The organism is Seonamhaeicola aphaedonensis (assembly GCF_003386195.1).
GTDB lineage: Bacteria > Bacteroidota > Bacteroidia > Flavobacteriales > Flavobacteriaceae > Seonamhaeicola > Seonamhaeicola aphaedonensis.
Genome location: NZ_QRDX01000008.1, coordinates 1,993 through 117,335, shown reverse-complemented (window position 1 = coordinate 117,335; position 115,343 = coordinate 1,993). Strand labels below are relative to the sequence as shown.

98 protein-coding genes, 1 tRNA gene and 1 pseudogene (1 of these 100 running past the window's edge) are annotated in these 115,343 nt (G+C 34.5%); 41 read left to right on the top strand and 59 right to left on the bottom strand.

Features of this window, described 5'->3' with window-relative positions; genetic code table 11:
• Both DFQ02_RS13330 and DFQ02_RS13325 read right to left on the bottom strand, forming a co-directional pair.
• Positions 1-479, bottom strand: partial view of a type I phosphomannose isomerase catalytic subunit gene (locus tag DFQ02_RS13330; protein ID WP_116524944.1) — the 5' portion only. The gene continues 496 nt to the left of window position 1, outside the view; the window shows 479 of its 975 coding nt (coding positions 1-479); it begins with the start codon at positions 477-479; the stop codon falls past the left edge of the window.
• 350 nt (positions 480-829) lie between these two features.
• Positions 830-914 (bottom strand) — tRNA-Leu (locus tag DFQ02_RS13325).
• 111 nt (positions 915-1,025) lie between these two features.
• Here DFQ02_RS13325 and DFQ02_RS13320 point away from each other — a divergent pair.
• From DFQ02_RS13320 to DFQ02_RS13310, 3 genes are all read left to right on the top strand, one after another.
• A complete protein-coding gene (locus tag DFQ02_RS13320) occupies positions 1,026-2,414 on the top strand; it encodes a dipeptidase (protein ID WP_116524943.1) in 1,389 nt (462 codons plus the stop codon).
• Positions 2,415-2,453: 39 nt separating this feature from the next.
• Positions 2,454-3,314, top strand: a complete 861-nt coding sequence (locus DFQ02_RS13315) for a DMT family transporter (protein WP_116524942.1) — start codon at positions 2,454-2,456, stop codon at positions 3,312-3,314.
• Between the two features lie 74 nt (positions 3,315-3,388).
• Complete coding sequence (locus DFQ02_RS13310) at positions 3,389-4,489, top strand: DUF4407 domain-containing protein (protein ID WP_116524941.1); 1,101 nt, start codon at positions 3,389-3,391, stop codon at positions 4,487-4,489.
• A gap of 435 nt (positions 4,490-4,924) precedes the next feature.
• On the opposite strand, the gene DFQ02_RS13305 is transcribed toward DFQ02_RS13310, so the two are convergent.
• The 8 genes from DFQ02_RS13305 to DFQ02_RS13270 all read right to left on the bottom strand — a co-directional run bounded on the left by DFQ02_RS13305 (position 4,925) and on the right by DFQ02_RS13270 (position 10,688).
• Entirely contained in the window at positions 4,925-5,503 is a 579-nt protein-coding gene (locus tag DFQ02_RS13305) for a PhnA domain-containing protein (protein ID WP_116524975.1), read from the bottom strand.
• A 103-nt stretch (positions 5,504-5,606) separates the two neighbouring features.
• On the bottom strand, positions 5,607-6,407 hold the full coding sequence (locus DFQ02_RS13300) for a hypothetical protein (protein WP_116524940.1): 801 nt from the start codon (positions 6,405-6,407) through the stop codon (positions 5,607-5,609).
• Positions 6,408-6,583: 176 nt separating this feature from the next.
• Complete coding sequence (locus DFQ02_RS13295) at positions 6,584-6,952, bottom strand: MmcQ/YjbR family DNA-binding protein (RefSeq protein ID WP_116524939.1); 369 nt, start codon at positions 6,950-6,952, stop codon at positions 6,584-6,586.
• A complete protein-coding gene (locus tag DFQ02_RS13290) occupies positions 6,949-7,557 on the bottom strand; it encodes a DUF4230 domain-containing protein (RefSeq protein ID WP_116524938.1) in 609 nt (202 codons plus the stop codon). Before DFQ02_RS13290 ends, DFQ02_RS13295 begins: the two co-directional genes overlap by 4 nt.
• A gap of 1 nt (position 7,558) precedes the next feature.
• Positions 7,559-8,308 (bottom strand): cyclase family protein, encoded by a 750-nt coding sequence (locus DFQ02_RS13285; protein ID WP_116524937.1) that lies wholly within the window; start codon positions 8,306-8,308, stop codon positions 7,559-7,561.
• A 12-nt stretch (positions 8,309-8,320) separates the two neighbouring features.
• Positions 8,321-9,475: a radical SAM family heme chaperone HemW gene (gene hemW / locus DFQ02_RS13280; protein WP_116524936.1), complete on the bottom strand. Its 1,155-nt coding sequence runs from the start codon at positions 9,473-9,475 to the stop codon at positions 8,321-8,323.
• A 17-nt stretch (positions 9,476-9,492) separates the two neighbouring features.
• Positions 9,493-10,047 (bottom strand): crossover junction endodeoxyribonuclease RuvC, encoded by a 555-nt coding sequence (gene ruvC, locus DFQ02_RS13275; protein WP_116524935.1) that lies wholly within the window; start codon positions 10,045-10,047, stop codon positions 9,493-9,495.
• 2 nt (positions 10,048-10,049) lie between these two features.
• Positions 10,050-10,688: an outer membrane beta-barrel protein gene (locus DFQ02_RS13270; RefSeq protein WP_116524934.1), complete on the bottom strand. Its 639-nt coding sequence runs from the start codon at positions 10,686-10,688 to the stop codon at positions 10,050-10,052.
• A gap of 108 nt (positions 10,689-10,796) precedes the next feature.
• On the opposite strand from DFQ02_RS13270, the gene DFQ02_RS13265 reads away from it, so the two are divergent.
• Positions 10,797-11,939 carry a glycosyltransferase gene (locus DFQ02_RS13265; RefSeq protein ID WP_116524933.1) on the top strand — a complete coding sequence of 381 codons (1,143 nt, stop codon included), beginning with the start codon at positions 10,797-10,799 and terminating at the stop codon, positions 11,937-11,939.
• 50 nt (positions 11,940-11,989) lie between these two features.
• The gene (locus tag DFQ02_RS13260; RefSeq protein WP_116524932.1) at positions 11,990-12,859 is read left to right on the top strand and encodes a hypothetical protein; all 870 of its coding nucleotides are present in this window, start codon (positions 11,990-11,992) and stop codon (positions 12,857-12,859) included.
• Positions 12,860-12,874: 15 nt separating this feature from the next.
• Here the strand turns inward: DFQ02_RS13260 and DFQ02_RS13255 are convergent, their stop codons facing one another.
• The 3 genes from DFQ02_RS13255 to DFQ02_RS13245 all read right to left on the bottom strand — a co-directional run bounded on the left by DFQ02_RS13255 (position 12,875) and on the right by DFQ02_RS13245 (position 15,334).
• Positions 12,875-13,351: a hypothetical protein gene (locus tag DFQ02_RS13255; RefSeq protein ID WP_116524931.1), complete on the bottom strand. Its 477-nt coding sequence runs from the start codon at positions 13,349-13,351 to the stop codon at positions 12,875-12,877.
• 109 nt (positions 13,352-13,460) lie between these two features.
• A complete protein-coding gene (locus tag DFQ02_RS13250; protein WP_116524930.1) occupies positions 13,461-14,969 on the bottom strand; it encodes a M56 family metallopeptidase in 1,509 nt (502 codons plus the stop codon).
• Between the two features lie 2 nt (positions 14,970-14,971).
• Entirely contained in the window at positions 14,972-15,334 is a 363-nt protein-coding gene (locus DFQ02_RS13245) for a BlaI/MecI/CopY family transcriptional regulator (RefSeq protein ID WP_116524929.1), read from the bottom strand.
• Positions 15,335-15,471: 137 nt separating this feature from the next.
• Between DFQ02_RS13245 and DFQ02_RS13240 the strand changes: the two genes are divergently transcribed.
• Complete coding sequence (locus tag DFQ02_RS13240) at positions 15,472-15,975, top strand: DUF456 domain-containing protein (RefSeq protein WP_116524928.1); 504 nt, start codon at positions 15,472-15,474, stop codon at positions 15,973-15,975.
• A gap of 265 nt (positions 15,976-16,240) precedes the next feature.
• Here the strand turns inward: DFQ02_RS13240 and DFQ02_RS13235 are convergent, their stop codons facing one another.
• From DFQ02_RS13235 to DFQ02_RS13225, 4 genes are all read right to left on the bottom strand, one after another.
• Entirely contained in the window at positions 16,241-16,915 is a 675-nt protein-coding gene (locus DFQ02_RS13235) for a response regulator (RefSeq protein ID WP_116524927.1), read from the bottom strand.
• Positions 16,916-16,927: 12 nt separating this feature from the next.
• Positions 16,928-18,841, bottom strand: a complete 1,914-nt coding sequence (locus tag DFQ02_RS13230) for a tetratricopeptide repeat-containing sensor histidine kinase (protein ID WP_147297786.1) — start codon at positions 18,839-18,841, stop codon at positions 16,928-16,930.
• 200 nt (positions 18,842-19,041) lie between these two features.
• The gene (locus tag DFQ02_RS15240; RefSeq protein ID WP_181896424.1) at positions 19,042-19,188 is read right to left on the bottom strand and encodes a hypothetical protein; all 147 of its coding nucleotides are present in this window, start codon (positions 19,186-19,188) and stop codon (positions 19,042-19,044) included.
• 345 nt (positions 19,189-19,533) lie between these two features.
• Positions 19,534-20,544 carry a LacI family DNA-binding transcriptional regulator gene (locus tag DFQ02_RS13225; RefSeq protein ID WP_116524925.1) on the bottom strand — a complete coding sequence of 337 codons (1,011 nt, stop codon included), beginning with the start codon at positions 20,542-20,544 and terminating at the stop codon, positions 19,534-19,536.
• 199 nt (positions 20,545-20,743) lie between these two features.
• Between DFQ02_RS13225 and DFQ02_RS13220 the strand changes: the two genes are divergently transcribed.
• Entirely contained in the window at positions 20,744-23,323 is a 2,580-nt protein-coding gene (locus tag DFQ02_RS13220; RefSeq protein ID WP_116524924.1) for a TonB-dependent receptor domain-containing protein, read from the top strand.
• Between the two features lie 78 nt (positions 23,324-23,401).
• Here the strand turns inward: DFQ02_RS13220 and DFQ02_RS13215 are convergent, their stop codons facing one another.
• On the bottom strand, positions 23,402-24,115 hold the full coding sequence (locus DFQ02_RS13215; protein WP_116524923.1) for a tetratricopeptide repeat protein: 714 nt from the start codon (positions 24,113-24,115) through the stop codon (positions 23,402-23,404).
• A 255-nt stretch (positions 24,116-24,370) separates the two neighbouring features.
• On the opposite strand from DFQ02_RS13215, the gene DFQ02_RS13210 reads away from it, so the two are divergent.
• Positions 24,371-24,841, top strand: coding sequence for a CBS domain-containing protein (locus DFQ02_RS13210; protein ID WP_116524922.1), 471 nt, complete (start codon positions 24,371-24,373; stop codon positions 24,839-24,841).
• A gap of 1 nt (position 24,842) precedes the next feature.
• Here the strand turns inward: DFQ02_RS13210 and DFQ02_RS13205 are convergent, their stop codons facing one another.
• The 3 genes from DFQ02_RS13205 to DFQ02_RS13195 are packed head-to-tail and all read right to left on the bottom strand — an operon-like array spanning position 24,843 to position 26,514.
• A complete protein-coding gene (locus tag DFQ02_RS13205; protein WP_116524921.1) occupies positions 24,843-25,550 on the bottom strand; it encodes a hypothetical protein in 708 nt (235 codons plus the stop codon).
• 48 nt (positions 25,551-25,598) lie between these two features.
• Complete coding sequence (locus DFQ02_RS13200) at positions 25,599-25,952, bottom strand: DUF2116 family Zn-ribbon domain-containing protein (RefSeq protein ID WP_116524920.1); 354 nt, start codon at positions 25,950-25,952, stop codon at positions 25,599-25,601.
• A 1-nt stretch (position 25,953) separates the two neighbouring features.
• Positions 25,954-26,514, bottom strand: a complete 561-nt coding sequence (locus tag DFQ02_RS13195) for an HNH endonuclease (RefSeq protein ID WP_116524919.1) — start codon at positions 26,512-26,514, stop codon at positions 25,954-25,956.
• A 236-nt stretch (positions 26,515-26,750) separates the two neighbouring features.
• Here DFQ02_RS13195 and DFQ02_RS13190 point away from each other — a divergent pair, with 236 nt between their 5' ends.
• Positions 26,751-27,083: a single-stranded DNA-binding protein gene (locus DFQ02_RS13190; RefSeq protein WP_116524918.1), complete on the top strand. Its 333-nt coding sequence runs from the start codon at positions 26,751-26,753 to the stop codon at positions 27,081-27,083.
• Between the two features lie 66 nt (positions 27,084-27,149).
• On the opposite strand, the gene nadB is transcribed toward DFQ02_RS13190, so the two are convergent.
• From nadB to DFQ02_RS13175, 3 genes are all read right to left on the bottom strand, one after another.
• A complete protein-coding gene (gene nadB / locus DFQ02_RS13185) occupies positions 27,150-28,718 on the bottom strand; it encodes an L-aspartate oxidase (protein ID WP_116524917.1) in 1,569 nt (522 codons plus the stop codon).
• A gap of 1 nt (position 28,719) precedes the next feature.
• A complete protein-coding gene (gene nadA / locus DFQ02_RS13180; protein WP_116524916.1) occupies positions 28,720-29,646 on the bottom strand; it encodes a quinolinate synthase NadA in 927 nt (308 codons plus the stop codon).
• A gap of 223 nt (positions 29,647-29,869) precedes the next feature.
• Positions 29,870-31,678, bottom strand: a complete 1,809-nt coding sequence (locus DFQ02_RS13175; protein WP_116524915.1) for a hypothetical protein — start codon at positions 31,676-31,678, stop codon at positions 29,870-29,872.
• A 277-nt stretch (positions 31,679-31,955) separates the two neighbouring features.
• Here DFQ02_RS13175 and DFQ02_RS13170 point away from each other — a divergent pair, with 277 nt between their 5' ends.
• On the top strand, positions 31,956-34,544 hold the full coding sequence (locus DFQ02_RS13170) for a phosphoenolpyruvate carboxylase (RefSeq protein WP_116524914.1): 2,589 nt from the start codon (positions 31,956-31,958) through the stop codon (positions 34,542-34,544).
• Positions 34,545-34,642: 98 nt separating this feature from the next.
• On the opposite strand, the gene DFQ02_RS13165 is transcribed toward DFQ02_RS13170, so the two are convergent.
• The 5 genes from DFQ02_RS13165 to DFQ02_RS13145 all read right to left on the bottom strand — a co-directional run bounded on the left by DFQ02_RS13165 (position 34,643) and on the right by DFQ02_RS13145 (position 39,567).
• Entirely contained in the window at positions 34,643-35,149 is a 507-nt protein-coding gene (locus tag DFQ02_RS13165; protein WP_116524913.1) for a hypothetical protein, read from the bottom strand.
• Between the two features lie 265 nt (positions 35,150-35,414).
• On the bottom strand, positions 35,415-36,653 hold the full coding sequence (locus DFQ02_RS13160) for an ammonium transporter (protein WP_116524912.1): 1,239 nt from the start codon (positions 36,651-36,653) through the stop codon (positions 35,415-35,417).
• Positions 36,654-36,681: 28 nt separating this feature from the next.
• On the bottom strand, positions 36,682-37,020 hold the full coding sequence (locus tag DFQ02_RS13155) for a P-II family nitrogen regulator (RefSeq protein WP_116524911.1): 339 nt from the start codon (positions 37,018-37,020) through the stop codon (positions 36,682-36,684).
• Positions 37,021-37,199: 179 nt separating this feature from the next.
• Positions 37,200-38,468 (bottom strand): ammonium transporter, encoded by a 1,269-nt coding sequence (locus DFQ02_RS13150; RefSeq protein WP_116524910.1) that lies wholly within the window; start codon positions 38,466-38,468, stop codon positions 37,200-37,202.
• Positions 38,469-38,550: 82 nt separating this feature from the next.
• The gene (locus DFQ02_RS13145; protein WP_116524909.1) at positions 38,551-39,567 is read right to left on the bottom strand and encodes an outer membrane beta-barrel protein; all 1,017 of its coding nucleotides are present in this window, start codon (positions 39,565-39,567) and stop codon (positions 38,551-38,553) included.
• A 470-nt stretch (positions 39,568-40,037) separates the two neighbouring features.
• Between DFQ02_RS13145 and gltB the strand changes: the two genes are divergently transcribed.
• Together gltB and DFQ02_RS13135 are read left to right on the top strand one after the other, a co-directional pair.
• Positions 40,038-44,552, top strand: coding sequence for a glutamate synthase large subunit (gene gltB / locus DFQ02_RS13140; protein WP_245940269.1), 4,515 nt, complete (start codon positions 40,038-40,040; stop codon positions 44,550-44,552).
• A gap of 4 nt (positions 44,553-44,556) precedes the next feature.
• Positions 44,557-46,020: a glutamate synthase subunit beta gene (locus DFQ02_RS13135; protein ID WP_116524908.1), complete on the top strand. Its 1,464-nt coding sequence runs from the start codon at positions 44,557-44,559 to the stop codon at positions 46,018-46,020.
• 162 nt (positions 46,021-46,182) lie between these two features.
• On the opposite strand, the gene DFQ02_RS13130 is transcribed toward DFQ02_RS13135, so the two are convergent.
• The 6 genes and pseudogenes from DFQ02_RS13130 to DFQ02_RS13105 all read right to left on the bottom strand — a co-directional run bounded on the left by DFQ02_RS13130 (position 46,183) and on the right by DFQ02_RS13105 (position 50,176).
• On the bottom strand, positions 46,183-46,980 hold the full coding sequence (locus DFQ02_RS13130) for a hypothetical protein (RefSeq protein WP_147297785.1): 798 nt from the start codon (positions 46,978-46,980) through the stop codon (positions 46,183-46,185).
• A gap of 274 nt (positions 46,981-47,254) precedes the next feature.
• Entirely contained in the window at positions 47,255-47,557 is a 303-nt protein-coding gene (locus DFQ02_RS13125; protein WP_116524906.1) for a toxin-antitoxin system YwqK family antitoxin, read from the bottom strand.
• A 47-nt stretch (positions 47,558-47,604) separates the two neighbouring features.
• Positions 47,605-48,357, bottom strand: a pseudogene (locus DFQ02_RS13120) (toxin-antitoxin system YwqK family antitoxin); the annotation flags it as partial.
• A gap of 252 nt (positions 48,358-48,609) precedes the next feature.
• Positions 48,610-48,891: a hypothetical protein gene (locus DFQ02_RS13115; protein ID WP_116524904.1), complete on the bottom strand. Its 282-nt coding sequence runs from the start codon at positions 48,889-48,891 to the stop codon at positions 48,610-48,612.
• Between the two features lie 74 nt (positions 48,892-48,965).
• Positions 48,966-49,424 carry a hypothetical protein gene (locus tag DFQ02_RS13110; RefSeq protein ID WP_116524903.1) on the bottom strand — a complete coding sequence of 153 codons (459 nt, stop codon included), beginning with the start codon at positions 49,422-49,424 and terminating at the stop codon, positions 48,966-48,968.
• Between the two features lie 257 nt (positions 49,425-49,681).
• Entirely contained in the window at positions 49,682-50,176 is a 495-nt protein-coding gene (locus DFQ02_RS13105) for a hypothetical protein (protein ID WP_116524902.1), read from the bottom strand.
• 262 nt (positions 50,177-50,438) lie between these two features.
• Here DFQ02_RS13105 and DFQ02_RS13100 point away from each other — a divergent pair, with 262 nt between their 5' ends.
• The gene (locus tag DFQ02_RS13100) at positions 50,439-50,828 is read left to right on the top strand and encodes a hypothetical protein (RefSeq protein WP_116524901.1); all 390 of its coding nucleotides are present in this window, start codon (positions 50,439-50,441) and stop codon (positions 50,826-50,828) included.
• Positions 50,829-51,421: 593 nt separating this feature from the next.
• Here the strand turns inward: DFQ02_RS13100 and DFQ02_RS13095 are convergent.
• The 8 genes from DFQ02_RS13095 to DFQ02_RS13060 all read right to left on the bottom strand — a co-directional run bounded on the left by DFQ02_RS13095 (position 51,422) and on the right by DFQ02_RS13060 (position 58,352).
• The gene (locus DFQ02_RS13095) at positions 51,422-52,222 is read right to left on the bottom strand and encodes a DUF4138 domain-containing protein (protein ID WP_116524900.1); all 801 of its coding nucleotides are present in this window, start codon (positions 52,220-52,222) and stop codon (positions 51,422-51,424) included.
• Positions 52,219-53,163 (bottom strand): conjugative transposon protein TraM, encoded by a 945-nt coding sequence (gene traM, locus DFQ02_RS13090; protein ID WP_116524899.1) that lies wholly within the window; start codon positions 53,161-53,163, stop codon positions 52,219-52,221. The genes DFQ02_RS13095 and traM overlap by 4 nt, the downstream gene beginning before the upstream one ends.
• A gap of 32 nt (positions 53,164-53,195) precedes the next feature.
• Positions 53,196-53,807, bottom strand: coding sequence for a conjugal transfer protein TraK (locus DFQ02_RS13085; protein WP_116524898.1), 612 nt, complete (start codon positions 53,805-53,807; stop codon positions 53,196-53,198).
• 64 nt (positions 53,808-53,871) lie between these two features.
• Positions 53,872-54,711: a hypothetical protein gene (locus tag DFQ02_RS13080; RefSeq protein ID WP_116524897.1), complete on the bottom strand. Its 840-nt coding sequence runs from the start codon at positions 54,709-54,711 to the stop codon at positions 53,872-53,874.
• Entirely contained in the window at positions 54,711-55,292 is a 582-nt protein-coding gene (locus DFQ02_RS13075; RefSeq protein WP_116524896.1) for a conjugal transfer protein, read from the bottom strand. Before DFQ02_RS13075 ends, DFQ02_RS13080 begins: the two co-directional genes overlap by 1 nt.
• 29 nt (positions 55,293-55,321) lie before the next feature.
• On the bottom strand, positions 55,322-57,724 hold the full coding sequence (locus DFQ02_RS13070) for a TraG family conjugative transposon ATPase (protein WP_116524895.1): 2,403 nt from the start codon (positions 57,722-57,724) through the stop codon (positions 55,322-55,324).
• Positions 57,721-58,026 (bottom strand): hypothetical protein, encoded by a 306-nt coding sequence (locus DFQ02_RS13065; protein WP_116524894.1) that lies wholly within the window; start codon positions 58,024-58,026, stop codon positions 57,721-57,723. The genes DFQ02_RS13070 and DFQ02_RS13065 overlap by 4 nt, the downstream gene beginning before the upstream one ends.
• A gap of 38 nt (positions 58,027-58,064) precedes the next feature.
• Positions 58,065-58,352 (bottom strand): hypothetical protein, encoded by a 288-nt coding sequence (locus DFQ02_RS13060; RefSeq protein WP_116524893.1) that lies wholly within the window; start codon positions 58,350-58,352, stop codon positions 58,065-58,067.
• Between the two features lie 141 nt (positions 58,353-58,493).
• Between DFQ02_RS13060 and DFQ02_RS13055 the strand changes: the two genes are divergently transcribed.
• The gene (locus DFQ02_RS13055; RefSeq protein WP_317124702.1) at positions 58,494-58,763 is read left to right on the top strand and encodes an N-acetylmuramoyl-L-alanine amidase; all 270 of its coding nucleotides are present in this window, start codon (positions 58,494-58,496) and stop codon (positions 58,761-58,763) included.
• 333 nt (positions 58,764-59,096) lie between these two features.
• Positions 59,097-60,155 carry an endonuclease/exonuclease/phosphatase family protein gene (locus tag DFQ02_RS13050; RefSeq protein WP_116524892.1) on the top strand — a complete coding sequence of 353 codons (1,059 nt, stop codon included), beginning with the start codon at positions 59,097-59,099 and terminating at the stop codon, positions 60,153-60,155.
• Between the two features lie 21 nt (positions 60,156-60,176).
• On the opposite strand, the gene DFQ02_RS13045 is transcribed toward DFQ02_RS13050, so the two are convergent.
• From DFQ02_RS13045 to DFQ02_RS13000, 11 genes are all read right to left on the bottom strand, one after another.
• Positions 60,177-60,839, bottom strand: coding sequence for an ATPase (locus DFQ02_RS13045; protein ID WP_116524891.1), 663 nt, complete (start codon positions 60,837-60,839; stop codon positions 60,177-60,179).
• On the bottom strand, positions 60,836-61,213 hold the full coding sequence (locus DFQ02_RS13040) for a hypothetical protein (protein WP_317124701.1): 378 nt from the start codon (positions 61,211-61,213) through the stop codon (positions 60,836-60,838). The genes DFQ02_RS13045 and DFQ02_RS13040 overlap by 4 nt, the downstream gene beginning before the upstream one ends.
• Positions 61,214-61,485: 272 nt before the next feature.
• Complete coding sequence (locus DFQ02_RS13035) at positions 61,486-61,764, bottom strand: helix-turn-helix domain-containing protein (protein ID WP_116524889.1); 279 nt, start codon at positions 61,762-61,764, stop codon at positions 61,486-61,488.
• A gap of 327 nt (positions 61,765-62,091) precedes the next feature.
• Complete coding sequence (locus DFQ02_RS13030) at positions 62,092-62,922, bottom strand: RteC domain-containing protein (protein WP_116524888.1); 831 nt, start codon at positions 62,920-62,922, stop codon at positions 62,092-62,094.
• A 223-nt stretch (positions 62,923-63,145) separates the two neighbouring features.
• The gene (locus tag DFQ02_RS13025; RefSeq protein WP_116524887.1) at positions 63,146-64,447 is read right to left on the bottom strand and encodes an HlyD family secretion protein; all 1,302 of its coding nucleotides are present in this window, start codon (positions 64,445-64,447) and stop codon (positions 63,146-63,148) included.
• Between the two features lie 7 nt (positions 64,448-64,454).
• Positions 64,455-66,614, bottom strand: a complete 2,160-nt coding sequence (locus DFQ02_RS13020; protein WP_245940268.1) for a peptidase domain-containing ABC transporter — start codon at positions 66,612-66,614, stop codon at positions 64,455-64,457.
• A 25-nt stretch (positions 66,615-66,639) separates the two neighbouring features.
• Complete coding sequence (locus DFQ02_RS13015; RefSeq protein ID WP_116524885.1) at positions 66,640-68,820, bottom strand: prolyl oligopeptidase family serine peptidase; 2,181 nt, start codon at positions 68,818-68,820, stop codon at positions 66,640-66,642.
• Positions 68,821-68,894: 74 nt separating this feature from the next.
• Complete coding sequence (locus DFQ02_RS15235) at positions 68,895-69,035, bottom strand: hypothetical protein (protein ID WP_181896423.1); 141 nt, start codon at positions 69,033-69,035, stop codon at positions 68,895-68,897.
• Positions 69,036-69,132: 97 nt separating this feature from the next.
• Positions 69,133-70,701 (bottom strand): helix-turn-helix domain-containing protein, encoded by a 1,569-nt coding sequence (locus DFQ02_RS13010; RefSeq protein ID WP_181896422.1) that lies wholly within the window; start codon positions 70,699-70,701, stop codon positions 69,133-69,135.
• Between the two features lie 460 nt (positions 70,702-71,161).
• Positions 71,162-72,751 carry a T9SS type A sorting domain-containing protein gene (locus tag DFQ02_RS13005; RefSeq protein ID WP_116524883.1) on the bottom strand — a complete coding sequence of 530 codons (1,590 nt, stop codon included), beginning with the start codon at positions 72,749-72,751 and terminating at the stop codon, positions 71,162-71,164.
• A gap of 289 nt (positions 72,752-73,040) precedes the next feature.
• Positions 73,041-73,241, bottom strand: coding sequence for a hypothetical protein (locus tag DFQ02_RS13000; RefSeq protein ID WP_147297784.1), 201 nt, complete (start codon positions 73,239-73,241; stop codon positions 73,041-73,043).
• Between the two features lie 385 nt (positions 73,242-73,626).
• On the opposite strand from DFQ02_RS13000, the gene DFQ02_RS12995 reads away from it, so the two are divergent.
• From DFQ02_RS12995 to DFQ02_RS12870, 26 genes are all read left to right on the top strand, one after another.
• Positions 73,627-74,358, top strand: coding sequence for a LytR/AlgR family response regulator transcription factor (locus tag DFQ02_RS12995; RefSeq protein WP_116524881.1), 732 nt, complete (start codon positions 73,627-73,629; stop codon positions 74,356-74,358).
• 404 nt (positions 74,359-74,762) lie between these two features.
• Positions 74,763-75,437: a response regulator gene (locus tag DFQ02_RS12990; RefSeq protein WP_116524880.1), complete on the top strand. Its 675-nt coding sequence runs from the start codon at positions 74,763-74,765 to the stop codon at positions 75,435-75,437.
• 140 nt (positions 75,438-75,577) lie between these two features.
• Positions 75,578-76,846, top strand: a complete 1,269-nt coding sequence (locus DFQ02_RS12985; RefSeq protein ID WP_116524879.1) for a hypothetical protein — start codon at positions 75,578-75,580, stop codon at positions 76,844-76,846.
• A complete protein-coding gene (locus DFQ02_RS12980; protein WP_116524878.1) occupies positions 76,824-77,177 on the top strand; it encodes a hypothetical protein in 354 nt (117 codons plus the stop codon). Before DFQ02_RS12985 ends, DFQ02_RS12980 begins: the two co-directional genes overlap by 23 nt.
• Positions 77,167-77,643 (top strand): hypothetical protein, encoded by a 477-nt coding sequence (locus tag DFQ02_RS12975; RefSeq protein ID WP_116524877.1) that lies wholly within the window; start codon positions 77,167-77,169, stop codon positions 77,641-77,643. Before DFQ02_RS12980 ends, DFQ02_RS12975 begins: the two co-directional genes overlap by 11 nt.
• Positions 77,618-78,760: a type II secretion system F family protein gene (locus tag DFQ02_RS12970; RefSeq protein ID WP_116524876.1), complete on the top strand. Its 1,143-nt coding sequence runs from the start codon at positions 77,618-77,620 to the stop codon at positions 78,758-78,760. The genes DFQ02_RS12975 and DFQ02_RS12970 overlap by 26 nt, the downstream gene beginning before the upstream one ends.
• Before the next feature lie 11 nt (positions 78,761-78,771).
• Positions 78,772-79,200 carry a type IV pilin protein gene (locus DFQ02_RS12965; protein ID WP_116524875.1) on the top strand — a complete coding sequence of 143 codons (429 nt, stop codon included), beginning with the start codon at positions 78,772-78,774 and terminating at the stop codon, positions 79,198-79,200.
• 479 nt (positions 79,201-79,679) lie between these two features.
• Positions 79,680-81,089, top strand: coding sequence for a GspE/PulE family protein (locus tag DFQ02_RS12955; protein WP_116524873.1), 1,410 nt, complete (start codon positions 79,680-79,682; stop codon positions 81,087-81,089).
• 4 nt (positions 81,090-81,093) lie between these two features.
• Positions 81,094-83,019, top strand: coding sequence for a type II secretion system protein GspD (locus DFQ02_RS12950; RefSeq protein WP_116524872.1), 1,926 nt, complete (start codon positions 81,094-81,096; stop codon positions 83,017-83,019).
• Positions 83,020-84,210 carry a hypothetical protein gene (locus DFQ02_RS12945; protein WP_116524871.1) on the top strand — a complete coding sequence of 397 codons (1,191 nt, stop codon included), beginning with the start codon at positions 83,020-83,022 and terminating at the stop codon, positions 84,208-84,210.
• Between the two features lie 68 nt (positions 84,211-84,278).
• A complete protein-coding gene (locus DFQ02_RS12940) occupies positions 84,279-84,740 on the top strand; it encodes a hypothetical protein (RefSeq protein WP_147297783.1) in 462 nt (153 codons plus the stop codon).
• Entirely contained in the window at positions 84,724-85,674 is a 951-nt protein-coding gene (locus tag DFQ02_RS12935; RefSeq protein WP_116524869.1) for a fibronectin type III domain-containing protein, read from the top strand. Before DFQ02_RS12940 ends, DFQ02_RS12935 begins: the two co-directional genes overlap by 17 nt.
• Positions 85,671-86,159, top strand: a complete 489-nt coding sequence (locus DFQ02_RS12930) for a hypothetical protein (protein ID WP_147297782.1) — start codon at positions 85,671-85,673, stop codon at positions 86,157-86,159. The genes DFQ02_RS12935 and DFQ02_RS12930 overlap by 4 nt, the downstream gene beginning before the upstream one ends.
• A 5-nt stretch (positions 86,160-86,164) precedes the next feature.
• A complete protein-coding gene (locus DFQ02_RS12925) occupies positions 86,165-86,671 on the top strand; it encodes an OmpH family outer membrane protein (RefSeq protein ID WP_116524867.1) in 507 nt (168 codons plus the stop codon).
• A gap of 85 nt (positions 86,672-86,756) precedes the next feature.
• A complete protein-coding gene (locus tag DFQ02_RS12920) occupies positions 86,757-87,359 on the top strand; it encodes a hypothetical protein (protein WP_147297781.1) in 603 nt (200 codons plus the stop codon).
• A 7-nt stretch (positions 87,360-87,366) separates the two neighbouring features.
• Positions 87,367-92,898 carry a hypothetical protein gene (locus DFQ02_RS12915; protein WP_147297780.1) on the top strand — a complete coding sequence of 1,844 codons (5,532 nt, stop codon included), beginning with the start codon at positions 87,367-87,369 and terminating at the stop codon, positions 92,896-92,898.
• 12 nt (positions 92,899-92,910) lie between these two features.
• Complete coding sequence (locus DFQ02_RS12910; protein WP_116524864.1) at positions 92,911-94,896, top strand: hypothetical protein; 1,986 nt, start codon at positions 92,911-92,913, stop codon at positions 94,894-94,896.
• Between the two features lie 6 nt (positions 94,897-94,902).
• Positions 94,903-95,622, top strand: a complete 720-nt coding sequence (locus DFQ02_RS12905) for a hypothetical protein (protein WP_147297779.1) — start codon at positions 94,903-94,905, stop codon at positions 95,620-95,622.
• A gap of 5 nt (positions 95,623-95,627) precedes the next feature.
• Complete coding sequence (locus DFQ02_RS12900; protein ID WP_147297778.1) at positions 95,628-96,080, top strand: hypothetical protein; 453 nt, start codon at positions 95,628-95,630, stop codon at positions 96,078-96,080.
• A gap of 97 nt (positions 96,081-96,177) precedes the next feature.
• A complete protein-coding gene (locus DFQ02_RS12895; protein ID WP_116524861.1) occupies positions 96,178-106,998 on the top strand; it encodes an RHS repeat-associated core domain-containing protein in 10,821 nt (3,606 codons plus the stop codon).
• A 9-nt stretch (positions 106,999-107,007) separates the two neighbouring features.
• Positions 107,008-107,868, top strand: coding sequence for a leucine-rich repeat domain-containing protein (locus tag DFQ02_RS12890; protein ID WP_147297777.1), 861 nt, complete (start codon positions 107,008-107,010; stop codon positions 107,866-107,868).
• Positions 107,869-107,960: 92 nt separating this feature from the next.
• Positions 107,961-108,065, top strand: a complete 105-nt coding sequence (locus DFQ02_RS15460) for a DUF1508 domain-containing protein (protein WP_116524972.1) — start codon at positions 107,961-107,963, stop codon at positions 108,063-108,065.
• Positions 108,066-108,176: 111 nt separating this feature from the next.
• Positions 108,177-109,244, top strand: coding sequence for an RHS repeat-associated core domain-containing protein (locus DFQ02_RS12880; RefSeq protein ID WP_262510835.1), 1,068 nt, complete (start codon positions 108,177-108,179; stop codon positions 109,242-109,244).
• 13 nt (positions 109,245-109,257) lie between these two features.
• The gene (locus DFQ02_RS12875; RefSeq protein ID WP_147297776.1) at positions 109,258-109,878 is read left to right on the top strand and encodes a hypothetical protein; all 621 of its coding nucleotides are present in this window, start codon (positions 109,258-109,260) and stop codon (positions 109,876-109,878) included.
• 40 nt (positions 109,879-109,918) lie between these two features.
• Entirely contained in the window at positions 109,919-110,095 is a 177-nt protein-coding gene (locus tag DFQ02_RS15230; protein ID WP_181896421.1) for a hypothetical protein, read from the top strand.
• Between the two features lie 406 nt (positions 110,096-110,501).
• Positions 110,502-111,551 (top strand): tyrosine-type recombinase/integrase, encoded by a 1,050-nt coding sequence (locus DFQ02_RS12870; protein ID WP_116524857.1) that lies wholly within the window; start codon positions 110,502-110,504, stop codon positions 111,549-111,551.
• A 254-nt stretch (positions 111,552-111,805) separates the two neighbouring features.
• Here DFQ02_RS12870 and DFQ02_RS12865 read toward each other — a convergent pair whose 3' ends face one another.
• The 5 genes from DFQ02_RS12865 to DFQ02_RS12845 form a co-directional block, all read right to left on the bottom strand.
• A complete protein-coding gene (locus tag DFQ02_RS12865) occupies positions 111,806-112,156 on the bottom strand; it encodes a hypothetical protein (protein WP_116524856.1) in 351 nt (116 codons plus the stop codon).
• A gap of 187 nt (positions 112,157-112,343) precedes the next feature.
• Positions 112,344-113,435, bottom strand: a complete 1,092-nt coding sequence (locus tag DFQ02_RS12860; protein ID WP_262510834.1) for an RHS repeat domain-containing protein — start codon at positions 113,433-113,435, stop codon at positions 112,344-112,346.
• A 190-nt stretch (positions 113,436-113,625) separates the two neighbouring features.
• Positions 113,626-113,829 carry a hypothetical protein gene (locus tag DFQ02_RS12855; protein ID WP_147297775.1) on the bottom strand — a complete coding sequence of 68 codons (204 nt, stop codon included), beginning with the start codon at positions 113,827-113,829 and terminating at the stop codon, positions 113,626-113,628.
• Between the two features lie 25 nt (positions 113,830-113,854).
• Positions 113,855-114,313, bottom strand: a complete 459-nt coding sequence (locus DFQ02_RS12850; protein ID WP_116524853.1) for a hypothetical protein — start codon at positions 114,311-114,313, stop codon at positions 113,855-113,857.
• A partial coding sequence (locus DFQ02_RS12845; protein ID WP_116524852.1) for an RHS repeat domain-containing protein occupies positions 114,310-115,343 on the bottom strand: 1,034 nt, incomplete at its 5' end. The genes DFQ02_RS12850 and DFQ02_RS12845, both read right to left, overlap by 4 nt.

The window sequence follows — 115,343 nt, the reverse complement described above, 5'->3', positions numbered from 1 at the left end:
TGCATAACATCTAAAATCGTACCATTCTTTAGGTGTTTCTCATATTCTTCTTTAGTAATACTTTTATCAAAACCAACTATCAATTCTGCATCATCTTCTGCCTCCATAACATACCACATCTCATTCTTACCAAAGGAATTATGGCGGCTTTTTGCTATTTCATTGCTTGGATGAACCTGAATAGAAAGCGGTTTTTTAGCATCTATAAATTTGATAAGTAATGGAAATGTATCTCCAAATATTTTATACACATTATCTCCAATAATATCTCCTTTAAAAGTGTTAATTAGTTGTGCAAGACTCCTCCCTTTTAAATAACCTTCCGAGACGAAGGTTTCATTATTCTTAACACCAGAAATCTCCCAGGACTCACCAATATTTTCTTCTATGTAATCTTTATTTAACTTTGTTTTTAGTTTGTTTCCACCCCAAATTCTGTATTTAAAAATCGGTGTGAATTTCAAAGGATATAAATCCATAAATACTTATTTTTTTGATTAAATTTAACATATTTTAAGTAAAAATACTTATAAACAGTAAAACTGCAAATGAATCCTTGGTTCTTTATTCGAAATAATTATCAAAAATTGATTTAGTGCAAATCCAGTTTAGCTTGAATGTAAAAGATAGATTTTATATGCTTCAGTAAAAAATTATTATAAACCCTATTTAACCTAATAAAAAACAATGGTGAGTTGTTATAAATAAACATTAAGAAAACTAAAACTTTAGTCTAGTTTTAAAATAACAAGATACAGTATCAATCTTTTTTTCAGTAATTCTAAAACGAAAAAAAGCTTCTCATATTTGAGAAGCCTTTTCTAAAAATTGGTGCGGATGAAGGGAGTCGAACCCCCACGCCTCGCGGCACTAGATCCTAAGTCTAGCGTGTCTACCAATTCCACCACATCCGCTAGTCCCGATTATTATCGGGATGCAAATATAATCAATAGTTTTAAATTGCAAACTTCTACCTTTAAAAAACATTCTTTTTTATACTTTTGATTACAACAAAACTTTTCAGCATGAAATCTGTTAAAAATTATATCCAAGAAAACAAACAACGCTTTATTGATGAGCTCGTTGAACTTTTAAAAATACCATCTATTAGTGCAGATTCCTCATATAAAAACTATGTTTTAAAAACGGCAGAAGCCGTAAAATTAAATTTGGAAAAAGCTGGATGTGAGCATGTTGAAATTTGTAAAACCAAGGGTTACCCAATTGTTTATGGAGAGAAAATACTAAACAAAAACCTTCCCACAATTTTGGTTTATGGTCATTACGATGTACAACCACCAGACCCCCTAGATTTATGGAACTCGCCACCGTTTGAACCTGTTATAAAAAATACGGAAACACACCCTGAAGGCGCTATTTTTGCAAGAGGAGCTTCTGATGATAAAGGTCAGGTTTTTATGCATATAAAAGCTATGGAATTTATGACTTCAACAAATCAACTTCCTTGTAATGTTAAATTTATGATTGAAGGAGAAGAAGAGGTTGGCAGTAAAAACTTAGAAGCTTTTGTAAAAGAAAACCAAGAAAGGTTAACAAACGATGTAATTTTAATTTCTGATACTGGAATGATTTCTAAAGATACACCTTCCATCACTACAGGGATTAGAGGTTTGAGTTATGTTGAAGTTGAGGTTACAGGACCTAATCGCGATTTACATTCTGGATTGTACGGCGGCGCGGTTGCTAACCCTATCAATATTCTGAGTAAAATGATTGCGTCATTACATGATGAAAACAACCAAATAACCATTCCTGGGTTTTATGATAAGGTGGAAGAACTCTCAAAAGAAGAACGCACAGAAATGGCAAAAGCTCCCTTTTCTTTAGAAGCCTATCAGAAAGCATTAGATATTGAAACTGTTTACGGAGAAACAGGATACAGTACTAACGAGAGAAATGCCATTAGACCAACACTAGATGTTAATGGTATTTGGGGTGGGTATATTGGTGAAGGAGCTAAAACGGTGATTCCAAGTAAAGCCTATGCTAAAATATCGATGCGTTTAGTTCCAAATCAAGATTGGGAAGAAATTACGAAGCTATTTAAATCGCATTTTGAAAGCATTGCTCCCAAAGGTGTTAAAGTTGAAGTAAAACCACATCATGGTGGTAACGGTTATGTAACCCCTTTAAACAGTATAGGTTATCAAGCAGCTTCTAAAGCCTACTTAGAAACTTTTGGTAAACTACCAATTCCCCAACGTAGTGGTGGCAGCATCCCCATTGTTGCATTATTTGAAAAAGAGCTTAAAAGTAAAACTATTTTAATGGGCTTTGGTTTAGACAGTGATGCTATTCATTCTCCAAACGAGCATTTTGGTATTTGGAATTACCTAATGGGCATAGAAACGATACCTTATTTTTACAAATATTTCACAGAACTCTCGAAATAAAAATAAGGCTCTTTTGCACTTATAAGTAAGACCAGCTTAATGAAAAACCACCATAACAATTACCTTCTTTTACTGGCATTAGCTACTATTTTTATAAGTACTTCTGGCGCCTTGGGTAAATATATTGAACTCCCAACGCCCATGATAATCTGGTTTAGAAGTGCTTTGGCCGCCCTATTTCTTTATATTTTTTGTAGGTATAAAAAATTCAATTTTAGAATAAAATCTAAAAGAGATATACCTTCGTTGCTGTTAAGTGCCTTATTATTAGGTGCACATTGGATTAGTTACTTTTATGCATTAAAACTATCTAATGTAGCTATTGGAATGCTTTCAATGTTTACCTTTCCTGTTATTACAGCATTACTAGAACCTTTATTTACAAAATCGAAGTTCAACCCCATTCATATCCTATTGGCTCTTTTGGTATTATTAGGCATCTATATTCTAGCGCCTGAATTTAGTTTTAAGAGCACTTATGTGAAAGGTATTCTTTTAGGAGTGTTTTCAGCATTGTGTTATGCCATTAGAAACTTAATATTAAAGCGTCATGTGCATGCCTATAATGGTACCGTGCTTATGATGATACAGTCTTTAGTAGTAAGTTTAGCATTATTACCAGTACTCATTAGTATGGACACAAATAATATTCAATCGCAACTCCCTTACCTATTGCTTCTGGGATTGGTAACAACAGCTATTGGGCATTCACTATTCATAAATAGCCTTAAATATTTTTCGGTGAGTACTGCCAGCATTATAGGAAGTGCTCAACCTATTTGTGGGATTGTCATTGCATTTATTTTCCTTAATGAAGTCCCCACACTTAATACTTTTATTGGTGGTACTCTTATTATGACAACCGTTGTAATTGAGGGAATCAGGTCAAAAAAAACTTAACTTTTTAGTGTAAAATGTAACAAAACATCTGCTTTAACGTTCTAATAGTCAATCAATCAAAAGACAATCAAATCATGTTAAAGCAATTCTTTATTATTTGCTCCGGGGCTGATACGGATATATTAAATCAATGCTCTAAAGGCGAACAAAATAAATATGCTGGTATTGGTGCTACCGTTTTTTTTACGGCGTTAATGGCTTTTATAGCTGCTAGTTATGCACTTTTTACGGTTTTCGATAATCTTCTTACGGCTATTTCTTTTGGATTAATCTGGGGATTACTCATCTTTAATCTGGACCGATATATAGTTTCAACTATAAAAAAAACTGGGAATATGGTTGACGAATTCATTCAAGCTACACCTAGAATATTGCTTGCTATCATTATAGCAGTGGTCATTGCTAAACCCTTGGAGTTAAAAATATTTGAAAAAGAAATAAATCAGGTGTTGTTAGCGCAAAAAAACCAATTAACCCTCAACAATAAAAACCAAATTGCAGAACAATATACACCTTCAATAGAGGCATTAAACAATGATATAGAATTTTTACACCAACAAATAAACACCAAAGAAACCGAAGTAAACCAGCTATATAATACTTATATTGCTGAAGCTGAAGGAACAGCAGGGACAAAACTAGTTGGAAAAGGACCTGTTTATAAAGAGAAACGGGAAAAACACGATGCACTTTTAGCAGAATTAAAAGCACTAAAAACCGAAAATAAAGAAAAGATAAATAATGCCGAAGCACAAATTGCTCAACTTAAATTAAACTTCGACAATCAAATATTAAATTCACAACCAATAATTAATAATTTTGATGGTTTAATGGCACGAGTAAACGCTTTAGAAACCTTACCATGGCTGCCTTCATTTTTTATATTCCTATTATTCTTAGCAATTGAAACATCACCAATTTTAGCAAAACTGTTGTCACCAAAAGGCGCATATGAGCTTAGACTAGAAGACCTAGAAACTGCCATTAAAACTATTGTTTCTCAAAATAAAAATCAAAGAGCGCTCCAACTAAAAACTGATTACGTCATTAACGATAGAATTTATACCGATATAGAACAAGAAGATGAACTTTACCATTACAAACGCAACAAAGCCAGAGATCTCATGCAGTTACAAGCAGATATTTTCTTTAAAAATCAAAAAAATGTGTTATAGTTTAAGCTGTAAATTAACTTTTAAAATAATTACATAAGTCTTCACACATGCAGCTTAAAAACAGATAATATTTCCAGTAACTACTAATTGATTGAACTGAGCAATAGATTTAACTCTTTAAGAACCCTCTCTTTACTAACCCTAGAGACTAATATTATCTATTCTAGGAAAAGTATGGCTGATTTTTTATTTAATCTATAAATTAACTTTTCTCATTGAGATAAGCTTAGATTTTTATCAGGTATATCTATTTTAAAAAAACAGTATTTCAACTTACTTTGTCACTATGAAAAAAGAGTATTTATACATAATATTTATAATATCATTGATAATAACTGTTTTTGGCATACTGACTGGGCGCTATTTTTTTGTTTTTTTATTACTACCCTTTAGTATTAATTGGTTTAAAAAAGATAAAAATAATGATGAAAATCCTTAAATTTTCTTTACAAAGTCTGTGACAATAACCATGTGTTGCGCACCTACTTTACCCTCTATATATTTTGCGTTTTCATGGTCTAGCCTAATATTTCTAACAGCGGTACCTTGTTTAGCCACCATACTAGAACCTTTTACTTTCAAATCTTTTATTAATACTACGGAATCGCCTACTTTTAATTCAACCCCATTAGAATCTCTATGGATAATTTTTTCGCTAGGGTCTTTATCTTCACCTGTAGCCCTTGCTAGAGACAAGGCTTCATCTGATAAATACATCATATCCAAAAGATCTTTGGGCCACCCTTCTCCTTTCAACCTTTGAAGCATTCTCCAAGCCATGATTTGTACTGCAACATGCTCGCTCCACATACTATCGTTCAAACAGCGCCAATGATTGGGATTCATTTCTTCATCGCCATTAATTTGATTTTTACAGACCTTACAAACCAATATATCATTATCTACATTTTCATTTAAAGCCGGCGGGATAGTATATTGCTCTAAATTTTGAACAGAACCACACAGTTCGCATGTATTATTACTTCTTTCTTTTAGGGTTTGGAATACACTCATGTTTTTTTGTTTTTTGCAATAATACACTAATTTGAAACAACCACTAAAATGACCACAAAAAAAAGGGTGCTATATAGCACCCTTTCCTATCAACTATAGTAATTTACAATTTTATGGCTGTGTATAAATAGTCTCCATGACCCTTATAATACTTTCCAAATGCCTTACCCTCTTCCTCAGTAAAAGCTTCCTTCATTAATTCTTGGTTTCTATTAAACATTTTATCTAAATCTGCCATTGAATCTAAAAGAACGGCTTCAGTCATATCTCGTTTATCATTACCCCAAGCATGCCTTGAAGGGTAATACCCTTTAATAAACTCATTCTTATAGATTACTTCTTCTCTTAATTTCTTCATGAAAGCACTAAACTCGTCAAATGAACCATCTTCTGGATAGGCCATTTTATTTACTCTTAAATACATAATCATATCCTTTTGCATACCTCCCTCTAAGTATTTAGCTCCTGGAATGATAGCGTGAATTTCATCTGAATGATAAATAGAATAAGCCGAATTCATTTTGTCCAGGAATGCTTTTCTTTCTTCCTCATCTGGCCATGCTTCTTTTTCTAACTCTGCATTTCTAGCCGTTGCTTTTTCTATGGCTTCCCAACTTGGATAGTTCTGTACATAAATAACCTCATTACTATTTTCTGTAAAAAGATGGGTAAAATAACCTGACCACATAATATGTTCATTTTTACTGGTTACTTTCTCCATATACTCTTTCTCAGTGGCCCGCCATTCCTCGGGAGAACCCTCATAATTTTTATTCCAGTACATGGTAGTTGCTGTGAGATACTTGGGCTCATTAACTTCTTCATCTTGAGCAAAAATAGTTGAGGTACTAAATGCCAAAAGAAACACGAATAATGCTGATAAAAAATGATTGGTTGTTTTCATAATTTGTACAATTAAAAGGTTAGTATATAAATTTAAATAAACACTAATTTGTTAGATTCTGGGGCAGAAATAAAATAAGATTTGGGAAAACCTTTGTGCTAACAATTAACCTTTTTTGGGGAAAGAAGGAATATAAATATACAATAAAAAAGGAGAATTTATTGATTTTCAAAAATTTATAGGTCCAATAGCGTGTCACGCATCTTTTTAGTCATCCCTTTTACTACCATATCATATGAATGATCTATGAGTTTTAAAATGAATTTTGTATTTAACTCTCCTTCATAAAGGTGTAGCGTATTCCAATGTTTTTTATTCATATGATAGCCCGGTCGAATACTATTATACTCAGTCCTCAATTCTTGTGCATAATCTGGGTCACACTTTACATTAATAGCTGCTTCGCCACTTTCCCACCATTTAAACGAAATCAAAGCAAACATTTTTCCAAGAACCTTAAACACCAGTGTATCTTCGTCAAATGGAAAATCTTCTGTTGCCCCCCTTTTATTCAAACAATAAGCACGTATCTGTTCTATATTCATTGAAGCTGCTTTTGATTTTTATCTTCAATTTTTAATGCCGAATAATCTAAACGCCAGCCAATGGTTTCAACTATAGCTTCTATTAATTGAATAGTTTCTCTGGCTTCTCCCTGGGCAATTTGAATGAGTCCACTCTTAGGAATTTTTTCCTGAATATGCTGTTTTGCTTCTTGGTGTAAATCGGTTAAATCGGTGGCTTCAAACTTATTAAAAAGTCCGTCAGACTTATCGTAATAATTCAAGTTGGTCTCTATTGACAAAACTTCTGGCTGCGGAAAATGTTCTAATATTATAGTTTTTTGGGTAGTATCTGAGGTTAATTGTATTTTAGACAAGTCATAACCCACATGAGCTTTAGCGTTAATTACAACCAAAGCTTTTTTCTTACTAGAAATAAGTTTTAAAAACTTCTGTTTTACATCTTCATAATGGTAAATTTCGGCAAAATCGCCTTCAACAGTAATAAACTTACAAACCTTTTTTATCTTATCTAAAAGAATAACTGATTGCCTATTAACTAGCTGCTTTTTTCTAATAGCCTTAAAAAGAGTGACAGTTGCTAAAGTAATTAAAATACTTATGATAATGGCCAAAAGTGTTTCCATGCTATTCAATTATTTTATACAAAATAGGTTTACTTGGGGTAGCATCATTTTCAAAAGGTGCTATCATGAGATTAAGTAAATATTCTCCATCCTCAATAGAATTAGGTACATATATAAATTCAGTTATGGTAGCATCCATTCTAGCATCTCCAGAAGTGTTCCAAAACGCATTATGAGCCAGCAGTTCACCGTCATCTTTTTCCTTATCAACAGATGGTAAATCTATTAGTAAATGTTTTATGCCTTTTTCTTTTAAATATTCGGCCGCTTCTTCTAACAAATATGGTGGATTGGTATTAGCGTATTGCTTACTCTTTTTTTCCGGTAAATTAGGGAGTGTTCTAATAACAATGGCATCTCTCTTTTTATTTCTTAAAGCTGTTTTTAACTGCTTAACAGAAATCACAAAGTCACTTCCTTTTTTCTCTGGGGCAACAGTAACTACCTCTGCAACAAAAAAATAATGCTTCATGTTTTTGTTTACAGAATGTACTTTGCTGGTTATATGCCCAACACATTCTGTATGTGTAATATGTGCATGCGGATTGAAATGAATACTATTAAAATTAACCGCAGCCCCTTCTGAGACCTTAATGATTTGATCATCAATTTTTTCAGTTAAAATCTTTGGATCATCAACATACCAAGCATTGATATTTGGTTTAGACATATCTATGGCTATGGAAATATCTATAGGCTTAGATACGTCTATTTGAATTTTTCTTGAATTGTATTGTATAGTTGCGATCATTCTCAAATATACTTAAATCATAAATAAATCTGAAGCAATGCCATCAACCAAAAACTTACCCTTTACGGTTGTTACTAACTTCTCGATGCAATTTTGACTACTATCAAAATCACTCGAAGTGACAGCAAGCAAACCTTGCTCAATGTATTTTTCTGAAGTACTTTTTAAATATTTATAATATTCATCCCCAAAATCTGTTTTAACCTTATCTAGAGAAACGCCCCAAATGGTTCGTAAACCGGTCATGAGATACTCATTGAACCAATTTTTTTTTGATAGGATTTCAACGGTTTTTGGCAACTCGTTATTTTGAATTGCTTTGATATATTTGGTATTGTTTGCTACATTCCAACTTCGCTGATTAGCCATAAAGGAATGTGCCGAAGGACCAATTCCCAAATACCAAGTTCCTTGCCAGTAACTGGTATTGTGTTTTGAAAAATAATTAGGCTTCCCAAAGTTTGAAATTTCATATTGAACAAAACCTTTGTTTAGTGTTATTTCAACCAAATGATTAAAATGCTGTAACGCAAGCGTTTCATCAAGTGATGGGTATTTTCCTTGTTTGATGAAACTGTCTAGAGCTGTTTTGGGTTCTACAGTAAGTGCATAACTTGAAATATGATTGATTCCAAAATCAAAAGTTATTTCTAAATTTTGATTCCATTTTTCTAAGGACATATTGGGGATTCCGTAAATTAAATCGATTGTAATATTATCATAATAACGCGTTGCTAAGGACAAACACGCTTTGGCTTCTTTTGATGAATGCGCTCTATTCATCATTTTTAAATCTTCATCGAAAAACGACTGAACACCAATACTTAAACGATTTACCGGTGTAGAAGTTAAATTGTTTAGTCGATCAGCTGTTAAGTCATCCGGATTAGCTTCTAAAGTGATTTCAGGACTTTGAATAACTTTGAAATTCTTGTAAACAGCCTCAATAATCAGCATTAATTCGTCATTTGAAAGTAGAGATGGTGTACCACCACCAAAATAAATGGTTTCAACGGTTTTTCCTTGTAGCTCGCCTTTTCTTAATTCAATCTCCCTAATCAAAGACTGCACTAAATCATCTTTCTTTTTAAATGATGTAGAAAAATGAAAATCGCAATAATGACAGGCCTGTTTGCAAAAAGGAATATGTATGTAAATGCCAGCCATTAATTAGTGAGTATAAACTATTTTTTAACCCTATCTCCATTTTGTTTCACAAACGTATCCCAACCAGAATAACTTTTACCAACTGATACTTTTCCAGAGTTATAAAAATGGCAAACTGCTGCAGCTAGCCCATCGGTAGCATCTAAATTTTTAGGTAAGGTTTTTAAACTCAACAGGCTCTGAAGCATTTTAGCTACTTGCTCTTTACTAGCATTTCCGTTACCGGTTATGGCCATTTTTATTTTTTTTGGTAAATATTCCGTTATCGGGATTTCTCTACTTAAACCTGCAGCCATAGCCACCCCTTGAGCTCTACCTAGCTTTAACATACTTTGCACATTCTTCCCATAAAATGGTGCCTCAATTGCTATTTCATCGGGCTTGTGGGTATCAATAAGTTCTATGGTACGTTCAAAAATGAGTTTGAGCTTTAAATAGTGATCGTTGTACTTTTTCAAATCCAATTCATTTAACTGAATAAATTGCATTTGTTTTCCTATCACTTTTATAAGTCCGAAACCCATAATAGTGGTTCCTGGGTCAATACCTAATATTATCTTTTCTTCTATCATTATTAATCACAATAATAACATCCACTTAATGAAATGGACGCTCCAAAAGTAATGGTTAATAGATTACCATTAAAAGACCCAAAACCATCACTAACTGGATCAAAATCTTTTCCAAATCCATTGATGTAAGATACATCGGTATAAATAGAAAGCTTATCTGAAATTCCATAATGAAATTGCATACCAGCCATAATATTAAAAAACGACTCCTTATTTTGGGTATAATTTCCTAGGGGCTTAACCATAGAATAACCTGGTCCCACATGAATAAAAACACCTATTCTTGGAGGAAGAAACGTTAAAACATTACTGGCATCATAAACCAACTGCGCATTAATTCTTGAATAATTTAATTTAAATGTTGGGGTACTATCTTCATTAGATATTCTACTAAAGCTATAATCTAACCTAGCGCCTAAACTGGAGCTAAACATATACTGAAGTCCTAAATCAACTGTTGGGAAATTAATTCCTTTGCCTTCAAAATCTCCAACAAATCCATTACTTGAAGGGTTATTAACTCCCAAAGCGAATTGTGCTTTTAAAAGACTGGTTCCCTCTTGAGAAAATGAAAGATTGGTAAACAGTAAACAACCATAGAAATAAAAGACCAACTTGATTTTTTCAAAACTGAAGTTCATAACCTAAATAATGGTTTTATTTGTATTCATGAATAATTGGGTTACATACAAAACTAAGCAATTCTTTTTTGTGGTTAATTTTAATTCATCCAAAACCAAAAATTTAATATGGCTATCATAAGCATTGTAATCATACTATTGTACTTACTATTAATAGGGCGTTTTGTTTTTAGTTTTGATAGGATAAAGGATTTTCAACTAAGGGATTTACCTGCAAAAACTTCATTTTCTGTTGTAATTCCTTTTAGAAACGAGTCTAATAATTTACCGGATTTACTCCATTCAATCTCACAATTAGAATATCCAAATCATTTATTTGAAATCATTTTTGTTGATGATGATTCTAGTGATGATTCTGTTGCTATTATAAAGCAAGTTCTAGATACATTTTCGTTAAGTGAAAGTACTCCAACTGACATTAGGGTAATCAAAAACGAAAGAACGTCCAAGTCTCCAAAAAAAGATGCTATTAATACGGCAATCAAACAAGCAAAAAATAAATGGATAATTACTACAGATGCCGATTGTACCTTACCCAAATATTGGTTGCGTAGTTTTGATGAATTTATTCAACTAAATGAATCTAAATGTATTGTAGCCCCAGTTGCATATAACAAAACTAATGGCTTTTTAAACAGGTTTCAATTACTAGACCTTTTAAGTTTACAAGGTGCCACCATAGGAGGCTTTGCTCTAAAAAAACCGTTTTTATGCAATGGCGCCAATTTTGCCTATCAAAAAGAACTCTTTATAGAATTAAGAGGTTTTCAAGGCAATACTAACATTGCCAGCGGCGATGATATTTTCTTGCTAGAAAAAATTGTTAATGCCTACCCTAACCACGTCCATTATTTAAAAAGCGAATATGCTATTGTAAGCACGAAACCTCAACCCTCTTGGGCTTTACTCATTGCGCAACGGCTTCGTTGGGCTTCAAAAACAAGTGCTTATAACAATGGGGTTGGAAAACTTACCGGACTTATTGTTTTAATGACTAATGCTTTAATAATAATTCTAGCATTACTCTCAGCTTTGAGTATGTTCAATTTTAAAATCTTCTTGTATATAGTATTTATTAAGCTTAATATAGATTTTATTCTAATTTATAAATCAGCGTCTTTTCTCAATCAAAGAGAGGCACTTATCAGTTACATTCCTTCCTTTTTTATCTATCCTTTTATTTGTGTTTATATTGCTTTTTTGTCCTCATTTAAAACCTATAAATGGAAAGGAAGAACTTTTAGAAAGTAGACATATTAATAAATTTTATAAATTTACATGTACCCAACACCGCCAGTAACATGAAAAAGTTTATCCTTTTTTCTATTTTTTTTATGACCTACATTTCAATTGCTACTGGTCAAGAACAAGTTACTGTTAATAAGGAATCTTTATATCTTAAGCTTGAAGCGAAAGGTGAATTAGATTTACTTTCTTTAAAAACCAAGGACACCATACGCCTTTTTGTTAGAGATAAAAATAGTAACATTCAGGAATTGCTCAACACTAAAAAGAACGACAACAGCTTTAATAAAGAATATAAAACCGTATTAACCACGTTAACCAAAGACTCTGGAATGTCTATGGAAAATGTTGGTTACGGACGTTATAGTCTAAAGCAATTTATTAAAGCTTATAATTCTAATGGCACCAGAAGATATACTTATACCGATGAAAAAGTTTTGGCACAAACCAGATTAGGACTATTTGCAGGTATGACCAATCATCCATTCATGGAAAACCCTAACAACAATAAAACACCTTTTTTTAGTATTGAATTAGAGGTATTTGAAAAAAAGCCGCTACCCATGCAATCTGGTTTTTTTAGTATTTCGCATGCTTTGAAAAACGATGACTACAAATTTGTTTCAACTGTTTTAGCCATAGGACATAGATTACGATTTGTTAACAAAGAAAAAATTAATATTTATACCAATCTTAATCTAGCTACCTATACTTTTTCTAAAGAGACCATTGAAGTTGATGATCAAACCATTACTGAAAAAAACAGTGCATTTAGGGTACCCTTTAGTTTGGGGGTAGGAAGTGACATAAAAGTCTCAGAAAACAGTTTTGTCTCTTTAATTTACAATGAACTTTTTGCTGTTTTTGCCAGTAACAGTAATCATTTTCCAGTCAATTTTGCAGCTGGCTATAAGTTTAATTTATAAGAAACACACTGTTCATCATTCAACTTTTATAACCATAGGAAGTTCAAACTCGGTTTTTACGTATTGATCATGCTTGATAGCCGCATAAATTGTGGGCAACGTATTTAAACTGTTGTTAATCAATTCATAAATGTTAGGGATTTCTTTCACTGTGAGGCTATCAACTTTTGCTTCTAGCAATGTTAAATCACCTTTTTCAGAGACCTTAAACTGAAGATTAATTGTATCATGAATATCTTGGGTAACAACAATAACTTCATCTTGCAAAAACTTTAAAATATGAGAAGACAAATTATTCTGAAAACACTCTTTTTTTTCTGATTTAGAAATTAAAGAATCACATATAGAAAATGACGGATAGGTATCAACATCATTCCAATTAAAGGTTTTCAACTCTTCCTTTAAAATAGCCTCAGAAGTTGTTTTTTCAACATCAAAATATTTGCATGATGTGAACAACGAAACAAGCAAAAAAGAAAGACAATACTTCATGGATTAAAACTGTACCCGAAAAGTACGACTTTTTCTGCGTTTTAAGCATTTGATAAAATAAAAAACCGAAGCAATGCTTCGGTGTTTAAATATGCTTACTAAAAATAATTTAATCTTTATCTGCTGGTTTATCATCAGCTACCTCAAAAATAATTGGCAACGAATATCTTACCACAACATTCTCTCCATTCATTTTTCCTGGAATCATTTTTGGAAGTAAATTAACTACCCTATTTGCCTCAGCTTCTAATAATGGACTAATAGCTCTTGATCTAACACCTGTGACCTTACCTTCTTTGTCAATTTTAAAAATAACACTTATTCGTTGTCTACCTTCTAAATCTGTACCCTTAACCAAATCAGTATTAAAGTTTTTATGAATAAACTCACTTATCTTTTTTGCCATACACCGTTTTTGATATATAATATCTAGTTGTTCACATTCTGGAAAAACAGGAGGTTGCTCGATAATTGAAAAAGGGTATTCCTTCTCTCCTTTTTGATTAAAACCTATTTGATTGGGTTTGTTTTCACTTAAAAAATGGGTTTCCCATTTCGGTGACGTACTGGTCATTTTCATAAATTCTTCAAAATTCCCGATATTCAAACCTTTTCTAATCAAACTATTATATAAAGGCATTAAGGCCTCTCTTTCTTCATTAGACAATTCTCCTTTTTTCTCTAATTGTAAATGAAGTTGCGAAATTAGAGATCCCATTGAATCTTGCTCAGAAAATTCATTCTCTACTTTTTTACAAGAAGTATAAACCAGCATTACTAATATCAATGGAATTAACAAAGCATACTTTAATAAATTAATTTGTTTTGATTTTGATTTTTGTAACATAACGATTCGTTTTTTGATTAATGATTGTTTAAAAAATGGATTGATGAATGATATTTTTTTGGTGTCGAAAACCTGTGACAATAGGTTTTCATAATAGGCTTTTTTATCTTGAAGTTTAACCGCTTGGGCATCAGCTATAAACTCATGTAACTCAACAATTCTGTTTTGGTACTTATAGATTAATGGGTTAAACCAACATAGAATTCTTAAAACTTCAAATAATAGTAAATCTGCTGAATGATATTGTTTAGCATGTACCATTTCATGTTTTAAAATGGAATTTTTATCTTCTGCGCTTAGCAGCTCACCCAAAAATATATACTTAAAAAACGAAAAAGCAGCAGTACTATTTAGCAAATTAACAATACTAAAGTTTTCTATTTTTTGTTTTGGGTTTTTTGCTAAAACCTTAAGCATTTTATATAGCTTAAAACCAAATAAAACAACAGCTATTGAGACTCCAGTAAAAAAAATAAGTTCCCAAATATTGAAAACATTTTGGTTAATAACCGCAGCATCTAATTGAACAGAAACATTGTCATTACTTATTGGGTTTCCTATAAAAACCTCCGGAAGCCTTATAATATATTCTGCAGAAACTACATCTTTAAATTGTTCAATCTTAATCAAAGGAATTAAAAACGAAAGTATTGGAGTTCCCAGTAAATACAATCTATTCCAATTAAAGAAGGTTTCTTTCCTTAAAAAGAGATCATAAATAATTAAAAATAATAACTGAAATGCAACGGTCTGTAGAATATATTGAAACATGATTACGAGTCTTTTTTATTAATCTCATTTAAAACCGATTCTAAGTCTTTTATGCTCATATCATTTTTCTTTACAAAGAATGACACCATACTTTTAAACGACCCTTGAAAATAATTATCTACCAATTTATTGATAGTTTGGTTGCTGTAATCTTGTTTTTCTACAACAGGAAAATAAACATGTCCTTTTCCCTGCTTTTCATAACCCACAAAACCTTTGCCTTCTAAAATCCTGACAATGGTAGACACCGTGTTGTAAGCTGGTTTGGGCTCAGGAATCTGTTCTATAATAGTTTTTACATTGGCTTTTTTTAATTGCCAAAGTATTTGCATGATATCTTCTTCTGCTTTGGTGAGTTGCTTCATTTTAATATGTACTTTCTATTCAACTAAAGATTTAGTTTTACAAATATAACTAATTTTTTAGTTTGAACTAATCTTTTAGTTAAAAATGTAACAAATTCTATCAAATTACGTCTTACTGAGCGTATTCTATCTAATATATGGACATTATTTTAGTCATTATTGCTACGCTTTTTATGATTTTAGGAATCATTGGTAGCTTTTTACCTGTACTTCCAGGACCACTAACCAGTTGGTTTGGACTTTTGATACTTCATTTAACCACATCGGTTCCTATGGATAAATCATTTCTAATTATCACACTCATTATTGCAGTACTTATTTGGCTACTTGATTATGTTATTCCTGCTATTGGTACTAAGCGCTTTGGTGGCACAAAATATGGCATGATTGGAACCTCAATAGGATTAGTTGTAGGACTCATTGCCCCTATTCCCTTTGGAGTTATCATTGGGCCTTTTGTGGGAGCTTATCTTGGTGAACTACTTAATAAAAGTAACTCCAAAACGGCTGTTACGGCTGCATTTGGATCTTTTATAGGGTTTTTAACTTCAGCTTTTATAAAATTTATTGTAGCCGTTATTTATTTTGTGATTTTTATTGGTATTGTTTGGGATTATAGCAATAGTATATTTAGCTTGTAAAGAAGTGACCCTGTGGGTCTCTCACCTCCACAGGGCCTGTAAATTGCTATTATCAACAAAAAAAAATGAGGGATTAATTAATTTTTTTTGTAGTGTTGACAGTCAAAGATAAATAATAGCCCAGTATTTTAGCTACGGAAAAACCGTAACTGCTTTACGGTTTAATGGTAGTTTTTAGTCATAATGTTGAGTTCCAGATATAAACAATTTTAATTTTTTCTCAATAAATTTCTTCTATATCTTTCCAATCGACATTTAGTAATAATTATACAAAACCTTGTTTTCTAGCTTCGCTCAACAATGTCTCATCTTGTCCATCTTCTATAAAAAATATCTCCTTTAGTTGTTTCTTTCGCTTCTCTACAGCGCTTAAAGAAATATCTAAATGCGTGGCTAGGTTTTTAGTTTTAATTCCCTGTGATAATAAGTATAAAATCTTTCGGTTTTTTTCATCTATTACAATATCACTTGAAATGGCTTTTCTGATATGGCTGTTAACTGTACCACTATAAAAGGGCGGATTATTGAGTACTGCCTGAAAAGCGCTCGCCAACTCACTAGAGGTTAAATCACTTTTTATTAAAAAGCCATCTGGATTAATATTTTTAATGATGTTGTGTATTCTAAATGACTCATTAAACATGGTGAGAATAACAATTTTTGCATCGGGAAGAATTTTTCTTGCATATTCTGCTAAATCCTCTCCAGAGTTCATAGAACCATCAGATGATGGTGGTAGGCTAATGTCTACAAAAAGCATGTCATAAGGTCTTTCATGCTCAATAGACTTATCCATATAAGTAACCGCCTCATCACAATTATTAGCAATATCAATAAAGAGTTCTTGGTTTTCTTTTTTAGTAAATTGTAACGTGTTTTGATAACCCTCAATAATCATAGGGTGGTCATCAATCATTAAGATTTTAATCTTTTGAGTCATGGTTTTAGTTCGTTAGGCCGTTGGGACTTCAATAACAACTGTTGTTCCTTTATCTATTTCTGATGTAATATTTAACACTCCACTAATTTCATTAATTCTGGAGTTCATGTTCTTTAAGCCAATACCTGATTTTGCCTTATTTACATCAAATCCAGAACCATTATCTGTTATTGTCAAGCAAATTACACCTTTTTTTAATTTAAAACTAATATCTACTTTGGTTGCTTGTGCATGCTTATAAATATTATGAAGCGTTTCTTGAATTATTCTATAAATATGAATTTTAGTTTTATTATTTATATTATCCCAATGGATATCATCATCATACTTAAGTTGATAATCTAACTTGTATGCTAAAGACTGAGTTTCTACCAAGGTTTTTATAATATCAATAAATCCACTACCAGAAACAAAATCAGTGTTTAACTCATGGGACACCTTTCTAATATCCTGTTCTATCTTTTTTAATTCTTCAATATATTGACTTCTAGTTTTTATGGCTTCGGGGGTATTATTAAAGTTTAAACTATCCAAACTTAATCTGGTTCCAAATAGTCGTCCTAAAACACCATCATGTAGTTCTTCCGATATTCTTTTTTTCTCTATGGTTCTAGCTTCTTCAATACTTTCGTTTTGAGATAACATGAGGTTGTAAATTTCCTCATTAGTTTCCTGTTGTTTTTGAATGAATTGTAATTCTTTATTCTTGTTTCTTTGGGTGACTACTAAATAGAGTAAAAAAGACGCCATAATAACAACCACTGAGATTATAAAAAGCCACATACGCTCTTTAGCAATTTGAATGTTTTCCTGTTCTAGTACATCTGTTTCAAATCGAATTCGGGCAAACTTATTCCTAATTCTCCTCTCTGACTTCTGAAGACTATCACTTAGCTTTATATAAGCATTAAGATGTTCTGCCGCTATATCTCCCTTTTCTATTTTCGATAATAACAATAATGATTTCAATAAATCGTCGTTATAATATTGTTCTGATAAATGCTTTGCCTTATAAGCATGAAATTTAGCCGAGTCTAAATTGTTGTTTTCAAAATAATATTCTGCAATGTGTTGATGAATAACTATTGACTTATAGCTATCATTTATACTATCGCAAATATTCAAAGCCCTAAAATAAAGATTGGGTATTTGGTCAAGTTGTTTAGTTTTAAATAATGTATGAGCATAGTTATCAAGAACCAAAGCATAAAACCCTGGTCTTTGAACAGGCAGTTTTTTGTCCTTTAATATTTCATTATAATAATCAATAGCCTTACCGTACTGCCCAGATTCCTTATAGGCATTACCTAAATTGTTCTTTTGATTATCTATTGTCATCTTATTATCCCCCTCTAGTTTCTCTTGTATTGATAAGGCTTTCAGGTTGTATTCAATGGACTCATCATATTGTTCTAGCATTTTAAATACCAGAGCTAAATTGTTGTAAAAAAAGGATTTATACTTCCTAACATCGTTAGTCTCTTCTAACTCATTTAACAAGGACAGGGCGTTTATTGATGTCAATTCACTTCCAGTAAAATCTTTATCATCTTTTTGAAGAAGTGCAATATCCAGAAGAACAACAGCTGTATTAAATTTGTCATTTAAAGATTTGAAAAGATTTACTGACTTATTATTATAGAAATAGGCACTATCAATGGATTTATCATAGAAATAATAACCTAAATTCTTACTAGCTAATGCCATTGACAATGAATCATTTATCTTGCTAGACAACCTAAGACTCTCATGGTTAATCTTAGTGTATTGTGTGCTGTTCTTTAAAGAAAAATATAAGGTTGACAGACTCATATTGATTCTGAGAACCAAATCTTTCCTGTCTATATCATAGGAAAGTTCTTTTGCTTTTAATAAGTGCTCTAGTTTTGTGTTTAAGTCTTTACTAATATCTTTTGAACTTGACATATAAAAATAAATGCTATCTAGCTTTACTTTATCTTGATTTTGAGAAAAACAAACAGTAAAACTAAAAGCTAATAAGAGTAAAAAATTAAACTTCAATTTGGCATATATTAATCTCTCAAATTTATTTATATTTTTTTAATTAAATAAAAAAAGCCTTTATCGATTGATAAAGGCCATAATTTATAATTAGTTGTTAAAAACTATCTTTGATTAATATCTCCACCTGCAAAAAAAGCAGATGCTTCATTATCAATAAGTACATCATCTTCATTTAAATCCTGTTCTGTACAAGAAGAAAATGCTACTAGCAATACAGCTGCAATTAAGGTAAGTTTTAGGGCTTTCATATTAATTCGATTTAAGGTTAAACTATTTTTCTATTTAAATTTTAAAATAAATTCTTTAACTAAGACCTTGAAAATCAAAATCTTCGTTGAGGGAAAAATGGAATAATTAACTTTAAATCGAACACAAAAAAGTGTACAGATTTATTCTATAAATTTTGAGGGAATCGATCAATAAATTGATCTATAAATGGATTAACTTTCTTAATGAGCGTGAGGGGAAATTAATTACTCGTTAAGATGTGACTAAATTAGGTTTAAGAGACAAAGATAAAATAAAATAATCGATGAAATGCATTTTTTAACGATGAAATGAATCGACAAACGGTAAATACATTAAAATTCAAACTATTTGGCTTTTGTAGATTTATTATTAACCAAACTGGTTTTCACAATTTTGGTCTTAACATCTTCATTCAAATGCATATTTTGTAATCTATGAATGAGCATTTGAGCTGCCTCTGCACCAATGGCTTTAGCATGTTGCCTAATAGTAGTTAATTTTGGAAAAGCATGAATTGCATCAGACTTACTAGAAAAACCAATAACAGATATATCTCTAGGTACCTTCTTACCTAAATTTACCGCTGCATTTATCGCAATAATCCCTGAGGAACTATCAGCAGAAATAATGCCATCAACATTTTTATTCTTCCTTAAAAACGACTTTATTTTCTTTTGATGGTCATCCTTACTTTTAATCTTTAGGAGAACAGGGTCTTGTTTTTGGGTTTCTAAAATAGCTTTTATGTACCCCCGCTCTCTTAACTTGCCTACACTTAAATCTTCTATGCTACTAACAAAGGCTATTTGTTTTCTGTTTTCAGCAAGCAATCCTTTGGTTGCATTGTACGTAGCATCAAAATCATCAACTATAACTTTATCACACATAACATCATGCGCTACTCTATCAAACATTACAATAGGTAAACCTTGTGTTATGGCTTTTTTAAAATGATCTATCTCGTTTTTCATTTGGGTTTCTTGTGCTACGGCTAAAATAAATCCATCTACACTACCATTTGCTAAAATTTGAAGACTTTCTTTTTCCTTTTCTAAAGACTCATTTGAAATACAAGTAATAATATTATATCCCAATTTAGTGGCTTCTCTTTCTATGCCAAAGAGTACTTTAGCTAAAAAATGATTTAAAATATTGGGAATAATAACACCAATGGTTTTGGTTTTGTTCTGTTTTAAACTTAAAGCTACTTTATTAGGTTTATAGTTATAAAGTTCTGCAAGTTCTTTAACCCGTCTCACAGTTTCCTCACCTATCTCTTCACTATTATTAAGTGCTTTAGAGACTGTTGAAATAGAAACATTCAACTCTTTTGCCAACTGTTTTAGAGTAACCATACTTTATTAAACCTAGTTTTTTCGTTTTACAATTTACAAAAATACTTTATGCAACAAATGAATTATAAACACTGGTATTTTATCAAGGGTTGAATATAAAAATTATTTATTACTTGATATAAAACTTTTACGCATCTAATAAAAAACAATTAAACTATTTTTGCGCTCAAATTCAAGTTTAATAACAAGTCAAAACACTATGAAAACGAAACTTTTAGTTTTTTCATTTTTTTTATTATTTACGTTTTTAACTTTTGCCCAAAATGGAAGTATTCAAGGCACTATAGCTGAGAAAAATTCAAATGAGGTTATTCCTTTTGCTTCCATTGTGGTTTTGAAAGCCAATAGTAATAAAACTGTTAATGGAACTATTTCATCTGACAATGGGCAGTTTGCAATAGAAAATATCGGTTTTGGAAACTACACCGTTGAGGTTTCGTTTATAGGCTACCAAACTAAAACCATTGAAAATATAACTATTTCTAAAAGTGACCCTAATCTAAATCTGGGATTGGTTTTTTTAGAACCACAAATAGAATCTTTAGATGCGGTTACTGTTAAAGCTCAAACCAAAACTTCTACCAACAAAATTGATAGAAAAGTATACAATGTGAGTGACTTTGAAGCTGCTAAAGGTGGAAATGCAGCCGATGTTTTAAACAAACTACCTTCAATTACAGTAGACCCCAGTGGCAATGTGTCGGTTAGAGGCACTAGCGATTTTATGGTGTATTTAAATGGAAAACCAACTAACGTAACACCATCCGTTTTATTAGGTCAAATTCAATCAAACAATATTAGTAAAATTGATGTCATTACCGTTCCTACAGCACGATATGATGCGCAAGGAAAAGGCGGTATCATTAACATAACTACCAAAAAAAATGTTAATCAAGGTTTATCGGTTTCTATTAACGGACTCCTTGGTGGTTCGCCTTGGGCAAATTTAACCGATGTGTATAGCGGGCATGATTTAAAAGATGACCGTTACGGAGGTGGTTTCAATATAACTTATGGAAAAAAAAATATCACACTTTATGGGGGTCTCAATTATAATATGAAGAACGTAAATGGAAAACGCTCAGGAGAAGCACGGGTTTTTGTTAATGAATCACAAGGTGATTTTTTTCACATGAACGCCAAAAATGGGCAACGCCCAGAATGGTATGAAAACTATACCGCCAATGCAGGTGTTGACATTGATTTAACAGACTCTAAGAAATTATCACTTTCATATTTCTATGGAAACCGAAACGAAGGTAGGGCTGCCTATTATATTTATAACACCTTTTATGCAGATGCAGACCAATCTAATAAAGACTTAGCTTCAGAACAGTTTATGTATAATCCTAATGTTGATGACCGATATGGCGAGTATAACACGTTCAACTTAGATTACACAGTAGATTTAGCCAATAATGCTTCCTTTAAAACTGCTTTAGCTTATGAAACGTCAAAATTAAGTAGAGCTCTAAACAATAAAAATTATTTCTACAACACCAGAGCAGAAGTAGATAATGATATTGAGAACAATTATGTAAATGCCTTTCAAGCCGATGATTATTCATTGTCAGATAATACACCTTTAAAAGGATTGCGTTTAAATCTCGATTATGAAAAACAAATTGATGAATCTAGCACTTTTGGAACAGGTGCTCAAATTCAGTACACCAATATTGAAGGCGCTTTTAAGTTTAAAAACACGTTGGTTACAAAAAACTTGGACAACGCCATTGATTTAACAAGAACGGTTTATGCTGCCTATGCAGATTATTCAGCAACTAGAGGAAAACTAAGCTACATTTTAGGCTTAAGAGCAGAATATGGCGACCAAACTTTGGAAAACGGAACTACAGATTATGTCCCTATTTTTGGCACCGATTTAGAAAAAAATTATACCCAAAAGCAACTAGATTTATTCCCCTCTGCTCATTTTAATTACAAAATGAGCGATACCGATAATTTAACTCTGGCAGGGAGCCGAAGAATAAATCGTGCCTCAGTTACCAAATTAGCACCGTTTTTATACCGTCGGCACTTTGAGGTTTATGTGGTTGGTGACCCCGAGCTAGAATCTGAATATTTAAACAACGTTGAAATTACTTATGAAACTTCAGTTGGTAAAAACAATTTTAGTCTCACTGGATTTTATAGAGGTACAGATAATACCGTTTTTAGGGTAAATACGGTAACAACAGCTACCGAAAACCCAGAATTAAATACTATTCTTAATGAAGATGTACTCATACGCTCTTACACCAATGCAGGTAATTCAACGTCATTAGGAGCGGAACTAAATATAAACTTAATCCCTAGTTCTTGGTCTAAATTCTTTATTGGTGGCTCTTTGTATAACTATCAAATTAAAGGTGAAGTTTTTGGTTTTAATGTAGACCAAAATAGCACCAACTGGTCTTTGAAAGGGAATGCTAATTTTACCATTTCTAATAAACTAAGGTTTACCTATGATTTTAGCAGAATATCTAGAACTGTCACCTCACAAGGTCAAAACGACCCCTTTACTGTGTCAAATATTGCGTTTAGTTATCAACCATCAGAAGTATGGGATATTGCCTTGAGGGGGTTGGATATTTTTGCTCAAAATGATGAAGGTTTAGATACTAATGCGTTTAATGCTTCTAAACAACAAATATTCTACCAAGAGACTTTATACGAAAGAAATGGGCCTATTTTAGAATTAGGTATTACCTACTCCCTGAATATGAAGGACAAAAAAGGTAAGACCAAAGATTTTCAAGGAAACAAACATTTTAAATAAAAAGACGAACTAATACCATAAAAAGAGAGGCGATGTTTATTAAAGTATCGCCTCTCTTTTTATTGGTACATCATCTAATTAGTTCTGAGGTTGTTCCGCCTGAGCTTGCATAATTTGCTTTTGCCTTAACAATTCGTTTTTGGTAATTTGAATCATCTTAAAATTGGGCGCTTCTTTTAATGTAGCATCTAAAATATCAACCGCAGCATCAATATTGGCTTTCTTATCCACAGAAAATGTATTGATAGCATTCAAGTACATAAAAGCTGCTTTTAAGGGAACTTCATATGGTGTTTGACTTTCAAAAAAAGCCTTTTTCATTTCAGTTGTAGAATTAGCCAATCCATAATTAATATGTTTTTCGGCCTCAGTAGCATTTTGCAATTGTATATTTAACTCAGCCAATTCATAGGCGACTAAAGGATTAGGTTCTCTATTAAACATTTGTTCAAAAAAAGGAATGGCTAATTTGGGTTGTTTCAATGCTTTTAAAGCTAGTGCTTTTACTTGGATAGCAATATTAGAATCATCTATTTTCATTTCATAACCAATGGTGTTTATGGCTTGATTGTTCATACCTTGATCCATGTAGATATAAGCTAAAGTATCTTTTCTTGCTTCTGAAGGTAAAAGAACATTTAAATGAGTCATGGCATTAATGATTCCTTGAATATCCCCTTGTTGTTTCATTTGTTTGTAATACGCTTGGTAGTGTTCAATTAGAGCATCATTGCTCTGAGCATTCATTGTAAAACTGCTCACCAAAATCATCAATCCTAATAATCTTTTCATGTGTTTAAATTTCTTTATTGTAAATCTGTAATCTCTCGGTTTGGTTATTTAAATTTATAACGGGCTAAAGCTAAAAAAAATTAATATTTAAAGTCTTAAAAGAATACTAATTATTTTAAGTAATAGCAACAGCTTTTAATTAGTTAAGAGCACAAATAATGCCAAAAATAAAAACAAGTGACATACTAAGATAAATTTATCTTTTAGGAAAACTCAAAAAAAATATTTACATTTAGTTATATTAAATTAAGAATTATGGGAATAAAAAGTTTTCAAGGTGCCAGAAGGCAACAGGCAAATACAGCTGATGTTACTCCTTTAAAGGTAAGTGATTACATGACTAGAAATTTGATAACGTTCACCCCAGATCAGACCATTGAAAGCGTTATGCAAACCCTTATAAAAAACCGAATTTCTGGTGGACCCGTAGTTAATGATAAACATGAGTTAGTAGGTATCATTTCTGAGGGTGACTGCATTAAGCAAATAAGTGAAAGCCGTTACTACAACATGCCCATGCAAGACAAAACCATTGAAAAATATATGGCTACTAACATTGAAACTATTGATGGTAACATGAATATTTTTGATGCTGCCAATAAGTTTTTGAATGCAAAACGGAGGCGTTTTCCTATTTTAGAAAATGGTAAATTGGTTGGTCAGATAAGTCAAAAAGATGTGCTTAAAGCAGCAATGACCCTTAAAGGGCAAAATTGGTGGAAGTAGTTTAATAATTCTTTCTACTTTTTCTGGCCTCTGGTAAATCTGTAATTATAAGTTTTTGGTTATCATTACTCTCAAGAGCGGCAATTTTGGAGTAGTTATAGCCTTCTATTGGTTCTTGAAGAGATTTCCATTTAGCTATACCTGCAACTGTAACTATTTCACCAACCTCTATAATTCGTTCAGAATATCGTAGGGTTTTATTAAAACCAAAATAGTTTTCGCTATCAATATTATAATAATCCAAGACTTTCTTGAATTCTGGGGTAGGGTCATTTAAAAAGCCAGAAGAAATGCTTTTGTCTTCATCTAAATAATTGAAATAGTTTTTGGGAACTTTTACGGGTTTAATCATAACAACCTCTCCATTTTCCTCAATGAAAAAATCTTGAATATCCTCTTGTTTAACTAAAGCCTTCCAACGAGAATGTTTTCCAGAGCTTACTTTCTGTTCAATTTTAAACAGATAAGCCACACATTTTCGTTTACTGAAAGGAGCTACAAAGGGCTCATGAACATGTAATACTTTCCCTGTAATTTTTGTTAGCTCATTATACTTAAACTGTGGTATACTTTTAAATTGAAACTTCGATAAATTCCTAAGAACGGTTTGTTTTCTTCCAAAATAATAGATAGAAAAACCAAAAATTATAAAACCAGAAATTATTAAAATAGGAAAAATAACATCTACTGTATTGTTAGCTAAAATCATGAGCTAATTTATATTTTTAAGAAGGTTTATGATTAAAATTGTTACGTTTTAAATTTCCCGCTTTACCAATGCATAATAATCATTGTCTATTGGTAAGTACCCCTGGTCATAAACAAAATAGTATACGGTTCCAACTTTAGTAGTGTATATACTTGTAAAATAATTAAAATCGAAACCACGCTCTATAAGTTTCGCTCTAGATAATTTTGTTTTACCATTTGGGTTGAGAGCCTCTAAAATCCGGTAGTTCTTTCTTAGCCTGTTATTGGTATTTCTAATAAGGTTTTTACTGTCTTTGTTTACTCTATTGTTGTATGCGTTTCTACAGGCATCGCTACAAAACTTTTTGTCAATTCTGCCTATAATTTTATTGCCACACTCGGGACATTGTTTATGATTCATATTAAAAGTCTGTTACATGACCCCAGTTTTCGCCTGTTTTTATCCGGTACAATTGCATTTCTGAAATACCAAACTGTTTTGCAATGAGTCTTAATCTGGTTTTTCTGTTAGGATCAAATATTTTTCGTTTAATTATTTTTACTTTCCCCTCTGATAATTTTGAATAAGGAGGGTTGTTTTTCTTTCGTTCTTTTGATGCTATAACCAACGGGTTTTTAAGGTTGTGCTTTACCAATTCTTTCTGTGTTGCCCAATCAAGATTAGTGTAATGATTATTAGATTTATCATAATCTTTATGAATTACAAATCGTTTTTCTTCTGGGTTTTCAATAAACAGTTCTGCAACAACACGATGTATATATTGTAAATCACTCTTTCTATTCTTTTTGATAGCAGTGAAGGCTTCATAGCCACAGGAAACCTTTGAGAATTTAAAAAATTCACCTTTGGGGTTGGTTTTATATCGTATAACTCTACCATGATTAGAAACTTGATAAACTTCATTTTCTTTCCAATAATTACGTTTTAAGATTTTCCATGTTTCTTTGTTAAATGTCGACATTTGATGTGTTTTGAGAGATTCATTTTAAAAAATAAATAGACCATTATATGCAATTTACCGCAAGCCTAACGCTAATATACTAAAAAACTAATATCCGTTTACAAATGACTACAAACATTTACAAACGATTTTAAATAAGTAATAACCGAATAATAAATGAAAACAATAACATATTTGCAGTGTCGATGTCTTAGTACTCGATAGTATTAACTGTTTAACAATAAAAATTTAAAATTATGAATGCACTTAGAAACAAAGTACAGTTGATTGGAAGATTAGGTCAAGATCCTGAAATTATTAACTTCTCAGACGGTAACAAAATGGCTAAATTCACACTAGCCACAGATGATAGTTACAAAGACAAAAATGGTAATAAAGTAGAACGCGCTTATTGGCATAACGTGATTGTTAAAGGTGGTTTGGTAAATGTGGTTGAAAACTATATTACTAAAGGAAAAGAAATTGCTGTTGAAGGAAAACTTACAAACAGAACCTACGAAACCAAAGATGGTGAAAAGAGATATGTTACTGAAATACTTTGCAATGAATTATTGATGCTTAGTAAGTAACGGGGTTGGTTTGCTATTAACCAAGAAGGGGTTCAATATTGAACCCCTTCTTTATTTTTAATCAGCCTAAGACTTTTTGTTTTTTACATTATCCTTGTTAAAATACCCACCTTTATTTTCCTTTCGTTCTAAAGACTGACTTATAATAAGGTGTGATACATTAATCATATTTCTGAGTTCGCAAAGCGATGCAGTTATTTTAGACTCACGATACAAATCTTCAACTTCTTTATAAATTAAGTCTAAATGTTTTATAGCTCTTTTTAAACGTTTGTTACTGCGAACAATGCCTACATAATCTCGCATTAAGGCTTGCAAGCTTTTAAGATTATGTTTAATTAAAACATGCTCTTCGGGTATCACGGTACCTTCGTCATTCCATTCAGGAATTTTAACGTCCAGACTTTTAAAATCCTTTTCACTAAGATATTTAAAGATGTTATGGGCATAAACTAAAGCCTCTAGTAATGAATTTGACGCTAGCCTATTAGCTCCATGCAATCCGGTTCTTGAACATTCGCCACAAGAAAAAAGATTTTTGATGGTAGTTTTACCTTTTTTATTCACTTTAATACCACCGCATAAATAATGCGATGCTGGTACCACAGGAATCCAATCGGTTTCTACATTAATGTGAAGTGACAAGCATTTATTGTAAATAGTAGGAAAATGTTTTTTAAAGCCCTCTATGTCTAAATGCGTACAATCTAGGTACACGTGATTGTCTCCTGATTTTTTTAATTCGGCATCAATACTTTGAGATACAATATCTCTAGAAGCTAATTCTGCTCGGTCATCATAATCTGGCATAAATCTATAGCCTTTGCCATTCCTCAAATAAGCTCCAAAACCTCTTACAGCTTCTGAGATTAAAAATGCCGATTCTCCTTTTTCCTGGTAAAGTGCCGTAGGGTGGAATTGTACAAATTCCATATCCTTAATTCTGGCTTTGGCTCTATAGGCCATAGCTATACCATCTCCAGTAGCTATTACTGGGTTGGTGGTATGTCCATAAACACATCCAATACCTCCTGATGCTAATAATGTAGCATTAGATTTTATGGTGAAAATGTTTCCGTTTTTTTCATTCAGAACATAAGCCCCGTAACATGATAAGGCTTTCTTATTGTTTTCTTTCACATGATGATTGGTAACCAAATCAATTGCGAAATGATGTGGTAATAAGGTAATATTTGGTAATTGATGCACCCTTTTAAGTAAGGTACGTTCCATCTCTGCTCCCGTTAAATCTTTATGATGGACAATTCTGTATTCAGAGTGTCCTCCTTCTTTACCTAAATCAAGATTACCATCGCTATCTTCATCAAAATTAGCGCCCCATTCAATGAGTTCTCTCAAGCGCTGAGGACCTTCTTTAACTACCATTTCAACAACGGCCTTATTACATAAGCCATCTCCCGCAATAAGGGTATCTTCAATGTGTTTTTTAAAGGAATCTTCTTCTGTATTCAAAACCACTGCCATACCACCTTGGGCATATTTGGTATTAGATTCGTCTTCGCTATCCTTGGTAATAATAACAACCGTTCGCTTAGGGAACTTTTCGGCAATTTTTACTGCAAAAGTTAATCCTGCAATCCCAGAGCCTATTACTAAGTAGTTTGTTTCTAACATGCTATTTAGAAAGTTCTAGCATGCGCTCTATTGGTAGCAATGCACGGCTTCTTAACGGTTCTGGAACGTCAATACTTGGAGATTCATTTAATAAACAATCATACAATTTTTGCATGGTGTTCATTTTCATAAAATGACACTCACTACAAGCGCAAGTATTATCCTCTACTGCTGGTGCAGGAATCAATTCGGTGTTGGGCATTTCCAACTGCATTTTATGTAAAATACCGGCTTCAGTAGCTACAATAAATTTTTCATCTTGATGCTCTTTTACGTAATTAATCATCCCTGAAGTAGAACCAATATAGGTGGCTGTATCTAAAATGTGTGTTTCAGATTCTGGATGTGCTATAATTTTATAGTCAGGGTGCTTTTTATGTAGTTCAATGAGTTTATCCATTGAAAAGGCTTCATGTACTATACAACTACCATCCCAAAGCAACATATCTCTTCCTGTTTCTTTAATGATATAACGGCCTAAATTTTTATCGGGAGCAAATATGATAGGGGTGTCTTTAGGAACAGAATTTACAATTTTGAGAGCATTTGATGAGGTGCAAACAATATCACTTAATGCCTTTATTTCTGCCGAACAGTTTACATAAGTTATTACAATATGGTCTGGGTGTTGTTCTGTAAATTTTTTGAAAGCTTCTGGTGGACAAGAATCAGCCAGAGAACAACCAGCATTTAAATCTGGCAAAACAACTTTTTTTGAGGGACTCAGAATTTTAGCGGTTTCAGCCATGAAATGAACACCTGCAAAAACAATAATATCCGCATCAGTTTCAGCGGCTTGCTGCGATAAACCTAAGCTGTCACCTACATAGTCTGCAATATCCTGTATAGCACCATCTTGATAGTAATGTGCTAAAATAATGGCGTTTTTTTCCTTTCTTAATCGGTTTATTTCCTTAACTAAATCCATTATAACCCTTTTTCTAAAAATAAATATAAAACTAATTTGATTGAAGTTAACCAAGTTTCAAAGTACAAATATCCTAATTATAATTTTCAATGAATTAGGTTTGTTTAAAAAAAAGACGATGAATTAAGAACTAATAATCTTTTTATAAATTCATTAAACAATTGTTAAGCTAATACTATAATCATTAACAAAACTAAAACAAGAATTTATTGAAGACCTATTGTTATTGGGCTAAAGACAAGCTATTTATACGCTTTTGAATCTGTATTACAATAGCTTCGTTTCTTTCTAATTCCTGTAAAGCAGAAGCTTTTATATCTTCAAATAAATAATTTACTCTATTAAATAGATTTTTATAGTATGCTATACCTGATTGCATATTTTCAGAAAAGATTTGCAAATATTTTACTTCTCTGTCATTGAAAGAGTGCTTTATATTTTCAAACTTATTTTTTAAATAATCAGTATAGATATTTAGTTCTTTTATGAACATATGAGGTCTATTTCTTCTTGAAATCATATCATCACGTCCATATATATGGTCGATAATATTTTTTAAACTCATCACATTTGAATAATAGGCCATATTAGGGCCAGGGCAAATAGAAACCCCTTTGCCTTCAACTTTGGTGTCTAAGCCATAGGCCAATAATGCCGATGTGCCTAGGCCTACGCAAGTACAAGACTTTTCTGTTATTTTATTAAATTGAATTTGATATTGCTCACTAGATAAATTTTTTGTTTGTAGTTCTTTTATTTTTAAATTTTGGTACTTCCTTGAGGCGGTACAAACACCTTTTTCTGTAAATTCTTTGTTAAGAGCAACAAACTTTTTGGAACAAGAACTGCCCGGTCTTCCTTTAACTATAAAATGTTCTTTTTCAATATCTTTGGTGTTGTGTTTAAGATTATTAAAAGGTACTCCTAGTGGTGATATGTTGCTTAAATATAAATCATCTTCCTTGGCCTTAGCTAGCTTTTTTAAAGTCTCATCATCAACCGTGGTAGCTTCCGGAACCAATAAAAAAGGACTTCCCCAACCAACAGAATCTAAAGCGTACTCATGTATTAAAAACTCATGCTCGTGGTGTGTGCCAACACCACCTTGAGCCGAAATTTCTAGTTTCAATGGTTTGGAAGGTACAACACGATTTGTTGTTTCTAGTGCTTTGGTTAAAAGATCCTGAATAGTCATTCGCAGCATTTCTCTATTCTTTTTAAACTCTGCTAAAACAGGGCCTAGTAAAAAGCCATCGGTTGCAAAAGCATGTCCTCCGCAATTAAGACCAGATTCTATTCTATACTCTGAAACCCACAACCCCTTTTTAGCTAAAAATTTACCTTGAATTAATGCTGATCTGTAATCACTAACTTTTAAAATGATACGTTTTTTGAATTGACCGTTTTCATCAGGATAAAAGTCATCGAACTGAGCCATGTAGGTAAATAACTTTGGATTTAATCCCGCTGAAAGTATAACAGCAGCGTTTAAATTACTGGTTGCAAAACCCCTTAAAGCAGCATGTGCATCATTATACTCTGAGGGTAGTTTTTCATTCTTGAAGTAATTTTCTTTATCAACTTTGGTCATGATATTTACATCAATACTTCCTTTTTTAAAATTTTTGAAGACCCAATTTTTAATTTCGGATGTGTGTAAGCCTTTTTCGGTAAGTTTATTGAACTCTTCCTTGAGTTTATTTCCATTTGGAAGCATATTTAAGTAAGCCTTGATATCATCAACTTTATCAGCAGAATAATTTTTGAGTGACTCAAATTTTTTATCCACTAAATCATTCATTAGATTTAAATATGAGGTAATACGTTTCGATCTAAAATCTTTTACCTTGCTGGAGATTTCGGTGTAAGGTATTTCAAATTTCTCACAATACATTTTTCTTAATTTTTCTAATAGAATATCATCTACCAAAGAGATTACAGAATCAATACCATATTGTGCGACCTTTAATGGGGTGTCTATAGTAAACCCAATACCCATTACAGGAATATGAAATGAGTGCGTTTTTTTCATGTTAATACGTTTAACGGCCAAAAGTATTGGAGTATAGGTTGAGAGAATATGATTTATATCATGCTTAGTTAAAAAAGAAACGTCATTTTTTAACTTGGGTAATTGTAAATGGTTTATTCACCATACTATCAGTTCTAAATATTGAATGATACAGTAAATTTCTTCAATATTTGTTAATTACAGTTCATTTATGGGGGTAAATCAATAAAATTACAAACCGTTTAGGGTCTTTGATAATCCTTTATTATTTTTACGGCTCATTTACACTAGAGGAATTATGTCTATAGAACCAAAATTAAAACGATTTAACCAAAGTGTGATGTCTAAATATCAAATATACAACAGTATATTTATGACATTACCTTTTGATAGCGTCACAAAAACAGGAGTTTTACTTCCTTTATTTCATGAAACTTGTGAAAAAGGATTTGCTAACGGAGATGACCCAACCACTATAGTTGAAACCTTCTTTAAAAAATATCAAGCAAGACGTTCTGAAGAAAGTCAAATCAATTTGTTATTCCGTTTTATTCAATATATAGAAAGGCAGGTAGTATTATTTGATGCTATTGAAGATGCTGCTTTCTCTACTGTAAATAATATGGAAGGCGTGGGTACTTTAAGGTACTTAAAAGGGTTTGCTAGATCAAACAACAAATTAGACGAACTTAAAAAATATTTAGAAGAGTTTAAGGTAAGAATTGTTTTAACAGCGCATCCTACACAGTTTTACCCAGGGTCTGTTTTAGCCATTATTACAGATTTAGCAAAAGCCATTGAAGAAAACAACCTAACAGATATTAACAACCTTTTTGGTCAATTAGGGAAAACCCCTTTCTTCAAAAGAAAAAAACCTACACCATACTTTGAAGCAAAAAGTTTAATATGGTATTTAGAGAATGTGTTTTATCATTCGTTTAGTGAAATTTATAATTACATTCAACAGAATATTTTTGATGATGGCAAAAAGCATAATGACATCATTAATATTGGATTTTGGCCAGGCGGTGACCGAGACGGAAACCCATTTGTAAAACCAAGCACCACCTTAAAAGTAGCTAAAAAGTTAAAACAAGCTATTTTAAGAAAGTACTATGCAGACTTAAAAGATCTAAGACGAAAATTAACATTTAGAGGTGTTGAAGACAGAATTATAAAACTTGAGACAACAATCTACAAGTATAGTATAGATTTAAACTACAAAAAAGCTATTACAGCAAAAGAGCTTTTGGTGGAGCTATTAAGCATAAGAAATATTATTGTTGAAGAACATCAGCGTTTATATGAAAGCGAAATTAACGATTTGATAAATCGTGTGCACTTATTTGGATATTTCTTTGCTACTTTAGACATCAGACAAGATAGTAGAATTCACCACTCTGTATTTACTACTGTTGTAGATTATTTAATTGAAAAAGGAAGTAAGTCATTCCCAAAAAATTACCATGAATTATCAGAGTCTGAACAAATAGACATTCTTTCTAAAGTTGGTGATGAAGATATTGATTATGACAGTTTTGAAGACGAGATGGTCTCAAACACTTTAAAAACTATCGACGTCATTAAAGAAATTCAGGCTTTTAATGGTGAAAAAGGAGCTAATAGATACATAATTAGTAACAACCAAACGGCTCTTAACGTTATGCAACTTTTCGCAATGCTGAAAATGGTTGCTTTTGCTGATGATTTAACGGTTGATATTGTGCCACTTTTTGAAACCATTACAGATTTGGAAAACGCCCCATCTGTGATGGAGCAATTATACTCTAATCCTGTTTATAGAACACATTTAGAAAAGCGCGGAAATAAGCAAACCATCATGCTTGGTTTCTCTGATGGAACAAAAGACGGAGGCTATTTAATGGCGAACTGGGGTATTTTTAAAGCTAAAGAACAGCTTACAGAAATGTCTAGAAAATATGATATTACCGCAATTTTCTTTGATGGTAGAGGTGGGCCGCCAGCACGTGGTGGAGGAAAAACTCATAATTTCTATGCATCGTTAGGACCAACAATAGAGGATAAAGAAGTACAGTTAACCATTCAAGGGCAAACCATTAGTGCTAATTTCGGAACCAAAAAATCGTCTCAATTCAACTTAGAGCAATTAATAAGTTCTGGTTTATTTAATAGAATTGGCGAAAGTGATAACGCTTTGTCTGCCGAAGATAAAGTGGTTATGAATGATTTAGCAGAAACCAGTTATCAAGCGTACAAAGACTTTAAAAATCATGACAAATTCATCCCGTATCTGGAGCGCATGAGTACTTTAAAGTATTATGCTAAAACCAACATAGGTAGTAGACCGTCTAAAAGAGGAAACTCTGATAAGTTGGTGTTTTCAGATTTAAGAGCCATTCCTTTTGTAGGCTCTTGGAGCCAGTTAAAACAAAATGTTCCCGGTTTTTACGGTGTAGGTGTTGCCCTAAAGAAGTATGAAGAAAATGGAGAGTTTCATAAAGTAGAGCAGCTTTATAAGAACTCAAAATTCTTTAAAACCTTGTTAGAAAACAGTATGATGTCTTTAACAAAATCCTTCTTTGACCTTACTAAATATATGGCTAAAGATGAAGAGTTTGGTGAATTCTGGACTATAATCTATAATGAGTATCTTGAAACAGAACGCTTACTATTAAAGGTTACAGGCTACAAAGAATTAATGGAACATGAGCCAGCAGGAAAAGCATCTATTCAAGTTAGAGAATCTATTGTATTACCGTTACTAACTATACAGCAATACGCTTTAAAAAAGATTCAAGAATTAAATAAAGAAGCGGTTAAAGATGAAGATAAAATTAAAATCTTCGAGAAAATTGTAACACGTTCTTTATTCGGTAATATTAACGCGAGTAGAAATTCTGCTTAAGAATTAAGCCAATAATAAAACGTAAAAGGATAGGCATATTGTCTATCCTTTTTTGTTGTTTACAAGTCTGCTACTTACTAAGCATAGTAAAAACAACTTTATTCAGAAAACCATTCATTGAAGCAATTAATACCGTTTAGATTATTTACTGCTTCAATTTTATTAGTAACTATATTTGCTCTCCACAACTTTCTAATATTCTGTATTTTTAAACTATCTGTTTTATCCACAATAGCAATTAGGTTTTCGTCATTTTCCTCATTCAGTTGACAATATCCAATTGTTATAAACTCAGGTTTGTTTAAGTTAGGAATTATTAAAGTATCTAGAATTTTATAAATTTTATCTTCATTCCTAGAGTCAAGAGTTATACTTTTTAAAAGTATAAGATTGTTTCTCTTGTCTCGTAAATGTAAGATTCTGTGTTTTGGTTCAAAGCTATTCCCATAAATAACCGTATCACTTATTTTAGTATAATTTAAAAGACTTTCAATTTCATTAAAACGCCTAAACTCTTTTCCTATTATTGAATGATTGTTGTTATTTGTTTTATCGTCACATCCAAATAAAATTAGTGAAGTAAAAATTATTAGAAAGTATTTCATGGTATTTACTTTTAGTCAAAACTAATTATCAAGAATTGTTCCGTTTAGTTACTTCTAAACTATTGTAATATATATGCTTGTGTGTTAATGATTTGTTACAGATAAGGTCATATTAGCTAAATGAATGTAAATCGATATTCAAAAACAAAACCCCAATCAAAGCTTGGGGTTTAAATACCTTTAATTTTATGATTCATTAAAAGCATAAAAAAGGGTGTCTTAATTTATATGACACCCTTTTACTAACTAAAAATTAACTTGAATATTAGTGCTCATTCAAACGGAAGTCTGGATAAGCATCCATTCCATGCTCATGAGCATCTAACCCTTCTAATTCTTCTTTTTCAGGAACTCTTATACCAACAGTTTTCTTCATTACAAAGAATATAATAAATGCTGAAGGCACACAAATAGCAGCATATGATAATACACCAACTAATTGACTAATAAATTGATCTGTTCCAGCTAAAGCGCCAAAAATACCAACTGCTAAAGTACCCCAGATACCACAAACTAAGTGTACAGCAATAGCACCTACTGGATCGTCTAATCTTAATCTATCTATAAAGCTAACGGCAAATACAATTAAAGCACCAGCTATAGCTCCTATCATAATAGCATCTTCAGGACTCATTTGATCTGCACCCGCAGTAATACCAACTAAACCTCCTAAAATACCATTTAAGAACATGGTTAAATCTAAATTCTTGAACTTTAAAAATGATACAAAAGCAGCAACCACACCGCCAGCTGCAGCAGCTAAACATGTTGTTACTAAAGTTAAAGATGTTAATTCTGGGTCTGCAGATAATACAGAACCACCGTTAAAACCAAACCATCCTAACCATAGAATTAATACCCCTGCAGTTGCCATTGGGATGCTGTGACCAGGAATAGCCTGAGGCTTTCCATCTTTAAATTTACCAATTCTTGAGCCTAGTAACCAAACAGCTACTAAAGCAGCCCAACCACCTACAGAGTGTACTAATGTAGATCCTGCAAAATCATAAAAAGGCGTTTCTCTCATATCTAAGAATCCTCCACCCCATTTCCAAGAGCCAGCAAGTGGGTAAATAATACCAACATAAATAATGGTAAAAATCATAAATGGTCCAATTTTAATACGCTCTGCAACAGCTCCAGAAACAATGGTTGCTGCAGTAGCGGCAAACATACCTTGGAATAAGAAATCTGTCCACCAAGTGTATCCGCCATCAGCATATTCAGGAGTCATTCCACCTTCAGGAGGCGCAATACCAAATCCTGCAAATTCAAAGAATCCTGCAGAACCTTCTTCAAAGCCTGGATACATTAAATTGAAACCTAAAAGGTAGTATAATAATAAACCAACAGTAATAATAAAGATGTTCTTAAATAAAATGTTGATTGTGTTTTTTTGTCTTGTTAACCCAATTTCTAAAAATGCAAAACCAGTATGCATAAAGAAAACGAGTGCTGTACAGATCATCATCCATACGTTGTTAGCTGTAAATAGTCCTTCCATAATATATATTAATAATTTTTAAATGTTCTTATTTTAAAGTATCTCCACCCTTTTCTCCAGTCCTTATTCTGTAAACTTCTGATACATCAGAAACAAAGATTTTTCCATCACCTACTTCACCAGTGGAAGCAGACTCAAGAATTGCTTTAATAGTTGCTTCTTCAAAGTCATCATTAACAACAATTGATAAAAATCTACGTTGAATATCACTTGTGCTGTAGGATACTCCTCTATACACATGTCCTTCTTTTTCATTTCCTAAACCAGTAACATCCCAGTAAGAGAAGAAGTTTACCCCCACAGCGTGAAGTGCTTCCTTCACAACACTGTATTTGGATTTTCTAATAATTGCTTCAATTTTCTTCATAATATTTTAATTTTAATAATTTGCTTAAATGTAACACATTAAATTTAGCCTAGTAATATATTAACCTTTCAATTCCTTGTTTTCATAAAACGGATGCCAAAAGAATTAATCTCAAGGCATCCTTTTTATTTTAGCTTAGTAGCTAATTTTATTTTGAAAACGTTTATATAATCAATTTTTTATTCTTCTATTTCTCTTTGTCTCTTACCAGGGTAAGCTAAAGCACCGTGCTCTGATAAATCAAGACCTTCAATTTCTTCTTTCTCGGTAACTCTAAGTCCCATAGTTTTCTTAAGAATAAAAAAGAATATAAAAGAAACAACAACTGCCCATATAGCGTAAGCTGCAGTTCCTGTTAATTGAGCTACAAATTGCTCAGAACCACCACCGTTAAATAGACCGATACCTTCATCACCACTGATACCCCAAAGACCTATTACAAGTGTACCCCAAGCTCCAGCAACGCCGTGTACTGAGAAAGCACCAACTGCGTCGTCAATTTTAAGTTTTTGCTCAACAAATTCCATAGAGAATACTACAATAAGACCACCAATAAAACCAGCGGCAATAGCACCAAACTCACTCATATTTCCACAACCAGCCGTGATACTTACCAAACCAGCTAAAGCACCATTAAGTGTCATATCTAAGTTTGGTTTTTTATACTTAATCCAAGAAAGGAATAAAGCACCAACAGCACCCGCAGAAGCAGCTAGGTTTGTAACTAATACAACCATAGAAGCACCTACAGCATCGTCACCTCCCCAAGCTAATTGAGAACCACCATTAAATCCGAACCAACCAAACCATAAGATGAATACACCTAAGGCTGCTAATAATTTGTTGTGACCTGGAATATCAACAGCTTTTCCATCTGCAGTATATTTTCCTAATCTAGGGCCCACTAATGCAGCACCAACTAATGCAGCCCATCCACCAACAGCGTGTACAATTGAAGAACCAGCAAAATCAATGAAGCCCATTTGAGCTAACCATCCGTCACCATTCCATTGCCATCCACCAGCAATCGGGTAGATAAATGCAGTCATCACAATGGAGAAAATGATATAAGTATTATACTTAGTTCTACCTGCAATAGCTCCAGATACTATAGTGGCTGCCGTTGCACAGAATACTGTTTGGAAAAATAAATCAGCAGGACCTTGGTTAAACATTAAACCGCTCCAACCAACCCAACCATTGGTATCTCCGTACATTAAAGAGTACCCAACAAACCAATAGACAAGAGATCCAACGGCTATATCTAGTACGTTTTTCATGGCTATGTTAACAACGTTCTTAGAACGTGTAAATCCAGATTCAACCAACGTGAACCCTGCTTGCATTAAGAATACCAAGATACCAGAAATTAGCATCCACAACATTCCCATATCGCCTTCTATAGCGGCGGTGTCTTGAATAAAAAGGGGCATATTAAGTAACGACATAATATTTGTGTTTTATGGTTAGTAATTTATTTTAAGGCACTTACGCATCCTTTAATTAGGATGCGTAAGTAAATTTTATATATTAGAATGCGTAGATTGCGGCTAAAGTAAAGGCTGCTAGACTATCAGTCCCAACTCCATCATTATCAACGAAATTTCCATAAAATTGTCCATCATCTTGATTAGTTAAAGCATCTAATCTAATTTCAGGTTTAATGATTAAGTTGTCTATAGTGTAGCTACCCGTTAAAGTTGTTGCAAATACAGAAGGTAAATCATCTCCATCTCCATGAAGAGCAAAGTACTCCCCTCTTAACCCAATAGAAAAACTATCAGAAGTTGCAATTTGTGGATACAAAGCAGCTCCATAGAAACCAGATCCATCATTGTCATTATAGGCTGCATTGATTCCTAAAAAGAAAGAGTCTGATAAATCAAAACCACCAGTATAATCAATTTCAAAACCTAAACCTCCTGCGTTACCACTATCATAGTATAAGTTCAAGTATTGACCGTAAACTCCTAATTGAGCACCTAATGCATACTCACCACTCATAGAAATATCATTAGTATCCCATGGGTTAGTAATTGCTAACATTAAGCTCACGTCATCAGATAAAGTAAAATCAGCTTTTAAACCCATGTGTGAAAATGGACCACTAGAGAATAAGTAAGAACAGCTGTAGTTAAAATTTGCTGCAGGTGCAATAACTTCGTACCCTAAAAATGTGTTCCATCTACCAAAAGTTAAGGTAGTACCTTCTGATACATTCCAGTAAACATAAGCTTGATTAACGATTCCATCAACAATATCAGTGTTAAATGTAGCACCAGCGCCTCTAGGACCAGTTACTAAATCAAGCACAGCTCCTGCTTTTTCTCCTTCATAGCTTACCACCAAGTTAGCCATACCAAGAGCAAAACCAGATTGACCAGCAAAAGCAGTTCCAAAAGTTGCCCCGTCATTATCTGGCGCCGTTAGATACGTTTGATAATATGCATCTACACTACCAGAAACGGTAAGTGGTGATTTTTCCTCTTCTTGAGCAAACATAACAGTTGCTACTAAAAGCATTGTAAGAGTAAATAATTTTTTCATGATTGTTTTCATTTTAAAGATTAATTTTTTAATAGTTAATTTTCCTTAAGAACGGGTCAAAACTATGTCAAAAAGTTTTAACCCCCATAAAAAATAGGGGTTATTAGTTCATTTTTGTAAATATTTTAATTTTACCCCATTTTTTTTAGGGGTATTATGTTATTTTTTTGATTTTATGAATTTTTAACAATGTGTTTGTTTGAAAAATTGTCAGTTTTTTCTATTTTTTTGTAAGGTTTATTTCGTTTATTTTATGTTTTGTTATTATTAATTCAGATATCTGTATTTATGCTTCATTTTTTCACTTTGAATATTTATTAAAAAACCTTATATATATTGATATATAATTATTTTAAAGCTGACTTAGTTTACAAAATCGAAATAATGAATTATCTATTATTATTATATTAAAATGTATAACTATCTTCGCTTATTTAGTCGCGTTTTTAAACCAATATAATTAGTTGATTATGCTGAAGAAACAAGGAATGTATTCACCGGAATTTGAACACGAGAATTGTGGAGCAGGTTTTATTTGTAACCTTAAAGGTGAAAAAACAAATCAAATCATCCACGATGCGTTAGAGATTTTGGTAAAATTAGAGCACCGAGGTGGGGTTAGTGCCGATGGAAAAACAGGTGATGGTGCTGGTTTATTAATTGATATCCCTCACGATTATTTTAAACGTGTTTGTGAATTTGATATCCCTGCTCAAAGAGAGTATGCTGTAGGTATGGTGTTCTTGCCTAAAATTAAAAACCAATACCAATATTGTAAAAATGTTTTTGAGCGTGAAGTGAAAGCTCAAGGACTGTCTATTTTGGGATGGAGACAGGTGCCAGTAGATTCTTCTCAATTAGGTCAGATTGCAAAAGCTTCAGAGCCTAACATTGAACAGATTTTTATTGGTAAAACCGAAGCAACAACTGAGGCTAATTTTAAAGCTAAACTATATGCTGCTCGAAAAATTACAGAGCACGAAATAAGACTTTCTAAAGTATCACAATCAGACTACTTTTATGTTCCTAGTTTGTCTACTACCACGCTTATATATAAAGGTATCATTATGCCTGAAGATATTGGGCCGTACTATACAGATTTACAGCAAAAAGACTTGGTTACAAGATTAGCATTGGTTCACCAGCGTTTCTCTACTAATACCATGCCGGCATGGGAACTAGCACAACCGTTCCGTTTTATGTGTCAAAATGGAGAGATTAATACGCTTCGTGGTAATGTAAGTAGAATGCGTGTACGCGAAGAGATTATGAAAAGTGAGGTTTTTGGACCGCAAATAGAAAAACTTTTCCCAATTGTAATTCCAGATAAATCAGATTCTGCTTCTATGGATATGGTGGTTGAATTGTTAACACATACAGACCGCTCATTACCTGAGATTATGATGATGATGATTCCAGAAGCATGGGAGAAACACAAAACCATGAGCAAGGAAAAGAAAGCGTTCTATGAATACAATTGTTGTATTATGGAGCCCTGGGATGGCCCTGCGTCTGTTCCGTTTACTGATGGTGATTACATTGGTGCGTTATTAGATAGAAATGGTTTAAGACCATCACGTTATACCTTAACAAAGAGTGGTAAATTAATCATGTCTTCAGAAGTAGGAGTAGTTGATGTAGATCCTGCCGATGTTAAATTACATGGCAGGTTAGAACCTGGAAAAATGTTCTTAGTTGATATGAACGAAGGACGCATCATTGACGACGAAGAAATTAAGAATAAAATAGTTTCTGAAAGACCATATCAAGAATGGTTAGATAAAACTCGACTTCATCTAAGAGACGTACCTTATACTAACGATACGTGCCCTATAGAAACTATCGATATTAAAACACGTCAGCGTTTATTCAATTATACTATTGAAGATATTCAAGAGGTAATTACACCTATGGCTCAAAAAGGCAAAGAAGCCTTGGGTTCTATGGGTATTGATACGCCTTTAGCGGTGTTATCAGATAGACCGCAACTTATCTCAAACTACTTCAAACAATTATTTGCACAGGTTACCAATCCACCATTAGATGGAATCCGTGAAGAGATTGTAACCGATATTAGTTTGAATCTTGGTAAAGACCGAAACATTTTTAGTATTACCGAAAGACAGTGTAGAAAACTACGAATCCAGAATCCGGTGATTTCTAATGCTGATTTAGAAAAAATCAGAACCATTAAAATTGAAAGCTTTAAAGCTGAGACCATTCATATGCTATATCCTAAAGCACAGGGGTTAAATGGTTTAGAAGATGCTTTAGAAGATATTATAGTACAAGTTGAAAAAGCAATAGATAGAAAAACCAATATCATTATTCTTTCTGATAGAGGAGTAAACAAAGATTTAGCACCTATTCCAGCATTATTAGCTTGTTCTTATGTAAACCACCAGATGAATCGTTTACGTAAGCGTTCGTATTTCGATATCATTATTGAATCTGCAGAGCCTCGTGAGCCACATCATTTTGCTACCTTGTTTGGTTATGGTGCTTCTGCCATCAATCCATATATGGTGAATGAAATTATTAGAATGCAGGTGAAAGAAGGCTTCATAAGTGATTTAAATGAAGACGAAGCCGTTGAGAACTTTAATAAAGCTATCGGTAAAGGGATTCTGAAAATTATGAATAAAATAGGAATCTCAACGTTACATTCGTACAGAGGTTCTCAGATTTTTGAAATTGTTGGTTTCAATTCGCAATTTGTTGAAAAGTACTTCCCTTACACGGCTTCAAGAATTGAAGGTATTGGTTTATATGAAATAGAAAAAGAAATTACAGAGCGTTATAAGTACGCTTATCCTGATACCTTAATAAAAAATCGCTTAGGTTTAAATATTGGAGGAGATTACCGTTGGAGACGTAATGGGGAACGCCATATGTTTAACCCAACTACGGTTGCTAAATTACAACAAGCTGTGAGGTTAAGTGACCAAAAGAGTTATGACATTTACGCAAAAACTGTAAATGAACAAGCCGAAAACCTAATGACCATTCGTGGTTTATTTGAGTTTGATAGATTAGATCCTATTCCTATTGAAGAAGTAGAGCCATGGACAGAGATTGTGAAGCGTTTTAAAACAGGTGCCATGTCTTACGGATCTATTTCTAGAGAAGCACATGAAAACTTAGCCATTGCCATGAACCGAATTGGAGGAAAATCTAACTCTGGTGAAGGCGGTGAAGATAGACGTCGTTTCCAAAAGGATGTTAATGGCGATAGTAGAAACTCTGCCATTAAACAGGTAGCCTCTGGTCGTTTTGGAGTTACATCACATTACTTAACAAACGCCCAAGAAATTCAGATAAAAATGGCTCAGGGAGCTAAACCTGGTGAAGGTGGTCAGTTGCCTGGCGAAAAGGTATTACCTTGGATAGCAGCTGCCAGAAACTCAACGCCGTTTGTAGGTTTGATTTCACCACCACCGCATCACGATATCTATTCCATTGAAGATCTAGCACAGCTAATATACGATTTAAAAAATGCCAACAGAGATGCTAGAATCAACGTGAAATTAGTATCAGAAGTAGGTGTAGGCACTATTGCTGCTGGTGTTGCTAAAGCAAAAGCTGACGTTGTTTTAATTTCGGGTTATGATGGTGGTACGGGAGCATCACCTCTAACGTCATTAAAACATGCTGGTTTGCCATGGGAGCTTGGGTTATCTGAGGCCCAACAAACTTTAGTATTAAATAATCTAAGAAGTAGAATTGTTGTAGAATGTGACGGACAGTTAAAAACGGGGCGCGATGTTGCAATAGCTGCTTTATTGGGTGCTGAGGAATTCGGATTTGCTACCGCTCCATTAGTTGCCTCTGGTTGTATTATGATGCGTAAGTGTCATTTAAATACCTGTCCGGTTGGTGTTGCTACTCAAGATAAAGAATTACGTAAAAACTTTAAAGGAACACCAGAACATGTAATTAACTTCTTCTATTATGTTGCTGAAGAATTAAGAGGCATTATGGCACAGTTAGGGTTTAGAACGGTGGAAGAAATGGTAGGTCAAACCCAAAAAATTAACGCTAATAGAGCGATTAATCACTATAAAGCTAAGGGGCTAGACTTATCTAGCATATTACATAGACCAGCAGAGTATCATAATTTAACCATCAGAAATACTGAAAAGCAAGATCATAATTTAGATGAGGTAATTGATTTCACGATTCTTAAAGACTCGCATAGAGCACTATACAGAAAAGAGAAAATGAATTTAGCTTACCCAATAAGTAATATTGATAGAACAGTTGGAGCTATTGTTAGTAATGAAATTTCAAAAATATATGGTCATTTAGGGCTGCCAGAAGATACTTTAAACATAACCTTCACTGGATCTGCTGGTCAGAGTTTTGGAGCCTTTGGCGCTCATGGATTAACCTTTACTTTAGAAGGTAATACCAATGATTATTTAGGCAAAGGATTGTCTGGAGCTAAATTAATTGTTAAGAAACCTGTTAAAGCTGATTTTATAGCCGAAGAAAACATCATTGTTGGTAACGTTTGTTTATTTGGAGCTGTTCATGGTGAAGCATATATAAATGGTATTGCTGGTGAACGTTTTGCAGTTCGTAATTCAGGAGCTACAGCGGTTGTTGAAGGTGTTGGAGACCACTGTTGTGAATATATGACTGGTGGTAAAATAGTGGTGCTTGGCAAAACAGGAAGAAACTTTGCAGCAGGTATGAGTGGTGGTTATGCCTTTGTTTTAAATGAATCTGGGCAGTTCACAAACGGTTTATGTAATGAAGAAACCATAGATTTTGATCCCATTACGGAAGCCGACGAAGCCGAATTAAAACAATTAATCGCAAATCATGTAGCATATACTAATAGCAACAGAGGTAAAGAAATATTAGCCAACTGGGAGAACTATTTACCAAAGTTTGTAAAAGTAATGCCAAAAGAATACAAGATAGCATTAGAAAGAATAGCTAACGAAGAACCAATGGTTGAAGAATTAGAAATAGCATAAGGTCATGGGAAAAGTAACAGGATTTAAAGAAATTGATAGACAAGACGAAGCTTACAAACCGGTTGAAGACCGCTTAAAGCATTACAAAGAGTTTACTGTGCCTTTATCTGAGGAAGAAATTACTAAACAAGGGTCTCGTTGTATGGACTGCGGTATTCCTTTTTGCCACAGTGGTTGTCCGCTTGGGAATCTAATTCCAGATTTCAACCACATGGTTCACCAAGGCGAGTGGCAAAAAGCCTCTTGGATACTTCACTCAACTAACAACTTCCCTGAATTTACAGGGCGTTTATGTCCAGCACCATGTGAACAAGCTTGTGTGTTAGGCATCATAGAAGATCCTATTTCTATAGAAAACATAGAGAAAAATATTGTGGAGCGCGCCTTTGCTGAAGGTTGGATAAAACCACAACCTCCAAAAAAGCGTACTGATAAAACTATTGCTGTTGTTGGATCTGGTCCCGCTGGTTTAGCGGCTGCGCAACAGTTAAATAGAGCCGGACATACAGTGACTGTTTTTGAAAGAGATGATGAAATAGGAGGGTTACTCAGATATGGTATTCCTAATTTCAAAATGGAAAAAGAAATCATAGACCGTCGTTTAGCTATTCTAGAGGCCGAAGGTATTACTTTTAAGACCAATATCAATGTAGGTGTAAACTATGACGTTGAGGAATTAAAAGCATTTGATGCTGTTGTTTTGTGTGGGGGTGCCACTGAGAGACGTAGCTTACCAACACCTGGCATTGACGCTGATGGGGTGGTACAAGCTATGGATTTCTTAACGCAACAAACTAAAGTTGTTTTTGGAAAAGAAGTGAAAGACCAAGTTTTAGCAACTGGAAAAGATGTCATTGTTATTGGTGGTGGCGATACAGGTTCAGACTGTATTGGCACCTCAAATCGACAAGGAGCTAAATCGGTTACTAATTTTGAGATTATGCCAAAACCTCCAGGGCATCGTTCACCAACCACACCTTGGCCATATTGGCCATTACAGTTAAAGACATCGTCTTCTCACAAAGAAGGATGCGACAGAAACTGGTTAATAAATACAAAGGAGTTTGTAACAGATGCTAACGGAAAATTAACAGCCCTTAAAACGGTAAACGTAGAGTGGCAAATGATTCCAGGTGAACGTCCTAAATTAATCGAGATTGAAGGCACAGAAAAAACATGGCCTTGTGATTTAGCGTTATTAGCACTTGGATTCACAGGCCCTGAAAGTACTTTAGCAGACAAGCTAGGTATTGAAAGAGATACCCGTTCAAATTACAAGGCAGAATACGGAAAATATCAAACCAACATTCCCAATATATTTACGGCCGGCGATATGCGTCGCGGACAATCATTAATTGTTTGGGCTATTTCAGAAGGTAGAGAAGCTGCGCGCCAAGTAGATATCTATTTAATGGGTAAATCAGATTTACCTACTAAAAATGAAGCAGGTGATTTAGTAGCGCTATAATTAATGAGATTATAATCATTACAAAAACAGCGAACCATTTTCGTATTTGGTTCGCTGTTTTGTTTTTTTGATGTGTATTTTACTTATGAATAAATTCTAAAGAGTCATAGCGTATAACTTTAACAAAAGCATACCCAAGAAGAAGATTATAAGTATATAGTATTACTCTTCCGAAAATAAATCAGAAAATTGGTCAGGCTTTATTTGTAATATAATTATCATTGCAGAGGCCAATACTAATTTCATTTTTGGTTTAAGCTCAGATCTAATCCAAACAAAACTTTTATTTAATCCAAAAACTCCCCCACCATAATACTGTACTGCTCCCAAAGACTTATTGTCTTCAATAAACTCATACCCCCTTGCAGGTATTTTTCTGGAATCATTACCGTTTTTATTAGAGGAGATAGGCTCTATAAATATAAGTCGATCACTACAACTTAAAATCCCTTCATCAGAATAACCAGCGTCATGATCATTAGTCATTGCCAAATGCATACTCCATGGCTCACCGGTATCATCTTTTATTTGTATTTCAGAAGAAAATATTTTAGTACTTGTGTAATCATCATCAGGCCCTGTGTAAAACTCAAAGTCACCTATAGAAAGTAGCTTAAAAGAGCGTGCCTCTTTAACAGTCATTTGACTTAAAGTATTTACAATAGACGATCCTAATGATTCATGCTCCATAACAAAAGAAAATTTATTCTCAGTTTTACTCTCGGAAAAAGTGTTCCAAAAATTCGATTTCACTTTAGTTTTCACCCATCCATTTTTACTATCTGCAACCTTATAATCCCCAAATTTAATTTTGGAAATTTTCCCCATCCATTGCGTACCTTTTTTTACTTTAAACTTATCGCTATTTTCTTCAAGCTCCTTGTTAATAACAATTGTCTTGTTTTGTGCATAGATGGCACCTAAGCTTGAAAGTCCTGTTAGAATTAGAATACTAAACAATAGTATTTTTGTTTTTATGAAAAAATAAAGTTGATGATGCATTATATTGATTGTAATTAAGTTTAGACTTATTGACTTTTAATTATTCTTTTCTTTATAAAATTATTTTCCTTTAATAGTGTATCTAACAAATCATAATTCTCGTTTCCTTTGGTTTGGTTTTTGCCAAATTTAAAGGCTAAGTGCTAAATACTATCCGAAATTGTCTTTACAGTTTAATTTGGGATAATGTAATTACCTGTTAAAATTCTCATTGGGATTTAATTGTAAAAAACTATTGCTCTATTAATTTACCGTTTTTATCATAATACTCAGAATTGCTTGTGGGTTTTCCTCCTTTAAAGTATTCTACAGATTGTAATTCCCCCGTTTCGTAATAGGTCTTTTTAACACCTACTTGAACATTGTTAATAAAATCACCTATTTCATGTACCTGTCCATTTTCATAGTAGCTTTTTGCCTCGCCTGACTGAAGACCATTTTTATGATTTCCTATAAATTTCAATTGACCATTTGGGTAAAATGCTTTTAATTCACCAATTAACTTACCCTGTATATAGTTTGATATTTGTCGCAATTTCCCGTTTTCGTGATAACTTTTAGATTCACCTGACTGAAGCCATTTTTAAAATTAGATATATAGTATGTTTGACCATTTTCATAAAATAGTTTCCATACTCCTATCCTATTGGCATTTTCATAACTCCCAATTTCATGTAATTGACCATTTTTATAATACGTTTTAGCCTCTCCATGAAGTTTTCCGTTTTCATAATAAAATATTTTATGTAACTCCCCCGTTTCAAAAAATTGTTTACTTTCACCAGATTGCTGGCCATTTTCGTAATTATTTATTTCCTGTAAATGACCATTTTCATAATACGTTCTTCTTTCACCACTTATGAGTCCATTCTTTCGATATGCTATTTGATATAGTTGTCCATTCTTGTAATACACTTTTATGGCTCCATTAAGTTTTCCATCTTTATACTGGCCTTCTTCTTTTAATTCTCCAGATTCGTAAAAAATCTTATACATGCCATTTAGCTCATAATTTTCATGATTCCCAATTTCTTTTAATTGACCACTTTTATAATATGTTTTAGCTTCTCCTGTTGCATAATCAATTATTTCTTCTAGTTCACCGGTTTCGTAATATGTTCTCCATTCTCCTACCTTATAATCATTTTCAAATTTTCCAATTACATGTAGTTGACCATTTTCATAATACATTATACTTTCACCAATCCTTTTACCGTTGGCATTGTAGTGATCCAAACGTTTTAATTGGCCATTATCATAGTATTCTTTCTTAACTTCTTGAGATAATGAAATACAGGAGAATAAAACAGAAATAAAAAAAACAAGGGATTTCATTATTATTAATTTAATATTGAACTCAACCGAAATTACAATTTATATCTGTCACAAATGTCCAGAAAAGCGTTTTGAAGAATAATCTGGACATAATAATTATAATATCTTTCAAGAAGAAAATAAAACACTCTGGTTATTTGCTGTTTGACTTAGAGTATATTTTTTAGAAGAAAGAAATAAATAGCTCCAAAACAAAAAAGCATCCCAATTTTCTGTAAAGAAAAAAGGAAAGCTTTCCATTGGGTTTAATAACTATTTACGCAGACACGTTTTTATCCTTTTTAGAATTTTAAGAAATAATACAACCGTAGGGACTAATGAAACTACCCCAATAATGCATAAGAGTATAACACCTATCCAACCTCCTGAATCCTGTATCCTTGGATTACCAGAAGCTCTATCTTCAATAATTTGTGATACTCCTTCAATAAGATGTGCAATTCCCATTGTTAAGGTAAACCAACTAGTAAAACCTAAAACCAAGAAGGCAATAACATATAATAAATCAGTCCAATTAAACAGATAGGGTTTCATAACTTAAACAAATAAAAATTACATAAATAAAAAAATGATTTACTCAACTATCACTTAGAGAAAGGAACAATAAGTTACTCTTCCTTTTTGCGTTTAAAAATTTCAGGATACACAAAAAATTCAGGGCGATCAACATTGGTTTTGAAAAACTCTATTAACTCCTTTTGGGAATTAAAATCTTCATCAACCAACTTCTCGTTTACCTCCATAACTTTTAATTGATTTTCACTGAGCACATAACCGTAAAAACTATTAGGTTTTTCATTAGTTGTATCTACAACATTCATAATCTTAAAATTCCCTAAACTAAAAGAATAACAAGTCCCTTCGTCATCATTAAGTGTGAACTTATATGTAAACTCATCAAAAGCTTCAATTTTAATCCAATCTCTAGATTCCTGATGGTTTTCAGGATACCATAAACCCAATAATTCAGTATCTATTCTTTCACCTTTAGGCAATGAAAACTCAGACTCTAACGCACAACTTATCAAAATTATCGCTGTTAATAAAATGAAAATATGCTTCTTCATAGGTATTGAATCTAACCCCTTAAATTACTATAAAATCATCTATATTAATATGATATATATCATCCATTAAGTCTGAATTTATAATATCTTTTAACATTGATTTTCTCTTTAGAAATAAGAAAAACTCTCCATTGGCTTAACTACATAAACCTTCCCATTTACAAGGAACAACACAACATCTTTAAATAAAAAAAGCTCCATTTTTTTAGACCCCCTCTTAAATCTTGCGGTCTATACAGATCTTTTTAAAAAAAAGATTATTCTACTTTCGAATATTTTTGAACCTCACCATTATTTCCTTCCTTAAGCATTAATTCACCCTCATTTACCTCAAATATGTAAAAGCCATTTTGGGGTGATTTAGCAAACAGCTCGTCTCCTGGGTAATGCCATTTAACTTCATCATAAAATTCCATTTTCATCAATTCCTTTTGCATGGAACCAACCTTTTTTAAACTTGTCTTAAATGTATTATCTTCAACAAAAAAATCACTTACAAACACACCAACGGTAATATATTTTAGGTCTTCTTGCCGTTTAAACAGCCAGTGAAATTCACTTTCTCCTTTATTATTAGTGATTTTATTAAATATCCACCTAAATATCTGACTTGGTATTTCACCTTCTCCAGGTAAGTTTATTTCCCAAGTACCTATTAGCTGCTCAGGTATTTGTTCAAAATCCTTAGTTTTATTTTGAGAGAACAGTAATGTTACAAAAAAGAATAATGGAATAATTAGCTTTATTTTCATGAATTCTATTTTTAGAGACCAAAAAATTAATAAACCATTCTATTAAATAAAATGATATATATCATGAACAAAGCATGAAAGTATTACGGCGACCCCAAATATTTTTTGACTTTTGATTAGTAGGGAAATGCAATAAAGAACAGGTAAAAAACAAAAAAAGCATAAACTGAGAAGGTACAGAAAAGTCAACTGATTTTATATGATATTAGTTAGCTAATTATTACTCCTTTACACTTACATTAATAAGTCAATTCAAGTTGTCATGAAACTCATTAAAATTAATTTAAAAGTAGTAGCTCAATTTCTAGCTTTGCTAATACTGTCTCAAGGTTGTACGACTTATAAATCAGGAAACGCCAGTCTTTACGATGCTGCAAAGTCTGGATCTAAAACAAAAATTGTAAAAAAAAATGGTAAAATAGAAACGTATTCTAAAGTTGTACTTATAGACAGTGAAGATTTCTATGGTATAAAGTGGATAAACAACAAAACAACTGATAGTATTATTATAGATACTAAAGAAGTAAAAAAAGTTAAACTAGAAAACAAAAAGCTTAACACAACTATTGAAGATGTTAGCTGGGCAATTTCTTGGATAGGGGGTTTAATTTTGGCTATAGTTTATGTCTATCCTTGGATGCTAGGAGAATAAACCACACCATATGTTTAAAAACAAAAAAGCATCCCAATTTTCTATAAAGAAAAAAGGAAAGCTTTCCATTGGGTTTAACTACATAAACCATCCCATTTTACTGGGAACAACACAACTTCTTTAAAGTGCCAAAAAAAGCCTTAAGAGTGTTAAGGCTTTTAGCAATTCTTGCGGTCTGGACGGGACCTGAACCTCATGCCCTTAGACCAATAATAATCAGGACCCTACCAAAGTTCACATATCATGTTGACGATTTGTGAACTCATATATCATTTTATTTATGTCAAAATAACTTCGAGTTGCAAATATATAGTATGGATTATTCTAAACCAACAGAAATGTATATTTTTTCGACGACATTCTTTTTTATAAGCTGCAAAGGATTTACTTAAACGTGCATCTATTTAAAATAATACTTATATCTTTTTTAAGATGATAAAAAATTAATTCATCGAAGTCAAGCCAATTGACAGAATATCATGAATAGTATTTTAGATAATCTATTATATTTTTTTAGGGATGTGGGTGGCAAGTATGTAGATGAAATTCATACTCAGTTGAACCACCTAGTGATAGGAAGCCTTAGTTTAGTTTTATAAAATTGCATTTAACATCAGTGAGCGGCTCCCTTTCAGTTCTTTTAATTCAATTAACAATCTTTCATTATCCCCCAACACAAATTTTGGAAGCACTATAACAAAACGCTTTTTCTCCTCTGTCTTTATTTGACTGGGCACTTTGTATTGATGAATTACATTCTGTTCCAATTTCTGAAATGAAGCCTTACGTTTATTGTTCCCATTTGCCCTATAAACTTTAAGGTAATCCACCTCAAAATCAATTTCAGAATTATTTTTGATTTCCAGGACTAAATAAACTTCAGAAGCATTATATGCCATTTTCTGCAACTGTAATTTGATGCCTTTTTTCCTTTTAGTAGATATTGGTTCATATTTTCTCTTTAGCAAATATTCGCTTAACTTCTGAATATAAGCGAATCTATCTTTAGCTACATTCTCTATTAAAACTATTGGTTTTTCTTGTATCTTCCTGGGTTTCTCATTTCCAATGCTTGCTTTTGAAGTTATAAAATAGTTCAGTTTGGTAAGCTGTTCCTTATATTTCAAAATATAGGAATACACCTGACCGTTTTTGGTTACGGTCAATAAATTGCTTTCTGTTCCTGGAGTGGCTTGAAGCAATCCAAAATGTTGTTCTTTCTCACGATTGTAAGTGAATACAAAGTTTTCTGCCCCAGTAATACCTTGGCGAATGGGTTCAGGAAAAAACAGCGCTACATTTTTTTTATTATTGGCATAAATGGTATCCAATTCTTGTTGTGCTTTTAATGAAAGGCACATGGTTAAGATTATTAAAGTTATAATTGATTTCATTTTATGTGTTTTAATATTAATTGATAATTGTCGGTTATGGTAACTTTTATGGTGCGGTTATTTCGTTGGAATATCTTTTTTATGCCATTAACCTGGGGAACACCCACAATATTGATATCGTCCACCACATCCCCTACCACTTCCTGCCTTGCTTCGCCCCTAAAACTATTTTCGATATAAATGCCTTCACTGCCATCCTGAAGGTCAAAGGCCTTTAACTTAACAGGTTTGTGATTGATATTTTCAATTTCCACAATCGTCCTATTCGGCTTAAAACTTACGAATCCATAAATAGGTGTGTTTTTTGGGACCTTAATATTGTTTATTATTGCTTCTTTGGTCAAGCGCATTTGTAGTCTATAATTATTCCGTACTGTTTGTGTACCATCTACCCGAACATAGATAAACGGATCTGTATGTTGGGAAACGACATTTTCATTTTTCAACGGATTCGATGCAAAAAAAAGCTGGTGTTCTAATGCCAGTTCTTTAGTGGTTAATTCGGGCTCCATATCTTGAACTTCCTTTTTATCCATTTTTAAAACTGAATCCCGTTGGAGTTTTCTTGGTACTTCTGCAATATCTAGATTTCTAAATCGCTTTTTCGAATAGCTAATCCGCCCTTTACTGTAAACACTGTCAATGATACGCTGTTTTTCCAGTTCCATATAATCTGGATTGAAATACCCCTTGTCGTCAATCATATGCTCCGGATAAAGTGAGGGCACGGTCTTTTCCCGTTCTTCTTTCAAGTTGTCCAATGCCTCTAGTTTAGAATGGTATTCTTTTTGCCCATCTTCCAATTCTGGAATGGGAATTTTATTGCTATCGATCTCTGGAAGGTCTTCGGACCCCATAACTATGATGCCATAGCCACCAATAAAAAGGAGTATGCATATTATTACCGATGTAAATACAATTTTGTTTTTCTCTAGTTTCATTTTGTTTGTATTAAATAGCCTAATGGAGTAGTCTACTGAGTTTCTATTTTTCGTAACGTGCTTTCAAAAAAATTGGTAATCAAAAGCCCATGCGTATTTTTGGGAAAGTTTCTATCTACTTTTATAAGATTACCTGTTGTCATTAGCTCATAGGTGTCAGTCACCGTCCCTCGGTTGATTTCAAAAACGGTCGTGGTCTCAAAACGATAGGGTTCGCTTTGAACATCGATTTTCGATTCAATCTTCAGTACTTTCTGGACCAGTGAATATTGCAACAATCGGTTATAGACCCCATCTGCTTTTTTCTGTCTGTAAAGTGCATCCACGGAGCTGTTCCCTAGCCATAATGCCTTCTCTAGATGCTTTTCATAATTGCTGGCATCGATATGGTAGAAATAGGAATGGAAGAGTTCTAAATGTGACAGTATCTCTACTTCTAGGTTCTCTTGCTGTTTTACCATTTTTAACGGGATCACACTCCCATCGGTATTGACCACAAAGGCATTATTGACCGTTTCGTTATGGAGTTTTATAACCATTAACACGGAAACTATACAGGTCAATACAGCCCCTATCACTACAACCAAAACAATAAAGCGGTTTAGCTTCAGTACGTTGTAAATATTTTTATAAGGTGTTTTCATTTATTGTCAATTATTAGTTTTTTAGAGTAATTATTTTAAATAATCAAATGTGCCTTAGGCACCCTTAGGCAGTGAAAAGTTTTAAGGTAAAGGAAATAGCTTTTCGGTAGAGCTTGAATTTGAGTAATACAATGAATCCAATAGAACCGAACTGTAACAGAGGTGCAAAAAAGCTACTGCCCCAATCCGTACCAAAGAGATTGCTCCAAAAATTGGTATTGATTTCGGTATAGAGATTGTTTACAAACACATTGACCAGAAAAAAAGCAGGTACCAACATATACACCCCGGCATAGAGTTTAAAAAAATTGTATGCCAATGTTCTGAACTTTTCAAATACTGCCAGACTGATAACCAATGGAAAAAAGGCCTGCATGATCCCAAGTAGAAAATAGCGCTCTGCCAAAAACAACGGGTAAATGAACAGATCCAATAGCCACAGGAATATACCAACGATAAAGGCCAGCATCTTCAATCCATACAATGGTGTTACCAAAGCTTCGTACAACATAGCCATGGCTTTTTTGGCGGCTTCCAATGCGCCCACATCCTGTTCCAAATCGATATCCTGCATCTGTAACGGGAGGAGCGCCGGAGCCGTATCCCGGTATTGGGTCTCGATAGCCACTAAAATGGAATCAAAAACACCCAATATCTGGGTTGAAAAGATGACCAAAATAACGACTGCAAAATTCTTGGCCAGTTCCGTTGGGGTCAGTCCCCAGGTATACCCCTCATTATTAGCAACGCCCTCATTGTACTTTTTCAGGATATTGATGAGAAAGAACAGAATGGCCAATGTCTTCATCCCTGTAATGGTGTACTGGGAGAAGTCACTGTTTTTGATGGTGGTGAATACCGCATCTACATATTCCAATCCTATGCCCAAAAAAATGCCTGCCATTAGTAATTGGTTTCTCTATTGTTGATTTTGTCCTGCATTTCCCTGAAGGCTATGATCCCACGGTAACGCCTCGTCTTGGCTTCTATCTCCGCTACCATTTCTTTGGACTTGAGTTCCATATCCTTCAATACTTCTGCCCGTTCAGCATCGGTCATTTTTAAGTTATCACTGGATAATATCTGTTCGATATAATCTAATCCCTCTAAAGAATTTTCAATAATTGAATTGAACGATTCGGAAACTCGTTGGACTTCATCGGATTTGATATAGGGTGAATTGAGAATATCCCTTAAGTCATCCTGTACGATGTTGAACAGTTTTTGGTTATTTTTTGCCAGTTCCCGTACGGCCTTTAACTGCTTGATGACATTGTTGACCTTTTCAATGTTCTCTTTTTGTGTCTTTAGGAATTGTACGGTCTTTAACAGTTGTGAGGTCTGTTTTGCTGATTCTATCAGGGATTTGGTAAAACTGATAAAATTGGTGTTGTCATAAACCGGCATCCCCTGGGCCGTAGCACGGGCAGGCAATAAAATGACCAAGGTTAGTGCTAATACTAAAATTTTGATTTTGTGTTTCATTTTAATTGTTTTTAAAGGTTAATATTAAATCAGCTTATGGCTGTGAATTCTTTAATGGCTTGCTCCATATCTCCTGTGTTTTCATAAATGGCCATTATGGCTTCACTTTCGTTACCATCAGTGAGATATGCTGCATAGACTTCCTTGGGAACTTCCAAGCGGAAAATGTTGCTTTCCTTGCCTATCTTGATGAACATCTCCGTGTACTTTCTTTCTCCGGTCAGGTCATTTCGAATGGATTTTAATTGGTTTAAGTCATGGCTAGAAAGGTTGAGCCTGTTCTTTAATTCTTCATAGCCTTTTTCGTTTCTAAGGCTGTAAATGACCTGTGTATTCTCTAGGATACTGGCCGATGTGGAATTATTGGGTAGTTGATTGATGGACTGCAGTATGATACCAATGGCGCCATTTTGTTTTCTGATGGCCTGATAATAGAATTCCACGCTTTCCAGTACGTTGTCAAACTTAAGTTGTTTGGCAAACTCATCAAACAGGATGATGCCGCGTTCACTTCGGTTGCGCCATATCGTGCGTTGGATGGCGGATTTGATAAGTTTTAGCATCACCGACAATATTTCCTTATTATCCTTGACTTCATCGAGTTCAAAGACAATCATACGTTTGTCCTCTATCTTATAGGTCTGGTCTTCGCTTACATTGAACAAGAAACTGTAAAGCCCGCCATCGACATATTCGGATAGGATATGCAAAAAGTTATAGACGCTAAAGTCTTCTTCCCTTATCTTAAGGGTCTCTATGAGACTGTTCTTTTTATCATCTACAAACTGGTATAGCGATTCCAAGGAATGGGCATCATTACTGCTATATTGGTAATAGTAGCGCAGTACCTTTTTTATGGCAACTTCCTTGGCCTTGGTGGTTTTGGATTCTGCCAAAAGCTCTAATAGAAACATGGCCAAATCTTCCAAGCGCTCCGGAGTCAGGTCATTTTCACTGGATATATAAAATGGATTGATACCCAAATTTTTACCTTGTTCATACCTCAAAATGATATGGTCTTTTGGGTAAAGTTTGGCGAATTTGGAATAGGACCCTCCCAAGTCGATGATGACCAATCGGACTTGCTGCTCGAAATATTGCCGTAATATGTTGTTGGCTAAAAAGGATTTCCCTTCTCCCGTTGGGGCGAAAATGGCAAAGTTCCTCGCCTTGATACGTTTTTTACGTTCGTCCCAAACATCCTTTAATACGGGAATGTTATATTGCCGATCATTGAAAATGATACCTTCTTCATCGGATTTATAATTGCTATTGTTGATGTACAGGCACAGGGCATGTTTTAAATCGGTGACATACAAATCTTCATTGGAAAAATTGGATGTAAAACATGGGTAGGAATTCAGAAAATAATGTTTCCGTTCCTCGCCTTTTGGATAATGGGGCATAATGTCCAGTTCCTTGAACTCGGTCTTTATTTTGGAGGCTATGTGTTTTAGCTGTTCGGCTTCCGGTGACCAGAATACAATGTTGAGATGCCCGCGTATAATTCTTGAACTGTCGTCTTCATTAATTTTAGCAACAATGGCCTCAATCTTTTTTTGAACGACCTTGTTCTGTGTTCCGAAATTCGAGCTTTTGTTAAGTTCTTCAATTTTCTTGTCCAATAGTTTTCGCCATTTGTGCTTGTCATCTAAATAGATAATTTGGTTAATGATATGGTTTTCGTTTAGGTTCAATCCCAATCCATCTATAAAGCCTTGATGGAAGGTGAAATCGTCAGAGGTGAACCTATCATTGGTCTTACTGCTCTGTACCACATCACCGAAGCACAGTTCGTTGTTTACTGCCAGTACGTCAAAATGGTTATTGCCTATTTCTATTGACGCCCCTTTTAGTTGAATATCAGTGGTAAAACCTTCGTTAAAACCATTAAAGTAGGTGTTGGTCAGTTCTAGGATTTCTTTTTGGTTCAAGGGTACTAATGATACCTTACGACTATTATTAATAAAGGAAACGGCATCATTTACCGACGCTATAAACTCTTGTACGTTATGGTCCATTTTTTTATGGATGCCCTTTTCTACTTTACGAAATGGATTGGTAAACTTGGAAGCGTTCAAGGCTTTGTCCAATGGCAGGATAAAAAACAGATAGCTGTTATGTTGCAAATAACCACGGCCTTTAAAATGGTTGTGGGTAGCCTGTTGTAAAAATGTACTGTTTGGTAATTTATCTGCTCTGTATTTGTCTTTTTGGTAGATGTCCTGTTTGTGGATGACGGTACTTGTCGGCAAGGATTTAAAGGCTTGGAACCAGGAGCCATGCAGGTCTTCAAAGTCTTTTTCCGAAAGGGAATAGATTTCTGGTAAATCGGTTTTATAGCATAGTACTACATTCCCGTTACTGGCAAATATGATATGCTTTTCGATGTTTAAGATAGGATGGTACGCGGATAGGTTAATTTTCTTCATATTTTATTTGGGTTCTCATGGTTTGCCAAAATGCCTGCGATGCAGGCCTTTTTGTTGCTTATGGTCGTTGGGAATACTTTTTTGAAATGCAGTAAGGCTGGATATTTGGTCAGTTGTGTCAATCCTATATAAAGGCCTCCATTAAAGATGAACACCAAAATGATGACCGAAAGGCTAAAGGAAAAGATGATGAACAGTAACGATCCGATGACCACTGTCATTTGCAGGGCGAACAATGAAATGGGCAAGCCCATGATCATTGCACGCTTTCTGATATCCTTATAGACTTCGTATTTCTTCACAATCTTTTTAGATAAATTGTTAAATGCCGATTATCGGCTTAGACTACGATGCCTATTAGGTAGGTGAAGATGCCTACTACCGCTCCGGCAATAAGTACAAATACCAATACACGGGTAATGCCTTTTTTGAGATCGGCATTCTCTCCAAAGAAATGCCCGGCATTGAACAAGAAGCCTATTAGGAAGATAACGCCCAGAATAATGGGAAATATGGCCCTAATGGTATCGGATACATCGTTAACGGAATCTTCAATGCCCCCGATCTGTGCAAAAATGGCATTGGAAGCTAATAGTAAAATAACGGTCAGGAATAGTGATTTTTTCATGTCAAAATGGTTTTAAATTTTACATGTTTTTGATATTCGAAAAATACGCTATATTGTATTTTAAAATACTGACAATCAGCATTTTGTTGATAAAATATTGTTTATAACAGATTGATTTTGAATGGTACCAATTGGCATCAAATGGTATTAAAAATTGAAAGGCCTATGTTGATAACTCCAAAACTTTTAGATCGCTGGATGCTCAAAAACGTCAAACTTCGACTCCGCTCAGCTCAAGTTTTTGTGATTTTACTGTTAAAAATCTGTTTTGTTTTTGGTCAGAAAAAAATTGTTGTCATCGACCTTGGTCATGGTGGAAATGATTCTGGTGCTATCTGGGTAAATGGGGCTTATGAAAAGGGTATGGTTTTGAATGTTGCTAAAGAGATATTAAACTATATAGGCCCATAATGGCAATTTGGCGAACAGTGGCTAACATCTACTACTATTAAATTACTAAAAACCAACACATACAAGAATTTAATTTGATGAAATATTAACTTATGTAAAACAATAAAAGGTTTGGGAAAAGTCTTTTTGTAATTATTAATGATATTTTCGGATGAATTCATTAAAAAAATCCTGTTTTTTATAAAAATTTACTTACTTTTAAAATCCAATAGATTTCTCTCAAAAAGAATTATTAATAGCTTTTCAGGGCATTATTATTTAAATAGGTCTACATTACTATGGCTTATTGAAATTGTGTCCTGCTGTTCAAGTTTAATTCTTAAATAATTCATTATGTCAAAATTACGCCTTGCTACATTTAATTGTGAGAATTTATTTAGCCGTCCAAAAGTTTTTGGGACAACTTCCAGAAAAGCAAAAGAGCTTTTAGGTTATATTGAAGAACTTAACAATGAGCTTTCAAAAGCTGTTTTTGACCAACAGCGCATTGCGGAATTAAAGAATAAGCTAAAGTATTATATAAGAATCCAGGATATAAGAGGCAAACATACTTCCGCTTCTGGTGCCGGTGAATGGTTAGGTTGGATTGAATTCAAAAGAGATCCTGCTGATGAAGAGGCCATAGAAAATGTTGCACGGGTAATGCACGCTATAGATGCAGATATAATTGCACTTGTAGAAGTTGAAAACAGACCTCTACTGGAAGACTTTCACGATAAAATTCTATTTAAGAAGTTTTATAACCAAAACCCTGATAAGGTTTATGAGCATATATATTTAATTGACGGCAACGATAATCGGGGAATTGATGTTGCGGTTATGTCCAGAATGCCAGTCAATTTTTTAAAATCCCACATCAATGAAAAAAGTGAATATTTTGGAAAGATGGTAAACACCTTTTCCAGAGACTGCCTTCAGGTAAATATCCAGATCAATGAGGCCAATAATCTAAATTTGTTTATAAATCATTTTAAATCTATGGGGTACAGTGACCCTAGGGACCCTCAAAGTGAAAAAAGGAGAAGGGGACAATCTGAACGGGTCAAGGAAATCATCCAACAATACGATTTGAATAATGAATTGATTGCCGTGGTGGGTGACCTTAATTCTTCTCCTGAAAAATGGTCCATGAAACCTCTTACCGAATTCTCGGATATATATAATGTAAATTTAAAACTACCGGCAAGTGAACGGGGCACATATAGGTATAAATCAGCTAAAAGTCAATTGGACTATATCTTGGTATCCAATGCCCTAAAGTCTAAATTGGAGAATGTCCAAATTGAACGCAGGGGTACATATACAAGAAGAGGGCCAAATTTCCCATCTGTTGTAAGTCGTAAAACGGAAGCTTCTGATCATGGAGCTATTGTAGCGGATTTTGAATTTTAGTGTAGTAGGGATTAGATATTTTTATTTACGCTTATCCCTACTCTTTTTATCAAATGCCACCAAATTAAACAACTCGCGCATTCGGGAGCGCACTCGATTGCCATAACGTTCTTCAAGTTCAGCAGCATTGAGGTTAGTGGTTGCATGTGTTTTAATTTTATTTTTTAAAAACAAATCATGACGGGACAACAATATTTCCCCAATAACATTACAATCCTTGCCATAATGCCTGCCTATAGGCTCTACACCTAAATCATCAAAACAGAAAAATTGTGTGTTGCCATAATCTTCAATGGTTTTATAACCAATGTGATTAAAACCAAAGACAATGTTCCGGGTTGGTACAACCGCATAAGGTTTTCTGTGGGGTACTAAGTACTTTAACAATCGTATCAGAGACGTTTTGCCACAGCCTACAGGGCCAGAAAGCAAAATACCCTTGTTAATGTCAATTCCAAGTTCTTTACAAGCCTTTTCATCTTGAATAATATACAGGCATAGCTTGTAAAGAATGGCACGGTCTTCCTTATAGATTTTAAATTTCTCACCGAATAACAGTTTTCCTTTGGCCTCCAAATAGATTAACATTTTATCAAAATCATAGAGAATCTGGTTGCCTTTTACGGTACCGAGTGCATATTCCATAGCTCCTTCTGTAATGATATGTGGTTTTGGTTTAATCATAGAGGGTCGTCATAATTTTTATCGGAACTGGTCTTTAGGTTGTCCAAATATTGGTCGACTTCCTGTTGTTTGTTGTCGTTTTTCAAATTCTGAAAATTTGAATTTTTAAAATTTTGCGGTTTGTTATTGTTTTTTGGGTTTGTTTCTGTTTGTATATGTTTGTTTATAGATACCAGCGCTTGTCCATCGCTAGTACAAATTTTGGTCTGGCTGGAGTCCAAACCTTGTCCATCACTGGTACAAAAATTGAACATCCTTATTTTACTTCCATGAAATGCATTGTGTGATGGTGAGTATTCAAAATAACTCCAATGGTTCAGTTCTTTTATACAGCGATGGTATGTGGTCCTTGAGCCAATTTTTGAGAGTTTCATAACATCATCCCGATTGATATAAAACTCGTGCCGAAAAAAGTTTACATTCCACAAATAGAACAATGCAAAGTACAGGCTGATATGGGTGGGGTTTAACCTGGAATCCTTGGAAATATGGATAAACACCTTATTGAGGTGCTTGATATAGTTTATCTCATTCATTAGTTAACTATTTTGACTTACTTTTTGAGATACTGAAACAACACTTCGCTTCGACTTCGCTCAGCGACCACGACTATGCTCAGTGTAACAGTTCAGCATGAACACAAGTGTCAGAATTTATTATGCACACGGTTCTTTTCCATTACTTCCATAATATCATGATAGTCATAATACAACACCCCTCCTACTTTGGTATAGGGAATGGTACCATTGATCCGTAGATTCTGTAACGTGCCTGGTGAGATTCCCAAAAGTTCCCTGACTTCAGGTGATTTTAACCATTTCCTGTTCTGGTTGCCTTGTTGGTTGTTAAGTAGTTCTTTTATCCCATCTAGTAATTCAATCTTAAATTCCATAAGGTCTTCGGTGGTAATAATGTTTGCTGACATGTTTTTTTGTTTTAATAATGAGGCCCCGAACTTGATTCGGGGCAACTTTCAAGGCTATCTTCAGAAACTAATTTCTTTCGATAGCCTTTCAGTTGATTTGACTTTCGTTAGACAAAGATGTTTTGCTTTGTTGGACTTTATTCACCATATCACCCGACCTCGGTGAAATTTTAACATTTTATTTTTTGCATTGTTTTGGTGCTATTTGGTTTTCAATTAGAGTTATTTTAGGTATAAAAATGCTCAAAAAATAGGATTGGGATTGTGAAAATCAAAAAACCGGAGTAGTACCGTACTCGGTCGTTTTTTAACAGTTTTTGAAATGAATTATAGCTCGGATTTTTCCATTTCATATATAAAGCCCATTGAAAGTTCATCCAGAAACCGGGTTCTGCTTTTCTTTCTGGATTTAATCTCTGAAAGGGTTTTATAAAAATCGCCCAAATCAAAGTTGAATATTTTCTGAAAGGCCATGACAATTTCTTTTTTGTCAGTATTTCCGTGATTGATGGCACGGCTGTAATACAGGGCGTATATTAACTCCGTTAATGCTACTTTACTTGAAGTCCATGTTAAATTATACTGCTCACTCAAACTTTCCAGATTTAGTCTTGATGCCTTATTTTCAAATCGTATTTCTAAATAGTTTATAAAACGTTTATAGGCTTTTAACTTTCCTAACAGGAAATCATATGGTGTGCTAAAATCCTTGTCAAAGCTATAATCTTGTATAGGGATGATTTGTAGCTCCCTGTTATTTGGTCTTGTAAAATACCAAGTATCCATATGGTCATATCCTTGTTCTATATAATTGATGAATTCAGCATGCCTGGCAAAAAATATTTGTATGTTATCCTTAGCCTTTGATATATATTTTTGCTGCTGTTTTTTACCAATTTTTGGAAAATGGGCCTCAAATGCGTAACATTCCTGATAATAAATTAGGTTGCTTAAAGGAATTTGCTTGTTTACCTTAAAGAACTCTATTTCCTGATCGTCAGAATCAAAGCCTTTGTCCCTTATTATATTTTTGAGTTCTGAAAGAGCTTTACGACATAGTATAATAGCTTTTTGAGATCGTTTGATGGTATCCCATTCCTGACTTTCTATATCCTGTAACTGTTTTTGAAAGATGGCTGTGAGTGAGGGAATATCCATTTTATAGTTTTGAATTATATAACAATAAGTTTTTAAAACACTGTGATTAAATTTGTCACTATTTGTTTTAATTTGTTCTTATTTGTTAAAATTCGTTATAAAATGCTATTTTAAAAAGGGCTTTTGATGCCGATTTATGAATCTTTTCTTTTGATTTATAAATTAATGTATAACCAATGTGTTAAACGTGGTTTAAACCTATGTGGGTAATTAAACGGCAAAATTATCTGGAGAAAAGTTCCCGAAACTGGTAAAAACAGCGCTCTATCAATCTTAGGTCTTCCGTAATAATATCTGCTGTTCCCTGCATATCTTGTTTGAAGTCTATATGCTTATCATAAGTCGTTTTTAAATCTTTGGAAATCCTTACATCCACCACATAGGTTCCATCTGTATTGGAGACATTGGAGATACGTAATACTTGCCCTTGAAGCACACCAAATTCATAATCTGGATAATCATTTAGTTTAATTTTGACCTGCTGCCCTATCCTTATTTTTCCGGCATTGGTCTTTGGTGTTCTTAGTTTTGCTAAATAATAAGGCACGTTTTCCGGTGAAATGGTAAATACCAATTCACTTTCTTTAAGGGTCTGGTCATTGCTCCAATAGTCCAGGAATGCAACTATGCCGGCTCTATTTGATTTTAACACATAGGTCTGCTCCCAATCCCTAATGCCCTTTTTGAGCTCCCTAAATGTATATAATACTTGTTTTAACAACCGTGTTTCTTCTCGTTGTTTATTAAAGCCTATATCTTTTGAACTGCTTTTGGTCTGGTTTAAGGATTCCCTTAGTTGGGAAATCATAAGGTTTGTATTTTCATAACTCCGTAATGCGGTATAATAGTTTATTTGTTTGTCTTCATAGGTTTGCTGTGAGACAACCCCTTTTTCCAGTAATTGCTCATGCCGGTTTAGATCTTTCTTTATAAAATCCAATTCTTTTTTATTGATCGCTTGTTGGTTCACTAAATTGTTAAGGCGGTGGTTGAGTTCTGTTAACGCAAAACTATTGGCGGCTATTTTTTCGTTATGGGGTTTTAAATCACGATTTATAATATATTGAAAATAACTGTTCTCAAAGGCTCCAAATTGTGGTTCCAGATCGCCTAAAAACAAAATGGGAATTGTTTCAAATGGAAAAAGCACTTGGTCTTTATTGATTGTAATGGTGTCCATAATGGATTTTAAATACAGTACATCTTCATTATCTGAGGTATTTTCTAAAATAGCTAATATGGCATCTTTATCTACCTGTTGCTTATCTATCACTAATAGGGTATCGATTCGGGCTGTTATTTTTGCGTATACCTTTTGTGGTGGTGTAGCTGTGGTCAAATAGGCTTCAGATGTAATGACATCCGGGTATTTTATCAGCCATGAAAGAAACAACATCAGGATAATAAGCATTAAAAAGAGAGCACTTCCCCAACGGATAAGCTTTGGTGGTACACGACTTAGGATATCATTCAGGGATTCGCTTCGAATGATTATATCTTTTATGTCCTTCTCGGGTTTTTCCATTTGTGTCTTAACGTCCCAATTCCAACTGGTTTTTTACGAGTTCATAGTACCGTCCTCTTTGGGCGGTCAATGTTTTATGGTCTCCTATTTCTTTTATACTGCCTTCTTCCAATACAACGATTTGATCTGCATGCTTTACGGTGCTCAAGCGATGGGCAATGATAACCACCGTTTTATTTTTAAAAAAAGTATTTAGGTTTTCCATGATCTCCTTTTCGTTTTTAGCATCCAAAGCCGATGTGGCTTCATCAAAGAATAAATATTCCGGATTTTTATATATGGCCCGAGCAATAAGTATGCGTTGTTTTTGCCCCGTACTAAGCCCCATACCTTCTACTCCTATCTTGGTATTATAAGACAACGGGAGGTTTTCGATAAAGTCCCTGATATTGGACATTTCTACTGCTTTTCTCAATCTGTCCTGATCTATATCAGCCTCACTCATCGTAATATTTCTGGTTATGGTATTACTGAAGATGTAGCCTTCCTGCATCACCACACCACAGCAATCTCGCCATAAACCAGGGGACAATTGCAACAATGGGGAGTTTCCTATTTTGACCAGTCCTTTTTGGGGTTTATAGAACTGAAGCAATAGTTTCATTAAAGTTGTTTTTCCACTGCCACTGGAACCTACAATGGCCGTGACCTTATTTTTTGGAATGGTCAGTTGCAACTTTTTTAGTGTTGGCACTTCTACTCCCGGATATCTATAACTAACGTCCTTTAATAAAATATCTGATTTTTTTAGTTCTCTTAGGGGCAAGTCTTTTAAATCCGTTTCATCTTTTTTGCTATGGATCTCGGATAAACGTTCTATCGATATTTTGGCATCCTGAAAATCTTTCAGGAAATCTATAAGCTGCACTATAGGCGCATTGAGTTGTCCCACGATATAACTTATGGCCAGCATCATCCCCAGTGTAATACTCCCTTCTATGACCAATTTTGCTGCCAAAACGGTAATCAGGATGTTTTTTAGTTCATTGATAAATGAGGAACCTATGCTTTGGTACTGGTCCCAGGTCATTCGGGTGATTGATATTTTAAATAATCGTGCTTGTACATGTTCCCAATCCCAACGAAAATCCTGTTCTACATTATGCAGTTTTATATCCTGCATACCACTTATGAGTTCTATAACCTTACTGCGTTCATCGGCTGTCTGTTCAAATTCCTCATAATCCAATGTTTTTCGTTTTTTTAGGAACAGGAGTATCCAACCGAGGTACATCAGGCTTCCTATTAAAAACACCATAAAAATGGATAGATCATAATAGATTAATACCAGTCCAAATACCAGAAGATTGACCAATGAAAACAGGACTTGTAACGAGGACGTGGTCAATAGTTTGTCTATACGTTCATGGTCATTGATACGCTGTAATATATCTCCTGTCAAACGGGTGTCAAAAAAAGCGATGGGCAAACGCATGAGCTTGACAAAAAAGTCAGAGAGCATGGCTATATTGATTCGTGAACTTAAATGCAATAATATCCAACTTCTGATAACTTCGACTGCTGTTCGTCCTATAAACAAAAATAACTGGGCCACCAATATCAGGTAGATAAAGGACATATCCTGGTTCTTGATCCCTACATCAACAATACTCTGTGTCAGGAAAGGAAAAATAAGCTGCAAAAGACTTCCAGCCAGCAACCCAAAACCTAACTGTACCAAAAACGGTTTATAGCGGATCAGGTATTTTGAAATAAAGCCTAAGTTTAAAGGGGTTTCTTTAATGGAAAAGGCATCATTTTGAAAGCCTACTGTTGGTTCCAATAGTAAAACCACACCTTCTTCTGTATGGTCGTTGGCATTGGCACCTATCCAACGTTCCAAAAATGTATGTTTGTTATAACTTACCAAGCCTTGTGCTGGGTCTGAAATATAACAGGTATCCTTTTTGATCTTATACAATACGACAAAGTGATTGTTGTTCCAATGCAGGATACAGGGCAATGGCGCTTCTTTCAAGTGCTTAAAATCTATTTTTGCCGGTAGCGATTTTAGACCAATGGTTTCGGCTGCCCGTGCCAAAAATTTGAGGTTGCTCCCTGTTCTTGTGGTCTCGGAAATGTTTCTAAGCTCTGGCAACGAAATGGTCTTACCGTAATGCTTGGCTATAATTTTAAGACATGTGGGGCCGCAATCTTTGGCATCCAATTGGACATAATTAGGGAACACTTTGCTAGTCTTTTATCTTATGGTCGGTCTGCCAGAAGGCAAAGGCGAACATACGTGAGTAGGTGGCTATAGTTTCCTCAAAGGTATCACCGCCCTCGTGGCCCACGTTATAGTTTACGTCCAAAAAAACGGGAAGCCCTGAAGTAGAACACGCTTGTAGCTTAGCTGCAAATTTACCGGGTATCCATGGGTCTATACGGGAATCGTTATAACCCGCAATGACCAAAGCGGCCGGGTATTCGGATTTTGGCTTTAGATTGACATAGGGATCCATCTTGATAAGCCCCATACATTCTGTGGAATCCTTTGTGGTACCGTACTCCAAATAATTGCTGGCATTGTTGCTCCTGGCTTCATTACGCAACGGATTGAGCATTGGGGCTTCTGCTATAAATACCTTATACAGCTCTGGTCGTTCTACCATGGCCATTCCGGTGGCGACGGTTCCGGCACTGCTACTGTACAATACGGTTTTTTCCTTTGAGGTAAATTTATTGCTGATCAAATACTCGGTGCAGGCAATAAGGTCTTTCCATGAATTTGGTTTGGTGGTTTTCATCCCTTGTTCATGCCAGGAATCTCCTTTTTCACCACCGCCCCTGATATGGGGCACGGCTAGCACCCCTCCGTTTTTCACCCAATTAAGGAATATGGTCGAAAAGTATGGTGTGAGCGACTCTCCATAGGCACCATAGGCATATATCAGTGTTGGGGTTTGTCCATTAAATTCTATATCGCTTTGGTAAATTATGGACAGGGGAACTTGTACACCATCATGGGAGGTGACCTGAATTTCCTTTACTATAAGGTTGTCAAATTCAGGGTAGGTTCTGTTATTCGATAAAGGATCCAGGCTAAACGTGCCTCCGCTGAAGATGTATCGGGTATAGTTTGTGGTCCAACCATCGATATTGACATAGAGGTTTGGACTGTCCTTTGAACTGCTGTACAGGTCAATGGCCCCTGCTTGGTATGGAAGTTTAAGTTTGGTTTCCCGATTATCTTTATATTCATACAGATTGGCTTCCACCCCAAACCGGGATGTGGTAAAGTACAGGGCGTTATTGGCTACGTTCAATACATTGATCACCTCGTCCTTTTTTTCCGGCACTAAAACCTTGGATTGGTACGGGGGTTCCGCTTTTAAGCCAAAACTTGATATGGTACGGTTATCGGCATGTTTACCTGATACGAAAACAAATGCATCTTCCATAAAAAAGCCGTAGTCGGCAAAAATCTTTTCATCGGTACCATAAAAAGGTTTCCAATGCATATTTTCAGTTTCCAAATCTTCAATGGTCGTATAATAGGCCGACCAATAATTCTCTGATGAGGCTTTGTACCCTATGATATACTTATCGTTCTTAGACAATACTCTGGCTATTGGGATATCTTCTTTGGTAATGTACTGGTCCGATTCCGCCGAAAACACAATATGTCGCTTATTGGGGTCTTCCCCTAATTTGTACAGTACCGTACTGGAATTAAGCATATAAGCTTCATCATCAGGGTTTAATTCCGGGATATAGAGATACAGATAGCCACTGGAATCGGGAAGCCATGAAACGCCCAGATAGTATTCGGGTTCTGCATGGGTAATGATCTCTGGTAACGGTTTCCTGTTTTTTACATCTATGGTAATAAGTTCTGATCCCTTTATTCCGTTATAGGACAGGGACAACAGTACATATTGCCCTTCCCAGGATGGTTGTACATAACTTATTGTATACTCTCGGATCAGGTCTTTTTGGAATGTTGAGGGGTCAAAAAGTTCAACATCAATTGAACTTTCCCGTTGCCTGTAGAACAGTTTTTTAACCTGATCGTTTCCTTCACTTTTTAGAAAGAAGGCATGGCCATTATCTGAATATTTGATATTGGAAACCGATGGGCGTCCTTCACTATGGTAGCCCTTAATTTGGCTGGCTATCCTTTTCTGATCTTGAAGGACACTTAAATGCTTCTCAGCATAGGCATCCTGGGCCTTAAACCAATGTACAACGGCAGTATCTTTTAAATGTTCCAGATGCCTGTATTCATCCTTGATTACCGTACCGTAATAATTGTCTTCTGTTGAAGATTTATCGGTTTGCGGATAATCCTGAAAATGGTTTTGCTTGGTAAACCCTGAACAACCCAAAAAGGTGATTGCTATTGTGCAAAGAAGTATTTTAGTGTATTTCATATATGGAGCGTTTATAATTGAATTCCAGCACAAAACCTCCCTGTTGAGGCTATTGTGCTGAAAAAATGACTGGATTATCTTACGGTAGCCCTCCTAATTTTATCCCTTTCAATTGGACCATCTGCAACTCCTCCTAAAATGGTCTCGGGATTTTTGATTTCATTTTTTCTGTAATGTTTTAACGATAATTGTTCTTGTTTTGGTTTTGTCTTCATGATATTTAATATTTATTGGATTAATTTCAGGTTAAATGTAACAAAGCACTTCTTGCAATCCTTGTAACTGTGCCCCGCATTTATAAATTGGGGGAAATTATGTACTGTTCTCTTCCCTTAACTTGCCCAGAAAATAGGAGGGCTTGATCCCTGTCTTTTCCCTAAAGGCCTTTGAAAAGGAGTCCGCCGTTATGAACCCAAATTCATCGGCCAGTCCGTTAATGGAATATTTCAAATATTGATGGTCTTTCTTGATACTATTAATGGCATTGATGATCCGTTGGTCTTTTAAATAACTTGAAAAATTCATTTGCTTGTAATGGTTGATGATACTGGATAGATAGGATGAATTCGTATTGAAGGCCTTTGCCAGCGAATTGAGCGTTATGTCCTTGTCTAGATAGGCTTTATCGGCTTCGAACTGTTTTAACTGCTCCAAAACGGTATTTATGATATGCTCGGATATGTCCAGGGCAGGTTTTTCTTTTTTGGGTTTCGGTTCAGTCGTTTCAACAGGATCATTGTCCAATAGCTGCTGCAATCGCTTTTTGAATTTGCGGTGCCTGTGGTTGATATAGACTAGCAGTATTGCCAATATTATAAACGAAACTATGGCCAATATCTGTAATTGTTGCCGTTTATTTTTTAATTCGGTTGTCAGTAGTTGTTTTTCTTTTTTAAACCTAGGGATATCGTATTCCAACCGCACTTTATTGTTAACCGTTGTATAGTTCATGTCCAATGTGCTGTCAACGGCTATCAATTGGTCTATATAGTACAATTGTCGGTCTTTGTCCCCTTTATTACCGGCATCCTGGTACAGTTCGTTATATACCCCTTTTAGCTCGGGAAATGGATCCTGGATCGCTTGATGGACCGAATCTATTCTTTTGAAATAATCCATTTTTAGGGAATGGTCATTTTGGTAGTCGGCTATCTTGCCCAGCATATAATAACTATCGGAAAGCGTCAGCCCTGAATAATGTGATAGGAACTTTAACAGGGAATCCTGGGTCTGGGGGTATTTCTTTAGGTAATAATTGGCCGTAGCCTGTACTTTTCCCAGATCATAATAGGAAAGGGTATCGTTTATCGATCTTGCCTGTGACATGGCTCTGTTTGATACGACCAAGGCGGAATCGGGCTTATGGTTCCGGATGTAGGCCAGGGCCAGATTATTGGCGAACAGGATATAATCATCATAACGATCTACCATGTAGTTTGGGGTACTTGTTACGTCTGAATAATTGGTTTTGTAGATTTCCAGTGCTTCTTCGTGCAGGCCCCAGATGTTCTTTATAGCGGCAATGCCCATTGAAGCTTCAATCTGTAATGGTTTATAACCTTTAGCGTCAGCCCACTCACTGGCAATGATATAGTTGCCGATGGCCTTTTCGAAATCGGAACTGTAATAATACTGATTGGCCTTGAGCAAATAGCCGTTGGTTGGGTAGGCTTCATGGTCACTGGCTTTGGTAACCTCTATTACGGAATCACAATATTTTAGGTCGGTTTCCAAATCCTCCCAGGTAATAAAATATTGGTAGGCACGGGCCATTTCCAGATTGTTGTTCTCTGTTTTTGCTTTGTCGAGGTAATAGGTTCTGTAAATGGAAAGTCGTTCCAAATCCCCATTGTAAAGGGCGTCATCTGAAAGCTTTCCCAATTCTAGATATGATTTATTGGCAAGGGAATCTTGGGCATAATTCCAATGATGAGCCAGAAATATCAAAAATAAGGTTATAAAAAAAGGTGGAAACTTGATTTTGGAATTTGGGGTATATCTCATATTATAAACAGGCAAGGATAACTTTTACCGCCCTAGATACCCCAATACTAGGATTGATTGATTTAAATGTATTTTTATTTTGAGAACATATAAAATTAAACCTTTTATCTCATATTCTCAGCTACAAGTAATAAAATTCATTGAAATTTATACAATATTTCTGATGATTGGTAAAAAAATAAGATTAAACGGATTATTACAAATTTTTACGGTTGTATAACTCAACCTCAAAAGTCTTTTTAGTGTTATGGTTAATTTTAATGGCCTTATGAAGAAATCGGAAGGTCGTAATTCTTTAATGGTTACAACGGATTTAGTAAAGAAAATCTATTAAGTTCTATATTTTAAACACCTTTTTGGTTACAAATTTTCCATCTGGAGTTCGAACGCTAACAAAATAAACACCTCTGGTTCCATTAATTTTGAAATTAATCCTATCTGTATTTTTATAATCTTTGTTAAATATTTGTTTTCCTAAAACATCTGTTATATATATTTTAATATTGGAAAAATTCTCGCCTAACTCCAAGTTATAGTGGCCACTGCTGGGATTGGGAAATATGTTTATTACATTACCAAATGTATTTTCGAAAATCCCTAATCCTGGAGAAATCTCAAATGAATAAACGGCTCCTATAAAGTTTATATTATCTGAGGCTAATCTTGCTCCAACAACCAAATCATCATTATTAACAAACAGTGCTCCCCCAAATTCACCACCAAGTGCTCTATCGGACGCCACTAACTTTTGGGCATTACCCCAAAGGTTTGAATCATTTTCATAAACATAAACTGAGCCAGAACTAGGGATCGAATTCATTTCACTGGCATCCTCGTCATCATCATCTGCTCCAACAAAAATATATTCATCGCTTATGCCAACCGCAATACCATAATGATCGTCGACACTCCTATTAGTAGCGGTCATTTTTTTTACTAGTTGCCAAATATCATTTGTATCCCTTTTAAAAATATAAGCGGCACCTGAATCGCTTAAAGTATTACTGTCATTATCATCTTCATCTTCAAAAGGTGTACCCACAATTATTATATCTCCGTTGATAGATAAGCTCCAACCAAATTGATCATCTATTGCTCTGTCTGAGGCAACCAGCTTTTGAGTTTCTTGCCAAATACCATTGGAATCGCGCTTAAAAACATATACTGCTCCAGCGGCTTCAACATTATTTTGACCAGCAGCATCTTTTTCCTCCCTAATTGCAGCTACAGCTAAATAATCACCGCTCACAGCAACGTTTTCACCAAAGTAGCTTACAGAACCTGCTCTATCTGAAGCTTCAAGAACCTGTTTTTCCTGCCATACATCAAACTCGTCTTTTTCGAATTGAAATACAGCACCTGCATTTTGTGCTACCGCACCAACGCCGTCATGTATTATTGCGCCTACATATATAAAATTTCCATTAATAGTAACGGACCTACCAAAATTGTCCCCAGCATTCCTGTTTGACTGAATTAACTTCTGTATAAAATTCCAGTTTCCATTGATATCCCTTTTATAAACATATACTGCACCTGCCCCTCCTTTGAAATTCTGACCAGATGCATCTAGAGAATGGTGATATGCCCCAATAATCACATAGTTCCCATTAACAGAAACTGAATTTCCAAAGTAATCTCCCTCCGCTCTATCTGGCGCTACAATTTTCTGAACAAAAACCCAACTTCCATTTGTATCCCGTTCGTAAATATAAGCTGCTCCAGCACCTAATAGATAATTTTGGCCATTTTCATCATATGTGCTAACATAAGCACCGACAACCATATAGTTCCCATCAGTCGAAACTTCATCACCAAAAAGTTCATTGGCCATTGGACTCGATGAAATGTTTTTCTGTACCTCTTCCCAGGGTTGTGAATACAAGGGGCTTATAAAAAAAAGCAATAGTAAAAGTGTAGGTCTCATGATATGGTTTTTAATTTATATTTTTCAATTAACGCCTTTGTTGGCATCAAGAATTGTTATGACTTATTTCAATTTATTTTTTCAAATCGTTAGGGCTCAAGAAATAAAACATAGTCTAAAAGTATAAAAATTACCCTAAACCATTTAGCGTTTTACCGTACATTTTAGAAATTTCAATTTATATTCTTTAAATAATCTTGAACCAAGCCATGTTTTATTTATTACTAAGCCATGTTTTATTTATTACTATAAAATAGATTATTTCAGTTATAAATCATTGACCTTGATTTTAAAGATATTTGATGAGTTCCCTGAATTTTATACACAAGTTACCATATAATGCATGATAAGTCGTTTCATCTATGGACACATAATCGTCCCATTCCTCTAAATCCGTTAACACTTCATCCCATTCGGAAAACCTGAAAACCATAAAATCGTATCTACCTGAAAACATTAGGGTTTCCAAGGACACTTTATATAATTCCATTGCCTTCTTATTTGCAGCTAGGATATATTCCAATTCTGTTGTATACATAAAACCTTAATCTGATTTTAAAATTTTGGTTAAAAAACGATTTTCATAATATTACCCGTTTAAGGGTATTTATAAAAAGTCAATTTTCATCTATTTATATTTTATTGTTTTTTATAGGTCAGATGTAATTCGCCAATAATCATTTCGGTTGGTATCAACTTCTTGTTATGGCTCATTTCATAAAAACAATATCTAGAATAAAATTAACTTAATTTTTTACCAAATCCCTTTAATTCCTTCAATTTGGGTGATTTACACTAAAACAATAGGGGCAAAACCTCACTTTGGTTCAGTTGTTACTAAATAAATTTGTTTTGCACTATAAATTTTATTGATTTTGACTGATTATCTAATAATTGAAAACTCATCTGTGATAGCTGATAAAATTATCGACATTATAAGTGATTTTCCAGAGTTTAACTGTGTTGGCTATTTTCAAAACCATGATGAATCCATGGATGTGATATTGCGAGATATGCCTAACCTAATTTTCATCAATATCGACATGACCATTAACGGCAACACCCCTTTTGGATTGGTAAATGAGTTAAAGCAGTATTTAAAAAACGACACCGAGTTAATAGCTATTTCCACTTCCAAGGAAAAATCTTATGAAGCCATTAAAATGGGTTTTTTTGATTACCTAATTAGTCCCATCATTGATTTAGATATTAGAAAGGCAATTATCAAGTTTAAAAAAAAACATCCTACTAAAGTACGTAAAACCATTTGCTTAAAATCTTATAATGATTACCAGTATTTAAACGTTGATGAGATTCTATTTTTAAGAGCCGATAGCAATACCACAGATTTTCATATGGATGATGGCAGTGTTATAAACGGCTTTAAAACACTCAGAACATTTGAATCCATATTACCGGAAAACTTTTTACGGATCCATAGAAGCTATATCATAAACTGCAATTGGGTATCAAAAGTAAGCTATGGAAACTCAAAATGTACCATTAAAAAACCCCATCATCATATTCCTTTTAGCAAGTCTTATTTAAGCAATGTACAGCAAATGATCAAGTCATTATCCCCAGTAAGTGAAGTAGGATTAAATTAACGTTTGCACTCAAAACTTACCATTCTGCTCATAGAACCGTACCATCCACTAAAAGCTACACTTAAAATTAGTATAATTTAGTTTTTCATTAATACATTTATCTGGGTTTACAATTGGAAAAACTGGTTTATGAACCAGCCTAATTTATGATTTCATTGATTATTTGTCAGCACATAAAATATACTATTAGGTTCACGTTTCGTAAAACAAAAACCATTTAAAAGTTATATTTGTAAGAAATAATTGATTTTTTTAATTTTATTTCTTACTTTTCGCTCCCTTTTAAATCAAAATTTAAAAAATTTCCATATTTAAGGCTTAGTATGTCCGTAACATTTTAGGCTATAACCCTCATAAAGGATTTAGAATTATTAATAGCACTTAACAATTTAAAGTCATGCATTATGAATCCATCCCTCAAGGTTTTAATAATAGAAGATGAGCCTTTAACTGTAGATTCCTACCTAACCGCATTAAAAACAGTTTCAGTTAACATAGGTATTTTATTTGATGTAAAAATTGCCCACAATTGTGATGATGCAATATCAGAAATCAATAAAGCCAAGACCAAGGATCGTATTGATATTGCCTTATTGGACATACGGTTACCGAGATCCAAAAAAGGTAATTTTTTATGTGGCGAAGATTTGGGCATTAAGTTAAAAAGAGTATTTGGGCATATTAAAATAATTGTCTTAACTGGTCATGGGAACCCCTATAGAACATCGAGTATCATGAAAAACCTAAACCCAGATGGGCTATTGATAAAAAGTGATCTAACCATGGAAGTATTAATAGATTCTATAAAAACGGTCGTTTCGGGATCTACGAAGTATAGCCAAACCGTTATCCAGAATTTTCGTAAACAGTCGACCCACGACTTTTTTGTTGATAATATTGACAGAAAACTATTGTTTGAACTTTCTAAAGGCACTAAAATGAGTGAATTACCAAGTGTTATCCCGCTCTGTTCAACCGCATTGGATAGAAGGAAACGCCTAATGAAAGAAATTTTTAATATTACGGATAAAGGAGACCGGGGGTTGTTGGAATTTGCACGGGAAAAAGGATTCATTTGAGTACTTCTAGTTTTAAATCAATTTTGTAATAATTAGATGAATCTCCTCTACAATTGACAGGCATAACCACAATTGTTTTATATCAATCTTTTGTAGGTTTAGTTGCCTTTTCAAAAATTAACATCAACCATATTTAGAAATTGGAAAATACAATATCAAATAAAAATAAAGAGAAGATTTATATAAATGGAGGGGCACTCACTAATGCCATATTTATTTGTTTGATTGTCTCTGTTTTTATGGGAGTCTTGGTTTTGATTTCCCATTACCAAAATTATATAAATGATGAATTACATTACTATGAGGAAGCCATAAGTAGAAACACTTCAGCCTTTAATTATTTTTTAGGCAATTCTGAAAAAACACCTTATAATAAAATAGAGCCTTTTGATGTTTTCGATGATAGTATTTTATCATATTTAGAGAAAAAACATTGGGGGTTTTATGATATTCTAATTAGTAGGACACCTTGTAATAAGGACACTATTTCCAAGATCGCATTAGTTGGGCAAAAAAACACATCTAAAAATAATTTGGCCTTATACTTAACGGATTATGACAAGCCGTTAAAATTATCGGGGAACACTAAAATTTTAGGCCAAATTTATGTGCCCAATGGAAAAGTCGATCAAGCCTACATAAATGGAGCCAATGGAAATAATGTCAAACAAATAGGGATTAAAAAAAAGTCCGAAGACAAATTCCCCAAACTAGAAAAAGAACCGGTTTTTGATTATTCCAATAGTAAAACGACTCTCTTTAAACATCTCGATACCAATACTACAATAATCAACAAATTTGACCAAGAAACTAAAGTAATTGATGTCAATGGCACTTTAGATATTAAGGACATCTCTTTAAAAGGCAATATTGTACTGATCTCCAAAGACTCACTTCAAATAGACCATACTGCCAAATTAGAGGATGTATTGGTAGTCGCACCAAAAGTCGGTGTGTCCTCGGGATTCAAAGGGAATCTCCAAATTCTTGCCAGTGAGCGGGTTAATCTTGAAGAGGATGTATTGCTATATTATCCTTCAAGTATATACTTAAACAGTATAGATGAGCGCCCTGTAACCATTAACATAAATAAAAACTCAAAGGTAATAGGTGGTATCGTGATAAATGGCAAAACCAAACTTGGGGTAGCAAATAGAACCCTAACTCTTTATGAAAACGCATTGGTGGTCGGAACCGTTTATTGCAATGGTAGCTCCCAAATAAAGGGTACGGTTATAGGAAGTATTTATACCAATGGGATACACCTTAAAACCAAATCTTCCAACTACGAAAACATCATTCTTAATGCAACAATAAACAGGGACAGCCTCCCAGAAAATTTTGTAGGGCCATACCTATTCGATAAAACCATGAACCAAGATAATTATGCCATTGTTAAAGAATTTTAAAATATTAAAAGCTTCGTCCATCGCCGAATCGGTCATTGCCATATCGATAATATCTATATGTGCTTTAGTGGCCTTTGTGGTCTATCTAAATGTTGTAAGATTAAAGAAGCCCCTATTATTCTTTGCTGCAAAGCACAAAATAAATGCCATTGTGGAGCAAAATATTTCGAAACAAGATTATGAGGATGACTCTTATAGTTTTAAAGGATATACCATAGACAAAAAAGTGGAAACAAATAAACTGGAGAACACGGCTAGTATAACATTCTCCATTAAGATAAATGATAAGACCTATACCAGTAAAAAACTGATACCCTATCATGAAGAATAAACGGCTAAATGCTTTTACCATTTTAGAAGCACTAATAGGGCTTATGCTAATGGGTATTATTATAAGTACTACTTATACATTGTTCAATGTAATGAACAAGCAATTATCCCTTTTGAGTCATGAAAACACACAGGTGTTGGAATATAACCTGTTCAATTCAACAATACTGGGAGATATACATAAAGCCAATGATTTTTATGTTCTGGAAGATAAACTTGTTCTAAATAATTATGATGAAAGTACAATAAGGTACGCCATAAACAAGCAACATATCACAAGACAAAGCACTATTAAAATAGATACGTTCAACATTCCCGTGACGCATTATAGATTTCCTTATCAAAAGAACAATAATGACTTTTTAAGAATAACGCTTAACATTCTTGGCGACAAGCTAGAGACCAATTATTTTTTAAAAAAAGATAATGCCCAAATAATAAATGCCACATATTTTAATGAAAATTGAAGCTGCTACATATAACATTAAGACCAATAAGCGTAAAGATCTTTTAAAAACAGATTTTAACTTCTCCTTGCCAATATTCAAAAAAATCTCCGACAAGCAGAAGGAGGAACTATATAGGGAATTTTCAACGCTTATAAAGGCAGGCGTAGATTTCAATCAGGCTTTGACAATTCTAACCAATCAACAGAAATCCAAATTTTTAAAGACTATTTATAAAAAGATCAACAATGACGTTGTCAAGGGAAAGTCATTACATGAAGCTATTGCCAATTACAATTACTTTTCCCCTTATGAGTACCATAGTATAAAAATAGGAGAAGACACCAGACGTTTATCGGAGATATTTGATCAACTGCAATTATTTTTTTCTAGGAAGATCAAAATGAAACGTCAGGTCATTTCTGTACTGGCCTACCCCATATTTGTGCTGGCAATAACTTTGGCCGTCCTGTACTTTATGCTAAATTTTGTAGTTCCCATGTTTTCATCGGTATTCCAGCATTTCGGCAAGGACTTACCCAAAATAACACAATTTGTGGTTGATGTTTCCAATCATTTCAACACCATTTTAATTAGTGTAGTAGGTGTTGCATTGGTTGCCTTTATCGGGCATAAACTATTAAAAAACAAAGATACCTATAAAAGGTTTCTGGCTAAAGTATTGTTAAAAATACCTTACTTGGGAAACTTGGTCAAAAAAGTATATCTGGCAAGATTTTGTCAGTCATTTAGCTTGTTGTTATCGGCCAAAGCACCATTAATTACTGCTTTGGAACTAACCGAAAAGATGATTTCATTCCACCCCCTTAAGGTTACTTTAACCCATGCCAAGAGCGATGTACTTAAAGGGGAAACTTTGGCAGAAAGTTTAGGTAAACATAATTTTTTCTCTTCTAAAATTATATCGTTGACCCATATCGGGGAACAAATAAACGAATTGGATTCTATGTTCGACGGTTTGGCCAAACAATACAATGACGAAGTCGATTATTCGACCAAACTAATGGGTACCATTTTGGAACCTGTAATGATTTTGTTAATTGGTAGTATTGTTGGATTTATCATGATTGCCATGTACTCACCAATGTTCAATTTGAGTAAAATTCTTGAAAACTAAATATACAGTATATGAAAAAAAAAGTTAAAAAACAGCATTTCAGGAAAGGGTATTTAAAAGCCTATTCCATGTCCGAAATTTTAGTAGTACTTTGTATTATCGGAATACTAATCTATTTAGTAGTTCCCAACCAAACCGCAGTAGTTTCCAGTGCTAAAGCCATCGAGGCCCAGAACATGCTAAGCATGGTTCATGGCTTGGAAAAAAGCCATTTCTATCGTCACTCAAAATACACTTCCGATTTCGATGCATTGGGGTTTGAAGAAGCCCTGACCATAGATAAAGGAGGACAGGCCGTATATAAAATTGAGATAGTTGAAGCTTCACTTAATACCTTTAAAGTAACCGCTACGGCATTACAGGATTTTGATGGGGATGGGATTTACAATACTTGGCAAATAGATCAGGATAGACAGCTAAAAGAAATTGTTAAAGACTAATGGGGTTGACGGCTACAATCATATTGATAGGTGTCTTGGTGCTAGTCTTCATCCAGGATTTTAAAAACCGAGCTATACATGTTATGCTACCAATTGGTCTATTGTTAGCCGCATTGGTAGTTAATTATACCTCCAACCATTTACGACTCTTGGATATTGCCTACAATATCCTATTTGTTTTGATCAACCTTTTTGGACTTATGCTGTACTTATCATTTAAAGAGAAACATTTTATTAACCCTATTGACACCTATTTAGGGTTAGGGGACATTGTTTTTTTTCTCGCCGTAACACCACTTTTTAATTTTAAGTCATTCATCCTGTTTTTCATTTTCGGATTATTGTTCTCATTACTCCTGCATATTGGATTAAAATGGATGATAAAAATAAATTCAATTCCTCTTGCCGGCTATTTGTCCCTGTTTCTAATGCTGATTATTGTAGACAGGCATTTGTTAAAAATAAATCCTTTTTTTTAGATGTCCACTGAAAATTTAACACATATTCACCTTCCTGTAGAATTGCAACAATCCATAAGTTCAGAGATTGCTAATTACTATTCTATAATCCCAAAAGAAATTGCCGAAAATGCCCATGTTTTTTATATCGATGACACCAGAGTACCTGAACAAGATACCATTATACAAGAACTAAATTTAATTCTTGACAAAGCCATAACACTAGAGCCTGTAAATGCATTAACTATCAAAAAAACACTTTCTATTTACTATAGAAATGATAGTGATAATTCCAGATTGGTGTCTTACAAGAATGATTTTTTAGAAGATCTAATTTTTGAGGCCAAAAATATAAATGCTAGTGATATCCACATTGAAGTTTATGAAAATGAAGCCAGGGTTCGATTACGGATAGATGGGCACCTTATTGAGAAGAACCATATCAAAAAAGAAAACTATCTGGAGTTGATCAACCAGATCAAAATAAAATCAAATTTAGATATTACCGAAAAACGATTGCCTCAGGACGGAAGAATTGAATACGACGATTTCGATATCAGGGTATCCATACTACCAACGCATCATGGAGAAAAAGTAGTAATGCGGATATTGGGCAGGGATGCATCACATTTGGACATTAACAAGCTTGGACTGGAAAAGGATGATGTGCAATTATATCTGGAAGCTGTAAAAAAAACCAATGGTATCGTTTTGATCAGTGGACCTACAGGCTCGGGAAAAACCACGACCTTATATGCAACCTTAAAATATTTAAATGATATTAAACGTAATATTGTTACTGTTGAAGATCCTATTGAATATACCCTCAAAGGCATAAACCAAGTTCAATTAAAGGAAAATATCGGGCTAACCTTCACCTCTGCTTTACGCTCCTTTTTAAGACAGGATCCGGATATTATTATGTTAGGGGAAATCAGGGATGCTCAAACTGCACAAATGGCCATTCGAGCCTCTTTAACCGGACATTTGGTATTGTCTACTATTCATACCAATTCGGCCATTGGAACGATCTCAAGATTAACAGATATGGGGGTGCCTTCATTTTTAATAGCGGAAACCTTAAATATATCCGTAGCCCAGAGGCTAGTAAGGATCCTTTGCGAATCCTGTAAGAAAGAAACAGAGTTCAGATCTTTGGTTTTACCCAGATCATTTAAAACAGATATAAAAATAAGCTCTCATCACATTCCTATAGGTTGTAGCGAATGCCATTACACAGGTTATAGAGGAAGGCGGGCCATTTATGAAATACTTCCCATAACATTGGATGTAGCAGAAGCCATCAAAAATAATAGTATCAAACAGGCCAATTTTATCAAGAACGAAAGATTATCGGATAAGGCCTTTGATCTATTGCTAAAAGGATATACCTCCTTGGAGGAAATCTATCCCTTATTAATTAATTTATAAACCTATGCTTAAGCCACCTCTCCATATTATCATTTTTATTCTTTCTGTCAATTTATGTTTTTCACAAAATAAGATTGATGTTTTTACCAAAAAAATTGATGAACTTGCTCAGGTCAAAAAAGGATTAAATGATAATGTCAGGATTGATTTATCCGGGTTAACATTATACGACTTTATCAATGCCATAGCCGAAGAGCATGAATTAAACATTAGTGTAGATGTTAATCTTAACCAATTGGTAACCAGTAATTTTTATGATGTCAATGTTAAGGACGTGTTCCTGTTCCTGATCCAAAAACATAAGCTAGAAGTGGATGTTGTAAACAACATTTTGGTTTTCAATGAAAAACCAAAAGAAGTCATTGTTGAACTACCAAAACCTTTAAAAAAAATAGACGTCTCATTTAATGATAAAAACAATTTTTTGTCCATAAAGCTAAAAAACGATTCCTTGCCAAGGGTTGCCCAAGCCATAACAGATGCTTCCAAACGTAATGTTGTTCTGGCCCCTGAAATCAAAGGCGAAAAAGTGTCTGCCTATATTTTGAACAGACCAATCGACGAAGTTCTTGAAATGATGGCTAAATCAAATAGCCTTGTTCTCTCCAAGGACGAAAACGACAACTATTTTCTTGAAAAGGATATTGCTCAGCAACAAGTTCCAACATCCAATGTACAGACCAACAGGAACAGACGTACCACAACAGGAAGAAATAATCCAGTTAAGGGTGCCAAAGGCAACTTCAATATCGAACTAACCCCACAAGGTTTTCTAAAAGTTAAGGCTCTTGAGGCTGATGCGGCAGATATTATTATGGATGCTGCCGAAAAACTGAATATCAACTATTTTATGTACAACACGCCTGTTGGAGTTAACTCCACTTTGCTGGCAACAAGTATAACTTTTGATAACTTGCTTAACCACCTTTTCAAGGGCGAAAATTATACATATAAGATTGTGGACGGCCTATATTTAATAGGAGAGCACAGAACGGAAGGGTTACGCATGGCAGAGTTGGTTCAGTTGGAAAACCGTACCATAGAAAATGTTTTAACGACCTTACCCAGTGCCCTAACAGAGAACTTGGAAATAAAAGAGTTTATAGAGTTAAACGGCTTTGTGGTCTCTGGTTCAAAAACCCATATTCAGGAGTTTAAAGACTACATTTATGAAATAGACACCGTTGTTCCCGTTATCCAAATTGAAGTCATCATTGTCCAATACCGGAAATCCTATGAGATACAAACAGGTATACAGGCCGGTTTAACTACTGAACCCAACCCTACTTCAGGGGTACTTTTTCCAACATCCGACGTATCTCTCAATGCCAATTCGGTTAACAGTCTTATTGACGCCTTTAATGGTCTGGGTATTGTTAACCTTGGGAAGGTGTCTGAAAAATTTTATTTGAACCTGAAAGCACTCGAGAATAATTCGCTCATAAAGCTATCATCCACACCAAAATTGGTTACTTTAAACGGGCATGATGCCACCTCTTCCATAGGAGAAACCAGCTATTATTTTGAACAGAACAATAGACTGATCAATTCGGGCATCAATAACAATATTCTCCAATCGGGAACGTGGAAGTCTACTGAGGCTAACTTAAGCATCAATATCAAACCATTTGTTTCTAAAGACGAGAACGTCACCCTTACTATTTCGGTAGAAAAAAGTTCTTTTTTAGGAAGAGCAGGTGAAGATGCCCCACCAGGAAAAGCAACGCAAAAATTTGAGTCCTTGGTTCGGGTTAAAAATAACGAAATGGTATTACTGGGCGGGCTGGACGAACTTGAAAACGAAAACTCAGGAACTGGAACCCCATTAGTTTCAAGAATACCACTAATCAAATGGTTATTTAGTGGTAGAACGAAGCGAAAGGAAAAATCCAAACTTCATATTTTTATTAAACCTACAGTTACTTATTAAATGATTTCCAAAATAAAAAATAGTATAAAGTTTAAGACCAAAGATTATTATGTTTTGGGAATAACCCAAACATCCAATGGTCAATCATTATATAAATTGCTCGAAATTCAATTAAAGCAAGATGAGTTATTTGTTATAAACCGATTCTGTTCAGAAGATTTTGACGAGATTATTGAGAAACACCTAGGAAAAGATTGTCCAATAGTATTGCATATTGATGGTAGCAACATCGTAAATAAGAGCATTGAAAATAAAACTGGGTATAGAAACGAATTGGTGTTTAAAGGCAACCTAAATGATTTTTATTTTTACGAATACAAACAAAATAGTGAGGTTTTTGCTTCGGTTTCAAGGCGGCAACATGTTCATGGTCTGCTTGAACAAATTAAAGGTAAGGGTTTTTTTGTAGTACACCTGTCTATAGGACCTTTTGTTTTGGCAAATCTTTTTAAGTTCCTAAAACAGGATGATACCGTTTCCTTATCAAACCTTACTCTAAACATTAAAAACGGCCAACTGGTAAGTTTTAAAAATGGATCTATCGATAATAAGGCATACATTATAAATGGTGACCGTTTTGATGCATGGGAACTCCCCCTTTTAGCATCATTTTTCGATTATACGTTCCCCATGCCATCCATTGAATTCAATCAGGACTTTTTATTAGAGAGTAAAACGGAGTACAAATTCAAAAAATGGTTTAGGGTCGCTGGCATCTTTTGCCTTGCCTTTATATTAGGTTCACTTACTATCAGCCATTTTCTAATGGATAGCTACACTTCAAAACTATCAGACAAAAGAACCAGACACGCCATCACCCAAAATACGCTCTCGGAAATAAATGCACTAAAGCAAAAAAAGGAATTAAAGGAAAAAATCCTAATGAACAATGGCATGAACAACAAAAGCTTTATAACAAAATATATAGCCGATATAGGGAATTCAACACTTCCAGGCATAACACTTAATGCTATTAACATTATGCCATTGACCAAAAAAATAAAGCCCGAAAAAAAAATTGACTATACTATTAATACCATTATCCTAAAGGGAGAAGTAACTAATGATAACATTTTTAATGAATGGGTCAAAAAGCTGGAACAGCTAACCTGGAAAGAAAAAATCAGTATTGATGACTATATCCAAGAAACCAAAAATGTTAATGTATTTACCATAAAAATTATCATATAGTTTTGTTTAGTCACATGACATATAAACGTAAGTTCTATGCAATTTTAATTGGCTTTGTCCTGTTATTTATGGCATCTTACAAAAAGACCTTTAGACACACCTTAGCTGCCAAAAAAGAGCTTAGTATGGTCACCAAGCAGTTATCGGATAAGGACAATACTGCCCATGAACTTTATAGCCTAAAACACGACGTTAGGCATTTGGATAGGCTTATTGGAGGTCAGACCAAAAAACCGGAACAGGTACAACAACGATTGATTGATTTTATTTCAAAAAACAAATTCAATGTCAATATTGTGGGCATTGAAGATGTCCATCTTTTTGCAGATGATGATTTCTTGATCCATTCCAATCAAATAGAATTAGAGGGAGCTTATAAAGATTTGGTTAAAACCCTATACGATATTGAGAAATATTTTAAGTATTCAAGGGTAGCAAGCACCCGCTTATACAGTAAAAAAAATTACAGAAATAACACTAAAATGCTTTTTTTAAAAATAATATTCCAGAATTATGAAAACAATAAATAGTATTGTGATACTAAGTCTGTTGGGGCTTATCCTGTCATGTGACGATATTTTAGAAGACGAAATTACGGACGATAACATCCAGATTGTCTTTCCTCTGGAAGGAAACATCATAGAAGGTAATGTGGTTCAGTTTTCATGGCGCCCAATAGAAGGGGCAGACAATTACCGTATCCAGATCATTAAAAGAAATCAAGTTTTGGAAGTTGATTCCTTAATCACGCAAAACACCTTTCAATATACACTTAACCCCGGAACGTATCAGTGGCGTGTTAGGGGAGAAAACTTTGCTTACCAAACCGCATTTACGTTTCCAGTTGTTTTTTCATCAGTAGCCTCAGATGATTTAACTGATCAAAGTATCGTGCTTTTATCACCATCAGAACAAATCTACACTAATAATATCATCAATTTTTTCTCTTGGGAAAAACTTGCAAATACAACTTCCTACAGGTTTGAATTAATTAAAAAATTAGCAGGGGAACAAACCATATTTCAAGAAACCAATATAACAACCGAAAATATAACAGTTAAACATAGTCTTTTCGATGAAGATGCCGAATACATTTGGAAAGTAAAAGGACTTAACGAATCATCGGAGACCAATTATTCGCAACGGTCCGTTTTTTTAGACACAGAGGCTCCCAATCAACCTTCGCTAACCTCACCTTCAGATCAAGATACCCTCACGTCTTCTGTTAGTTTCAATTGGACCAACGGTACAGATCCGGGTAATGTTAATTCGGCTATTACAAACAGTATCGAGATTAGTTCCGATGCAAACTTTAATACTATAGTCCATTCAGAAGATACAACAAACAATACCGTACAGTATGATTTCAATACTACAGGTACATTTTACTGGAGGGTAAAAGCAAAAGATGCAGCAAACAACCAAAGCGACTACAGTAATGCTTGGTCCATAACCGTTCAATGATGAATAAAAGATATCTCAATACAGCTTTAATGGTACTCTTGGTCATTGTATGGGGAGCCGTTATCTATAAGTTTTTCGGAAAGAAAAAAACTGTTATGACATATCAGGATAGCGGCTTTGTTTCAAATAACAACATGGATTTTACTTTTTCAAAGGATACCTTTCAATTGGAACTGCTAAATGAAGACCCCTTTAAGGCTTCAAAACCTTTTTCTAGACCAAACCCTATAAAAGTAGCTAAAGTAAAATCAACATCCGTTTCAAAACCCAGTTCTAAGAAACCAATAACCTGGCCTACAATAAGCTATCATGGTTTTGTAAAGGCCAATGGCAATGCTACCAAGCTGATTGTTTTAAAAATAGACAATACATTATATAGAATCCGAGAGAATGAAACCATTAATGCTATAAAGCTTATTAAAGCCTATGATGATTCCTTAAAGATTGCTTTCAACAAAGACCAAAAAACAATTAAAAGACAATAAGTATTATGGATAAAAATAAGTTACACACTACAATAAATTCGATTTTTATTTTAGCCATTGCCGCATTTGGTATTATTTATTATTTGACCAACACTAACGAGCACATTGTTTATGTGGATTATGCCAAACTTTTTAATGGATTTAATATGACCAGGGACATTTCAGCTGCCGAAAAACAAAAAATGGAAATACAACGTAAGACGCTGGATAGTTTATATACCGTATTGCGGTCAACAAACCATACCGAAACGGATTCCCATAAAAACCTACAGCAGGAAATCGCACAAAAAAGTAAGGCCTACCAAGAAGCACAAAATACCTCTTATCAGAATTTAAATTCCAAAGTCTGGGACAGGCTCAATACCTATGTCAATGAATATGCAAACCATAAAGACCTAAAAATAGTTTTGGGTGCTAATGGCAATGGTAATGTAATGTTTGGAAAAACGGACTTGGATATTACCGATGACCTATTAAGATATGCCAACGAAAAATATGAGGGTAACATTTAGGGTATTGACCTAAACAATTAGGGGAAAAAACCCAGTCCATATTTGAGTGTGTTATGTAGTTTTAAGAACTATTAACACTAAATTTATGAGGGCTATTAATAGGGGGATTTTCCATTTACCTTGTTTTGGGATTTTAATGTTTTTATTGATTTTTTCATGTAAAAAATCAACCAACATTACCGCCCTACCAGAATATCGGTTCTTTAACTTGGATCAGTACAATTGGAAGTCCAAACGGGTTAACCAATTTGTCAATGATATCAACTACACGGCCACCGAAGTTCCCCTGCAATATTACCTCCTAAAACACCATCCGAATGATCACAGGAAAGTTGATTCTTTGTCTAAAGTCAATGCCGAAGAGCGGATCGTTGAAGTGGAGTTCCAGCACGTTAAAAAAACAGACCTGTTGCTTTCGGAGCACACCAATAAAACCTACGAAGATGCTGTAAAGTATATGGCATTTAATATGGAAAGGGACTTTACGGTAGTAACGACTTCCAACGATACCATTCCTTGTTCCGGGTTTCATTTTGAACGCAACTTTAAGTTGGCACCATTTAAAAGGTTGCTGCTCTATTTTAACGATATACCTGCAAATGATAATATTAAGCTCGTATACCAGGACCATCTGTTCGGTAACGGCATCATCAAATTTAACCTTAAAGATATACCTCTAAAACTATAATAATCTCATGATCCACAGAATTAAAACCAGTAAGTTTACAAAAGTTATCGCTTCGTACATGGCCATACAATTGATATTGACCACGGTACAGCCTTCAAATCTTTTTGCTCTAGGCGGTGGACCTGCACAACCTGAATTCAATGCCTTTACACCAATCGGTACTTCAGATATGGTGGACTTGGCATCCGGAGATTTCAATTACAACATCCCTATCATGGACATAGGTGGCTATCCCATTAATTTGGCATACAATTCTGGAGTCACCATGGACCAGGAAGCCTCTTGGGTAGGTTTGGGCTGGAACCTTAACGTAGGACAAATCAATAGACAAATAAGAGGGATTCCTGATGATTTTGATGGCACAAAACTAGATACCATAAGGTATGAAAACAATATAAAGAATAACATCACCGTTGGGGCATCCCTTAAATTACACCCTGCTGTTGCGGGTAAGGATTTAGGGTTGAGTTTAGCAGGAGCCAGTTTAGGTGTAGAATATAATAATTACCAAGGATTGACCTTTAAACCTAGTGTTGGATTAAGCTATCAGATGTCGGATAAAGTTTCTGTAGGTATGAACCTATCCACATCTACCACACAGGGAGCTACTGTTCAACCGAGTTTAAGTATCGGTGAAACACTAAAAGACAGTGAAGGTAATAGATTAGGTTTTACTCCTAATTCCAGTTATGGTCTGTCCCTTAACTCTAGACAAGGTATTACAAATTTAACTATTAATAGAAGTAATTCAGGTATAGCAATTAACAAAAATAGGGAAAGTGCTTTAGGAGGTTCTGGAAGTATTTCGGGAAGTTCTAACTCAACGCTATTATTCGCAGATAACACGTTTACACCAACAAAAAGACCCCCCTACTTAAATACAACAATAGGCTTCAATGCAGCATTAGGCACTGAAATTACGTTTGGAGAATTTCAAGGCGAAATCTATGGTTATGCTTCGGTTCAAAAAATGAAAGATAAAGTTACAACTGAAAAAGTATTTGGATATGAACATACCGAGAAAGCTTCAAAACATGATGTTTTGGATTTTAATAGGGAAAATGACAGATCACTAAGCCAGAACACCACCACCTTACCCATTCCAAATTACACCTATGATGTTTATAGTATTAATGGGCAAGGTATTGGCGGCTCATTTAGACCTTTTAGATCGCAAGTAGGTTATGTATTCGATAAGTATGTTAAGGATTTTAGTAGTGATACATCCTTGGGCATAGAGTTTGGCACCGGGAATTTGGTAAAATTAGGAGCCGATTTTAAGTTTTCACCTTCCATTTCGTCTACTGGTCTTTGGGAAAACGGAAATAGGGCAAGACGTAATTATACAGAGCAATTAAACGGAAATGCTGTTGACTATGAAAACGTATATTTTAAAAATATTGGTGAAACCAATGTAGATAGAGAGTTTCAAAATGTATTTATCAATAAAATGGGGGGCTATCAACCGGTTCGTATTGGCATTGGTGGATTTATGCTGGATAAAAAAACCATACCCAACAAGTACTTTATGGGTGTGGACAACCCTGCTAATATTGATCCATTAACCCCTACGTCCACCTTTTCAAAAATTAAAAGAGATCAAAGGCTTGTTAGAAAACAATCTATTCTAAAGTTGACCAAAGACGAACTTTTAAACATTACCAACAATTATACGACGGAAAATAAGCCTAAAATCAATACCCTGGCAAAGTCACATCATACAACGGCTATTTCCATATTTAATGAAGATGGATCTACTTACCAGTATTTTCAACCACTATACAATACAAAAAAAATAGAAGCTACTTTTGCTGTCGACGCTAAAAATTATGACTGTGAATCAGGGTTAGTCTCTTATTCGGGTAAAGAGAGTTCAACGAAGAATGAAAGTGGAAGGGATCATTTCTTTAATAGGGTTAGCACTCCGGCATACGCACACACCTATCTCCTTAGCAGTGTATTATCTTCAGACTATGAAGATTTGACTGGTAATGGTCCGACGGATGATGACTTAGGGTCTTATACCAAGTTTATTTATAAAAAGACCAATAGTAATTATAAATGGAGAGTGCCGGTGGAATTAAACACGGCGACTTTGAACGAAGGTTTGAACTCCCTAAGCAAGGATCAGACAGGTAGTTATACCTATGGTGAAAAGGAATTAATGTACATAGATAAAATTGAGACCAAAACGCATGTGGCTATTTTCAATACCAATGTTAATAGAAATGATGCCTTAGGGGTATCAGGAGAAAATGGAGGTGCAAATTTAGGCAATAGAATGCGTAGGTTAAGCCGAATAGAACTTTATTCCAAACCAGAATATAAAGAAAGACAATCGTACTTAGAAGATAATGACAACAGCAACAATCACTTAGCATCTTTAATTAAACCTATTAAAACGGCTCATTTTGTATATGATTATTCATTGTGCAAAGGGGTTCCCAACAGTGTAAACTCGAATACTGGGAAACTAACCCTAAAGCAGGTATATTTTACGTACAGGGGCTCGAACATGGGAAAGTATACGCCCTATGAATTTACCTATGAAAAAGAATTCAACATCAATGGTCAAATCGTAAACAATAACCCCAATTATGACATTAAGGGCTACAATTTATGGGGAAACCACAAAGACAACGATGGCAATTGTGGCATTTTTGGTGAAACAACCAATTCGGAATTCCCATATGTGGAACAGGATAAAGCCATGGAGGATATCAATGCTGCAGCCTGGTCATTAGTTAAAATAGGTCTGCCCTCTGGAGGTACTATTGATGTGGACTATGAATCGGATGACTATCAATATGTGCAAAATAAAAAGGCCCTTCAGATGTTCAAACTTGTCGGAGCTACAGATGGTATTGATTTTCAAAATGCCAATGATAAAACACTCTATTCTTCAACAAAAGAGATAAGTCATATTTATATCGAAGTCGATGAATTGATCAGTGCCCAAGACTTTATTGATCGCTATGTTGGTGATTTACAAAATGAGGTCATATACTTTCGCTTTTTAATGAATATGATCAAGAATACCAGCTCTAAATACGATTATGTAACGGGGTATTTTAAACTAGATAGCGGCTACAGCATTCAGCAAAATACAACGGAAGGGACGACACTTGTTGCTATACCCGTAAAAAAAGTAAGCATTGGAGACAGCGGACTAGAAGTTAATCCTTTCTCCAAAGCAGCTTGGCAGTTCGCCAGAACATATCTTAACAGGTTGGCCTATAGTCAAAATGGTTCTGAAGACAATTTTAGTGTCGCCGGCATTATGGACGATATTGTTTCCCAATTAAAGAACATCACTGAAATTTTTCAAGGCCCCAATCGCTATTTAAGAAACCAAAAGTGCGCCAACTCATTTGTCCCCAATAAATCCTGGATAAGATTACAAAACCCCAACGGTAAAAAACTGGGAGGTGGCGTACGCGTTACCAAAATAGAAATGAATGATGAATGGGATGTCATGACGGATAATGATGATAACCCCGTATACAGAATGAACTATGGTCAGGAATATAACTATGAGACCTTGGATGGCAAATCCAGTGGTGTTGCAGCTTACGAACCACAAGGCGGCAAGGAAAACCCCTTTGTTGTTCCATTTGAAGATTATGACTTGAACAGACTTTTGGCACCCTCCGATAAAAACTATGTTGAAGGGCCATTGGGATCATCGTTCTTTCCCGCTCCCCGGGTAACCTATAGCCGTGTTACCGCAAAGAACCTGGATAGAACACAGGAAGATAATGGGGTGGTTACAGCACAGGTAGGGAAGCACGCTACAGGTATGGTCGTCAACGAATTTTATACCTCCAAGGATTTTCCAACCATCGCAAAGCATACCATGATCGATGACCACTATAATGAAATAGGAACCGGGATAACCGGTGGCATTGCCTCTTTTTTCAACCTAAACGTATACCAGGACAGGCACTTGGCATTATCGCAAGGATTCACAGTAATCACTAACGATATGGACGGCAAACCAAAATCGCAACGGGTTTACCCTGAACGGTCAGAGGGAAATCAGGACGCCATTTCTGCCGTTGAATACATTTACCATACAAAAACCAATGGTGAATTGGAAAATGAACTTCAGGTCTATGACAAAAATGGTACAACCTCTAAAGAAACCATAGGAGTCCATTATGATGTGGTCAATGATTTTAGGACAAGTAGAAGTTTGGTAACGAGTTTTGGCGCCGATGGCAATCTTGCTATAGCCATATTTGGATTATTTCCAGTTTTTGCTCCTTCCATCAACAATATAAACTTTGCCTTCCACAGAAATACCATGCGTAGTGCCGCTACAACCAAAGTGGTCCATAAAACGGGGCTTCTAAAAGAAAAAATCGCCTATGACCTGGGGTCATCGGTATCGACCAAGAATTTGGTTTACGATGCCTTGACAGGGGAAGTTTTATTAACGGAAACCACGAACGAGTTTAAGGAGCATTACTACAATTTTAACTATCCTGCCTATTGGGCCTATAACGGTATGGGACAGGCTAGTAATAATCTCGGGATGAAAACCGATATTACATACGACCCCACATACCATTATCGGTTTGCAACAGATAATGCCAATACCTACCTAATAGATGGAGATGAAGTTTGGAGCACGCCTACGGACACTAAATATTGGGTGGTGAATGTAGGGAAATATGGTTATAATTCCTTTGACCTTATGGATAGCAACGGTGTGATTATATCAAGTCCTGAAGAGTCTATTAAGGTCTTAAGGTCGGGATACAGAAACTTCCATACAGCTTCCATGGCTTCGGTCACCACAATGAAAAACCCATTGACTGATGGACTGGGCATATACCAAAACATTGATAATAACACCCTTAATTCCAATGACTGGAACACCTATAGAGTCGTTAATACCAATGCCGTAAAATACAGTGATGCCTGGCCATCACAATGTGAATGTAGCTTACCTAAGATTTCCATTGATGCCAATGAAAATGTTGTTGTCCACAACGGTCAGGACTTCAATCCGTACCGCTATAACGTAAAAGGTGATTGGAGGGCCAAAAGTTCTTATGCCTATTTAACGAGTCGTGAAAACGGAAGCTTGGATCCCAACCCAAGAAATACTGGTTTTTTATCCAGTCATACACCTTTTCATCGCTATAATGGCAATTGGTATACGGAAACCAATGATCCTGCCTGGACCTATGCCTCTGAAGTAACGGAGTACTCCCCTTATGGTGCCGAACTGGAAAATCAGGATGCCCTTGACCGGTACTCTGCTGCCCAATATGGGTTTAACTATACATTCCCCTTGGCTGTAACATCCAATTCAAGATACCAGGAAATGGGATATGATAGTTTTGAAGATGTCGATACCCAATGTGAAGACGGACATTTCAATTTTAAAAAGCGAATTGCCAATTATGGCGGTGTGGAAGTATCAAAAGATGAATCCCATTCCGGTAGGCAAAGCATAAAGATTAAACCTAATAATATAGCAGCCATTGAAAGTAGAATTGTGCCTTGTGACACGCTTTCCGGAAACTAAAATATATACGCCATGATTTCTAATAAAACGATAATACATCTTTTCTTTATTCTAGCAGTATCCTTTGAGGTTAAAGCACAGGAAACCGTTAGCGATGCTCAATTGGGGTTTAATGAAGACTATTTAAGGAAAGCTTATTCAGATGAAGGGTTCGATCAGAACAAAATCGATGAATTGATACAAAAAAAGCGTTTGGCCTTTTATAAATCTCATTTAAGAAAATTAAAAACCAGTTTAGAATCTACCTCTGAAAATGAAAGTACGGCCATAGCCCAAAAAAGTAGCCTAACGCTAGCAAAGTCTTCGGCATTGGTTGCTAACGATTCCTGTGTGAACATGGGATTTGAAGACGGCACCTTCAACGGTTGGTGTAGAAAAACAGGGTTTTATGATGGATACTCACAAGAAGGTGGTTATATAGTAAACTACAATATTGGTGGAACCTGTACTAATGATTCTATTTTTGACGATGCAGCCTATAATGTATATGATGTAGTCGTTTTAGAAGCTGACTCCATCACCATTGATACAATTTCTGTTTTATCATTATTGGATATACCAAACTATGTATATCCTATTGATACCATTCCCAGATTGGAGCTATGTGAAGACCTACGCTTTGAAATTGTGCCCAAAATACTTCCCGGAAATATCCCCAATGTTGATGAATATGGTATAGACCTATCCCAAATCCAGGGGGATTATGCCCTGAAAATCGGGAACGATTGTGTGAGGTGGCGTGATGAACGTATTGAACAGACCTTTATTGTTTCAAATGACAACCACATTTTTACCTATAACTACGCCGTAGTTTTAGAAGATACCGGAACCTGTGGGCATATCAGCTTTGAAAACCCTGAAAACGAAGACATTGAATACCAATGCAATGAAAGCAGTCCTCCAAATCCAGCCCATGTAATTAAAATCCATGATAAACCTTATTTTACGGTTTATTTGGAAATTAACGGTGCTAAGATTGAATGTTCTGAATATTTGATTTTTGGGGACAGTCGGGTTTTTGATTTCATTAATTCCGGTGCCAATGGCAGATCCATGTTTATTAAGCAATGGGAGGAGAATTCCCTAGACCTTTTAAAATTTGTCAATGTAGGTGATGAAGTTACCGTTGTTGCTGAAGTTGGTGATTGTGGTCTCGGTGGACATTCAGGATATGCCTATTTTGAGGCCTCCTGTGGTAATGCTGGTGGCAGTGTCCAAATAACGGCTTCAGATGTCAGAACCTGTGTTGGTGAGGAAATACAGTTCAATTCTATCGGAGGTTTTGGTGATTACTTTTGGACCGTCTACGATAATAATAACGGAACCCCGCTGGCAACATTTTTCGATACCGACTCCATATCCTATACTTACAATGAACCGGGACATTATAGGGTTACCTATGGCCTGCCCGATACAGGGACAACAGGTACGTGTGTTTTAAACGAATCGACCCTTTTTATAGATGTTGAAGATTGCAACAACCCCAATGAGGCCTGCGAATCCTGTGATTCCTTTAGTCCTATTCCCGGAGAAACGTATTGGTTGGGAGCTTGGGTAAAAGAAGAGCATGACGATCAGGTAATGACCTATTCCAATGCCGTGATAGATCTGGTGTTTTCCGATGCCAATAACGACATTATAAATACTCCTGTAAGGCTAACACCAAATGGTGATATTATAGAAGGATGGCAACGCATCATTGCAGAATTCACAATTCCTGCACAGACGGTGTACTTTAATCTAAACCTAATCAATTTAGATGACAAATTGCCCGTATATTTTGATGATGTAAGAGTACATACCATCAATGGTAATATGAAATCATTTGTTTATGACCCTGAAACCTACAGGCTCATGGCCGAACTGGATGAAAACAATTACAGTACGTTCTATGAGTATGACAATGAGGGCGGCCTGGTTCGGGTGAAAAAAGAAACCGTTAAGGGCGTTATGACCATTCAGGAAACCCGTTCTTCCAATACCAAAACACACAATTGATCGATCATGAGACTTTTTATATTATCCATATTATTCCTTTCGCTCTATAATAACGGCTATTGCCAAACCGTGGAACGTATTTTGGCTTCCTGTGAAACCCAGCTAGACTCAAATACCGAGTTTCATAATAAAATGACCTATACACTTTTTAAAAGTCACACCGATAATGAGGTTATTGAAAAGATGTCCGGTGTAAGTGCTAAAAAGAAAGACACCTATTATTCGAAAATTGGGCCGACCGAATTCATTTTCAGTCCGTTACTGACACTAAAAATAAGCAATCCAGAAAAGGCAGTGGTAATAAGTAACCCAACGTTTAACGAAAACCTGTTTAATGTTCGGATAACATCAAAATTGCTTGAACATTTTAATGCCCAACAGGTTATAGACCATGAAGGGTTTTGGGAATGTATTCTAGACCCAATAACAAATGATAGCCCATATTCGAAATACATTATCCATATTTCGAAAAAGGATTACCGATTACTCCGGCAAATCCTGTACTTATCAGATCCTATATTGTATAAGGACAACAATGGCAATCCCTTCAATGAACCCCAACGTTTAGAAATAGCGTTTTCAAAACGATCCAAAACCGAACTTCCCAAGGATACGTTCGATGTAAACACCTATGTTCAATTAATAGACAATCAATATATCCCTAGTCCAAGAATTAGTGGTTATAAAATAATAAATGCGCAAACAAAAACAATATCAATAAATTAAACAATATGAGGCCGTTATTCCTATTTATGCTATTATTTATACAAACTGCATGGGGGCAAATCTCCATGAGTGATTGCATTTCTGTAACACAGGATGCCATATCCGATATTAAATCCGACAATTTGGAACAGGCCCTTGACCTGTTTAGGGTACCTTCAGAATCCATTGAGCTACAACTGGAAAAGGCCATATCCAATTATCTGGGGTGTCAACACAAAACTGAATTAAAAAACATCAATTCAAAAACAAAGGACCATTTCATTAATAAATGTGTTTATATGGACGATACTGGTGAAATACATTTAATGATTAGTTTTTACTATGAGATCGATACAGAAACGGCATTAATAGATAAGATTACTATTAAGGACAAATCCCATTTCCCTACGAAGGAAATTTTAGCTAAAAGAAAAAAAGGGGGACTTATTATAAATACGCCACCTCCAGTGAATAATTAGCTTTTAGGACATGCAGTCCTTAACATTTGGATGGTAAAACCTCCATTTTAAACTAATCTATTAATCAATTTTTAAAACAATACATAAACTTTTACAGATGGAAAAGTATAAATTCACCGTAATATTGTTGGCTTTTGCCACCTTGTTTGGACATTCCCAAAACGAACAATTTTATTCTAAAATTGGTCCCAATGAAGCTACAAACATGAATGTTGGAGCAAGTGTTGGCATTGAGGATCCCAATTATTTTGCACCAAACAGCAGTATCGACAACACGGCCGTTGAAATACATTTGGGCATTGAAGATGATATTATACCTGCCAGTCCATTTGCCTTTAAGTATACTGCACTTCTGGAGGTACAGACTTACAATATGACCACGAATGCCATTACCGACACCTATAACCTCTCCATGGATATCGAGTATGACCCCTTGGGAACTACCGGGAATGTGAAAGATTTGGCAATTCAAAAATTAAACGGTATTCAAAAAGTAAACATCAATGTGTTAGCGGTAACGGTTGAAGACACCAATACAGGAACCATTTTACCTAGTAACAATCCCGGAAATGTTTATCTGGAACTCATCTATAAAAATACCAGACTATATAATTTAACCGTTCAGTTACCTGAATTGGAGCATCAATTCATAAAAATAAACAGTGACAATTCAGAAACCGTACAAAGCTCTGGTGTTGATGCCGATGAATTGGAATTTAATTGGTCATCCATAGTCGGTGCCGAGGAATATGATCTGGAATGGACTTGGGTCGATAATTATTCCACCATATCCAGCAACATTCTTGAAGCGCAAAGTAATATATGCCTTAGTGATCTGGATTATAGGATAAACAGCACGCGTATTAGAACCCGTGATACCTTATATAGAATTCCATTGGTTTATGCCAATGGTTATGTGGTATACAGGATGAGACCCTTGGCCAAAACATTCTATACCGATCCCATGACACCCACCGAAAAACAGATCAAAACACTATACGGTAAGTGGACTAGCAATGACAACATTAAAAGTACAGTTAGCGACTGGCCCCACAAAGCAAGGACCTATTCACATGAAGAAAACAAAAACTGGCAATTTCAGGCAAGCTATGCCGAGGAAGGAAAAAAGAAAGAAGTGGTCAGCTATTTTGATGGAACATTGAGAAACCGGCAAACGGTCACTAAGATCAATAGTGACAACAATGCCATAGTTGGTGAGGTCATCTACGATACGCAAGGCCGTCCCGCCGTTGAAGTACTTCCTGTACCATCGGGATTATCCGCCATTAAACATTATGATCGATTCAACCTAAATACAGACCCGGTAGAAACCCGAGAGATTTATAGCCATTTGGATTTCGATTGGGATAGCGATTCACTATGCAACACACTGTTAAATGGAATGGCCAAGGAATCAGGAGCGAGTAAGTATTATTCAAATAACAATACGATTACAAACAACTGGCAGGATTATGTACCCGATGCCGACTTTTATCCGTTTTCACAAATTGAATATACTCCAGATAATACAGGAAGAATCAGTAGAAAAAGCGGTGTAGGTTCTTTCCATAAACTTGGTTCGGGGCACGAAATGAAATACTACTATGGTACGCCCTCACAATTGGAGCTAAACAGATTGTTTGGGTATAAAGTAGGCTACAAAAAACACTATAAAAAGAATTTGGTGGTCGATCCCAACGGTCAGGTCAGTGTAAGTTATATAGATCCACAAGGGCGGACTATAGCAACGGCTTTGGCAGGTGACAATCCAGCTGCACTTAGCGGTCTTGAGGATGAAGATAACAGCTTCCTACATAACACCATTCAGGAAGACCTGTTGAACAAAGTAGACCCGAATGATTTTGATACCGATCTTGATAACAACGTTCGATTTAGTTCAGGAAATTACGGATCACTTAATGATGGTTTAAATTTTTATTCCCAATTTGTGGTTGCAGGAGCAGATGCACCTTATACTTTTGATTACAATTTTTTAAATAACCAAAATTTCACATTTTGTGGCGTAACCTATCCATTTGTTTACGAATTAGGAATAAGCCTTGAAGATTGTTGTGGTAATGATGTCTCCAATGGCGGTGCTTATAACGGGCTGGTACAATCATCGTTCCAGCGAAACTTCAATACCACCCTTCCCCAAGGACCGTACACCATTAACAAATCGCTAACGGTAGACCAAGAGACTTTGGAAGGTTATATCGATAGCTATTTATCTTCCGGGGATTGTGACCTTACCATTGAGGATTTTGTTAGGACCCCTGGTGAATTTTCGGGTTGTTTTGCAACTTGTCAGGAATGTGAGGATAGTTTAGGAACGCAGTCCAATTATGTTGCTGAAGGGTTGAGCGACAAGGCCGATGAAAAAGGTGGTGCTTTGACCAGTCAGGAAATTGCAGCTTATACCTTGATCTTCGAAAACGAATGGCAAGTATTCTTTGATGCTTGTAACCAACTATGTGAGTCTGCGGAACAACTGGACTTTTCATGTAATATTAATGAACAACGCCTTTTACAGGATTTCTTTCCAGGTGAACAATACGCGGTTACCCTTACTACCACGGAAATTGCGGATGATGATGGAAATATCAGGGATTTTGACCCAGATATTAATGAGGACAATATCGTAGATGATAAATTGAGTATCTATAATCCAAATAGTGTACTGCCTGATACTAACTTTGGTGATGGTAGCTATGTTTGGCAAAATCCATCTGTACCCTATACGGATGACTTTGGCAATATAGCCTATGTGAAGGTACAGGTAACCATAGATGATATTGGTACGCGCACCTACGATCCAGAAATAGATGAATTGGCAACTGGTCAGGGCTATGACACGGCCACACCCGACAGTGAAGGCAACATTTTGGTATTGCCCAATCACCTTCTCCACCATGAGGATTTTGAAGCCGAATGGCGTAACAGTTGGGCTAAATCATTACTGGTTTACCATCCTGAGAAATGCTATTTGGATTATTTTACCGAACTATGCACACAAACCTTTAATGGACAGAGTTCTACTTCGTATGATAACTATTTAAATGGTCTTGAAACCTATAATGATGCAAATACTGCCGGCTTATTCAGCCTAGAAACAACCTTATCTGATCAAGACCCTTTCTTCAAAATAGACTATAGCACCGAAAGCAATGCCTATTACTTAAAAAGACAGGAAATCATAGAGCATGCCTTAACAGTAAATTATGAGGGCGATGACCTAAACGGTGCCGTTTTATGGGAAGTGGCCTATATGTTCGCCAAATGTGGCAATCCAGAACTGTATAATTGCTATACGCCCGGTACATTATCCCTGTCTCAGGCCATAAATACCCTGAACACGGAAGAAAAGGATGCGTTTTGGGAACGGTACAGATTGTTTTATTTAAGTACCAAACAAAAAATAGCCTATGTGTTTTCCAATCTTTATGCTGGGCAGAACGGCTGCCTAAACGAGTGTATAGAAGCTGGTGAAAATCAGCGTTTTGAATTCGTTTTAAAGGAATACCTTGGCTTTTTTGCCTATATATCTGGTCAACGATCGAGCTTTTCAAACGGGTATTGCAATGACCATGAGAACCTATACAAACTAAAAGAAAGGCGTTTTATCCCCTTTGACCAACTATACGACTCCAGCAAGGACGGTATTGCATTGGTTGAAGAGTTAGAGTCGGATACCGACTACTTATATTGGTCAGAGACTGGTAACTGTCCGCTTGCACTCGATCTGCAAATATTTTTGGATGGCCTGTTTAAGGATCAAAATAGTGGCACCTCTGGAACGATCTTTAATTCTAATGGCATTATAAATGCCGAATACTTAACAGCTGATTTTTATGAGGCACTTGGTGGAGTTACAGAGAACGATCCAATGACCAATGCTCCCATAGAGCCTGTTGACAATATTATTTTAAAAGCAAATATTATTTCTAATACCGAAATTGAAATAAGTGTGAGGGATAGTAATGATCAAGATACCCTTGAAGAGAATGGAGAAACCTGTGCTATTACATTGCATAGTAATGGAGAAGATTTCAACAATTACGGTCCTTGGAAAATAGTGAGCATGAACAAGGTGTATTACGTGCCGGATTCGTACGATAATACCGTCATGCCTGCAACCTTCGATTTTCAAATACTCGCAACCATAGAAACGTCACCTGGAAATACCTACGAAGCCGTTTTTAATGGGACAACCTGTGCGGCCATTGGTGAATGTGGTGTAGGTAGTGGCGTTGTTGGCCAGTCCCTGAACCCCGATGTTGATCCTAATTTAGGTAGTAAATGGGGTTGTACGGACCTGACCGAATTTAGGTATGCCGTGGTGGATCTATTGAATTTTTTAAGACAGACCAGCGAAAATTTTGGGACTATAGATTTTCTGCATGACTATGGCCCTGCCGAACCGTTCGATATATTCAATGGTACCGCAGGAAACAACCAAATTCTAACGGATTTATACTATAACGACTTTTTGGTAAATTTCTTTGGTCTTGATTTAGCGGATGATGTCATGACCTGGGAGTTTGATGGTATCGACACCTATACCCTAAGGAGAAATACGACACCTATATTTATATTGGATACTATAGATTTAAGAACCATTGCCCCTGAACTGTTCACGGACATAACTTTTGAACAGGATACCCAGGGCAACATATATGGAGGTGATGTCAGCTACTTAGCAAATTTAGCATCACCTACAATCTCTACAATTTCACATAGCAATTCATTTCTTGATGGTGGTCTTAACTGCTGTTTGGTAGGAGCCGCAACCAATTTTTCCCTACAAGTAGCCATTGTCCATAAGGACACTATTGCTAATGTAAAACGGGTGAGTTCCTTGGTTTTTACACCACAAACCGTAGGATATCGATTAGGCGAAGACCTTGAATTTGATTATGATATTGATATAGAGGCTCTGCATGATGGCTTTGTGGATTTGGATATGTTCTATAATTCTCAGGTAAACCCTTCTACCTTAACGATTACTTCCGATGATGGAGTAGAAGTGTTTTCGACAGAAGATGGATCTCTGGATGTGGGTTATTATTACGATTATAGATTACTAGGTGACCGTTCTGTAATGAACTATGACTTTTTAAAGGGAAGGCATAATGAAGGAAATGTGTGGAACCCACAATTTCATGCTAAATATGAATTGGACTTTTTAAACTATAACATAAATGGCTTGGGACAAAATTTTCCTATCCAAAGTATCACTGGCGCTTCACAAGTTAAAGGCGATGGAGACCTTCTTCTAAGTATATTTAATAATGGCCCCCCTAATAATGATAATTGGATTCAGGACGCTTCAGACCCAGGATACCCTAACTATACAAGAATTCTTATGGACGGATTGTATTATGGGACTTGGAATGACACTCACATATATAATTTCGAAAATGGTGTGCAACTCGACTTCAACACAAAACTAAAAGTGTCCACATTGCCAACCATTTTTACGGGTTATGGTGCTTTTGGCCACATATTAAGCCTTGGAAGCTCTACTAACAATACCTTGGGAAAAAATGATGATCTTATTTATCAAGTTGTGTTTTATGAAAGCCAGCCAGAAAACGTAATCAATCCAGGCTGTGCGGAATGTATCGTACAAACCGTAGCACCTGTGAGTTGTGATGAAAAGTACAATACTTTTATAAATGACATTTCGGTACTGGGTTATACCGTACCAAGCTTTATGACACAGGAGTTCTTTTGCCAAATGAATTACCAATATTCTGTGGATGATTATTTATATTATTTAGACAACCATTATAATAACAGTCAGAATCCGCTCCCACCTCATTTTGAGGTAGCTACCATTGATGACCCTAATTTTATTACCATTAGTGAATTTGCCACTTCTGCCCTAAACCAAGGGTTCTTGGGTATGAAAAGCGCCATAGATGACTACCATCAATATCTAATGGATAATCCCGGAGGCACTGACCTATATTCCTGGCGTGCCTATATTGAAACCATATACCTGGATAAAATCCCTGGTATTTGTTTACCGGCTCCACTGTTTACCGAATCTTTGGAAATTGATCCCAACGATTTGGTTTACCCATGCCATGAGTTTGTGGCCAATATTGAAGAGACCTATAAAAATGTTCTCTATGAACAATACATCGAATTCAAAAAAGCGGAATTTAGGGAAGCTTATATTAACCAAGCCTTAAATAGTGCCATTGAAACTTTTACAAACACTAGGCCTGATAAGGAATATCAATATACGCTGTATTATTATGACCAGGCCGGTAATTTAACACAGACCGTATCTCCCGAAGGCGTTTACCGTTTGGGAGATAACATCAGCGATGGTGGCATCAATAATATTGTTAATGAAGTTAACATTAGTCGCGATACCAACCCGGATAATGAAAGCAACTTTGATCCAACAAGCAGTATCAGAATATTACCAGATCATAAATTAAAAACACAATACCGGTACAACTCCCTTAACCAACTCGTTTGGCAAGAAACACCAGATGGCGGTATAACGCGGTTTGCCTATGATAAATTAGGGCGAATCATCGCTTCTCAAAATGCGAGACAAGAAGCCAATATCTCAAATAGTGTTATGAGCTATACTAGGTACGACGAATTGGGTAGAATTATTGAAGCGGGTGAAATGGTTTTGGACACAGACTTTACCATTTCGGATACTGGCGTATTAATACGTATAAGCGATGGATTAGCAGTAGATGAAGTCAATGATCTCCTTTATCCGGAGAATATAACCATAAACGATCGGAATCAAGTCACAAAAACTAGCTACGACAACATGGTTTTGGGCAAGGAGTCCCTTTTCGAAAACTATCAGAGCGACAATGACCGAAACAGGGTCACCGCGGTATTGTATTTTGACAGCTATAATGCTACAAGTCCGTTATCTTCCTTTGCCAATGCCATATATTATAATTATGACATTCACGGTAATGTCAATGAAATGATAACCGAAATAAACGATTCAAGATTATCTGCTATAGGGCAACACTATAAAAAAGTACAGTATGACTATGATCTTATTAGCGGTAACGTCAATAGAGTAACCTACCAAAAAGGAGAGGTAGACCAGTTTATCCATCGTTACGAATATGATGCCGATAACAGGATCATCAATGTCTATACATCCAACGATGACATTATATGGGAAAAAGATGCTAATTATCAATACTATGAGCATGGTCCGCTTGCCCGTGTATTAGTAGGTGATAAAAAGGTGCAGGGCATGGACTATGTTTATACTCTACAAGGTTGGCTTAAAGGTGTGAACAACCATGCATTGAATCTAACAGATTTAGGCGGTGATGGCGTTAAAAATAGTGTAGCCAGAGATGCTTTTGCTTATGCATTATCCTATTTTACGAACGACTATGTTTCTCGTACCACAAATCCATTTAATACAACCGATACATTTAACGGTGCTACACTGGGGCTTTTCAATGGAAATATCAGAGGTATGAGTACGGCTTTAATGGATCTTAGCGAAAATCCTTTGGTTGTTTCTTATAATCAATATGGTTACGATCAGCTTAATCGGATTACCGCAATGAATAATTTTGAAGGCTTAAGTACTGGGGAAGCTCCAAATATAACGGGTATCCATTCCAATTATTCCTACGATAGAAACGGTAATATTTTGACCCTCTACAGAAATGCCAGGGATACCGGTAACTCTATAAAGGATATGGATGAATTGACCTATACCTATTATACCAAAGCCAATGGAGACCCTACCAATAAGCTTCGTATCGTCAATGATATGATACCCAATAATAAATTTACCAATATTGACGTAGACAACCATATCAACGATTATATCTATGACGAAATAGGGCAATTGACACAGGACTTGGATGAAGGCATAAGCAATATTGACTGGCGCGTGGATGGTAAGGTAGAAAAGGTAACCAAATCTTCTGGAGATGAAATTAGCTTTACCTATGATGGCTTGGGTAACCGCCTGTCCAAGTACAGCAGTTTAGAGGACAAAGAAACAATCTACATCCGAGATGCACAGGGCAATGTGCTTAGTGTCTATAATTTGCTCAATGCCAACGATGCGGCACAGAGAAGTTACATATTGGACGAACACCAGATATACGGCAGCAGTCGTCTGGGGCTTCAGAACTATGAGAATTTAGAGCTCAATAATGTTGCCCAGGCTTCACAATCCAGTGCAAAAGAGGCATCGACTCCACTTTTAAAAACGGCGTCCAGTTCGTCAATGGCCATGGCATCCATGGCATCGGGAACGGCACTTAAATTTGATGGCACCTTGTATGGTACTTGGGTAGATTCTACCATGGTCTCTGATAACGACTTATTCTATTACAATTGGAAATACAATGCAAAGATTGACACAAAAATTAAGTTGGACAGTCTGCATACAGGCGAAGAAGCCGTGGCACAAGTGTCCTATTTTGATGAAGCCATCGATCATTTTGGAGTTAAGAGAATATTCTTAAACTTAGATAGCGATGGGACTACATATGCACCAAATATGGTGATTGAAGACCGTTTTCTATACTTTGACAGTACTACCAACGAAGAGAAAATCTATACCAGGACCACTAAAGTGGCGTTGCCGCTAAGCGAAGGTATTTCAGATCTCGCTGCAGATATTAGTTTTGAAGTGATTTCCAATGGCTATTACGATTTTGATGCTACTTTAGTGTTAAACGGCTTATCCTACTTCCTTGATAATGAAAATCTAGAATTATCGGTTAGTAGAACAATAACCACCGAACCGCATACAGTAAGTATATCCAGAATCCCAGGAGTAAATCCTGGGGGTACCATGACTTTTGAAATGTGTACCTTCTCGTATATACTAAACAACCAAAGTGAACAGGATTTTAATTTTTCGGTTCCCGGAACAAATCCAATGTCTAACGATTATACCTTAACTCTTAACACCACAGATGCCAGCGATCCCATGGATCAAACACGATGGGTATCCAGTTATTGCACCAATACTCCGCCGGATAGGGATAACGATGGTGTAACCGATGATATTGATGTGGATGATGACAATGACGGTATTTTAGATACAGTTGAAGGTTATGGTGATCTAGACAATGACGGTGTACCGAATTATTTTGATTTGGATAGCGATAATGATGGCATCCCAGATAACATAGAAGCCCAAACTACGGCTGATTATATTGTGCCTTCTGGTGTAGATGCCCCAGATGGTAATGGAAATAGAAATGGTCTTGATGATGCCTATGAAAGTGCACCTGGAAGTGGAGAAGGTATACAGGGACTCGTAAATACTGATGGGGATACTCTTCCCGATTACGAGGATACCGATAGTGATAACGACACGGTACTGGATATTGTGGAACGCAACTCCAATAACTTAGGGATAGTGGATACGACGGCCTCTGACGTTGATACGGATAATGACGGTCTGGACAATGCTTTTGAAGGGGTTGATCCTAATGATGGCTATGTTAATGAAAACACCAACCCTACGGCCGATTATAGAAATACCGATGGCGAGGATGATCTGGATTATAGAGATACAGATGATGATAATGATGGCTATATCACTTATGAAGAAGATCCTAATTCAAATAATATCCTATATGATGATGATAGCGATAGTGACGGCTACAGTGACTACCTAGATCCTAGTAACAGCAACCCGTCTATTCCTGCTGTAGGCCCTGTTGAAGAGTTTTTTAGATTGGCAGGAGATAAGCGTTATGAATTGAGCAATCACTTAGGAAATGTTTTGGCAGTAATTAGTGACCAGAAATTGGTGAAAAATGGTATCTTTACTCCAGACGTTCTTTCATATAATGATTACTATCCTTTCGGAATGCTGCAGCCTAATCGTCACGGTTCCAGTGATAGCTACCGTTACGGTTTTCAAGGTCAGGAGAAGGATGATGAGGTTAAAGGAGAAGGGAATAGTTATGATTACGGTAATAGATTCCATGACCCTAGAATTGGTAGATGGTTGAGTTTAGACGCTGTTAGTAAGGCACATCAAGGAAACTATAATTTTGCTAGTAATAGTCCAATAATGCTCATAGATAAAGGAGGTGATGATGATTATTATTACGATGCTATAACTAATAGTATATATGTGATAAGAAACGGTGCCCCCCATAGATTCTTTTTCACTGAATACATTTTTAATGACCCTGAAAATAACGGTCTGCAAGTTGGCTCTCCTATAGTAAGGCAATATCCTCCAGGTAGTGACCAAGTGGCTAAGCTATTTTTTGAAAACAACGTAGTTTTTAGAGATGCTCTTAAGCATGCGAGAGGGGAAGACTATAATAGAATTTATAATAGTTATAGAAACCTAAGTGGTGAAGAAGGTGGAAAAATTGTAGGCGTTATGATGGCAGCTCCGGCTGTAGTTGTGGTAGGATTAGAAGTATTAGCTGCATATGGTACACAAACTGTTTTGACAGTTATCGCTGAAGAAAGTTTGGATTATGCTATTGAATCTATAACAGGAATTCCTGTAATTATGGATCCAATTGATATAATTGAACATGGATTTAAAAAAGTATTAAGGTCTCAGGTTAAAGAACAATTTGTCGAAAAATACGGAAAGGAACAACTTAAAGAGATGGGTTCTTATACTGTGGTTTTTAAAGATGGGACTAAATATCATGGTAAAGGAAACTTTGAAGAGGCAATTTCTGCTTCAGCAAGAAAATCAAAGAATGCGGAAGATACAATAACTAATTTTGATTGGACTCCGTCTTCGAAGAATACAAATGCAGACGGATTTGTTGACGAAGCAAAAAGGCTCAATAATGACCCTGGAGGTTACAAGAATCCTAATAATAGAAACCTTAGGGATTCTCCAGGTAATAGAAAATATAAAGATGATTACGATAAAAAATATGGCAATAATGATGGTTAATAAAATATTATGAAAGTAGAGAGATATAAGGATTTGGATTACGAATACTTGAGAATAGATTCCTCAAAGATGAACGATTATATAAATTATATAAATAAAAATGATATTAAAAATCTTGATATAAATAGTATTTCGGGATATCGCTTGAAAGATGTTAATTTTTTAGAGTTTTGTCCAAATATAGAAGTAATATCTATCACTGACAGAGATATTGACATAGAAGGAATAAAGCATTTAAAAAGTCTAAGGGTTTTAACTAGTAATTCAAATCCAATATCAAATTTTGATTTAAGTATTTTTCCAAATTTAGAATCATTAAGTGTTGATTGGAATGGTAAATGGTCTAACATTACGGAATGTTTGAATTTAAAATCTTTAAGAGTATGGAGCTATAAGGAAGATGATTTAATGTGTTTTAAAAAGTTGGAAAAATTGAAAATACTTTCTTTAAATGAGAGTAGTATATCCTCGCTGTCTGGAATTGAGAAATTAAAAAGTCTCACTAAATTTGAAGGATACTACCTTAAAAAGTTATCCCAAATTAATATCAATAAGGAAATTGATAACTTAAAAGAAATCCATTTGGAATACTGTAAAAAAATTGAAAATTTTCAAGATATATCAAAGATAAAAGGACTACGAAAACTATCGTTAATTTTCTGTTCTCAGAAAATTAAAAGTGTGAGTTTTATTGAAAAGCTACCTTATTTGGTTGAGTTTAATATAAAAGGCACAACCATAGAAGATGGTGATACTAGTTTTTTTTCAAGATTGCAAATGTTTTACTTTGACAATAAAAAAGATTATAACTATAGTTATAAAGAGCTGATTCTTCCAAAACTAAAACAAAAGGCTAATAGAATAAATTAATTGATGAACCAACTCATGAGATTATTTTAAATTTGACAGATTAGAGGCTATAAATGGTAGTCCATTTGTCAATTTAAAGGCTCCAATGGTTAATTTATGGAACAAGTCAAATATATTCAAGTAAAGATACTATGGAAAACGGTACTTCTTCTGAAAAGAATAATGCTCCGAATGCTTGTGTAGAAGATAATTCTTAGATAATAGATTTAATAAAACGAGTGTGCATTAATGTATGCTCGTTTTTGATTTAGATAGACCATCACAAATTGATAAAAAGTAGTATTTTTATGCTAGACGTTCTTTAATATATTGATTACAACCCTTTCGGAATGCTCCAACCTAACCGCCACGGAAGTAGTGATAACTATAGGTATGGTTATAATGGAAAAGAGAAAGATGATGAAATTAAAGGAGAAGGTGTTCAGTATGATTATGGTTTTAGGATTTATGATGCCCGAATTGCGAGATTTTTGAGCACAGACCCCTTGTTTAAAGGATTTCCGTTTTACACTCCTTATCAATTTGCTGGAAATAAACCGATTATTGCAATCGACTTAGATGGTTTAGAAGAAGCTAGAGTAACTAGGTCTAGGCACATTAGACAGACTATTGTATTACATGGAAATAATCAACAGTTTGGAAAAATGGATATATCACTAAATGGCAAAATTATTAATGTTGATGCAGGGTCTACTGTCGTTATTACACCTGGGTATGAAGGGAGTGCTGAGCTAATCGAAACTGTAGTTTATAGAAGGATGCAAAAATGGGGCATTAATGGAAGGAGGGCTTATAGAGTTTCCAGTACGCTAAAAACAAATAAAGCAACTGCACCTATGCCTACACCAGTACCAGCTCCTGTACCTGCACCAAAACCAGTAGAAAAAGAAGCTTATTGGGTTACCGAAGATGTGTATGAAGATAGAGAAATAACGGTAACTAGAAATCGTGAAGTCGAAAGTAAAAAGAATATTAATTTAGATATTTCTTTTGAGTATAGAGAAGCGCATTATAAAAATTATTCTGGTGCTAGAGAAATAATAGACCCTATTTTGGATAAATTAAAGACTAACCCTAGCAACAGGCTTAAACTTACTGTAAATGTTAGGTCATCTGACCCTGATGCTTCGGTAGGATGGAATCCATTCTATGATGCTACTGATTTGGCAGAAGATAGAGTTGATTATATGTCTCAAGAGCTTCAAAAGTACAATGTTCCTCTAGACCAATATGAAATAAATTACACTATTGACCCAAATAAACCTTACGGAGTTACAGGAGTATTGACTACATACGAAACTGTTAATGAAGAAATAACTACTTCTGAAACCGAAAGAGTTAAAGTTGGCACGAAACGTGTTAAGAAATACAAATAAACTTTATTTAAACATGAAATTCTATTTAGCTCTATTTTTTACAATTATGTGTTCTTTTTCTAATGGACAAGTTGCTACATTAGACGAAATACCTTCTGTGGATGGTTATATATATATCAATATTGAAAAAAAGTCATTAGTAATTATTGATAGAATCTTTTCTAATGTTAAACTTAATGAGGAAAAAATAATAGTTAATGATACTAATTCTTCAATTCTTCAAAACTTCTCAATTAATGAATCTGATAAGTACAAATATTATTTGGTTGATTATTTTGAATCAGACGAATCAGGGTTGTTTTCGAAAAACATAAAAACAATTATTACGGAGCAAAAAATTGAACTTGAATCTCCCTGGGCAATTTTAAAATTAAGTAAAATGGATTTGAGTAATGAATATGATTGGAATTGCAATGACGGCAAAGTTAATAAAGTTTTAAGGTTAAAAAATGATATGAAGTTTCTTTTTGAAAAAAGGAAAGAAAAACTTCACTTTAAGCTTGCTATTAATTGCGAAGATTTTATTTTCAATCAAGAGGTAGTAAAAAACAATCCGAAAATTAGTATTGTTGATGAAGAATTAATATTCTTTCACAATGATAAAGTATTATATATTTTAAGTATAGCTAAGTAATGTTTTAGCCTTCCCTAAAAGCATTTTATTTTATGAAATAATGAAAAACTTTAAGTATTGGAACAATTATTTAATCATTGGAATCATTCTTTTAATAGCTAATAAATTCATTAATAAACCAGAAATATTAGGATGGCTTGTCTTAATTATTGGTTTGGGTTTATCTGTTTATGGTTTGACTCTTTTTTTTAGAGATAAAAGAAGTGATGAAAGTTAAATTTTAAAGTTAATGAATAGAAAAAAAAAGTGGATTATACTTTTCGGGATAATTTGCATATTGCTCGGTTTTGACACTGATAATACAAACTTCATTCCTTCTTCATATAAGTATATTACAGGTGGGATATTCATTGTATATGGTTTATTCTTTGTGAAAAATACTAGTAAAAGTAACGATCTAAATTAGTCTATGTGCTAATATTGTAAATAAAAAAAGAGAAAGCTACTTTAGAAATAAGGTAGCTTTTACAGTTATAAGTCAATCCCATCTCAACATCCTCCAAAAATGCATCTGTATATCTCATGCTGTTTTCTCAGGTATTTTGACTCACATCGACAAGGGTTAAAATCTGTAAATATTTTCTATAGTTATATTTGCTGAATTGTAAATTCAATTTGGCAAAATGAAAAAAACAACCTTATTAATTCCCTTATTTGAAAAATTTATTCGTGAGAGTGAGACTGGTAAACGGCTAAAGAAAAATGGTGAAAAAATCACCCAAGGATCTATTGACAACTATAAATATGCATTAAAAAACTTGGTTAAATTTAGTGCAGATACCGGTTTTGAACTGCGTATATGCGATGCTTCTAAACTAAATAAAAGGGAACGTCTTTCTGAAAAGAATTATTGGAAAAAATTTTATAAAAAATTTACCGATTACCTTTATAAAAAAGGTTGTTATGATAACTATGTAGGAGCCAATATTAAATTAATACGTACATTTTTTAACTATTTAAAGTATGAAAAAGACTTTAATACAGGGGATTATCATCGCTTGTTTTATGTTAGAAAAGAACAGATTGACATTCTGGTCTTATCTCCGGAACAATTAAAATTTTTAATACATGACAAAACTTTTGAAAACAGTTTAAGTCCCGCAATGAGGCGGGTTAAGGATATTTTTGTGTTTGGCTGTAGCACTGGGTTGCGTTTTTCAGATCTATTTTTGCTTACCAATAAAAATTTTGAGAAACAACAAGACGATTGGTACTTAAAGGTAAAATCTAAAAAAACTAAAACTTATAGTTTTATAAAACTCCCTCAATACGCCATTGAAATTTATAAAAAGTACAAACCAAAATCAGCAAAAGCACCAATTTTCAAACCAATATCTTTATTCATATTTAACAGGAGCTTAAAACAAGTTGGTGAAAAGGCACAATTTATTGACCCAATTGAAATGACCAGAGAAAAGCTTGGAAAAGCCAAATTGGTCACCAAAACACAACAAAGTAAGAAAGTATTACGCTTTTGCGACAAGATGAGTTCTCACATGATGAGAAGAACTGCTATAACCACATTACTCATTTTAGGAATGCCAGAACATTTAGTACGTAAAATAAGTGGTCATAGTCATGCCAGTAATTCTTTCAACAGATATGTGCATTATGCTCAAGCTTATATAGACAAGGAAATAGATAAAGTGTATAGTAAATTGGACAGTTACTAAAATTTAAGCTAAATAGAAGATCTTATAAAACTCTTTATAATAATCCAATATACTCACAACAATGAAACGTGATACGGTTAAATAATCCCCATTATATTTATTTCACTAACACTTAATTAACTTATTTTCAGAAATCTAAACTCGAACAATTTCTCATCCACTATTTTATACCGTTACCATCATATCGTAACTGTTTAAGTTGTCTCCTGTTTTTCTCAAAAAAAGACTATCCGATTTAGATAGCTCTCATTATATTATTTTAGACCATTACTTCGTTTGTCAATAAGGTTAGAGCAATACTTAATTTTGCTCAATTTGTGTATATCATATTTTCTTAACTTAATAATAAAATAGCTTTTTTCAATATTATTTTTGTTAGGTATAAATTTAATATTTACAGATTCATAACTACTAGAATCCCTAATAGAGAAGTCTGTTTTAATTTTGTAATTAAAAATTTCTATAACAAAAGAATTATCTTTTTCAAGTACATTTGCCTCAATTTCACACAATAATTTGGGGAAATCATAATTGGCTAGCATAAGTGGGTTGCTATCAAAACAAACCTTATCATTGATTTTTAAAGAAATACTATCGTTGTCCATTATAATTGGACATTCATAATAAATCTTTATTATATTAGACTTTATTTTTAGATATTTTTCCTTGCAAGATTTGTTTGAATTAGCCAAAAAAACAGAATCCAATTTAAATGATTTGTCATAGATGATTTTATAACTTTTTTCAGATTGAGCAAATGTCCTATTAAATGATAGTGATATTATAAATACACTAGTTATCAGTAGAACTTGGCTTATTTGAACTTTTATCAGTGTCATTGCTTTTCTTTTTATTTCCATGAAATTTTTCATTAACAAAATCAACGAGAAGCTGTATCTGTTCATTAAATAAATCTCCTTCTATATCCTCATCTTCATAATCATTTCCTAATTCTAATCTTGAAGCGGGTGCAGTCATTATATTGGCATTAAGCATATTATTCAATTCTTCTAATTCCTGTCTATCTATTTCTTTACCCATAGCTGCTTGAAAAGCTAGATTATCAATTTTTTTAACAATTCTTTGTAATATAGTAGCTTGTTTAAATATTTTACCGTTATATCCTTGAACTTCTATATCTCTAGGATGTATTAAACCTCCCAAATGTAATAATTCATGCAAAATAGAATTAGACATTTCTTCAATTAAAAATATATCTGGTATACTTGCGATATCAGTTTCTAAATAATTAGACAAAAGTGCTCCTAAATCATTAATATAAGCAAAAGAACCTCCAATTTCATTAACCATTCCACCTGTACCATTAAATTCAGATGGTTCAAGCCCTTTTTTAATATCTTTAACAACAGCTTCTTGAAACTTCCCATCATCAAATATTCTCATATAATAGTTGTTTTCAGGAACTTTGTTCAAAGCTTTAAAGCTAAACCAACCTTTTAATTTTCCACCATTTTTTAATTCAGTATCAATTAGGGCATTATATTTTCCTTTCACTTCATTCATTATTTTGTTAACAAGTTCATCTGATAACCTAGAATCATTAACAATATTAATATGAGCATTAACAAATATTGTACCATCAGTCGCTTTAGAAATACTAAATTCCAAACCTTCTAATTCAGTACCATCTATAACCCTATTTTCACTAAATGAATAAGGGCTATTCCATGGATATATTGAAGCCAACGGGTCAACCGCAAAGAAACGTCCAACTCTTGGGTCGTGCATCCTATACTTATAATTTAAGCTATTTCCTTCCCCCTTAACTTCATCATCTTTTTCCTGTCCTTGGAAGCCGTAACGGTAACTATCACTGGAACCGTGACGATTAGGCTGCAGCATTCCGAAAGGGTTGTAATCAATAAATTAAAGAACGCCTGGAATAAAAAGACTACCTTTTATCAATTATAGGCAGCCTATTTAAATCAAAAACGAGTATACATTAATGCACAGGGAAGGCTACACCTAAAATCAATATTAGACCTAATACTTATTAACATAAAACGAGCATAAAAGTTATACCTGTTTTAAAATTATTACAATAACTTTTTATCTACTGAGGAATAGCTATGGAACTATTCATTATTTCTGACAAACTATCTAATTTTTTTTTCAAATCATCAGCTTGATTTTTCAAATCATTAGCATCGTTCTTCATTTCAATGATGTTTTCATCAATAGTTTTTATTTTATCCTGTAATATTATTACTTTTTCTTCTTCTATATCATCCTTTGTATGATCATCAACACAGGACATTAATAATAGAAGTATTGCAAGAAATTTATAAATCATCTGTATCTTCATATTCCTTTAAGTATTTATCATAGTTAATGCTTAAATCTTTCATATAAACATTACCAAAATCAGTAATCTTATTAAGTAATTTTTCACTAACATTTATGTCTAACAAAACTTCATTTATATGATTGAAAAATTTATCCATAAAAAATAAAGTTGTCGTTTTTTCATCTATATAGATAAAATCACCAACGAAAATAGAATAAGTAATAATCTTATCTCTTTTTGAAATGTCTGGTCCAGCAATATTAGATACTTTTTCATCATTTGAATGAGATAAATTAATTGATAATAACCAGTTAATATATTTCAAGTTAAGTTCTTTATCAAATTCTATTTCAAATTTATCATTAAACCTCTCATCAAAAGCCATTGCAATCTGATAAGGAAACTCATAATCAATATCAGAGTTTATTAAAATGGAAATTAAATCAATTTTCATAATTTTTTCTTAAATCGTCTAGAACGTGTCTTTTCAAAGATATTGCCTTTTGGAAATTTTTTAAACTTTTTGACATGTTTTTCTACTTTTTTAGCTTCTACTTCTTTTACTTTCTTAGTTGTGATTTCTGTTTGTTCAAAAATAACTTTTCCAGTTATTTTTCTTTTTGGAAATCTTTTTTGAAGCTTTCTGATTTGGCTTTGTAATCTTACTGGGAGTTTTGTCTTTGCCATTTTTGTCATATCAGCTTTTCCATATTTATAGACTTTCCCATTTATTTTTATTTCATATACACCTTGATGTCCTTTATATTTATTATTATTTTTATGTAATTTATTTTTTGTATCCGTTCCAGAATTATTAATTAAAGTGCTAGAGATTTTTTTATAAACAGTAAATGTTCCATCATCATTTTCAAATTCGATTTCATCAGCTGTATCTAAAAATTCAGAAAAAGCACTTTCAAATTTTTTGTGAGATTCGAGAGCATTTTTATAAGTTTCAATATATGTTTCGGTAGCACCAACTACGTCATCATACATTTTTTGAATTTCATTATCAGTATAAGTGAAAATCGCTTCGTTAATTAAATCTCCAATTCCCTTACCTAGGAAATCAACAATCATTCTTTTTTTAGAATAATCATCTACTGCTTGATTTACTTCTTGAATAGCATTTACATGACTCTCTATTCTTGAAGCTAGCATTTGCAATAAATCCGAAGATTGACTTAGTGCATCTAAATATAGATATATCTGTTCTCCTGGTACTGGGTCATCTCCCAATACATCTTTGTAGTAAATTGGATTATTTCCAAAAGCAGCATATGGACTTTCCCATGCTTTAGCTACTGGGTCAATAGTAAACCATCTACCAATTCTCGGGTCATATTGTCTGAAATTCGTTGTATAAGATTTCCCTTCCCCCTTAACTTCATCATCTTTTTCCTGTCCTTGGAAGCCGTAACGGTAACTATCACTGGAACCGTGACGATTAGGCTGCAGCATTCCGAAAGGGTTGTAATCAATAT

Coding starts and splice junctions, on each gene's coding strand:
- DFQ02_RS13320 (WP_116524943.1), top strand. CDS start 1,026: ATGAAATCTGTTAAAAATTATATCCAAGAAAACAAACAACGCTTTATT.
- DFQ02_RS13315 (WP_116524942.1), top strand. CDS start 2,454: ATGAAAAACCACCATAACAATTACCTTCTTTTACTGGCATTAGCTACT.
- DFQ02_RS13310 (WP_116524941.1), top strand. CDS start 3,389: ATGTTAAAGCAATTCTTTATTATTTGCTCCGGGGCTGATACGGATATA.
- DFQ02_RS13305 (WP_116524975.1), bottom strand. CDS start 5,503: ATGAGTGTATTCCAAACCCTAAAAGAAAGAAGTAATAATACATGCGAA.
- DFQ02_RS13300 (WP_116524940.1), bottom strand. CDS start 6,407: ATGAAAACAACCAATCATTTTTTATCAGCATTATTCGTGTTTCTTTTG.
- DFQ02_RS13295 (WP_116524939.1), bottom strand. CDS start 6,952: ATGAATATAGAACAGATACGTGCTTATTGTTTGAATAAAAGGGGGGCA.
- DFQ02_RS13290 (WP_116524938.1), bottom strand. CDS start 7,557: ATGGAAACACTTTTGGCCATTATCATAAGTATTTTAATTACTTTAGCA.
- DFQ02_RS13285 (WP_116524937.1), bottom strand. CDS start 8,308: ATGATCGCAACTATACAATACAATTCAAGAAAAATTCAAATAGACGTA.
- hemW (WP_116524936.1), bottom strand. CDS start 9,475: ATGGCTGGCATTTACATACATATTCCTTTTTGCAAACAGGCCTGTCAT.
- ruvC (WP_116524935.1), bottom strand. CDS start 10,047: ATGATAGAAGAAAAGATAATATTAGGTATTGACCCAGGAACCACTATT.
- DFQ02_RS13270 (WP_116524934.1), bottom strand. CDS start 10,688: ATGAACTTCAGTTTTGAAAAAATCAAGTTGGTCTTTTATTTCTATGGT.
- DFQ02_RS13265 (WP_116524933.1), top strand. CDS start 10,797: ATGGCTATCATAAGCATTGTAATCATACTATTGTACTTACTATTAATA.
- DFQ02_RS13260 (WP_116524932.1), top strand. CDS start 11,990: ATGAAAAAGTTTATCCTTTTTTCTATTTTTTTTATGACCTACATTTCA.
- DFQ02_RS13255 (WP_116524931.1), bottom strand. CDS start 13,351: ATGAAGTATTGTCTTTCTTTTTTGCTTGTTTCGTTGTTCACATCATGC.
- DFQ02_RS13250 (WP_116524930.1), bottom strand. CDS start 14,969: ATGTTTCAATATATTCTACAGACCGTTGCATTTCAGTTATTATTTTTA.
- DFQ02_RS13245 (WP_116524929.1), bottom strand. CDS start 15,334: ATGAAGCAACTCACCAAAGCAGAAGAAGATATCATGCAAATACTTTGG.
- DFQ02_RS13240 (WP_116524928.1), top strand. CDS start 15,472: ATGGACATTATTTTAGTCATTATTGCTACGCTTTTTATGATTTTAGGA.
- DFQ02_RS13235 (WP_116524927.1), bottom strand. CDS start 16,915: ATGACTCAAAAGATTAAAATCTTAATGATTGATGACCACCCTATGATT.
- DFQ02_RS13230 (WP_147297786.1), bottom strand. CDS start 18,841: ATGTCAAGTTCAAAAGATATTAGTAAAGACTTAAACACAAAACTAGAG.
- DFQ02_RS15240 (WP_181896424.1), bottom strand. CDS start 19,188: ATGAAAGCCCTAAAACTTACCTTAATTGCAGCTGTATTGCTAGTAGCA.
- DFQ02_RS13225 (WP_116524925.1), bottom strand. CDS start 20,544: ATGGTTACTCTAAAACAGTTGGCAAAAGAGTTGAATGTTTCTATTTCA.
- DFQ02_RS13220 (WP_116524924.1), top strand. CDS start 20,744: ATGAAAACGAAACTTTTAGTTTTTTCATTTTTTTTATTATTTACGTTT.
- DFQ02_RS13215 (WP_116524923.1), bottom strand. CDS start 24,115: ATGAAAAGATTATTAGGATTGATGATTTTGGTGAGCAGTTTTACAATG.
- DFQ02_RS13210 (WP_116524922.1), top strand. CDS start 24,371: ATGGGAATAAAAAGTTTTCAAGGTGCCAGAAGGCAACAGGCAAATACA.
- DFQ02_RS13205 (WP_116524921.1), bottom strand. CDS start 25,550: ATGATTTTAGCTAACAATACAGTAGATGTTATTTTTCCTATTTTAATA.
- DFQ02_RS13200 (WP_116524920.1), bottom strand. CDS start 25,952: ATGAATCATAAACAATGTCCCGAGTGTGGCAATAAAATTATAGGCAGA.
- DFQ02_RS13195 (WP_116524919.1), bottom strand. CDS start 26,514: ATGTCGACATTTAACAAAGAAACATGGAAAATCTTAAAACGTAATTAT.
- DFQ02_RS13190 (WP_116524918.1), top strand. CDS start 26,751: ATGAATGCACTTAGAAACAAAGTACAGTTGATTGGAAGATTAGGTCAA.
- nadB (WP_116524917.1), bottom strand. CDS start 28,718: ATGTTAGAAACAAACTACTTAGTAATAGGCTCTGGGATTGCAGGATTA.
- nadA (WP_116524916.1), bottom strand. CDS start 29,646: ATGGATTTAGTTAAGGAAATAAACCGATTAAGAAAGGAAAAAAACGCC.
- DFQ02_RS13175 (WP_116524915.1), bottom strand. CDS start 31,678: ATGAAAAAAACGCACTCATTTCATATTCCTGTAATGGGTATTGGGTTT.
- DFQ02_RS13170 (WP_116524914.1), top strand. CDS start 31,956: ATGTCTATAGAACCAAAATTAAAACGATTTAACCAAAGTGTGATGTCT.
- DFQ02_RS13165 (WP_116524913.1), bottom strand. CDS start 35,149: ATGAAATACTTTCTAATAATTTTTACTTCACTAATTTTATTTGGATGT.
- DFQ02_RS13160 (WP_116524912.1), bottom strand. CDS start 36,653: ATGGAAGGACTATTTACAGCTAACAACGTATGGATGATGATCTGTACA.
- DFQ02_RS13155 (WP_116524911.1), bottom strand. CDS start 37,020: ATGAAGAAAATTGAAGCAATTATTAGAAAATCCAAATACAGTGTTGTG.
- DFQ02_RS13150 (WP_116524910.1), bottom strand. CDS start 38,468: ATGTCGTTACTTAATATGCCCCTTTTTATTCAAGACACCGCCGCTATA.
- DFQ02_RS13145 (WP_116524909.1), bottom strand. CDS start 39,567: ATGAAAAAATTATTTACTCTTACAATGCTTTTAGTAGCAACTGTTATG.
- gltB (WP_245940269.1), top strand. CDS start 40,038: ATGCTGAAGAAACAAGGAATGTATTCACCGGAATTTGAACACGAGAAT.
- DFQ02_RS13135 (WP_116524908.1), top strand. CDS start 44,557: ATGGGAAAAGTAACAGGATTTAAAGAAATTGATAGACAAGACGAAGCT.
- DFQ02_RS13115 (WP_116524904.1), bottom strand. CDS start 48,891: ATGAAACCCTATCTGTTTAATTGGACTGATTTATTATATGTTATTGCC.
- DFQ02_RS13110 (WP_116524903.1), bottom strand. CDS start 49,424: ATGAAGAAGCATATTTTCATTTTATTAACAGCGATAATTTTGATAAGT.
- DFQ02_RS13105 (WP_116524902.1), bottom strand. CDS start 50,176: ATGAAAATAAAGCTAATTATTCCATTATTCTTTTTTGTAACATTACTG.
- DFQ02_RS13100 (WP_116524901.1), top strand. CDS start 50,439: ATGAAACTCATTAAAATTAATTTAAAAGTAGTAGCTCAATTTCTAGCT.
- DFQ02_RS13095 (WP_116524900.1), bottom strand. CDS start 52,222: ATGAAATCAATTATAACTTTAATAATCTTAACCATGTGCCTTTCATTA.
- traM (WP_116524899.1), bottom strand. CDS start 53,163: ATGAAACTAGAGAAAAACAAAATTGTATTTACATCGGTAATAATATGC.
- DFQ02_RS13085 (WP_116524898.1), bottom strand. CDS start 53,807: ATGAAAACACCTTATAAAAATATTTACAACGTACTGAAGCTAAACCGC.
- DFQ02_RS13080 (WP_116524897.1), bottom strand. CDS start 54,711: ATGGCAGGCATTTTTTTGGGCATAGGATTGGAATATGTAGATGCGGTA.
- DFQ02_RS13075 (WP_116524896.1), bottom strand. CDS start 55,292: ATGAAACACAAAATCAAAATTTTAGTATTAGCACTAACCTTGGTCATT.
- DFQ02_RS13070 (WP_116524895.1), bottom strand. CDS start 57,724: ATGAAGAAAATTAACCTATCCGCGTACCATCCTATCTTAAACATCGAA.
- DFQ02_RS13060 (WP_116524893.1), bottom strand. CDS start 58,352: ATGAAAAAATCACTATTCCTGACCGTTATTTTACTATTAGCTTCCAAT.
- DFQ02_RS13055 (WP_317124702.1), top strand. CDS start 58,494: ATGGTATTAAAAATTGAAAGGCCTATGTTGATAACTCCAAAACTTTTA.
- DFQ02_RS13050 (WP_116524892.1), top strand. CDS start 59,097: ATGTCAAAATTACGCCTTGCTACATTTAATTGTGAGAATTTATTTAGC.
- DFQ02_RS13045 (WP_116524891.1), bottom strand. CDS start 60,839: ATGATTAAACCAAAACCACATATCATTACAGAAGGAGCTATGGAATAT.
- DFQ02_RS13040 (WP_317124701.1), bottom strand. CDS start 61,213: ATGAAACTCTCAAAAATTGGCTCAAGGACCACATACCATCGCTGTATA.
- DFQ02_RS13035 (WP_116524889.1), bottom strand. CDS start 61,764: ATGTCAGCAAACATTATTACCACCGAAGACCTTATGGAATTTAAGATT.
- DFQ02_RS13030 (WP_116524888.1), bottom strand. CDS start 62,922: ATGGATATTCCCTCACTCACAGCCATCTTTCAAAAACAGTTACAGGAT.
- DFQ02_RS13025 (WP_116524887.1), bottom strand. CDS start 64,447: ATGGAAAAACCCGAGAAGGACATAAAAGATATAATCATTCGAAGCGAA.
- DFQ02_RS13015 (WP_116524885.1), bottom strand. CDS start 68,820: ATGAAATACACTAAAATACTTCTTTGCACAATAGCAATCACCTTTTTG.
- DFQ02_RS15235 (WP_181896423.1), bottom strand. CDS start 69,035: ATGAAGACAAAACCAAAACAAGAACAATTATCGTTAAAACATTACAGA.
- DFQ02_RS13005 (WP_116524883.1), bottom strand. CDS start 72,751: ATGAGACCTACACTTTTACTATTGCTTTTTTTTATAAGCCCCTTGTAT.
- DFQ02_RS13000 (WP_147297784.1), bottom strand. CDS start 73,241: ATGGAATTATATAAAGTGTCCTTGGAAACCCTAATGTTTTCAGGTAGA.
- DFQ02_RS12990 (WP_116524880.1), top strand. CDS start 74,763: ATGAATCCATCCCTCAAGGTTTTAATAATAGAAGATGAGCCTTTAACT.
- DFQ02_RS12980 (WP_116524878.1), top strand. CDS start 76,824: ATGCCATTGTTAAAGAATTTTAAAATATTAAAAGCTTCGTCCATCGCC.
- DFQ02_RS12975 (WP_116524877.1), top strand. CDS start 77,167: ATGAAGAATAAACGGCTAAATGCTTTTACCATTTTAGAAGCACTAATA.
- DFQ02_RS12970 (WP_116524876.1), top strand. CDS start 77,618: ATGCCACATATTTTAATGAAAATTGAAGCTGCTACATATAACATTAAG.
- DFQ02_RS12965 (WP_116524875.1), top strand. CDS start 78,772: ATGAAAAAAAAAGTTAAAAAACAGCATTTCAGGAAAGGGTATTTAAAA.
- DFQ02_RS12955 (WP_116524873.1), top strand. CDS start 79,680: ATGTCCACTGAAAATTTAACACATATTCACCTTCCTGTAGAATTGCAA.
- DFQ02_RS12950 (WP_116524872.1), top strand. CDS start 81,094: ATGCTTAAGCCACCTCTCCATATTATCATTTTTATTCTTTCTGTCAAT.
- DFQ02_RS12945 (WP_116524871.1), top strand. CDS start 83,020: ATGATTTCCAAAATAAAAAATAGTATAAAGTTTAAGACCAAAGATTAT.
- DFQ02_RS12940 (WP_147297783.1), top strand. CDS start 84,279: ATGGCATCTTACAAAAAGACCTTTAGACACACCTTAGCTGCCAAAAAA.
- DFQ02_RS12935 (WP_116524869.1), top strand. CDS start 84,724: ATGAAAACAATAAATAGTATTGTGATACTAAGTCTGTTGGGGCTTATC.
- DFQ02_RS12930 (WP_147297782.1), top strand. CDS start 85,671: ATGATGAATAAAAGATATCTCAATACAGCTTTAATGGTACTCTTGGTC.
- DFQ02_RS12925 (WP_116524867.1), top strand. CDS start 86,165: ATGGATAAAAATAAGTTACACACTACAATAAATTCGATTTTTATTTTA.
- DFQ02_RS12920 (WP_147297781.1), top strand. CDS start 86,757: ATGAGGGCTATTAATAGGGGGATTTTCCATTTACCTTGTTTTGGGATT.
- DFQ02_RS12915 (WP_147297780.1), top strand. CDS start 87,367: ATGATCCACAGAATTAAAACCAGTAAGTTTACAAAAGTTATCGCTTCG.
- DFQ02_RS12910 (WP_116524864.1), top strand. CDS start 92,911: ATGATTTCTAATAAAACGATAATACATCTTTTCTTTATTCTAGCAGTA.
- DFQ02_RS12905 (WP_147297779.1), top strand. CDS start 94,903: ATGAGACTTTTTATATTATCCATATTATTCCTTTCGCTCTATAATAAC.
- DFQ02_RS12900 (WP_147297778.1), top strand. CDS start 95,628: ATGAGGCCGTTATTCCTATTTATGCTATTATTTATACAAACTGCATGG.
- DFQ02_RS12895 (WP_116524861.1), top strand. CDS start 96,178: ATGGAAAAGTATAAATTCACCGTAATATTGTTGGCTTTTGCCACCTTG.
- DFQ02_RS12890 (WP_147297777.1), top strand. CDS start 107,008: ATGAAAGTAGAGAGATATAAGGATTTGGATTACGAATACTTGAGAATA.
- DFQ02_RS12875 (WP_147297776.1), top strand. CDS start 109,258: ATGAAATTCTATTTAGCTCTATTTTTTACAATTATGTGTTCTTTTTCT.
- DFQ02_RS15230 (WP_181896421.1), top strand. CDS start 109,919: ATGAAAAACTTTAAGTATTGGAACAATTATTTAATCATTGGAATCATT.
- DFQ02_RS12870 (WP_116524857.1), top strand. CDS start 110,502: ATGAAAAAAACAACCTTATTAATTCCCTTATTTGAAAAATTTATTCGT.
- DFQ02_RS12865 (WP_116524856.1), bottom strand. CDS start 112,156: ATGGACAACGATAGTATTTCTTTAAAAATCAATGATAAGGTTTGTTTT.
- DFQ02_RS12855 (WP_147297775.1), bottom strand. CDS start 113,829: ATGTCCTGTGTTGATGATCATACAAAGGATGATATAGAAGAAGAAAAA.
- DFQ02_RS12850 (WP_116524853.1), bottom strand. CDS start 114,313: ATGAAAATTGATTTAATTTCCATTTTAATAAACTCTGATATTGATTAT.